Source organism: Rhodococcus baikonurensis (genome assembly GCF_040489275.1).
GTDB lineage: Bacteria > Actinomycetota > Actinomycetes > Mycobacteriales > Mycobacteriaceae > Rhodococcus_F > Rhodococcus_F baikonurensis.
Map to the genome: position 1 here is coordinate 1 of NZ_JBEUOQ010000005.1, position 112,242 is coordinate 112,242.

At 62.7% G+C, this 112,242-nt stretch carries 121 protein-coding genes, 2 tRNA genes and 1 other RNA gene (1 of these 124 only partly in view); 36 read left to right on the forward strand and 88 right to left on the reverse strand.

Annotated elements, in window-relative coordinates; all coding sequences use genetic code 11:
• Positions 1-35: 35 nt before the first annotated feature.
• From ABWI03_RS13250 to ABWI03_RS13405, 31 genes are all read right to left on the reverse strand, one after another.
• A complete protein-coding gene (locus tag ABWI03_RS13250) occupies positions 36-1,040 on the reverse strand; it encodes a hypothetical protein (protein WP_353798733.1) in 1,005 nt (334 codons plus the stop codon).
• Positions 1,037-2,308 (reverse strand): PBSX family phage terminase large subunit, encoded by a 1,272-nt coding sequence (locus tag ABWI03_RS13255; RefSeq protein WP_298777866.1) that lies wholly within the window; start codon positions 2,306-2,308, stop codon positions 1,037-1,039. Before ABWI03_RS13255 ends, ABWI03_RS13250 begins: the two co-directional genes overlap by 4 nt.
• Entirely contained in the window at positions 2,305-2,811 is a 507-nt protein-coding gene (locus ABWI03_RS13260) for a helix-turn-helix domain-containing protein (protein WP_298777869.1), read from the reverse strand. Before ABWI03_RS13260 ends, ABWI03_RS13255 begins: the two co-directional genes overlap by 4 nt.
• A 969-nt stretch (positions 2,812-3,780) precedes the next feature.
• Positions 3,781-4,431 (reverse strand): hypothetical protein, encoded by a 651-nt coding sequence (locus ABWI03_RS13270; protein ID WP_231304312.1) that lies wholly within the window; start codon positions 4,429-4,431, stop codon positions 3,781-3,783.
• On the reverse strand, positions 4,424-4,723 hold the full coding sequence (locus ABWI03_RS13275) for a hypothetical protein (protein WP_128638024.1): 300 nt from the start codon (positions 4,721-4,723) through the stop codon (positions 4,424-4,426). Before ABWI03_RS13275 ends, ABWI03_RS13270 begins: the two co-directional genes overlap by 8 nt.
• Positions 4,720-4,908 carry a hypothetical protein gene (locus ABWI03_RS13280; RefSeq protein WP_231304311.1) on the reverse strand — a complete coding sequence of 63 codons (189 nt, stop codon included), beginning with the start codon at positions 4,906-4,908 and terminating at the stop codon, positions 4,720-4,722. The genes ABWI03_RS13275 and ABWI03_RS13280 overlap by 4 nt, the downstream gene beginning before the upstream one ends.
• Positions 4,905-5,249 (reverse strand): hypothetical protein, encoded by a 345-nt coding sequence (locus ABWI03_RS13285; protein ID WP_298777880.1) that lies wholly within the window; start codon positions 5,247-5,249, stop codon positions 4,905-4,907. The genes ABWI03_RS13280 and ABWI03_RS13285 overlap by 4 nt, the downstream gene beginning before the upstream one ends.
• Entirely contained in the window at positions 5,246-5,425 is a 180-nt protein-coding gene (locus tag ABWI03_RS13290; RefSeq protein ID WP_298777883.1) for a hypothetical protein, read from the reverse strand. Before ABWI03_RS13290 ends, ABWI03_RS13285 begins: the two co-directional genes overlap by 4 nt.
• Positions 5,422-5,931 carry a hypothetical protein gene (locus ABWI03_RS13295; RefSeq protein WP_298777885.1) on the reverse strand — a complete coding sequence of 170 codons (510 nt, stop codon included), beginning with the start codon at positions 5,929-5,931 and terminating at the stop codon, positions 5,422-5,424. The genes ABWI03_RS13290 and ABWI03_RS13295 overlap by 4 nt, the downstream gene beginning before the upstream one ends.
• Before the next feature lie 195 nt (positions 5,932-6,126).
• Positions 6,127-6,432, reverse strand: a complete 306-nt coding sequence (locus tag ABWI03_RS13300) for a DUF7352 domain-containing protein (RefSeq protein ID WP_231304308.1) — start codon at positions 6,430-6,432, stop codon at positions 6,127-6,129.
• 337 nt (positions 6,433-6,769) lie between these two features.
• Positions 6,770-6,976: a hypothetical protein gene (locus ABWI03_RS13305; RefSeq protein WP_231304307.1), complete on the reverse strand. Its 207-nt coding sequence runs from the start codon at positions 6,974-6,976 to the stop codon at positions 6,770-6,772.
• Complete coding sequence (locus ABWI03_RS13310) at positions 6,973-7,149, reverse strand: hypothetical protein (protein ID WP_231304306.1); 177 nt, start codon at positions 7,147-7,149, stop codon at positions 6,973-6,975. Before ABWI03_RS13310 ends, ABWI03_RS13305 begins: the two co-directional genes overlap by 4 nt.
• Positions 7,150-7,151: 2 nt before the next feature.
• Positions 7,152-8,018, reverse strand: a complete 867-nt coding sequence (locus ABWI03_RS13315; RefSeq protein ID WP_231304305.1) for a hypothetical protein — start codon at positions 8,016-8,018, stop codon at positions 7,152-7,154.
• A complete protein-coding gene (locus tag ABWI03_RS13320; RefSeq protein WP_298777891.1) occupies positions 8,015-8,392 on the reverse strand; it encodes a RusA family crossover junction endodeoxyribonuclease in 378 nt (125 codons plus the stop codon). Before ABWI03_RS13320 ends, ABWI03_RS13315 begins: the two co-directional genes overlap by 4 nt.
• Positions 8,389-8,907: a hypothetical protein gene (locus ABWI03_RS13325; RefSeq protein ID WP_353798735.1), complete on the reverse strand. Its 519-nt coding sequence runs from the start codon at positions 8,905-8,907 to the stop codon at positions 8,389-8,391. The genes ABWI03_RS13320 and ABWI03_RS13325 overlap by 4 nt, the downstream gene beginning before the upstream one ends.
• A gap of 178 nt (positions 8,908-9,085) precedes the next feature.
• Complete coding sequence (locus tag ABWI03_RS13330; protein ID WP_298777894.1) at positions 9,086-9,325, reverse strand: hypothetical protein; 240 nt, start codon at positions 9,323-9,325, stop codon at positions 9,086-9,088.
• Positions 9,322-9,513 (reverse strand): hypothetical protein, encoded by a 192-nt coding sequence (locus ABWI03_RS13335; protein ID WP_231304302.1) that lies wholly within the window; start codon positions 9,511-9,513, stop codon positions 9,322-9,324. The genes ABWI03_RS13330 and ABWI03_RS13335 overlap by 4 nt, the downstream gene beginning before the upstream one ends.
• Positions 9,510-9,725 carry a hypothetical protein gene (locus ABWI03_RS13340; RefSeq protein ID WP_298777904.1) on the reverse strand — a complete coding sequence of 72 codons (216 nt, stop codon included), beginning with the start codon at positions 9,723-9,725 and terminating at the stop codon, positions 9,510-9,512. The genes ABWI03_RS13335 and ABWI03_RS13340 overlap by 4 nt, the downstream gene beginning before the upstream one ends.
• 247 nt (positions 9,726-9,972) lie before the next feature.
• Positions 9,973-10,956, reverse strand: a complete 984-nt coding sequence (locus ABWI03_RS13345; protein ID WP_161121332.1) for a hypothetical protein — start codon at positions 10,954-10,956, stop codon at positions 9,973-9,975.
• Complete coding sequence (locus tag ABWI03_RS13350; protein ID WP_231304322.1) at positions 10,946-11,536, reverse strand: HNH endonuclease; 591 nt, start codon at positions 11,534-11,536, stop codon at positions 10,946-10,948. The genes ABWI03_RS13345 and ABWI03_RS13350 overlap by 11 nt, the downstream gene beginning before the upstream one ends.
• A 7-nt stretch (positions 11,537-11,543) precedes the next feature.
• On the reverse strand, positions 11,544-11,828 hold the full coding sequence (locus ABWI03_RS13355) for a helix-turn-helix domain-containing protein (protein WP_231304321.1): 285 nt from the start codon (positions 11,826-11,828) through the stop codon (positions 11,544-11,546).
• Complete coding sequence (locus ABWI03_RS13360; RefSeq protein ID WP_065352253.1) at positions 11,825-12,034, reverse strand: hypothetical protein; 210 nt, start codon at positions 12,032-12,034, stop codon at positions 11,825-11,827. Before ABWI03_RS13360 ends, ABWI03_RS13355 begins: the two co-directional genes overlap by 4 nt.
• A complete protein-coding gene (locus tag ABWI03_RS13365; RefSeq protein WP_298777930.1) occupies positions 12,031-12,354 on the reverse strand; it encodes a hypothetical protein in 324 nt (107 codons plus the stop codon). The genes ABWI03_RS13360 and ABWI03_RS13365 overlap by 4 nt, the downstream gene beginning before the upstream one ends.
• A complete protein-coding gene (locus ABWI03_RS13370; RefSeq protein WP_298777932.1) occupies positions 12,354-12,596 on the reverse strand; it encodes a hypothetical protein in 243 nt (80 codons plus the stop codon). Before ABWI03_RS13370 ends, ABWI03_RS13365 begins: the two co-directional genes overlap by 1 nt.
• Complete coding sequence (locus ABWI03_RS13375; protein WP_298777935.1) at positions 12,593-13,141, reverse strand: hypothetical protein; 549 nt, start codon at positions 13,139-13,141, stop codon at positions 12,593-12,595. Before ABWI03_RS13375 ends, ABWI03_RS13370 begins: the two co-directional genes overlap by 4 nt.
• The gene (locus ABWI03_RS13380; RefSeq protein ID WP_298777938.1) at positions 13,138-13,659 is read right to left on the reverse strand and encodes a hypothetical protein; all 522 of its coding nucleotides are present in this window, start codon (positions 13,657-13,659) and stop codon (positions 13,138-13,140) included. The genes ABWI03_RS13375 and ABWI03_RS13380 overlap by 4 nt, the downstream gene beginning before the upstream one ends.
• A gap of 163 nt (positions 13,660-13,822) precedes the next feature.
• Complete coding sequence (gene bet, locus ABWI03_RS13385) at positions 13,823-14,725, reverse strand: phage recombination protein Bet (protein ID WP_353798736.1); 903 nt, start codon at positions 14,723-14,725, stop codon at positions 13,823-13,825.
• Positions 14,726-14,730: 5 nt separating this feature from the next.
• The gene (locus ABWI03_RS13390; protein ID WP_222671450.1) at positions 14,731-14,943 is read right to left on the reverse strand and encodes a hypothetical protein; all 213 of its coding nucleotides are present in this window, start codon (positions 14,941-14,943) and stop codon (positions 14,731-14,733) included.
• Complete coding sequence (locus ABWI03_RS13395; protein ID WP_298777956.1) at positions 14,940-15,860, reverse strand: YqaJ viral recombinase family protein; 921 nt, start codon at positions 15,858-15,860, stop codon at positions 14,940-14,942. The genes ABWI03_RS13390 and ABWI03_RS13395 overlap by 4 nt, the downstream gene beginning before the upstream one ends.
• Positions 15,857-16,156: a hypothetical protein gene (locus tag ABWI03_RS13400; RefSeq protein ID WP_042924601.1), complete on the reverse strand. Its 300-nt coding sequence runs from the start codon at positions 16,154-16,156 to the stop codon at positions 15,857-15,859. Before ABWI03_RS13400 ends, ABWI03_RS13395 begins: the two co-directional genes overlap by 4 nt.
• A gap of 68 nt (positions 16,157-16,224) precedes the next feature.
• The gene (locus tag ABWI03_RS13405; protein WP_298777968.1) at positions 16,225-16,494 is read right to left on the reverse strand and encodes a helix-turn-helix transcriptional regulator; all 270 of its coding nucleotides are present in this window, start codon (positions 16,492-16,494) and stop codon (positions 16,225-16,227) included.
• Between the two features lie 293 nt (positions 16,495-16,787).
• Here ABWI03_RS13405 and ABWI03_RS13410 point away from each other — a divergent pair, with 293 nt between their 5' ends.
• From ABWI03_RS13410 to ABWI03_RS13420, 3 genes are read left to right on the forward strand one after another with little or no spacing between them, the layout of a single operon-like run.
• Positions 16,788-17,183, forward strand: a complete 396-nt coding sequence (locus tag ABWI03_RS13410; RefSeq protein WP_161121342.1) for a hypothetical protein — start codon at positions 16,788-16,790, stop codon at positions 17,181-17,183.
• A 48-nt stretch (positions 17,184-17,231) separates the two neighbouring features.
• On the forward strand, positions 17,232-17,675 hold the full coding sequence (locus tag ABWI03_RS13415) for a hypothetical protein (protein WP_298777970.1): 444 nt from the start codon (positions 17,232-17,234) through the stop codon (positions 17,673-17,675).
• An 11-nt stretch (positions 17,676-17,686) separates the two neighbouring features.
• A complete protein-coding gene (locus ABWI03_RS13420) occupies positions 17,687-18,538 on the forward strand; it encodes a DUF2510 domain-containing protein (RefSeq protein ID WP_298777972.1) in 852 nt (283 codons plus the stop codon).
• A 41-nt stretch (positions 18,539-18,579) separates the two neighbouring features.
• Here the strand turns inward: ABWI03_RS13420 and ABWI03_RS13425 are convergent, their stop codons facing one another.
• The 14 genes from ABWI03_RS13425 to ABWI03_RS13490 form a co-directional block, all read right to left on the reverse strand.
• Positions 18,580-19,767, reverse strand: a complete 1,188-nt coding sequence (locus ABWI03_RS13425; protein WP_298777975.1) for a tyrosine-type recombinase/integrase — start codon at positions 19,765-19,767, stop codon at positions 18,580-18,582.
• 36 nt (positions 19,768-19,803) lie between these two features.
• Positions 19,804-19,879 (reverse strand) — tRNA-Ala (locus tag ABWI03_RS13430).
• A gap of 145 nt (positions 19,880-20,024) precedes the next feature.
• On the reverse strand, positions 20,025-20,768 hold the full coding sequence (locus ABWI03_RS13435) for a DsbA family protein (protein WP_095969163.1): 744 nt from the start codon (positions 20,766-20,768) through the stop codon (positions 20,025-20,027).
• A gap of 42 nt (positions 20,769-20,810) precedes the next feature.
• Positions 20,811-21,299: a MauE/DoxX family redox-associated membrane protein gene (locus ABWI03_RS13440; RefSeq protein WP_298777979.1), complete on the reverse strand. Its 489-nt coding sequence runs from the start codon at positions 21,297-21,299 to the stop codon at positions 20,811-20,813.
• A 25-nt stretch (positions 21,300-21,324) separates the two neighbouring features.
• Positions 21,325-22,578, reverse strand: coding sequence for an MFS transporter (locus ABWI03_RS13445; RefSeq protein WP_298777982.1), 1,254 nt, complete (start codon positions 22,576-22,578; stop codon positions 21,325-21,327).
• Positions 22,579-22,620: 42 nt separating this feature from the next.
• Positions 22,621-24,258 (reverse strand): phosphoglucomutase (alpha-D-glucose-1,6-bisphosphate-dependent), encoded by a 1,638-nt coding sequence (pgm, locus tag ABWI03_RS13450; RefSeq protein WP_095969160.1) that lies wholly within the window; start codon positions 24,256-24,258, stop codon positions 22,621-22,623.
• A 97-nt stretch (positions 24,259-24,355) separates the two neighbouring features.
• Entirely contained in the window at positions 24,356-24,700 is a 345-nt protein-coding gene (gene crcB / locus ABWI03_RS13455) for a fluoride efflux transporter CrcB (protein WP_095969159.1), read from the reverse strand.
• Positions 24,697-25,074, reverse strand: coding sequence for a fluoride efflux transporter FluC (locus tag ABWI03_RS13460; protein ID WP_298777988.1), 378 nt, complete (start codon positions 25,072-25,074; stop codon positions 24,697-24,699). The genes crcB and ABWI03_RS13460 overlap by 4 nt, the downstream gene beginning before the upstream one ends.
• Positions 25,075-25,097: 23 nt before the next feature.
• Entirely contained in the window at positions 25,098-25,901 is an 804-nt protein-coding gene (locus ABWI03_RS13465) for a DUF1295 domain-containing protein (RefSeq protein WP_298777992.1), read from the reverse strand.
• Positions 25,898-27,214, reverse strand: a complete 1,317-nt coding sequence (locus ABWI03_RS13470) for an SAM-dependent methyltransferase (RefSeq protein ID WP_298777994.1) — start codon at positions 27,212-27,214, stop codon at positions 25,898-25,900. The genes ABWI03_RS13465 and ABWI03_RS13470 overlap by 4 nt, the downstream gene beginning before the upstream one ends.
• A complete protein-coding gene (locus tag ABWI03_RS13475) occupies positions 27,211-28,500 on the reverse strand; it encodes an SAM-dependent methyltransferase (RefSeq protein ID WP_298777997.1) in 1,290 nt (429 codons plus the stop codon). Before ABWI03_RS13475 ends, ABWI03_RS13470 begins: the two co-directional genes overlap by 4 nt.
• Positions 28,497-29,258 (reverse strand): DUF1365 domain-containing protein, encoded by a 762-nt coding sequence (locus tag ABWI03_RS13480; RefSeq protein WP_435054174.1) that lies wholly within the window; start codon positions 29,256-29,258, stop codon positions 28,497-28,499. The genes ABWI03_RS13475 and ABWI03_RS13480 overlap by 4 nt, the downstream gene beginning before the upstream one ends.
• On the reverse strand, positions 29,249-30,529 hold the full coding sequence (locus ABWI03_RS13485) for an NAD(P)/FAD-dependent oxidoreductase (RefSeq protein ID WP_296555858.1): 1,281 nt from the start codon (positions 30,527-30,529) through the stop codon (positions 29,249-29,251). Before ABWI03_RS13485 ends, ABWI03_RS13480 begins: the two co-directional genes overlap by 10 nt.
• Entirely contained in the window at positions 30,526-31,158 is a 633-nt protein-coding gene (locus ABWI03_RS13490; RefSeq protein ID WP_124566364.1) for an alpha/beta hydrolase, read from the reverse strand. The genes ABWI03_RS13485 and ABWI03_RS13490 overlap by 4 nt, the downstream gene beginning before the upstream one ends.
• 53 nt (positions 31,159-31,211) lie before the next feature.
• On the opposite strand from ABWI03_RS13490, the gene ABWI03_RS13495 reads away from it, so the two are divergent.
• The 3 genes from ABWI03_RS13495 to ABWI03_RS13505 all read left to right on the forward strand — a co-directional run bounded on the left by ABWI03_RS13495 (position 31,212) and on the right by ABWI03_RS13505 (position 34,486).
• Positions 31,212-32,027, forward strand: a complete 816-nt coding sequence (locus ABWI03_RS13495; RefSeq protein ID WP_298778006.1) for a GNAT family N-acetyltransferase — start codon at positions 31,212-31,214, stop codon at positions 32,025-32,027.
• 111 nt (positions 32,028-32,138) lie between these two features.
• Positions 32,139-33,404 carry an HNH endonuclease signature motif containing protein gene (locus tag ABWI03_RS13500; RefSeq protein WP_298778009.1) on the forward strand — a complete coding sequence of 422 codons (1,266 nt, stop codon included), beginning with the start codon at positions 32,139-32,141 and terminating at the stop codon, positions 33,402-33,404.
• A gap of 101 nt (positions 33,405-33,505) precedes the next feature.
• Positions 33,506-34,486: an alkaline phosphatase family protein gene (locus ABWI03_RS13505; protein ID WP_298778012.1), complete on the forward strand. Its 981-nt coding sequence runs from the start codon at positions 33,506-33,508 to the stop codon at positions 34,484-34,486.
• An 89-nt stretch (positions 34,487-34,575) separates the two neighbouring features.
• Here ABWI03_RS13505 and ssrA read toward each other — a convergent pair.
• The 3 genes from ssrA to ABWI03_RS13520 all read right to left on the reverse strand — a co-directional run bounded on the left by ssrA (position 34,576) and on the right by ABWI03_RS13520 (position 37,567).
• Positions 34,576-34,946: a transfer-messenger RNA gene (gene ssrA / locus ABWI03_RS13510) on the reverse strand.
• Between the two features lie 66 nt (positions 34,947-35,012).
• On the reverse strand, positions 35,013-36,587 hold the full coding sequence (locus ABWI03_RS13515) for an SDR family oxidoreductase (protein WP_298778015.1): 1,575 nt from the start codon (positions 36,585-36,587) through the stop codon (positions 35,013-35,015).
• Positions 36,588-36,607: 20 nt separating this feature from the next.
• The gene (locus ABWI03_RS13520) at positions 36,608-37,567 is read right to left on the reverse strand and encodes an NAD(P)/FAD-dependent oxidoreductase (protein WP_298778018.1); all 960 of its coding nucleotides are present in this window, start codon (positions 37,565-37,567) and stop codon (positions 36,608-36,610) included.
• Positions 37,568-37,632: 65 nt separating this feature from the next.
• Here ABWI03_RS13520 and ABWI03_RS13525 point away from each other — a divergent pair, with 65 nt between their 5' ends.
• Positions 37,633-38,217: a helix-turn-helix domain-containing protein gene (locus ABWI03_RS13525; RefSeq protein WP_214886173.1), complete on the forward strand. Its 585-nt coding sequence runs from the start codon at positions 37,633-37,635 to the stop codon at positions 38,215-38,217.
• Positions 38,218-38,232: 15 nt separating this feature from the next.
• On the opposite strand, the gene ABWI03_RS13530 is transcribed toward ABWI03_RS13525, so the two are convergent.
• From ABWI03_RS13530 to prfB, 7 genes are all read right to left on the reverse strand, one after another.
• The gene (locus tag ABWI03_RS13530) at positions 38,233-39,102 is read right to left on the reverse strand and encodes an EamA family transporter (RefSeq protein ID WP_483407283.1); all 870 of its coding nucleotides are present in this window, start codon (positions 39,100-39,102) and stop codon (positions 38,233-38,235) included.
• Entirely contained in the window at positions 39,099-39,572 is a 474-nt protein-coding gene (gene smpB, locus ABWI03_RS13535; protein WP_003942330.1) for an SsrA-binding protein SmpB, read from the reverse strand. Before smpB ends, ABWI03_RS13530 begins: the two co-directional genes overlap by 4 nt.
• Positions 39,573-39,659: 87 nt before the next feature.
• Entirely contained in the window at positions 39,660-40,565 is a 906-nt protein-coding gene (ftsX, locus tag ABWI03_RS13540; RefSeq protein ID WP_003942367.1) for a permease-like cell division protein FtsX, read from the reverse strand.
• Between the two features lie 81 nt (positions 40,566-40,646).
• Positions 40,647-41,327, reverse strand: coding sequence for a cell division ATP-binding protein FtsE (gene ftsE / locus ABWI03_RS13545; RefSeq protein WP_020969258.1), 681 nt, complete (start codon positions 41,325-41,327; stop codon positions 40,647-40,649).
• 71 nt (positions 41,328-41,398) lie between these two features.
• On the reverse strand, positions 41,399-41,884 hold the full coding sequence (locus tag ABWI03_RS13550) for an Rv3103c transmembrane domain-containing protein (RefSeq protein ID WP_235171924.1): 486 nt from the start codon (positions 41,882-41,884) through the stop codon (positions 41,399-41,401).
• Positions 41,881-42,765, reverse strand: a complete 885-nt coding sequence (locus ABWI03_RS13555; RefSeq protein ID WP_019747849.1) for a mechanosensitive ion channel family protein — start codon at positions 42,763-42,765, stop codon at positions 41,881-41,883. The genes ABWI03_RS13550 and ABWI03_RS13555 overlap by 4 nt, the downstream gene beginning before the upstream one ends.
• A gap of 22 nt (positions 42,766-42,787) precedes the next feature.
• Positions 42,788-43,894 carry a peptide chain release factor 2 gene (prfB, locus tag ABWI03_RS13560; protein ID WP_003942364.1) on the reverse strand — a complete coding sequence of 369 codons (1,107 nt, stop codon included), beginning with the start codon at positions 43,892-43,894 and terminating at the stop codon, positions 42,788-42,790.
• Between the two features lie 134 nt (positions 43,895-44,028).
• Here prfB and ABWI03_RS13565 point away from each other — a divergent pair, with 134 nt between their 5' ends.
• The 3 genes from ABWI03_RS13565 (at position 44,029) to ABWI03_RS13575 (ending at position 47,001) form a co-directional block, all read left to right on the forward strand.
• Positions 44,029-44,523: a beta-class carbonic anhydrase gene (locus ABWI03_RS13565; protein WP_095969149.1), complete on the forward strand. Its 495-nt coding sequence runs from the start codon at positions 44,029-44,031 to the stop codon at positions 44,521-44,523.
• Positions 44,524-44,542: 19 nt separating this feature from the next.
• The gene (gene hisN, locus ABWI03_RS13570) at positions 44,543-45,325 is read left to right on the forward strand and encodes a histidinol-phosphatase (protein WP_298778031.1); all 783 of its coding nucleotides are present in this window, start codon (positions 44,543-44,545) and stop codon (positions 45,323-45,325) included.
• 137 nt (positions 45,326-45,462) lie between these two features.
• A complete protein-coding gene (locus ABWI03_RS13575) occupies positions 45,463-47,001 on the forward strand; it encodes a multicopper oxidase family protein (protein ID WP_298778035.1) in 1,539 nt (512 codons plus the stop codon).
• Here the strand turns inward: ABWI03_RS13575 and ABWI03_RS13580 are convergent.
• Positions 46,995-47,633 (reverse strand): response regulator, encoded by a 639-nt coding sequence (locus ABWI03_RS13580; protein WP_298778038.1) that lies wholly within the window; start codon positions 47,631-47,633, stop codon positions 46,995-46,997. The genes ABWI03_RS13575 and ABWI03_RS13580 overlap by 7 nt on opposite strands.
• On the reverse strand, positions 47,630-48,775 hold the full coding sequence (locus tag ABWI03_RS13585; RefSeq protein ID WP_298778041.1) for a sensor histidine kinase: 1,146 nt from the start codon (positions 48,773-48,775) through the stop codon (positions 47,630-47,632). The genes ABWI03_RS13580 and ABWI03_RS13585 overlap by 4 nt, the downstream gene beginning before the upstream one ends.
• 103 nt (positions 48,776-48,878) lie before the next feature.
• On the opposite strand from ABWI03_RS13585, the gene ABWI03_RS13590 reads away from it, so the two are divergent.
• The 3 genes from ABWI03_RS13590 (at position 48,879) to ABWI03_RS13600 (ending at position 53,368) form a co-directional block, all read left to right on the forward strand.
• On the forward strand, positions 48,879-50,327 hold the full coding sequence (locus tag ABWI03_RS13590; protein ID WP_124566575.1) for an acyl-CoA dehydrogenase family protein: 1,449 nt from the start codon (positions 48,879-48,881) through the stop codon (positions 50,325-50,327).
• Positions 50,328-50,354: 27 nt separating this feature from the next.
• The gene (locus ABWI03_RS13595) at positions 50,355-51,560 is read left to right on the forward strand and encodes an acyl-CoA dehydrogenase family protein (protein ID WP_003942363.1); all 1,206 of its coding nucleotides are present in this window, start codon (positions 50,355-50,357) and stop codon (positions 51,558-51,560) included.
• Between the two features lie 173 nt (positions 51,561-51,733).
• Positions 51,734-53,368, forward strand: coding sequence for an acyl-CoA synthetase (locus ABWI03_RS13600; protein WP_298778045.1), 1,635 nt, complete (start codon positions 51,734-51,736; stop codon positions 53,366-53,368).
• Positions 53,369-53,374: 6 nt separating this feature from the next.
• Here the strand turns inward: ABWI03_RS13600 and ABWI03_RS13605 are convergent, their stop codons facing one another.
• The 3 genes from ABWI03_RS13605 to ABWI03_RS13615 are packed head-to-tail and all read right to left on the reverse strand — an operon-like array spanning position 53,375 to position 56,909.
• Entirely contained in the window at positions 53,375-54,703 is a 1,329-nt protein-coding gene (locus ABWI03_RS13605) for an amidohydrolase family protein (RefSeq protein WP_124566375.1), read from the reverse strand.
• Between the two features lie 40 nt (positions 54,704-54,743).
• Positions 54,744-55,721, reverse strand: coding sequence for an isopenicillin N synthase family dioxygenase (locus tag ABWI03_RS13610; RefSeq protein WP_003942293.1), 978 nt, complete (start codon positions 55,719-55,721; stop codon positions 54,744-54,746).
• A 15-nt stretch (positions 55,722-55,736) separates the two neighbouring features.
• The gene (locus ABWI03_RS13615) at positions 55,737-56,909 is read right to left on the reverse strand and encodes a nitrate ABC transporter substrate-binding protein (RefSeq protein ID WP_298778746.1); all 1,173 of its coding nucleotides are present in this window, start codon (positions 56,907-56,909) and stop codon (positions 55,737-55,739) included.
• Positions 56,910-57,178: 269 nt separating this feature from the next.
• Between ABWI03_RS13615 and ABWI03_RS13620 the strand changes: the two genes are divergently transcribed.
• From ABWI03_RS13620 to ABWI03_RS13635, 4 genes are read left to right on the forward strand one after another with little or no spacing between them, the layout of a single operon-like run.
• Positions 57,179-57,961 carry an ABC transporter ATP-binding protein gene (locus tag ABWI03_RS13620; protein WP_166809738.1) on the forward strand — a complete coding sequence of 261 codons (783 nt, stop codon included), beginning with the start codon at positions 57,179-57,181 and terminating at the stop codon, positions 57,959-57,961.
• Positions 57,958-58,863 (forward strand): ABC transporter permease, encoded by a 906-nt coding sequence (locus tag ABWI03_RS13625; protein ID WP_283377016.1) that lies wholly within the window; start codon positions 57,958-57,960, stop codon positions 58,861-58,863. The genes ABWI03_RS13620 and ABWI03_RS13625 overlap by 4 nt, the downstream gene beginning before the upstream one ends.
• Positions 58,860-59,930: an isopenicillin N synthase family dioxygenase gene (locus ABWI03_RS13630; RefSeq protein ID WP_353798737.1), complete on the forward strand. Its 1,071-nt coding sequence runs from the start codon at positions 58,860-58,862 to the stop codon at positions 59,928-59,930. Before ABWI03_RS13625 ends, ABWI03_RS13630 begins: the two co-directional genes overlap by 4 nt.
• Positions 59,931-59,977: 47 nt before the next feature.
• Positions 59,978-60,622, forward strand: a complete 645-nt coding sequence (locus ABWI03_RS13635; protein ID WP_166809741.1) for a GntR family transcriptional regulator — start codon at positions 59,978-59,980, stop codon at positions 60,620-60,622.
• Between the two features lie 4 nt (positions 60,623-60,626).
• On the opposite strand, the gene ABWI03_RS13640 is transcribed toward ABWI03_RS13635, so the two are convergent.
• Both ABWI03_RS13640 and ABWI03_RS13645 read right to left on the reverse strand, forming a co-directional pair.
• Positions 60,627-61,403, reverse strand: coding sequence for an esterase/lipase family protein (locus ABWI03_RS13640; RefSeq protein ID WP_124566379.1), 777 nt, complete (start codon positions 61,401-61,403; stop codon positions 60,627-60,629).
• Between the two features lie 73 nt (positions 61,404-61,476).
• Positions 61,477-61,550: transfer RNA gene (locus ABWI03_RS13645), tRNA-Met, on the reverse strand.
• A gap of 448 nt (positions 61,551-61,998) precedes the next feature.
• Between ABWI03_RS13645 and ABWI03_RS13650 the strand changes: the two genes are divergently transcribed.
• Positions 61,999-62,553 carry a transglycosylase family protein gene (locus tag ABWI03_RS13650; RefSeq protein WP_166809743.1) on the forward strand — a complete coding sequence of 185 codons (555 nt, stop codon included), beginning with the start codon at positions 61,999-62,001 and terminating at the stop codon, positions 62,551-62,553.
• Between the two features lie 89 nt (positions 62,554-62,642).
• On the opposite strand, the gene ABWI03_RS13655 is transcribed toward ABWI03_RS13650, so the two are convergent.
• Positions 62,643-65,618, reverse strand: coding sequence for a UPF0182 family protein (locus ABWI03_RS13655; protein WP_166809744.1), 2,976 nt, complete (start codon positions 65,616-65,618; stop codon positions 62,643-62,645).
• 168 nt (positions 65,619-65,786) lie between these two features.
• Between ABWI03_RS13655 and ABWI03_RS13660 the strand changes: the two genes are divergently transcribed.
• Entirely contained in the window at positions 65,787-66,389 is a 603-nt protein-coding gene (locus ABWI03_RS13660) for a PPA1309 family protein (protein ID WP_019747831.1), read from the forward strand.
• A gap of 26 nt (positions 66,390-66,415) precedes the next feature.
• On the opposite strand, the gene ABWI03_RS13665 is transcribed toward ABWI03_RS13660, so the two are convergent.
• A complete protein-coding gene (locus tag ABWI03_RS13665) occupies positions 66,416-67,438 on the reverse strand; it encodes a YlbL family protein (protein WP_298778056.1) in 1,023 nt (340 codons plus the stop codon).
• 123 nt (positions 67,439-67,561) lie between these two features.
• On the opposite strand from ABWI03_RS13665, the gene ABWI03_RS13670 reads away from it, so the two are divergent.
• The 3 genes from ABWI03_RS13670 to ABWI03_RS13680 all read left to right on the forward strand — a co-directional run bounded on the left by ABWI03_RS13670 (position 67,562) and on the right by ABWI03_RS13680 (position 71,350).
• Positions 67,562-68,962: a zinc-dependent metalloprotease gene (locus ABWI03_RS13670; protein WP_298778059.1), complete on the forward strand. Its 1,401-nt coding sequence runs from the start codon at positions 67,562-67,564 to the stop codon at positions 68,960-68,962.
• Positions 68,963-69,063: 101 nt separating this feature from the next.
• Entirely contained in the window at positions 69,064-70,002 is a 939-nt protein-coding gene (locus ABWI03_RS13675; protein WP_124566381.1) for a hypothetical protein, read from the forward strand.
• Between the two features lie 4 nt (positions 70,003-70,006).
• On the forward strand, positions 70,007-71,350 hold the full coding sequence (locus ABWI03_RS13680; protein ID WP_185564398.1) for an ABC1 kinase family protein: 1,344 nt from the start codon (positions 70,007-70,009) through the stop codon (positions 71,348-71,350).
• Between the two features lie 68 nt (positions 71,351-71,418).
• Here ABWI03_RS13680 and ABWI03_RS13685 read toward each other — a convergent pair whose 3' ends face one another.
• Entirely contained in the window at positions 71,419-71,742 is a 324-nt protein-coding gene (locus ABWI03_RS13685) for a WhiB family transcriptional regulator (RefSeq protein WP_095969131.1), read from the reverse strand.
• Positions 71,743-72,255: 513 nt separating this feature from the next.
• Positions 72,256-74,394, reverse strand: a complete 2,139-nt coding sequence (locus ABWI03_RS13690; protein WP_124566383.1) for an ATP-dependent DNA helicase UvrD2 — start codon at positions 74,392-74,394, stop codon at positions 72,256-72,258.
• A gap of 103 nt (positions 74,395-74,497) precedes the next feature.
• Between ABWI03_RS13690 and ABWI03_RS13695 the strand changes: the two genes are divergently transcribed.
• Positions 74,498-74,755: a mycoredoxin gene (locus ABWI03_RS13695; protein ID WP_003942350.1), complete on the forward strand. Its 258-nt coding sequence runs from the start codon at positions 74,498-74,500 to the stop codon at positions 74,753-74,755.
• 30 nt (positions 74,756-74,785) lie between these two features.
• On the opposite strand, the gene nudC is transcribed toward ABWI03_RS13695, so the two are convergent.
• The gene (gene nudC, locus ABWI03_RS13700; protein WP_200315479.1) at positions 74,786-75,685 is read right to left on the reverse strand and encodes an NAD(+) diphosphatase; all 900 of its coding nucleotides are present in this window, start codon (positions 75,683-75,685) and stop codon (positions 74,786-74,788) included.
• A 38-nt stretch (positions 75,686-75,723) separates the two neighbouring features.
• The gene (locus ABWI03_RS13705) at positions 75,724-76,791 is read right to left on the reverse strand and encodes a potassium channel family protein (RefSeq protein WP_095969129.1); all 1,068 of its coding nucleotides are present in this window, start codon (positions 76,789-76,791) and stop codon (positions 75,724-75,726) included.
• A 157-nt stretch (positions 76,792-76,948) separates the two neighbouring features.
• Here ABWI03_RS13705 and ABWI03_RS13710 point away from each other — a divergent pair, with 157 nt between their 5' ends.
• The gene (locus ABWI03_RS13710) at positions 76,949-77,350 is read left to right on the forward strand and encodes a DoxX family protein (RefSeq protein ID WP_298778070.1); all 402 of its coding nucleotides are present in this window, start codon (positions 76,949-76,951) and stop codon (positions 77,348-77,350) included.
• Here ABWI03_RS13710 and ABWI03_RS13715 read toward each other — a convergent pair.
• Positions 77,347-80,739 (reverse strand): ATP-dependent helicase, encoded by a 3,393-nt coding sequence (locus ABWI03_RS13715; protein ID WP_298778072.1) that lies wholly within the window; start codon positions 80,737-80,739, stop codon positions 77,347-77,349. The genes ABWI03_RS13710 and ABWI03_RS13715 overlap by 4 nt on opposite strands.
• Positions 80,740-84,102: an ATP-dependent helicase gene (locus ABWI03_RS13720; protein WP_298778075.1), complete on the reverse strand. Its 3,363-nt coding sequence runs from the start codon at positions 84,100-84,102 to the stop codon at positions 80,740-80,742.
• Between the two features lie 52 nt (positions 84,103-84,154).
• On the opposite strand from ABWI03_RS13720, the gene ABWI03_RS13725 reads away from it, so the two are divergent.
• Genes ABWI03_RS13725 through ABWI03_RS13735 form a run of 3 tightly spaced genes read left to right on the forward strand, consistent with a single transcriptional unit; the run spans position 84,155 to position 87,045 of the window.
• Positions 84,155-84,943, forward strand: coding sequence for an alpha/beta hydrolase (locus ABWI03_RS13725; protein ID WP_095969125.1), 789 nt, complete (start codon positions 84,155-84,157; stop codon positions 84,941-84,943).
• Positions 84,944-84,953: 10 nt separating this feature from the next.
• Positions 84,954-85,250, forward strand: coding sequence for an MGMT family protein (locus ABWI03_RS13730; RefSeq protein WP_095969124.1), 297 nt, complete (start codon positions 84,954-84,956; stop codon positions 85,248-85,250).
• A 49-nt stretch (positions 85,251-85,299) separates the two neighbouring features.
• Positions 85,300-87,045, forward strand: coding sequence for an NTP transferase domain-containing protein (locus tag ABWI03_RS13735; protein WP_298778083.1), 1,746 nt, complete (start codon positions 85,300-85,302; stop codon positions 87,043-87,045).
• Positions 87,046-87,050: 5 nt separating this feature from the next.
• Here the strand turns inward: ABWI03_RS13735 and ABWI03_RS13740 are convergent, their stop codons facing one another.
• Together ABWI03_RS13740 and ABWI03_RS13745 are read right to left on the reverse strand one after the other, a co-directional pair.
• A complete protein-coding gene (locus tag ABWI03_RS13740) occupies positions 87,051-87,404 on the reverse strand; it encodes a hypothetical protein (RefSeq protein ID WP_095969123.1) in 354 nt (117 codons plus the stop codon).
• A complete protein-coding gene (locus ABWI03_RS13745) occupies positions 87,401-87,979 on the reverse strand; it encodes a hypothetical protein (protein WP_298778087.1) in 579 nt (192 codons plus the stop codon). Before ABWI03_RS13745 ends, ABWI03_RS13740 begins: the two co-directional genes overlap by 4 nt.
• 89 nt (positions 87,980-88,068) lie before the next feature.
• Between ABWI03_RS13745 and ABWI03_RS13750 the strand changes: the two genes are divergently transcribed.
• Positions 88,069-88,836, forward strand: coding sequence for an 8-oxoguanine DNA glycosylase OGG fold protein (locus ABWI03_RS13750; RefSeq protein ID WP_298778090.1), 768 nt, complete (start codon positions 88,069-88,071; stop codon positions 88,834-88,836).
• A gap of 31 nt (positions 88,837-88,867) precedes the next feature.
• On the opposite strand, the gene ABWI03_RS13755 is transcribed toward ABWI03_RS13750, so the two are convergent.
• From ABWI03_RS13755 to ABWI03_RS13785, 7 genes are all read right to left on the reverse strand, one after another.
• A complete protein-coding gene (locus ABWI03_RS13755; RefSeq protein WP_095969120.1) occupies positions 88,868-89,515 on the reverse strand; it encodes a maleylpyruvate isomerase family mycothiol-dependent enzyme in 648 nt (215 codons plus the stop codon).
• The gene (locus tag ABWI03_RS13760; RefSeq protein ID WP_298778751.1) at positions 89,460-90,209 is read right to left on the reverse strand and encodes a sirohydrochlorin chelatase; all 750 of its coding nucleotides are present in this window, start codon (positions 90,207-90,209) and stop codon (positions 89,460-89,462) included. The genes ABWI03_RS13755 and ABWI03_RS13760 overlap by 56 nt, the downstream gene beginning before the upstream one ends.
• The gene (locus ABWI03_RS13765) at positions 90,196-91,356 is read right to left on the reverse strand and encodes a uroporphyrinogen-III synthase (RefSeq protein WP_166809752.1); all 1,161 of its coding nucleotides are present in this window, start codon (positions 91,354-91,356) and stop codon (positions 90,196-90,198) included. The genes ABWI03_RS13760 and ABWI03_RS13765 overlap by 14 nt, the downstream gene beginning before the upstream one ends.
• Positions 91,353-91,766, reverse strand: coding sequence for a nitrite reductase small subunit NirD (gene nirD / locus ABWI03_RS13770; protein ID WP_095969117.1), 414 nt, complete (start codon positions 91,764-91,766; stop codon positions 91,353-91,355). The genes ABWI03_RS13765 and nirD overlap by 4 nt, the downstream gene beginning before the upstream one ends.
• Before the next feature lie 90 nt (positions 91,767-91,856).
• Positions 91,857-94,361, reverse strand: a complete 2,505-nt coding sequence (gene nirB / locus ABWI03_RS13775; protein ID WP_298778097.1) for a nitrite reductase large subunit NirB — start codon at positions 94,359-94,361, stop codon at positions 91,857-91,859.
• A 46-nt stretch (positions 94,362-94,407) separates the two neighbouring features.
• Positions 94,408-95,808 (reverse strand): MFS transporter, encoded by a 1,401-nt coding sequence (locus ABWI03_RS13780; protein WP_085989607.1) that lies wholly within the window; start codon positions 95,806-95,808, stop codon positions 94,408-94,410.
• A 113-nt stretch (positions 95,809-95,921) separates the two neighbouring features.
• The gene (locus tag ABWI03_RS13785; RefSeq protein ID WP_166809755.1) at positions 95,922-97,184 is read right to left on the reverse strand and encodes a CynX/NimT family MFS transporter; all 1,263 of its coding nucleotides are present in this window, start codon (positions 97,182-97,184) and stop codon (positions 95,922-95,924) included.
• A 93-nt stretch (positions 97,185-97,277) separates the two neighbouring features.
• On the opposite strand from ABWI03_RS13785, the gene ABWI03_RS13790 reads away from it, so the two are divergent.
• Positions 97,278-97,958, forward strand: a complete 681-nt coding sequence (locus tag ABWI03_RS13790) for a FadR/GntR family transcriptional regulator (protein ID WP_095969114.1) — start codon at positions 97,278-97,280, stop codon at positions 97,956-97,958.
• Here the strand turns inward: ABWI03_RS13790 and ABWI03_RS13795 are convergent.
• The 3 genes from ABWI03_RS13795 to ABWI03_RS13805 are packed head-to-tail and all read right to left on the reverse strand — an operon-like array spanning position 97,955 to position 101,136.
• Entirely contained in the window at positions 97,955-98,809 is an 855-nt protein-coding gene (locus ABWI03_RS13795; RefSeq protein WP_007731227.1) for a TIGR02569 family protein, read from the reverse strand. The genes ABWI03_RS13790 and ABWI03_RS13795 overlap by 4 nt on opposite strands.
• A gap of 45 nt (positions 98,810-98,854) precedes the next feature.
• Positions 98,855-100,042 carry an adenylyltransferase/sulfurtransferase MoeZ gene (gene moeZ, locus ABWI03_RS13800; protein WP_235171909.1) on the reverse strand — a complete coding sequence of 396 codons (1,188 nt, stop codon included), beginning with the start codon at positions 100,040-100,042 and terminating at the stop codon, positions 98,855-98,857.
• A 47-nt stretch (positions 100,043-100,089) separates the two neighbouring features.
• Complete coding sequence (locus ABWI03_RS13805; protein ID WP_298778105.1) at positions 100,090-101,136, reverse strand: DUF3152 domain-containing protein; 1,047 nt, start codon at positions 101,134-101,136, stop codon at positions 100,090-100,092.
• Positions 101,137-101,464: 328 nt separating this feature from the next.
• On the opposite strand from ABWI03_RS13805, the gene fasR reads away from it, so the two are divergent.
• The gene (fasR, locus tag ABWI03_RS13810) at positions 101,465-102,136 is read left to right on the forward strand and encodes an HTH-type transcriptional activator FasR (RefSeq protein WP_095969111.1); all 672 of its coding nucleotides are present in this window, start codon (positions 101,465-101,467) and stop codon (positions 102,134-102,136) included.
• 72 nt (positions 102,137-102,208) lie between these two features.
• On the opposite strand, the gene ABWI03_RS13815 is transcribed toward fasR, so the two are convergent.
• Together ABWI03_RS13815 and ABWI03_RS13820 are read right to left on the reverse strand one after the other, a co-directional pair.
• Positions 102,209-102,439, reverse strand: coding sequence for a DUF3107 domain-containing protein (locus ABWI03_RS13815; RefSeq protein ID WP_003942312.1), 231 nt, complete (start codon positions 102,437-102,439; stop codon positions 102,209-102,211).
• 107 nt (positions 102,440-102,546) lie between these two features.
• Entirely contained in the window at positions 102,547-103,242 is a 696-nt protein-coding gene (locus ABWI03_RS13820) for a ferritin-like fold-containing protein (protein ID WP_298778754.1), read from the reverse strand.
• Positions 103,243-103,619: 377 nt separating this feature from the next.
• Here ABWI03_RS13820 and ABWI03_RS13825 point away from each other — a divergent pair, with 377 nt between their 5' ends.
• Together ABWI03_RS13825 and ABWI03_RS13830 are read left to right on the forward strand one after the other, a co-directional pair.
• On the forward strand, positions 103,620-105,239 hold the full coding sequence (locus ABWI03_RS13825; RefSeq protein WP_298778758.1) for a DEAD/DEAH box helicase: 1,620 nt from the start codon (positions 103,620-103,622) through the stop codon (positions 105,237-105,239).
• Positions 105,240-105,248: 9 nt separating this feature from the next.
• The gene (locus tag ABWI03_RS13830) at positions 105,249-106,451 is read left to right on the forward strand and encodes an Rv3212 family protein (protein ID WP_298778109.1); all 1,203 of its coding nucleotides are present in this window, start codon (positions 105,249-105,251) and stop codon (positions 106,449-106,451) included.
• Positions 106,452-106,464: 13 nt separating this feature from the next.
• Here the strand turns inward: ABWI03_RS13830 and ABWI03_RS13835 are convergent, their stop codons facing one another.
• Positions 106,465-107,262: a ParA family protein gene (locus tag ABWI03_RS13835; RefSeq protein ID WP_095969281.1), complete on the reverse strand. Its 798-nt coding sequence runs from the start codon at positions 107,260-107,262 to the stop codon at positions 106,465-106,467.
• 71 nt (positions 107,263-107,333) lie between these two features.
• Here ABWI03_RS13835 and ABWI03_RS13840 point away from each other — a divergent pair, with 71 nt between their 5' ends.
• A complete protein-coding gene (locus ABWI03_RS13840) occupies positions 107,334-107,957 on the forward strand; it encodes an acid phosphatase (protein WP_095969282.1) in 624 nt (207 codons plus the stop codon).
• 17 nt (positions 107,958-107,974) lie between these two features.
• Positions 107,975-108,454, forward strand: coding sequence for a GNAT family N-acetyltransferase (locus ABWI03_RS13845; protein ID WP_003940724.1), 480 nt, complete (start codon positions 107,975-107,977; stop codon positions 108,452-108,454).
• Positions 108,455-108,458: 4 nt separating this feature from the next.
• Here the strand turns inward: ABWI03_RS13845 and ABWI03_RS13850 are convergent, their stop codons facing one another.
• Complete coding sequence (locus ABWI03_RS13850; protein ID WP_298778119.1) at positions 108,459-108,941, reverse strand: hypothetical protein; 483 nt, start codon at positions 108,939-108,941, stop codon at positions 108,459-108,461.
• 41 nt (positions 108,942-108,982) lie between these two features.
• Between ABWI03_RS13850 and ABWI03_RS13855 the strand changes: the two genes are divergently transcribed.
• Both ABWI03_RS13855 and ABWI03_RS13860 read left to right on the forward strand, forming a co-directional pair.
• Positions 108,983-109,939, forward strand: coding sequence for a diacylglycerol/lipid kinase family protein (locus tag ABWI03_RS13855; RefSeq protein WP_095969107.1), 957 nt, complete (start codon positions 108,983-108,985; stop codon positions 109,937-109,939).
• Between the two features lie 255 nt (positions 109,940-110,194).
• Positions 110,195-110,449: a WhiB family transcriptional regulator gene (locus ABWI03_RS13860; protein ID WP_003940950.1), complete on the forward strand. Its 255-nt coding sequence runs from the start codon at positions 110,195-110,197 to the stop codon at positions 110,447-110,449.
• A gap of 119 nt (positions 110,450-110,568) precedes the next feature.
• Here ABWI03_RS13860 and ABWI03_RS13865 read toward each other — a convergent pair whose 3' ends face one another.
• Positions 110,569-112,071 carry a sensor histidine kinase gene (locus ABWI03_RS13865; protein WP_298778123.1) on the reverse strand — a complete coding sequence of 501 codons (1,503 nt, stop codon included), beginning with the start codon at positions 112,069-112,071 and terminating at the stop codon, positions 110,569-110,571.
• Positions 112,072-112,079: 8 nt separating this feature from the next.
• On the reverse strand, positions 112,080-112,242 hold the 3' portion of the coding sequence (locus tag ABWI03_RS13870; RefSeq protein ID WP_007731208.1) for a biotin/lipoyl-binding carrier protein. Its footprint extends 53 nt past the window's final position; the window shows 163 of its 216 coding nt (coding positions 54-216); the start codon falls outside the window, past its right edge — the gene reads right to left on this strand; its stop codon occupies positions 112,080-112,082.

Here is a 112,242-nt window from a genome sequence, read left to right on the forward strand (position 1 = left end):
GCTCAATGCGTTTGCGATCACCTTCGAAGGACGCATCACCCTGAACGGTAACTAACCGACATCAAGGTCGGATCCACCGTTAATCGGACACTCCCTTTGCCGGCGCCGAGGTTTTCGAGGAGGTCGTCTGAGGCGAACATGCGGGCTTGGCCGATGCGGAAGTCTCGGACGAGTGAGGAGTAGATGCGGTCGAGTTCGTGGAGCAGTGGGATTGTGTCGGTGGAGATGTCTGCGCGTCCGAGGTAGCGGAGTGTGTTGTGGTTCCGCCATTCGGGGTTGGGGAGGACGTTGGGGACGTATCGGGCTGCCAGCTCGTCGACTTCGAGGTCGACGTATCCGCCTGTCTCGTCGTCGAAGCCGTTGAGGGTGATCCCTGCGGTGTCATCGTGGGCGTCCAGGTCCATTGCGCTACCGAGGTTCGTCGGTGTCCCCTTGTAGAGGGAGTGGACGATGCGGCCCTTCTCGTATCGTTCGAGGTGCCGCCACACGTCCCGCTCATCCGAACCCGCGAGCTCAGACCAGAACGTGACCGCAGTAAGCCGGCCCCACTTGTATTCGGGGATCGCCTTGTCAGCGTCCACGAAGTCGATCCACGCGTTGTCGGCGACTTCCTCGTCCCACACCACACGCTGATACGAGCCCCCCAACGCTGAGCAGGACTCGCCGGCGGTGAACAGGTCACCGTGGAAGGTGGGGGTGTTGAAGATCAGGTCAGCGCGTTCCTGCGTGGCACCTGTGGGGTCGACGACCGTGAGTGTCTCCGAGAACAAGCATGACGCAGACAGTTTCGGGATATCGCCCGCGATCGGTGCATGCAACCGCTTGATCGGGGTCGTCGTCTGGCTGACGGGGCGACCCCAGAACGCGTTGTACGCCGCGGACAGTCGATCCTTCACCCCAGACGGGGATGTGCGGTTCCCTGCTTGGTAGTAGTCGTCGAGCTTCGCGGGGTCACCTTCCCACCACACCTGAGACTCGCGGGTGCGTTCCACGACTTTGCCGAGCTCGGTTGGTGGCCACGCCATGCCAGCTTTGATCATGCGGCTACCTCCTCGGCGATAGTGATTTCGATGGGTATGTGGTTGCGCCAGAACGTGAACGACGAGAACACGCCGTAACGCCAGGCGTCGCAGAAGTCATCATCTTCTTTGACTGGGGCGTCTTCGCCTCGTTCAGCAGCTTTGCGGTCCCACACATATCCACCGATCTCCCCGAGCAGGTTGGTGCACAGCGGCCCGTTGATGAGTAGTTGGTCGGTGGACAGTAGGGCTGAGACGACGCCGATGCCCGATTTGTGGGAGTTGTGGGCGTTCATGATGATGCCGAACCCTTCGCGTTGCATCTGCATTTTCAGTGCTGCTGCTGATGGGTCTACGAAGAACCGTTCTGGTTTGCCGTGTTCGTTGATGAATCGGCGTAACGATTTGGTGCGGTCGGCTGGTGTGCCTGATGGTGGCGCCCATTCGGCCATTGCGTACAGCTTGTTGTCGATGCCAAGGCCGATGAGGAGGCCGGCGGCTGGGTGGTTGACGCCGTCGTCGATGCCCATTGCGATGATGCGTTGGATTTCGGGGATTTGGTCGACGACGTGGCGTGCGGGGTCGAAGCAGTCGTAGATGACGCCGTCGGCCATGGTCCATTTGCCGAGGATGAATCGGTCGTACCAGAGTCCGGAGTATTGGGCTTGGCGGGTTTCGATGTATCCGTCTGGGAGGTTGTCGCGGTTGTCTTCGATTTCGAAGTGGAAGCAGCGGATGTTGAGTTTGGGGTCGTGTTCGCGGTCGATCCAGTCGGTTTTGAGCCAGTGTCTGGGTGCGTCGGGGTTGGTGGTGACGAACAGTTGGCACGCATACCCTTTGACGCGTAGGCGGCTGTGGAGCATGGAGAAGAACTCTTTGCTGACCAGTGTTGCTTCGTCGAGGTAGGCGATGCAGATGGTCATGCCTCGGATGGTTGATTCGGCGCGAACATCTGAGCTGCCGAGGATGTGGACTGTGCGGCCGAAGATGGTTGCGGTTGGTGCGCCGCGGTTGTAGCTGATGTGGTCGACCAGATCACCGAACAATGCTGGGTCGAGCAGGGCTTGCATGATGTTGCGGTAGACGGTGTCCCTGGTGCGGCCGATGATGACGATCTCACCCGAGGTGGGGGCGGTCGCGATCTTCATCAGCAGTTTGAACAGGGACCCGATGGTCTTGCCGGATGACACTGCGCCGTGCCAGATGACAACTTCCGCTGATGCTGCACCGATGCTGTGGGCTTGCTTCGGGGATAGTGTGCCGAGCTTCGATGGCAACAACCCGGTCACTCCCCTTGTTGTTCGGCTTCGTACTGTGCAGCGAATTGTTCGAGGGCGCCTTGCATCTGGACGAGCGCGGATACAGCCTTCTCGGCTTGTTGGCCGGCGTTCATCTCGTGCAGCTTGTTCGCAGCTGTGAGTGCGGTGGAGAGGGCTTGGACGATGTGTTTCTGCGCCACCGGATCCGGCTTATCCAACTCATGCTGCTCATACTGATTGAATTGGCCGCCGAACGAATACACGATCGCAGGCTCATCGAGTTGAGCGAGCATGTCCTCAGACTTGACCAACAACCGTTCCTCGATGCGTGCCCGCCGCGCTTTGTTGTCGACGTGCACAGCTTCAGCAGCCTTCGCAGTCTCGGCCCGATCGAAAGACAGTCCCAGCTTCTCAGCCCACACGCTGATCGTCCGCTTCGAGCGGCCCAACTCGTTCGCGATGAAGTGCAGTGACTTCCCCGCGGCGTGAAGTTCGGTTAGCCGTGTGCTCTCTTCATCGGTCCACGCAGCCACTCAACGCTCTCGCGCACGCGGTGAGCCAAGTAAACGTGTACTTCGCGCCATTGGTTCACCTCGTTGTGCGTGTGTTGTGGATGGTGTTGAGGATGTTGTTGCGCTCATCTAGGAGGGTGTCGATGGCGTTTGGGTTGCCTGCGCTTCGTGCTTGTTCGAGGTCCCATTCGTTTTGGTCGAGTTCGTCTTGGAGTGATTGCATTACTGCCACCTCCACATGCGCCAGATTCCGGTGATTGCCCAGATGAGTAGGTCGCGGCTGGGCATTAGAGGATCCAGAATCGGATGAGTGCCCACATGATTCGGATCGCTTCGATGAAGTCGAGGATCATGGGAGTGCGAGGTCGTGGCGAACGCTAGCGACAGTGCAGCGGAAGAATTTGGCGATGTCGGTTACAGGCCAGCCTCGGTTGTGCATGCGTTGCACTGCGTTGGGTTCTTTGGGTTCGTCGCTGGCGAATCGGTATTCGCGGAGGTCTTTGGTTTTGCGCATGACGTGTTCAGACATGTTGACCTCCGGTTGTTTGTTTGCTGGTGTTGCGAAGTTGAACCCCGGGTGCGTCAGCTCAGACAGCGAATTACATCGCCTTGCCCGCAGTCGCCGGGGGTTGCTGCACGTTCCTCAAAAGGTGGCCCTGGGGGAAGTGGGCGCGGTGTGCAGCAAGACGAAACGCGACACCTGAGTTGTGATTGTCAGGTGTCGCGTACGCGCATAGCGTATCAGATGATCATCCGCATGCGTGCATAACTATGCATCAGCTCCGAATATTGCCAGGAACGGCAGCCGAGGAATGAGGATTCGTCTACCAATCCGAACAGACGGGATAGTGCCGTCCTCGATGCCAATTCGGACTGTGCGGGGGTCTATTCCGAGCGCTTGCGAAACCTGCGTTCGTGTGATCGCCATGCTCGACATGTTCTTGATGTCTTCGATGGACAGTGTGGGTGTCGGACTTGGTGCTCCCATTTTCATGATGCCTTTCGTTGGGGTGTGGCGTAGTGGGCGTCGAGTATGTCACCGAGTGTGTAGATGGGGGTTTTCTTGTCCGCGTAGCGGATCGGCGAAATTTTGTGTTTTTCGACGAGGTGGTTGATGCGTCGGATGGTGAGGCCTTGGGCGCCGATGTGTTTGGCGAGGGTTGCGATTCCTCGGGCGTTGAGTTGTTCGGCGTGTGCTTGGGCGAGGCGGGTGGGGTTGGGTTTGGGGATGGGTTGGAGGTGGCTGCGCCCGGAGGCGTTGCGTGCGTGCCGGATTTCGGTGGTGATGTCGTGGTGTGCGGCTTCGCTGCCGGGGGTTGCTGCGAGTAGCAGGATGTTTCGGGTCAGCCAGTCTGCGTAGCCTTTGCAGTCGGTGTTGGGTGCTGCGATCTGTCGTGCGTCGGCGAGCCAGTACACCCATCGTTCGAGTTCGATGAGAAGTCTGTCGGCGGCGTCGACTGCTGCGACGTTGAACGGCAAGGGTTGCGGGCGATCCCCGGTAGATACTTTGGGGTTCCAGGTTGCGGTTGCGATGCGGGGTTTTTGGGCTTCTCGGAGGTCGTCGAGGATGTCGGATACGTCTGTTAGTGCGTCCACGATCTCTTGTTGTTCGTGGCGCGGGATGTACCAGTGTTCAGTCACGGTGTCCTCCGATGCGGTGGCGTGCGCGGTCGTGGCAGGGTCGGCAGCGTCCTCGTGCGCCGTGTGGGGTGTGGCCTTCGATGCGTCGGGTTCGGGGTGCCATGGGGGTTCCGCATTCTCGGCAGGGTTGTCCGATGTCGATTCCGATGCGTCCGCCTGCCCCGGGGAGTGTTGCGAGGAGTTCGGCGAGGTGTGGGTCGCGTTTGAGTGGTGGGCGGCCGGGGATGGATCGGGCGTAGGCGTCGAGGGCTTTGGAGTCTGCGGGAGTCCATTCGAGGAGGTCAGTTGTCACCGGGCGTGTTCCTTGATGATGGGGAGGATGGTGGGTAGGACCCATGCGCTGTAGGCCTGGATGATGCGGTCTTGGTTGGTTTTGGTTTGGGTTTTGAATTGTGTTGCGCTGTTTGGGTTGCGGAGGATTTCGTTGCGGGCCGCGGTTTGCAAGGCGTCGCGCAGTTGGGTTTCGAGGTCGCTCATCCCGCATCTCCCGGAGTGAAGAGGACGGTCGCAGGGAGGGTGATCTCGCCGGGCGTGTACCAGTGCAGGTCGCCTGGCATTTCCCAACCTGTCTCGCCCTCCTCGTGTGCCACTTTCTCGAACACGCTCGGTGCGTCATCAAGCTCGCGCACCACTGTCCCCACCGGCAACGCTTCGAATTCGGACGGGGCGTTCACCGTGCGAGGCTTCGACCAACCAGCGGCCTCCACCTGCTCCACTAACATCTTTGCTGCATCTGGACCTAGCCAGCCCCACAGTTTCATTAGCGCCTCGGCCAGTTCGTCCCTCGCGGGTGTGGTCTGTGATCGGATCTCACTCACAACGACTCCTCAGAAGGCTCGGCGACTGTTCTTGCGCGGCATACTTCGTATGGTTCGTACATGGAGCCTGGCGCCATGTCGTATCGGCCGCCGGGGAGTGTGTGCATCCACTTCTCTCCGAGCGCGTAGTTGATACGGACGATCGTGAATCCGCAGTTCTTGCATTTCTCGCTCATTGCTGTTCCCCTTCCAAAGCTGCGCGGGTGTAGTCGCCGGTGATTGCCGACTGGATGTGTTCGGTGAGGATTTGCTGTCCTCGGTCCCAGCCTTTGTCGTAGTGGCTGCTGGCGGGGTTGATGCCTTCGACGTTGGGGAGCGCGTTCTTCACGCGGTAGATCGTGGCCTCAGCCCTCTCGGCGCGGGCGTTGGCTTCATTTGCGAGCACCATTCCGCAGTCGTAGTTGTACTGACTGCGGTCCTTCCAATGCTCGACGGCCACTTCGAGTTCCGTGATCCGCCCGTTGGTGTGCTGCTCCACCACCAACGCCACATGCGCGGCATCCGCAAGGCGGACGGCAGCCTCACGGTCTCCAGTCACCTCGACCGAGGTGTCAGCTCCGCACACACATGTGCATTCGATCCATTTCGTGTGAACGCCCGTCTCGGGATCGAGCCGGATCTCCTCGCTGACGCAGTGCCGGTAATGCGCTGCGATGAGGTCGGTCAACCCCGGATCAGGCATCACGCTTACCTCGGCATTCGGCTCGGCAGGAATCGCACACCATCCACGGCCAGTTCTGAAGAACTGTTTTCGTTTGAACTCCTGCCAGTGAGAAGGTTCCGAACGGTTTGGCTTCGAGTCTGGTTTCGATGCGTAGGCTTCCAATGGCCCCACATGCTGTGCACTGAACGTCGGTCAACCCCGGATCAGGCGCGGTCACGACGCCACCTCGGCGCGGAAGATCGGATCTCCCGCGAATGCGTGCCACACCAATCCCTGCGGCGTGACTACCGTGCCGATGAACTTTCCACGCGGGCGCGGATGACCTGTTCCGGCAATGTAGATCGGGCGGCGTCCAGGCTCCTCGGTGGGGTAAGTGGTGAACCACAGGTCGATCACATCGCTACGTCCGTCGCGTGACGGCGCAACGGACAGGACCTCGCCGCCGTTGTGAATGGTGATGATCTGCTCGTCTGTGACAGGCAATGTGACGCGGTGAATCACGGGTTCGATAGTGCTCATGGTCCCTCCAAGGCTTGTCGAGTGGGGCAGGGCATGGGGTGCGCACAGGTGCGGCAATAGGTTTGGATGGATGGACTCGGCCACGGACTGTGCAGTGCTTGGACTCGCTCGACAGCCGCAACCAGGGCGGGTATCGCAGTCCGGGCGTGAGCAATGAACTCCGCATCAGCCTCGGGGTAGCAGACAATCCCGCGAGTCTGTCGCATCGGTTCGGCAGGGAATCCGTACCCCTCAGCTACGACCAGCGGCATACCGTCGTACGTCTTCGTGCAGTACAACCATGGCCCTGGTGTTGCTGCTGCCTCCAGCGCTTTCGTGTGCTCAACATCCACCCCAGTCACGCCGCCACCCCCACGAATTCGAGTTCCCAAGTCGCGTGCACGGTCTCGATGCGCTTCGGCTGATCGTCGAACCTGACGCGCAGGTATTGGGAACGAGATCCGACGACAGTGCCGAGCCTTCCGGGATTCCGCCAGGTGTACTTGACTCGCGCACCACGTTTCGCTGGCACGCCGTAGTAGTCGCGGATGTGCTGCATGCTCATGACTTGCCGCCCATCGCTGCGAGGAGTTGCTTGGCGTTCTCTGCGGCCTGTTCGAGCGTGTAGGTGACCTTGACGAGTTCACTGCGTCGTCCGCTGGGGTGCGCCTCGATGACGTGGGCAACGACCTTGTCGCCTTCACGCTTCCAACCAATGCCAATCGGGAGGTCGCTCATGCTCACCCCTCCTCGGCCGCTGCAACGAACGGGGCGAAGTTCTGCACGACGTAATCTGCCGTCTTGGAGGGCGTGTCGTCGAAAACCCTGTACCGCACACCGCCCCGGTTCACGTAGTAAGTGGGTCCCCATCCGTTGATGCCGTAGTACTGCACGCCCTCCGGCACTTCCTGCCATGTCTGCCACGGTCCGGTTTCGGTGGGGGCAGGGACAACCGGCGAGGAGGCGGGGACATTCACCCATGGGCCTGTCGTTACTTCGCGGGAGACAAGTTGCCCGTCACGAATCCACTGCACCATCTCTTCGGCTTCCGCTGGATCGAATGAGACATTGCAGATGCCGCCCGGAAACTCGACGCCCCACTCGGTTTCGGTCTCCGCTTTCGTCTCCTCCTCGGCGGGTTCAGTTGCTTGAACCAGGGCGCGGACCTCACCCAACAAGATGGCCCACAAGTCCCCGAACCCTCGACGCTCATATTCGGCGTCGAAGTCTTTGTCGCTCTTCCCGAGGTCGGTCCACAGGTCCAGAGTCATCCACGACTGCACTGCCTTCGCGGTGTGTGAACGCTCCACGACGACGAGATCACTGCCGTCACGAACTGCGGCGGGTTCGGTTGCCGGGAACAGGGCGCGGAGACGGTAGAACGCATCAAAGTTCCTGCGGCCATCCAGCCACACCAGGGCCCGCACGTCTTCCACCTGTTCGGCGGTGAGAGCCATACCGCCGGCAGGGATGAGACGGCCGTTGGAGTGGAGTTCGGCCAGAACCATGCCGATGAACTCCGCCCACCACTCGGGGATTTTCCCCTCGACGTTTCCGCCGGTTTTCGCTTGGATCGCGGTCGCAATGCTTGCGGTGATGTCGGTCATGGTGTGGGCTCGATTCGGATTTCGATGCGAGGGTTTTCGCGGTCCAGGAGGATGGTGTTGCCGCCGTCGATGACGTGGTTGGTGTTGTCATCTGGGAACACTTTGTTCATGACGAGGGCGTCGAGCATGTCTTTCCGGAAGGCTCCGAGTCCGTCTACGTCGCGGCGAATTGCGTTGGGCGCGTATTGGATGATGCTGACTGTCGCCCGCTCCAGGGTGGGGATGGGTGTGGTTTGGAGTGCGGCTTTGACTTGGTAGTAGATGCGTTTCTTTGCGACGGATTGTGTGCGCCAGTGGGCGTTGCGCCACTTGTTCATGGTGAGGGGCGGTCGGCCGGGATGCGCTGTGTCGATGATGGTGAGGGTGTGCATCATCGGCGTGCCTTGTCGAGTTCGGCGTGCGCTTGGGTGCAGGCTTCGCAGCGGCATTGGTAGCAGATGTAACTGTTGTCGGTGCCGTGTGGTGCGTTGGGGTGGTAGGGGCGCCCGTTGTAGGTGATGCGTTGGATGCGGAGGCGGGCGCGGGATATTGCGGTGTTTTGTGCTTTGGTGCGTACGGGTGTGGCGGTGATGGTGTCGATGATGCGTTGGAGGTTTGGTTTGTCGTAGCAGACGGTGCAGAGGGTTCCTACGCCGTCGATGCGGCCGCGGGTGAGTCCGCGGGGTTGGTGGCATTGGGTGCAGGGTTCGATGTGGGGTGGGGTGGGTGTTGTTGGGGGTAGTGGTGTGGGTCGGCGTGGTGGGGTGGTGCGCCGGTTCGCGACTTTTGGCGCGGGGCGTCGGGTGCGGTGTTGGCGTTTGCGTTCTTCGGCTAGGAGTTGTTGGACGGTGGGTGAGAGTTCGATTGGTGCTTGAACTTTCGGGATCATCAATCGGTCGGCTTCGCGCATTTCGCGTCGGCAGGGGCCGCATTGTCCGCATAGTCCTGTGGGGCAGGATTGGGTGGAGAGGCTGGTTGCGATCATTTCCCTGTGGCTTCCTCGTGGGCTCGGTCCCATGCGTCGTTGTCTTCCCAACGGTCGAGGGTGACGGGGTCGTCTAGTCCGTCGTCGTTGTCGAAGTGCGCCATCAGAACTCACCTACGAGCTTGCTGAAGTCCCGTTGGCTGATGTTGCTGGTGTTCGCGGTCATCTGCGCCTGTTGCAGGTCAGTGCGGGCCTTATCCAACTGCTTCCGGGCCTGCTGTGCGGCGTCGACGAGGGCGTCCCGTTCCTGCGGCCCAATCCAACCCAAGTCGAGGGTGGCTTTCGCGTTGTCGTCGCCGATCTTCGCGGCGAGAGTGGCGAGTTCTTCGAGGTAAGTGCTCATGCTGTGTATCCGATCGCCCAGAGGTAGATGATTCCGCCGCCGGTTGCTCCGAATGCGGCGAGCGCGATGTGCGCTTTCAGGTTGATGTAGAAGTCGCGGCGTCTAGCGAGCTTCTCGGCTCGGCCGGTGTAGTCGTCCATGAGTGCGAGGGATTCGAGCCGGTCGCAATGCGAGGCAAGGGATCTCATATCCGACCGCCGTCTGTGTCGAGCTGCGTCATGCAGTCCTCGCACACGAAGTAGTCACCGAACCCCGGATCCGTGTGCTCGCTGAGGTTGATGGAGGTGCAGTTGCCGCACACCGGAGCATTCACAGTGGCGGGCTTACGTGAAGCGATGAGTTCAAGCGCGGGAACACCTGTGCGGTGCCGGCCACGCGAACGAAAAGTGAGAACAGTCATGACATTCCTTCCGATTTGAGCCCGTTGCACCGGGCTACGTAAAGTTTGGTAGACGGTAGACGTTTTGTCAACCACCGACAGACGATATAACCATGATTAATTTCTGTTTGGTCCATTGCCAAACGATCTTGGCTTGGAGTGGCCAATTCCCGATCCCAGGATCGGCCACCGGCAGCCGTTCGGCCCATTTCTGGTGCATCCACCCCAACTGCCATGTTTAACCCCGCAGAAACGCTCTCAGCCCCGATCATGCTTTCCAGCCCATCTGCTCACGAATCCCAGCCATCCCCCGCTTCTGGCGATCAGCCATCTCAGGATCGTGACTACAAACCGTGGTCCCGAAGTAGCCGTCGACATTGCACAAATTGCAATCTTGGATCGCTTCTGCAATGAGTTCGGCGCGGGCCTGAGCCTGCTTCGACTGCTCAGACGTCAACTCAGCTTTGCGGCTCTTTTCCCAATCCGCGTGGGCCTGCCTGGCTTCCCCGCATGGACGGCACGGAGTGCTCGTCGGATTGTCAATGTGCTGTGAGCAAAGTTTGGGTGGGGGGTCTGTTCGCGTCGCCTCGTAATGTTCCCTACTTACGTAACCACTCTTTTTGTAGTTGGAGTTTGTGGAGTTGGGAGTAGGAGCTGTAGTAGGCGGGGTCATTCCGCTGGGGCTAGATAAAGGGTTAACCGAACCCTTTCCCGAGGGGTTAACCGAACCCTTAACCGAAGGGTTTCGTGGACCCTTTCGCCAAGGGTGCGCCGCCCACAATTCGGCTGGATCTACCGAATTCTGACCCAACAAATTGATCACCTGATCCCGCTTCCATGCCGGCAAATCAGGTTCCGAAACACGCAGCTTCGCCACCTCGCGAACCACCACACCGCGCAGCCCGCGAGACGCCAAACCGGCCCTGTCCTTCGCCATCGCAACGGCCATATTCGGCTGCCGATACAGGCCGTCATGCTTGATCCAAGACCGAATGAGAGCCTCCTCGGTGTCCAGATCGACACACAGAAACAACTTCTCGGACAGTTCGATCGCGTTCTCGTTTACCAGCTCCGCCGTGAGGTCTGACGCGAATGCCGCCAGCCTTCCTGGATGCCACTCCACCGAGCCGCAGAAACTACGGTGCGGGTGCGTCCAGAGGATGAAGTAAAGGTGTTGTGCGCCGCCTGACAGGTCGAGGAATTCGTCGCTCGACCAGATATCGCGGTTGACTCTTGTATGTTCACCGGCCATCAGGCACCGCGCCTTCGGCGATGAGTTGCCCAGCTCGATCTTGGTTTTCGCGAATCCTGGTCCAGGCGCAGCCGCAGAAGTACTTCCACTTGTTGGTTGTGGTCCTGCATTTCATGGCGGTTGCGATGAGTTCGATGAAGTCTTCGTACTCGATTCCTGCTGCGAAAAACCTGTCAACGCTCAGCTCCCAATCAGCCGGGAGTTCTAGAGCGTGTCGCACCCCGTCCTCGTCGGTCCACTTCCAGTCTGTCCACAGGGAGTGAACCGACTGGCGCATGAAATCTCGGGTGCTTCGTGCTCTCGCCCGTTCGACTGCGACTTGCTCCATTGCACGTGCCCACAGGATCGAAGCGCTTGTCACGTCATCAACTAGAGGAGCGCCGGGGGTGGTTGATGTTTTGCCGGCGTTGCAGTCTTTGCACGCAGCAACGAGATTGGCGGGATCATCTTGCCCTCCGAGTGCAACAGGGAGGACATGATCAATGGTGAGTTTCACATCCGGCGCGGATGCTCCACAGTATCGGCAGGTGTGATTGTCGCGCCGCAAAATCTCGTAGCGGAGACGTTTCGTTACTGACATCAGTGCCTCACTTGGTGCGGTTGCGTCGTTCGTAGCGTCGGCGAGTGCCAGGGCGGGCTGACACCGGATCCGGTCGCGGGCGGAAGATCGGATCGGAGTACACGATCTCCAAGGTTTCTTTGATGTCCGCTTCAGTGACGCGCCACTTGTTGGCGATCTTCCTGCCGGGCCACTTCTGCGATCGCAGTTGCTCGCGGTAGTAGGTTGGGCTGCACCTGAGCCGTAGCGCGGCCTCGTCGATGGTGAACACTTCGTCGGGTGGTACGTGCCGGCGTTGTTCGGTGGTGGTCATGCGGCTTCTCGTTTCTCGTGTGGGATGTACAGCTGGTTGCGTTGGACGACGGCGAGGTGGCAGAGGCCGCCGCGGGGGTGTCCGTTGTCGAGGCAGATGGTGTAGCCGTGTTCGTCTTTGTGGACGATGGTGACTTCGCTGAGGGCGCTGTAGGTGCCGATGTTGGGGTGGGTGATGGGTACTCTGAGTGAGGCTTCGCGGATCATGCGGCGCCTTTCCATGTGCGGTTGGGGTTGTTGTGGCGGGTTCGGCGGGTGGGTGAGCACCAGCCGACGTGGTGGATGTGTCCTCGGCGGGCGTGGTGTCCGAAGAGTGCGGGGAGGACGTTGTAGTGGTCTGTCATCCATGCGCGGGTTTCGGGTGGGACTGCGTCGCGGACGTGGTCGGCGGAGAATTCGCGGCCGGATCGGATGAGTTCGGTTAGTGCGGTTTCGATGTGGTTGGGGTGGTCGTGGTGTCCGACTGTTGCGGCTGCGAGGGCTGCGTCTTGCCCGTCCAACCTGAGCTGCTCACCAGCAGAAGTCATCAGTTTGTCCATTCGTAGTGTTCGCAGGGCTTGCGGTCTCCGGATTGGGAGTCCCATTCGTAGCGCGGGTGGCGCACGTTCTTGAGGACTTCCTGTCCGGTTTCCCTGTTGCCCCAGATGGTTTCGATGCGAGGTTCGCCGAACTCACCGCCCATGTCGGAGCGTCCCGCGAGCGGAGCACGGTTCTCGATCGCCTCATACACTTCGTCGCTTCGAGCGCAGTCGATTCGCATCCAAGTCATGCGGTCACCAGCGCTCGCCGGATTCTTCGCCGACGCTGATTTATGGCCGAAACTGTCCGACCAAGAAGCAGTGCTGCTTCCAGTGATGACAAATCGGGATTCAACAGAATCAAGTCGTCTGCTTGGCTGTACTGCTGCCCTAGTCGGTGGGCAGATCCTCTCGTGTAGCGCTCCCTTGACTGGATACGAGAAAGAACTTGAGGCCGTGCGGAGGCGTAGTAGTCTCGGCAACGCTCTAGGATCACAGCGCGATTCTCTGCATAGTTCCGCTGTCGGTAGCTGTCCAGATAATCGGTATTCGACTCGCGCCAGCGACGGTTGCTTGCCAGAATCTCCTCCCGATTCCGGCGATAATTCACACGGCGACGTTCCAAGATCGACTCGCGGTTAGTCGCCCGATGTTCACGCCGTTGCTCGCGTATTGCTGCTGCCTGAGATTCGCGATACATGCGTTGATATTCCGAGGTAGCGAAGTTGCATTCGTCGCATCGGCATCCATGGTTGGTATAACCGGACCGCCCATGTTTGAAAGTGTTGTCGTTCATGCCAACTCCTCGAATGCGTGGCGTATGGCTTCGAGTGCGATGTCCGCGATGTCACGTTCCTCGCGCTTCGCGATCTCTTGATAGCGGGCGTACTCCGTTGAGTGCAGTTCGACGTGAATTGTTTTCGGAGCAGACGGGTTACGGCGCACATGCGACCGCACCCGAGTACTAGCGAGCGACGGTGGTACACCGTTCGACTTCTGCCGGCGCAGATGCTTCACCTGCCGATCCGACACCCCCGAACCCACACCAAGACGTTCGTTGATCTGCTCATCCGACAGGCCATCCGAGAACATCGCGTACACCACATGCGCCCGGACCTCGTCGGTCGCCAACCGGACCCCGTCCATCTTCGACGCCCACGCCTCAGCGAAAGACTCGAAACCCAAAGGCTCCCAAGCCCTCGCCTCGATGATCTCGATGATCTTCTTCTCAGCGTTGACGAAATGTCCGCGCAGATCCGACCACAACTTCGTGGCCTGCGCAGGGGTCAACTTACGAATCGCAGTAACAGTCATGACAGACCTTTCGATGTTGTTGTTTCGGTTGGGAGGTTCGCGTCCGGATGCGACCAACGGTTATACGGGCCACCACGGTCCTCACGCTGCCCGCACCACGCTTCGTGCTGGCTCCAGCCCGGCACCGGGCCACTGCACGTGCACGTATCGCGGAAGTAGATGCTCATGACGCTGCCTGCTCTTCCACCGTCTCCGCGTCAACAGGCTCCGCATCCAACGGCAACTGCTCAGGCTCAGCAGCATCAGCAGGCGTGTCGAGGTCCGTCAAGCGGCCTTGGATAAGCGCACGCACATCCGCCTGCACCGGATCAACCAGTGCCGCCGTTTCCTTCCACAGCTCCCGCAACACATCCTTCGACTCAGCAGCCTCAATCGCCGCGAGCAAAGAATCAACGTCCACAGACGGTTCACCCAATGCTTCAGTGATCGAACGCGGGCGTGCTTGCGTCGACTGCTGCGGGCGCTGACGAGTCGAGCCTTGCTGCCCGTTGTCCGCCTGCTGCATCTCATCCGAGGTATACAGTCCGCACAAGTCCTGCGGGAATGCCTTACGCAATGCCAGCGCCTCAGCGCATTTCGCTAACATCAGTGCGCCCTTCGTGGCCCACATCTGTGTCACATCGCCGTTGAACTTGGTTCCCACGTACTCGTTCCAGAGCGCGATTGCGGGATAGCGTGCACCGTCACGAATCACGGTGACTTTCGCGGCGCGGGGCTGCTCACGCTGCAACCAGACGTCGGTCCACTTGCCGTCTTCTCCGCACCACAGGGTGTCCTCGTAGCCGAACGTGCCACGAGCGGCGTCGGTAGCGCGCCGAGCGATCAAACGAAACCCGTCGATCCCGGTCTGAATGGTCTGCTTCCCCTTGCGTTCGATCATGTAGATCTGGCGCGCAAACGGATCCAAGCCGGTGCGCTGGCACTGGTGAAAGAACACGGCCAAGTCAGCTTTCGATGCTTTCTCGACGCCGATCTGAGCGAGCGCCGATTCCTGCTTCGGGGTCCAGAAGTCCTGTTCGGGCGAAACCGCTAGTGCGGATCCTGTGTGTACTGCGATCTCGGTCATCGTCATCAGTCCTCGTCGATCGGTTCGGTGGCTTCTTCACGTTCATAGGCGCTGGCATCAGCCCACAGGCTGATGGATAGGGAGGGCTTGCAGCCTCCGGCGCGAACGTTGATCGCCGAAGCGATCGTCTTCACGGTTTCCGCTTCGGCGTCGGTCAGGATGACGAAGGCGCGTGTTGTGTCATCACACCCAGACGTTGCGATCAGGTACTCAGTCATGCTGCTTCTGCCTTTCGTGGCTTCAAGATTTCGGGGGCCTTCTCCGCGAGGCCAGACGTGGCGCGGATAGACGGCGCACCCTTGCTATTGACACGCGACGCGATCGTGTGACCGTTGAACGTCGCCTTCTTCGACGAACCCAAGTATTCGAGGAGCACCGACCCGGTCCGCTTCTTCTCCAGCGCCACAGCAGCTTCCGCCGCAAACGCCTCCAAATACGGCACCGCGATCTCCGCCGGCACATCCACCCCGGGATCATCAACAATCGACGTATTCGCATACCGAACCGACAACCGATCACAATCACGCGAATGATCCGCCGCCGGCTGATCGCCAGCCTCAACACGCGCCTGGAACTTCAACACCCGCTCCCGCAGCACCGCCGCATCCCGAGCGTCATAGTCGATGACAAACACCTTCGGGCGACGATGGAAAAGTTCAAACGGACCACACGCCGCGAGATGCGTACGGCGAGCACCGATCACATCCATCTGCCACATCACCTGCACCAGATAACCGATCGGAACCTCATCACCCCACGAGTGAATGTCGTCGGCTGTCTTGATCTCCAACAGTTCGACCGTTCCGTCAGGCAACGTGACAATCCCGTCCGGATCCGCTGTCTGCCAATCACGAAGACTGTGCTGCCATGTCGACGTTTCCTCGATCGTCCAATCGAGATGCATGTTCGAGAACCAACCACGGATCAGCGGTTCGAACTCGTGCCCGCGGCCCTGCACATCCGTTTGCGGCTGCGGCGGCACTACGCCTGTGATGCCGTCGTAGATCGATCGTTCGGTGTCCCACTTCGACAACCCGCAGATCGCTGCGACCTTCGACGCCGAGTACTTCGTCCACCACTCCGCCGTGCTAGGAGCAAGCGGTTCAGGAAGCTGGAAGCCAGTCAGGGCAGTCATGACGCCGCCTTGAAGTTGACAGCCTCAGCGACCTTGTCCCCCAACGTGACCAAGGCGACTGCAAAGTCCGTCTCGGCAACAGTCACATGCCACAACTGGGAATGAGGGCCATAAACCGCCTCCGGATGAGACAAGCCAACAGGCAGAGGTGTCGACACAATATGTGTGAACAGAACCGCATCGATGGTGTGATTCCACATGTACCGCCACATCGGGGTACCGCCATGGAACTCCAACAGGTCCTCGATCCGCGCTATCGCTTCCCCAACGCTGTCAGGGGTAAGGTGTACGTGCATTCGCTTTTCCTTCCGATTGGTGATTGCCTCGCCCGTCCCGTTGCACCGGGGCGGGCTTTTTTCTGCCCTCATGCCGGAACCTGAACTCGAACGGTCCGTCGTGGACGGTCATAACGTCTTCCATTGGCAGATACATTGCGCACGAAAATGAGTTCCGTATTCACGCCGAGCGCCCTCGCAATTTCGTCCGCCAACTCTTCAGTGCATGTGGATTTCCTTCCATTGCAAAGAGCTTCGATAAAGCTCTTGTGGCAGTCCGCGTACCGAGCGAGACGCTCGTACGAGATGCCCTTCTCTTGAACTAGCCCCTTGAACGCTGAGGCGGAGGTGAGTTTCATCCATGAACCCTTCCTGGATCGGCATTTCGTTCTCACTGGGTAGTCTCCTCGGTAGTCGATGAACTGTCAACCAGCAACGGATGAATCATCACTGATAGGTAGACGATTGTCAACTAGTCACATCCGTGTATTTCCGCAGCCAGCAGAGATGCTGCAAAATGATCACAGACAGTTGGTAGACGATTTTTGCGCAGACTCGACGCCGAATCGCAGGATTCAGCAGGGATAGAGGTAGACGTGTTGGTAGACGGCCAATTTGCGGACCACAACGCCGCAACCGGAAGCTTGCTGTCATGAACGAGCTGTGGAAGATCGTCCAGCATTACCTGGACGACACCGGGGCGAGGGAGGCTGCACTCGCACGCAAAATGGGCATGTCTCCACAAGGCCTGAATCAGTGGAAGAAACCACTCAAAACCCTGCCGGCGCGCAAGTACCTCGAAGCCCTCGCGGACCAAACCAGGACGCCCTACCGCGTGGTCTTGCAAGCCGCGATCGAGTCCAGCCCATACGCACTCGACAAGTCAGAGCCGTTGACTCAGAAGAATCAACCCACAGCAGTTGACGCAAGCCAAGACGACTACATCCTCGCCGCACGTAAAGGCGAAACCCAGGAACGTCGGCGCCGACGACTTGAAGGCGACTTCGAAGACCACCCCCAGGATGAAGGTCCTGAGTTCGGCGCTTGACCGAATCCCAACCTTGTCATTGTCGGTGGGTTACCTCACACTCCCCACATGGCCCACTACCACCCATGGCGACACCTCCGGGACAAACACCCAGACGTCACCGTCGAATTCACTGACAGCTGCGGTGAAGCCGGATGCATGGGCAGACTGAAGCCAGGCGTCATCGAGATCGACAAAACGTCCAGCCAAACAGAACGGCGCAACACCCTCACCCACGAAACGCACCACCACGAGCGCGGCCCACTACCCGACGATCCATACCTCGCGATGCGTGAGGAAAAGACTGTGGAGTATCTAACAGCTCAAACCCTCGTGCAATTAGACGACCTGTTAGATGCTGTCATTTGGGATCAATCTCAAATCCACGACGGAACAGCAGAAACACTCTGGGTGGAATTCGAGATACTCCAAACACGTGTAGCCCGCCTCACCCCAAAAGAGCGCGAATACATAGAAACGGAACTACGGCGACGATCGCCGTGGACAAATTGAAAGGCACGACAATGACTCAGCCTCCCGGCTCAGGTTGGTTCCCCGACCCCGAGGGCACCCCAAATCAACTGCGCTGGTGGGACGGTCGGCAGTGGACCAACGCCACTCAGGCCACACCCCGAACACAACCCACGACTCCCGCATCTCAGCCCAAGCACGCAGAAACCGCGCCCCAACCGGCCGGAGAAATACCGCCACTCGGATTAACTGATACCTCCAGTAACGCACCGAAGAAGAAGTCCAACAAAGCCGTAATCGGCGCGATTGCGGCCGGAGTCTTGGTCATCATCATCGGCATTGCCGCCGTGAATGGCGGAAAAGACAAATCCCCCGAAACCGTCGCCTCCGAAGCGACAACTACGCAGGCGCAAACCACTGCCCCGGCCACGACAACAAAGTCCGCCGCTGAAATATCGGCAAGTGCCGCCGCAGCCACTTCTGCTCGCGCCGCATCCGAAGCAGCCGCTGAAGCAAAACGACAAGCGGAAGCTGCAAAACTCGATCCAAATACGTACGAGTCCATCTCGGATCGCGACTTCGCACTATTTGCCAAGAATCCAGATGCGTACAAGGGTCGGAAGCTCACCCTTTACGGTGTGGTTTTCCAGGCTGACGCCGCGACCGGAAACAAGATGTTCCTCGCCCGCACCGCCGGATCTCCGCAGGATGCGTCTTACGACTACGACCAGAACACGATCGTCACGGCCATTGATCCCACACTGATTGCAGATGTCGTCGAAGACGACTTCGTGACCCTTTACGTCGAGGTGCTTGGATCGCAGTCGTACGACACGCAGCGCGGAGGTAGTACGACCGCGCCTAAAGTTCAGGTCAACATCGTCACAGTCACCGGCTCCAAATAACTGAAACTGATCATCGCTGACCTCATCCAACAGTTGTCGGCTTAAAGTCCTTCGAGGGCTGCGGTGAGGGCGGCTGAAGCCGCCTGTGAGGCACGACGATCCAGGTGCCCGTAAATGTTGATCGTCGTCGTGATCGACTCGTGGCCGAGGTGCTGCTGAATGACAGGCAGCGGCACCCCGGCCGCGATCATCCAACTAGCGCACGAATGCCGAAGATCATGTGGCCGCGGCTTCTTCCCTAATCTGTCGGACAGCTCCGCTATCATCGGCCGCCACGCCTTGTTGTGAAAAAGTTGAGCAGTGACCGGGCGCCCGAGACGATTTGTGAACACGAACTCATCCGGTGCGCGCCCCTTTAGATCGCCGCACGCCTCGATCGCCTGATCTGACAGGTTGATCGTCCGCACAGATTTCCGGGACTTCGGCGGCCCAAGTTTCCGCTTCGCTTCGCCTGTGTACTTCCAGGCCCGCACGATCCGTCCCGTCTTCTCCTCCACATTCAGATCGCCAACTTGGAACGCGGTCGCCTCAGAGAACCGCATACCCGTCGACACCAGAAACACTGTCAACGGACGCCACTGTTCCACCACCACATCCCGCACCCGAACGAACTCAGCTGGAGTCAAGAACACCGGCTCATCTTCCTTGTGACGCGCCGGCAACCTCCGACCATCACAAGGGTTCACTTCAATGTGATTCGCTCGCACAGCACCGTTGAACGCACCCGACAAGAACCCATGCTTGTTGGCGATGGTCTTCGAGGATCCCTCCTGCGCTTGGACCCACTTCGAGATCGCCTTCTCGTTCACCACGGACAGCGGCAGAGAACCAAGAATCGGATCAATGTCGCGGCGAAGGTACGAGCGGTACTTGTTCTTCGTTGCTTCCTCGACGCCGGTCAGGTGGTCGATGTACTCGGTGCACCATTCCGTCACTGTCAGCGATGGGATTTCTTCAGGTAAGGCTTCGGCGCCGAACATCAGATCTTTCGCTGCGTCGGGGCCGATCTGCTCCAACAGCTTCTTGTACTTGGTGGCTTCCTTCGGATCGTCGAAGCTGTCCGAGGATTGCGTGCCGTTGTGCCGATACAGAACCTGGTAGTAGGGCGTGCCCGCTTTGGTGGTTCGTGGTCGAATGGATGCCATGAAACGAAAAAACCTCCCGGTTAGGGAGGTCATCGTATCGTCGTTGTGTGACAGGTGTTGACGTGGCGTGTTGACCGTCAACATTTTTCTCACCTTGCAGGTCTCTGACCTGCATCGATATGGTGGAGCTAAGGGGACTCGAACCCCTGACCCCCACACTGCCAGTGTGGTGCGCTACCAGCTGCGCCATAGCCCCGTATTCAATTCACTCTAACAGTCGAACTCGCAGCGGCTTTACTGCTTTCCGCTTGCTGGAAGAAAGTTACACCACTTGACTCCTGGGCAACAAATCGCCTGGTCAGAGCGAGGCGGCCGCTCCTCGTCGGAGCGGCCGCTTCCGCTCAGGAGGAGAGCTTGGAAACCCAGTCGCTGCTGCCCGTGTCAACGATCTTGCCGTTCGCCACGACCGTGGGGGTGCCGTTGGACCCGACATCCTTGAGCGCCTGGCTGGCGGCTGCGGCGTTGGCCGCGGCGGCTTCGACGTTGGTACCGGAAGAGATGCAGGTTGCCACGTCGTCGGATGCGCCCGCATCACGAGCAATCTGGGCGAGTTCGTCGTTGGTGTGGTCGCTGCTGCCACCCTCGGCAGGCTGCGTGTCGGTAGCGAAGAGCTTCGTGTGGAATGCGGAGTACGCGATTGCGTCGCCACTCTGAGCGACGCACAGCAGCGCCGCGCCGGCCCGGGTGGAGTAATCGCCGCTGCCCGACGCCCGGTTGAGGAAGTTCAGCATGTGGTAACGAACAGCGACGTCACCGTTGTCGACGGCGGCCGCGAGAGCCTGGCCACTGAGGTGCTCGAGCGCAGCGCAGGCCGGGCACAGCGGATCCTCGAAGAGATCGATGGTCGTCGCGGCGGAAGGCTTGCCGAGCAGCACCACGCCGTTGTCCTGCACCGTGACGGCAACTTCGGAATTCTGCACGGAGCCGTAGCCGTCGTTCTGGGGCTTGTTCTTGCTGTTCGTCCACAAGACACCGCCGATGACGAGGGCCGCGATCACGAGCACCGCGAGGCCACCGATGATGTAGGTGGAGCGGCTCGAGACCGGTTCCGGCGAATATTTGTTCTTGCTGCTCTTGGTGCTCACGCTGATGCAGTCCTTCGTGCGTCGAAACGATTTACCGATTGCTTACCTTGCCACTGAAGACTGAGTATCCACTGAGAACGGCGCACGTGATCCCGGCCCCAATGCGAGCGGCGAACGCGGGAACACGAGCAGCCAGATGGCAAGTGCCAAGAAGCCCAGGTCCCGGAGAATCTCCTTCAAATAGTCCCAAGCGCCGACGTCGGCTGCACCTCCGCCGCCGAAACATCCACAGTCGATGGACAATCCTCTGGCCCACACCGAAATGATCACCGCAATGAGAACCGTCAAAATCACCACCGAGACTGCGGCGGATACTCGCACCGCCAGCCCGACGAGGATGAGCAGACCAAGGACTATTTCGACGAGGGGAAGCGCCGTTGCCACCGGACCGACCAGTGACTCGGGCAAGAGTTGATAGGCACGCACCGCGATCTTCGTCTGCACGGGATCAAGGAATTTGAGCCCCCCGGAAATCAGCCAGACGGCAGCCAAACCCAATCGGGCTACAAGACTCACGATACGAATTGCCACCCGATCGAGAGTACAGAATGCCCGGTCAGTCCAGGTTTGTCCGCGCAGGAGTATCCGTCAGCGCCGCCACATCGGTCAGATCTTCGACGACGGACTCGACAGGCTTCGTTCGCGACGGGACGAACAACCAGCCCGTCGCCGACACGACGACTACGGCCCCCATCACGGCGAATGCTGCCGAGTACGACACATGCTGAGCAATCAGACCGGCACAAATCGGTGCCACTACGCCGCCGATGTCCGACATCATCTGGAATACCGCCAGAACGGGTCCGCCGCGGGCAGTCGACCCGACGACATCGGCAACCGCTGCCTGCTGAGCCGGACTCATGAGCCCGGAGCCGACGCCCGTCACAGCAGCGATGGCAAAGAACAGCACGAGGTTGTCCGTGAATCCCATTGCGATGGTTCCCAGACCACAAATGAGCAGACCGCTCACGACGAAGGGCTTACGCCCGAAGCGGTCCGAGAGTCGTCCGGAAACGATCAACACCAACGCATTTCCGACGGCAAAGATCGTGAGAGCGTAGGCGGCAATCGACGGGTCCCGGTCGAGGAACTCGACGACGAACAGGGGAACCATGGCAACGCGAACTCCGAAGATCACACCGCCGAAAGCGAGATTCGATCCGAGGGCGGCCCGGTACACCGGCGACTGGAGGCCTTCGGTGAGAGTCATCGACTTCACATCGACGGCCTTGTCCGGTGACGCCAGGTGCGACCCGCGCAGGCTCACGAAGACGACGAGCGCGGCGATCACCAGCGCAATCGCGTAGATGATGAACGGCATCCGCAGACCGAACTGCAACAGCGCGCCACCGACCAGCGGGCCGCCGATCGAACCCATGAGAAAGCTTGTCGCGTACAGGCCGGACACGCGTCCACGGCTGTCCGGTGGTGACATGCGAATGATCAATCCGAGGGCCGACACGGTGAACATGGTCGACCCGATGCCGCCCAAAGACCGGAACAGCAGAAGTTGCCAGTACTCCCCCGCGAAGGCGCACGCACCGGTCGACACCGCGACGATCAGAAGGCCGACGATGTAGACCGGCCGTTCACCGAGCTTTTGTACCAAAGTGCCGCTCATCGGCGCGAACACCAGTCGCATGAATGCGAAAGACGAGATCACGATCGTGGCGGCGGTGACCGATACGTCAAAGCTGCGCGCGAACTGCGGTAGCGCCGGAGCGACCAATCCGAATCCGAGGGCGATGACGAAGCTGGCGGCGACCAGTACCCAAATTTCCTGTGGCAGCTTGGCTGCACGAGTTTTCATGTCGCCCGGGATTCTAGCCGGGCGACACGAACGCTCCGCGAGCTAGTTCGCCTTCAAGACGCCGGACACCAAGTCCTTGGCCGCTGCCTGAACCTGCGCCAGATGATCGGCACCCTTCATCGACTCGGCATAGATCTTGTACACGTCCTCCGTGCCGGACGGCCTAGCTGCAAACCATGCACTCTCCGTCGTCACCTTGAGACCACCGATCGCCGCGCCGTTTCCAGGCGCCGCGGTCAGTGTCGCAGTGATCGGTTCACCCGCCAGTTCGGTCGCACTCACCTGATCGGGAGACAGTTTTGCCAAGACTGCCTTCTGTGCGCGTGTCGCCGGCGCATCGATCCGTGCGTAGGCCGGGCTCCCGAACTTCTCAGCCAACGCGTCGTAGTGCGCCGACGGAGACTTTCCTGTCACCGCGGTAATTTCCGACGCGAGCAACGCCAGGATGATGCCGTCCTTGTCCGTCGTCCAGACGGAACCGTCGTGGCGGAGGAAGGACGCTCCGGCGCTTTCCTCGCCGCCGAATCCCACAGACCCGTCGAGCAGACCGGGAACGAACCACTTGAAACCGACTGGAACCTCGAGCAATTCGCGGCCCAAACTGCTGACCACGCGATCGATCATCGAGGAACTCACGAGTGTCTTGCCCACCTTGGTGTCTGCACCCCACCCTGGTCGGTTCGCGAACAGATACTCGATGGCAACCGCGAGATAGTGATTCGGGTTCATCAAACCGCCGTCGGGCGTGACGATGCCGTGGCGGTCGGAGTCTGCATCGTTTCCGGTCGCGATGTCGTAGCGATCCCGAATCCCGATAAGCGAGGCCATCGCGTCGGGCGACGAGCAATCCATGCGGATCTTGCCGTCGGTGTCGAGCGTCATGAACCGCCAGGTCGGATCGACGAGAGGATTCACCACTTCGAGATCGAGTCGATGAGTTTCGGCAATCGCGCCCCAGTAGTCGACGCTTGCACCGCCGAGTGGGTCTGCACCGATCCGGATTCCGGCGTCGCGGATCGCATCGAGGTTGAGGACCGAGGGAAGGTCTTCGACGTAGTAGCGAAGGAAGTCGTAGCGTTCGACGCGGTCCAGTGCCTGCGCCGCCGTGACGCGCCGTACCCCGGAAAGCCCCTTGCGCAGTAGCTCGTTCGCTCGATCGGCGATGACCGACGTCGCGTCCGTGTCCGCGGGCCCACCGTGTGGCGGGTTGTATTTGAAGCCACCGTCGCGCGGCGGGTTGTGCGAAGGCGTCACGACGATGCCGTCGGCCTTGGCTTCCGGCCCCGTCGAGTTGTATCGCAAGATCGCGTGGCTCACAGCGGGGGTGGGCGTGTAGGCGTCGCGTGAGTCGACCAGCACGACGACGTCGTTGGCAACGAGGACTTCCAACGCGGACAGCCAGGCGGGTTCGGACAGCGCATGTGTGTCCCGGCCGATGAACAGCGGCCCGTCGATACCTTGCGAGGCGCGGTACTCGACGATCGCCTGGGTCGTGGCCAGGATGTGGGCTTCGTTGAAGGCGGAATCGAGGCTGGAACCGCGATGTCCGGAGGTGCCGAAAAGTACCTGCTGCATCGGGTTCTCGGGATCTGGGGTGCGCGTGTAATACGCGGAAACCAGATGAGGAACGTCGATCAGATCCTCTGGCAGAGCCACTTGTCCTGCTCGTTCGTGCGCCACGAATCCCCCTCGGCCCGGTGGTCGACCACTGTGTCGACGCGACTGTGGACAATTGTCTACCCTGGCTGCGTGGCGTGCACGCTCGGCGCCGGATCGGTCAATCCGTGATCTGGATCCCCACCCACGCAGCGGACAAGCCGACGATGAGACTGACGACGATGTAGATCAGCGAAAGCGTCGTCTGGCGCCGCTCGACCATGCCCACGTTCTCCGTCGCGAAGGTCGAGTAGGTGGACAGGCCACCACAGAAGCCTGTCGCCAGGAGAGCGGCCATCTCGGTGGAAAGAGCTGCTCCGGTGAACAATCCGAGGAGGAAGCAGCCGATCACGTTCGCGGCGAACGTCGCAGCCGGGAATCCCTTGTACGCGGGCACATACCGCGCCAACAGGTACCGGCCACTCGCACCCGCGCCGCCGCCGAGCGCCACCAGGAGAACTGTCATGCCGACGCTCCGTCCCGCGTGCGGATCCAACGCTCACCGAGCCCTTTGCCCAATGCTGCGGCAAGGATCGCGGGGATAAGCGTCCCGAGTACATAGAAAATCGATCGCCATGGACTCTCCGTCACCGCGTGAACCGCGAATGACGAGAAGGTGGTGAACCCTCCGCAGAACCCGGTGCCGAGAAAGAGGTACCCAGCCTTGTTGTGCACGAGGAGGGCCGCGAGAACGCCGAGCACGAACGAGCCGACGACGTTGATGACCAGCGTCGTCCAGATGTGAGGAAAGAGCTCCCCCAAACCGAAGCGGCTGAGCGCACCCAACGCTCCACCGACGGCAACCGCGCCTACCGCAGCCGGCAGTTTCAGATCACCCATGCTCTGACCTCACGCGAAAGAGCCTACGTCCCGGAGCGGGCTTTCGGCGGGCGAGGAATGAAGTAGCTTGTCCGCTGCTGATACTCGCGATAGCCCGGACGCTGTTCCATGTGTCGCTCGAGCAACCGCGCTCCGGTGGCGAAGACCAGGAAGTACGTCATGGCGATCGGAGAGAGAACGGTCAACACCCCCGGCCACACGGAAGCCGAGACGAGGAAGATCCCCCACCAGACGCACGCGTCGCCGAAATAATTGGGATGCCGTGTCCACGCCCACAAACCTTGATCCATGATGTGGCCACGGCTGCCCGGATCGGATTTGAACTCCTCCATCTGTCGGTCGCCAACCGTCTCGAACGTGACGCCTACTATCCACAGCGCGATACCGAGTACGACAAGAAATCCGAAGCTGCCGTTCGATACTGCTGCGACCTGGATCGGCAGGGAGACGAACCACAACGAAATCCCCTGCGTGAGATAGATCTTGCGGAGTGCATACAGCGTTCGGCTACCCGTCGCTCGTCCGAGCATTTCTTCGTACCGCGGATCTTCACCCTTGCCTCGCGATCGGATCGCCATGTGCGTCGCCAACCGCAGACCCCAGATCGCCACCAGCGCAAGCATGAGCAACCGGCGCCAGAGGTCGCCGGTTCCAACTATCGCGGACACGAGCGCAATCAGAACGAAGCCGGCGCCCCACGACACGTCGACGACATTGTGGCGCCCGATCCGTACGCCGATCGTCGCTGTCACTGCCATTCCGACGGCGATCGCCAGCAGACTCGTGAGCGTGACCACTCCGAATGCGCCCCAGTCGAATCCGTTCATGGCCGCGACACCCACTGCGGCCGAACCGATTCCATACCCGACCGACCGTCACCGTGCGGCCGGACGGACAGAATCTGATCGACGCCCATCCGGCCGTCCCGAAATGCCATTCCGCCGCCGACGAGGTAGAGGCGCCACACCCGAGCGACCTCGACGCCCACGAGATCCACGACGCGATCCCAGTTCGATTCGAAGGTCTCGATCCACGCTTCCACGGTCCGCACGTAGTGCTCTCGCAGGGCGTGGACGTCACGGACTTCGAGTCCACCTTCCTCGATCATCGCAACGGTGCGGCCCACCGGTCTCATGTACATGTCCGGCGCGATGAACGACTCGATGAACGGGCCTCCCCCGGGGTGCGCGCCGGTGCGTGACATCTGTTGAATCAGCACACGGCCACCGGCAATCACGTTGTCGTGGAGCGCTCTCACGTACGTCGGATAGTTGTCCTCCCCGACGTGCTCACCCATCTCGATCGACGCGACCGCATCGAAAGGACCGTCGGGAATCTCTCGATAATCTTGGAGCCGGATCTCGACCCAGTCTTCCAAACCGAGTGCGCGGATCTTCGCGTCGACAAAAGCCTTCTGCTCCGCCGAGATCGTGATACCGACGACCCGAGCGCCGTACTCCCGCGCCGCGTGCAGGCTCAGCGAGCCCCAGCCACAGCCGACATCGAGAAACCGCAAGCCTCGCGCTCGATCGAGACCGACCTTGCGGCACACCAGGTCCAGCTTGTCCGTCTGTGAATCTTCGAGTGTGTAGTCCGGTGCATCGGAAGTCCAATAGCCCGAGGAGTAGGCCATGTTGTCATCGAGGATCAGTTGGTAGAAATCGTTCGACAAATCGTAGTGGTGCCCGATTGCCGCGCGGTCGCGCGCGAGACTGTGCAAGCGACCCTTCACCTGAGCCTGCGACGCCGGTGGAGCCAGAGGTCTCCCGAAAGCACCGAAGGATCGCGCAGCCTTGACTGCACCCAGGACGAGCGACGGTGTGGGGGTGATCGACCCGAGTCCCCGCTCGGCAGCCACCTTCCACACATGCGTCAGCGCATCGCCGAGATCGCCTTCGACGTCGAGTTCACCGAGCACATATGCCTGCGCTGCCCCCAACTCGCCGGGATTCCAGAGCAAGCGTCGCAACACGTTCGGGCTGTAGAGCGTCACTTTCGGAGCATCGTCCGGGCCTGCTGTGCTGCCGTCCCATGCAGTCAACCGCACCGGAAGCTCGCCGCCGACAAGTGGACTGAGGATGTCCGAGAGACGACCCGCAACGCCGGTACCGTGCGTCGTTCGATCCATCGTGGCAGTCATCGCTGGTTCCTCCGATCGAGAACAATTTGCTGGACGTCGAGATAACCCGAGCGGAAACCCGCCTCGGAATAGCAGAGATAGAAATGCCACATGCGCGCGAACACCGCATCGAATCCGAGCGCGGACGCCTCGTCGGTGCGAGCACTGAAACGCTCGTCCCACAGTCGCAACGTCTGCGCGTAGTGATCGCCCATCGACATCCGCTCACGCACCCGGAGGGTTGTCATGCGTTCTGTCACATCCTCGATCGCCCGCACCGACGGGAGAAATCCGCCGGGGAAGATGTACTTGTGCACCCAGGTGTAGGTGTTGCGGGTCGCGAGCATTCGATCGTGCGGCATGGTGATCGCTTGGATCGCTGCGCGCCCACCCGGCGCCAGCAGGGCGTCGATCGTCTGGAAGTAGCTTCCCCAGTACTGGTGGCCGACAGCCTCGATCATCTCGACCGATACAACGGCGTCGTACTCCCCCTTTACTTGCCGATAGTCGAGAAGATCGACCTGAACGCGATCTGCCAGTCCCGCAGCGCTTATGCGTTTCGCTGCCAATTCCTGCTGTTCGACCGACAGTGTCACCGAGCGCACCGTTGCTCCGCGCTGGGCTGCTCGTATCGCCAATTCTCCCCAGCCTGTGCCGATTTCGAGCACTCGCGAACCTGGACCGACACCCGCGCCGTCCAGCAGGCGATCGATCTTCCGATGCTGGGCCGCTGCGAACACGTCCCACGACGGGGTAGCTCCTACCGACAGATCCTCGAAGAGAGCACTGGAATACGTCATGGTGTCGTCGAGGAACAGCTCGAACATCTCGTTCGAGAGGTCGTAGTGCCTGGAGATGTTCGAGCGCGTGTTCTGCGTCGAATTCCGCTCACTGCGAGGCTGCTTCGGAATGTAGAGGCCTCGTAGCCGCTGCAGGAAGTCAGGAATCAGCGTCGCCACACGGGAGGCGAAGACTTCCAGGACCGCGGTGAGGTCGGAGGCTTCCCAATCGCCCGCCATGTACGACTCGCCGAATCCGATCAAACCACTGTCACCCACGCGAGCAGCGAAGTCGTCCGGGCGGTGAATGACCATCAACGGCGAATCGGGGCTACCGCCACCGGAGAACTCACCGTTGGGCATCTGGACGCGCAGTGGCAAACGCGCTACCGCCTTGTGGAACAGGGCGCGGGCAACCGGTGATGCAACCCGCACTTTGAGCCCGCTCGGCACTGTGGCGACGCCCGGCCACCGCTCGGTTTCGATCGTGTGAGCGGAAGGTTCGGTGCCGAGAGTGGTTGTGGTCATTGCACTGCCTCCTGCGGGTGATGTTGCGGTCGGGGAACGATGGGTAAGCGCCTGGCCCACAGCCGGATTCCTTGAAATCTGATCTGCGCGGCGACTCGGAGCGGAGCCAGCGGGATGGCGAGCCCACTGCGGACGATCTCGCGCGTCGTCGCCGGCACACAACGACCGGACACCGTGGCCACGAATGGAGCCTTGCCGTCACGGGCCAGAACTATCGAGAGCGCGAGCGCGGTGTCGGGTAGCGGAAGTCGCATCCGGTACTCGCCGTCCAGATCGTTGAACGGAGAGACGTAGAACTCTTTGGACGTGCGAGCCCCGCCACGTTCGTCGGTTTCGAGCAGGTAGCAGTGTCGCTCGCCGTAGGTGTTGTGAACCTCTGCAACGACGCACCGCTGACTGCCGTCGTCGTTCAGACACCAGAACACACTCAGCGGGTTGAACACATGGCCGAGAACACGTGCGTTCGCAAGCATGAGGATGCGGCCGCCTGCGAACTCCACCCCGTTGGCTGCCAGAAACGTCTCGACGTTGGCACGAATCGATCGAGTGGGGTCGCCGAGGTGATCCCCGGCGTCGAATGCCGCCAAGGGTCGCAGAGCCTTCGGGAGCTCGGGCAAATCGTCGACGTCGACGAGCCAGCTGTAGCTTCGGTACTCGAACTCGTTGTGCAACGGCTCCGTTCGTACGTGACGGATGCTCGTATGAACGATGGACGGCGTGATGGGTGTGGGCGGGGTCAGGGGTGTGGTCACGGCCACCGACCTCCGACGCGTTCGGCGGCGCGCAGGCCGGACAGTGCACCGTCCTCGTGGAAGCCCCATCCGTGGTACGCACCGGCAAACGCGAGCACGCCCGAGTCCAACTCGGGAAGCCGCGCTTGAGCGGCAACGGAGGTGGGCGTGTACTGCGGATGCTCGTAGGTCATCTGATCGATCACCGACTCCGGGGACACCATCTCGTTTCCCCCCAACGTCACTAGGTAGCGCCGACCGGTCTCCGGCAGCCGCTGCAACCTCGTCATGTCATAGCTGACCAGAACGTGATCTGGCTTCGCGTTGCATTCAGGGATGTAGTAGTTCCACGACGCGCGCGCATTGGTGTTGCCGGGCAGCACATTTTCGTCCGTGTGAAGTTGGGTGTGGTTGACGGAGTACGGCATCGCGCCGAGGACCTGGGATTCGGCAGGCGTCGGCTCGGCCAAGATCTTCAGCGCTTGCTGCGGATGCGTTGCGACGACAACTGCGTCGAAGGTCTGGATCTGGTCGTCGCCGTCGCGGATGTCGACGCGATCGTCGAATCGGTGGATGGCGCGAACCGGCGTGTTCAGACGGATATCGCCGATGCTCTTGGCAACCAGGCGAACGTATTCGCCCGATCCACCGGTGACTGTTCGCCAGGTCGGCGATCCGGTGACGCTCAGCATTCCGTGGTGATCGAGGAAGGAGAACAGGTATCGCGCGGGATATTTCAGCGCCGAGCCGGGATCACACGACCAGACTGCCGACACGAGCGGAGTCATGAAGTGAGCGGTGAAGTAGTCGGAGAACCGTCCACTGCGCAGGAACACTCCCAGTGTCTGGTCGGGTGTCGACGGATCCGTGTTGTCGAGCAAGGCGCGGGCACGGCGATGAAAGCGCTTGACCTCCATCAACATCGACAGAAAACTGCCATTCACCAGCAGCCCCGGCGTCGGCAGAACGCCGCGCAACCCTTGGCCTCCCGAGTACTCGAGCCCGCAACCCCCACACCTTACCGACATGCTCATATCCGATTCCTGCGTAGGCACATCGAGTTCTGCGAACAATCGCAACAATGTCGGGTAGGTGCGATCGTTGTGGACGATGAACCCCGTGTCGATGGCGAGGCTTCGCCCTTCCGGGTCGGTGACCGAATGGGTGTCCGCGTGCCCACCGAGCCGTGAATCCGCTTCGTAGAGGGTGACGTCACTGTCCTTACTCAGCACCCACGCCGCTGTCAGACCTGCGACCCCACTACCGACGACGGCCACCTTGCGCTTGTCCGAACTCATCGTCGTTCTCCCGTCTTCGTTGCGGTTACCCCGCGTCTGATTTCTGCGACTGCCTCGGCGACGAGGCGATGCCAGGTCGCCACGCGGCGGAACATGAAGTGGCCTGCGCCGTCGATGCCGATCCATTCAGCGCACTTACCCGACTTCTGCAGTCCGTCAACTTTCCGACGAGACGCTGCCGGATCGGTCCATGAGTCGGCCGTGCCGTGGAGCACAACCAGTGGTGTGTCCGAACGCAGATTCACCGACGTTCCATCGGGCCACCACGGCGCCAGCGCAACCACACCGACGACCGCCGGATCGCCACACAGATCGGCGGCGACCCGCCCGCCCATCGAGTGCCCCAGCAAAATCACCTGAGCTTGTGAATTACGTTTCGTTATCGCGTCGAGTGCGGCGCGAGCGTCGGCGACCGGACTGCGCTCGGCACCATTCCAACCACGAACCCGATAGCGAGCCTGCACCGCTTTCACACCGGAGCGGCGAAGCTGAGCGGTGAACGGGCGCATCCGAAGGTTGGACAGATGCCAGGCCCTGGCCGGGCGATGGCTCGAGACCTTACCTCCAGGCAGCACGAGCACCACCAGGTGCTGGTCACCGTCCTGCTGTTGCCGTCGGTTGGGCGTCATGCATGGCATTCGGAGCCGAAAACCATTTGGATGGGGTTCGTAGAATTTCTTTTGTGAATCATGAAGCACTCGTCGGTGACGTCCTCGACGCCATGGACGCCAACTTGGTTTCCCATGCCTGCCACCTGCATGAACACTTGCCGACTGCATCGGTCACGGTCACTGCAGATGTTGTCGTCGCAGACAGCGGCCTCGCCGACGACACGTTCAACATCATCGCTGGTGCTCGCTTCGCCGTACCTGCCGACGGGCCCGAAGATCGGCGACTGATCGACATCCTCGCCTCGATTCGAGCAACCGGACGTCCGTTCTCCTGGTGGACCGGACCCCGCGACAATCCCTCTGACCTCGGGGCTCGCCTGTCCGCCCTCGGCTGTCTGCGCTCCGAGGAAGAACGAGCGATGACGGCGGACCTTGACGTCGTCCCTCATCCGACGCCTGTCCCAGAACTCTCCGTTCATCGGGTGACTACTCGTACCCAGCTCGCCGACTATGCCGCCGTGATGGCCGCCAATTGGTCGCCGCCCTCAGCCGCAGTTATCGGTTTCTTCGAAGACACCGCCGATGCCGCTCTCGATGAGCGTTCGCGGAGTTCATTCGTCGTGGGGTACGCGAACTCCCAGCCCGTCGCCGGAGCCGAGGTCCATTTTGCGGCCGGCGTCGCCGGACTGTACGGCGTCGTCACGCTCGAAACGGCTCGCCGACGCGGATTCGGCTCGGCGGTCACCCTTGCCGCACTCGACATCGCCCGCGAGCGAGGTGCCCGAACCGCTGTACTTCAGGCGTCCAGCGACGGCGCACAGCTCTATCGAAACCTCGGCTTCGAGGACGTCGGCACCTACACCGAGTACTCGATCGGCAGCGGTTAGACGTCCCCGCGGGGACGCTTTCGGACCCCGTTCGGAAGTGTGTGTCGGCACCCACCTCTAATATCGAACGTACATTCGAATTGACGTCGGAGACAGGCCGGGGGGCAAGTCATGAACGCAACACTGATCGACGAAGAAACTCGGAGTTCCACCCGAGACGGCGTTGAGCAACTCGGCACGGAAATCTGCGCCCTCGCCGGCCAGATCGCTGCAGCCACCGCCCGATTCCTCACCCTCCTCGCAAAATTCGACGAAGACCGCGGCTGGACCGGCCCTGGACTTCACTCCTGCGCCCACTGGCTGTCATGGAAGTGCGGAATGAGCCTGCACACCGGCCGCGAATATGTTCGCGTCGCCAAAGCACTCCGATCATTGCCAGAGATGCGGAAGGCGTTCGAACAAGGCCGCCTGTCGTACTCGAAGGTTCGCGCACTCACCCGAGTCACGACACCTTCGAACGAGAAGCAGATGGTTCGGTTCGGCTGCGAGGCGCCCGCAGCCCAGATCGATCGTCTCGCTGCCGGCCTGCGTAAAGCAACCGACAACGAATCCGGCAAAACCAAAGCGCCCGCACATCTTCAAGTCCGCTGGCATTGGGACTCGGATACGGGCGAGTTCGTCATCAAAGGACGCCTGCCTGCGCAGGACGGCGCCCGAATCCTCGCAGCGTTAGCTCTGGCGGAACGTGAACGCACTCGAACCACCGCCACCGTCCCCGCCGACGAGACAGCCACCAAGAACCCTGTCGGAAACATCGGGCCGGGCCTCGTCGCAATGGCTGAGCTCGCCACCGCCGCGGCCGCAGACCGCACATCCAAGGCCGCCGCGAACGAAGTTGTGTTCTTCCACGAAGCGGACTCTGTCCGCATTCCTAGCGGGCCCGCCCTCTCCGAAAACGATGCCGAGGAAGTGCTCTGCAATGCCAAGCTTCGCCTGGGAACGACAAAGGATGGATGCGTTCTGAATCTGGGCCGGCGGACCCGCGTCGTCAGTGCCAAACAGATGTTGGCATTGAATTACCGCGACGGATGCTGCCGCACACCAGGATGCGGACGGACCCGCTTCCTGCACGCACATCACGTGAAATTCTGGGGACGCGGCGGCAATACGGACTTGGACAACCTGATCATGCTTTGCGGTACCTGCCACCGCGCGCTGCACGACGGCCAGTTCACGATCACTGCACTCGGCGAGCAGAAGTTCGAGTTTCGCTATGCCGGCGGCGGCGTCATCGACCCAGCACCGCCAACCGAGGGGTTCGCCGATGACCTATTGCGCGGGGACGTGCCCGACGACGCGATCGTGCCGGCGTGGGGCGGAGAGCCCCTCCACCTCGATCACGCGGTCAGCGTCATCCTCGACGGCTGGGCCGCGTGAGCAAACATTGGTCTAGTCCAATCTGAATCCGTCGTGAACAATCGGACAACCCTCGCATTCAGGTAGTGCAATTGGTCTAGTCCTATCGCAATATCTTTAGCGTGACCAAGAAAATCGCACGCACCTCAGCAGCTATCACACTCCTCCTCGCCGGCGCTGTTGCTGCCGGAACCGCAACTGCCGCAGCAATTCCCGGATCGTCTGACATCAATCCGTCGGCCGCCGAGAAGACAGTTGTCATCGGCCTTGACGGCACTATGCTCAGCCACATCAAGACCGCCGATGCTCCCCGTCTCCAGAAGCTGATCGCCGAAGGAACCAGCGGAGAATCTTCCATCCTCGGCCACACCACCATCTCCGGACCGTCGTGGTCGACCATCCTGACCGGAGTCTGGGACACCAAGCACGGTGTCAAGGACAACACGTACGCAGGCGCCCGCTTCGACCTCTACCCGAGCGTGTTCACACGGTTGGAAACAGCACAGCCCTCTCTGCTCACCGAGTCGATCTCCACCTGGGGCGGCATCGACAACATCGCATCCAGCGGCACGCCGAAAGCCGACGTTGTCGTCACCACTACCGATGCAGGGTCCGGAGCGGCCACCGATGCTGCGACCGCTGACGCCGTCGCCCGCGACATCACCGACAAGGGACCTGACCTGATCTTCACCCAACTCGATCAGGTGGACGGCGCGGGGCACAGCGGCGGCACCAACGGCGCTGCGTACGAAGAGTCGATCGCCTCCGTCGACGCTCAGGTAGGCAAGATCATCGATGCTGTTGATCAGCGCGCTGCGAAGACCGGTGAGAAATGGACCGTTCTGGTCACTGCGGATCACGGCCATAAGCCCGCCGGCGGACATGGAGGTCAGACACCGGCGGAAGCAACGACATTCGTCATCGCGCGTGGTGCGGGATACGCAGCCGGTAAGACTACCGACTCGTACACGATCGCCGACATCACTCCGACCATCCTCCAGAGCCTGGGGGTCGCATTGCCTGCCGATCTGGACGGTAAGCCGCTGACCAAGGACGCTCCCGGCTTCGTCGGCTCGATCGACTTGGGATTCTTCGGCTCCTGATCTCGAGAAGACACCGACGCTCAGCAGAGTGCTGCAGCACCACAGCAAAGAGGTCGGGCCGGAGAGCGTGTGCTCTCCGGCCCGACCTGTTGTGGAGCTGCCGGGAATTGAACCCGGGTCCTACGTTGAATCGCTAGGGCTTCTCCGTGTGCAGTTCGCTAAGTCTCTACTTGGATCTCCCAGTCTCGCGAACAAGCCAGGATGACGATCCCAGTCACTGTTTGATGTCCCATCCGACTCCGTGACCGAGCCGAACAGTAAAGCCCTCTAGCTGATGCCAGGAACCGGGTCGAGGGCAACCCCGGGCTGACAGACACGCTTCGCTACTTAGGCAGCGAGAGCGTAGTCGCGCTGATTGGAATCGGCGCTTATAGGTTTGCAGCGACGCTTACGGTGGTCTCTTGCCTGCACCGACACGCTTCCCCTAACTCAACACACGCAGTCGAAACCGTTCAGCCCCGTGTGTGCCCCGCGTCTTTCGTGGGGCTATTCACTATAACGCGCCGAAGTTCGGAAGTCATACCAATTAATCGGCGGCACTTTCCGTGTCCTGAACCCCAGCCGTTTCCTGCACCCCAGCCGTTTCCTGAACTGCAGCCGTTTCCTGCACCGCAGCCATCTCACGCTCGGCAGCACCGGTGATGTTGGTGATCATCCCCTGGAAGACGACTCCGTGGAAAGGCAGGATCGAGTACCAGTACGCCCGGCCGGCCAGCCCGCGAGGGAAGAAGACCGCACGCTGATCGAGATGTGAACCCACCGGCCGTCCATCCGCACCCGCCGGACCTTCCGACACTCGCAACTCCAACCATGCTCCGCCCGGGACCTTCATCTCGGCGCGCAGTCGGAGCAACTTACCTCGGTCGATTTCTTCGACCCGCCAGAAGTCCAGGGCTTCACCGGTGTTGAGCCGACGTGGATCCCGTCTACCCCGGCGAAGTCCGACCCCGCCGACCGCCCGGTCCATCCACCCCCGGATGGCCCACGCCAAAGGGAATGAATACCAACCATTCTCGCCGCCGATCGACTCGACGACCGACCAGAGGGTCTTCGGATCCGCAGCACAGTCACGTTCGCGGTGGTCTACGTAAACTGCCTCCCCTGCCCAGTCCGGGTCGGACGGAAGAGGATCGGACGGCGCTCCCGCGATCGTCGCGCCGGACCACGCCGTCTCCACCTCACCGGTCTCGATCTTGCGAAGCGCCAAACGCACAGCTTCCCGGTACGGCGTGAGGCCACCGGCCGGAGGCGGGATGAAGTCGTCGATGTCGTGATCGTGCATCACCGCGTCGTTCTGCAGTGATTCGATCAGCGGCATCGCCAGACCTCGCGGGATCGGCGTGACCAATCCCACCCAGTGACCGGCCAGACGCGGGGTGAGGACGGGTAGGACGAGGATGCGTCGGCGTACCAATCCTGCGACGTCGGCGTAGGTGTTCATCATCTCGCCGTACTGCATGACATCGGGCCCACCGATGTCGAAGGCGCGGTTGACCTCCGGCGTCGTCGCCGCGGCTGCGATCAAATAGTGGAGTACGTCACGCACGGCGATCGGCTGAATGTTGTTGTGCACCCACTTGGGTGTGGTCATCACCGGAAGTCGATTGGTCAAGTGGCGCACCATTTCGAAGGACGCCGATCCCGATCCGATCACCACGCCGGCCTGGAACACAACCGTCGGAACGTCGGAGTCGAGCAGGATCCGACCAACTTCGAGCCGAGACTGCAGGTGAGTCGACAGCTCTCGATCGGACGGATGAAGCCCGCCCAGGTAGACGATCCGGCGCACCCCCGCATCGCGCGCAGCGGCGGCCACGTTCTGCGCGCTCTGCTTGTCGATATCGGAGAACGAGCCTCCCCCACCCATGGCATGAACGAGGTAGTAGACCACGTCGATATCGTCGAAAACACCTGAGAGGGAATCACTGTCGGTCAGATCCCCACGCGTGATCTCCACCGAATCATGCCAGGGCACATCGCGTAGTTTCTCGGGGCTTCTCACCACCACACGCACATGATGGCCCTCTTCGACCAGGCGAGGGGCAAGACGGCCGCCGATGTATCCGGTCGCACCCGTGATCAACACTCTCACTGCGTCCATCACCCCACGCTACGCAGAATTCAACTGCGAAGCGCGAGTGCAACCTCGAGGTCGTCGTTGGTCAACATCATGTTGATGCCCGCTCCGGCCTTCGCCCCGGCGGCCGCGGCCATGATGACCTGGGCACCTGGGTCGACGACGTTGCCCGCGGCGAACACCCCGGGCACGCTTGTGGCCCCCATCATGTCGACCGTCACGAAATCGCCCATCATCGTCTCGGCACGCTGCGCGCCGAATGCGCGCAAGATCGCATCGTTGGGGTCCATCGTGAGGGCGCCACCGACAAAGACCGCCGAACGCGCGACCACAGTGCTGTCGGCCAAACGCACGCCCACCAACCGATCGTCCTCGACGACGGGACCGGCGACCTCACCCTCGACGATCGAAATACCGCGAGCTGCAAGCTTTTCCCGGTCCTCTGAACCCAGTTCGGTGATTCGATGGAGGAAGAGAACCACGTCGTCGGACCACTGGCGAACCATGAGCGCCTGGTGCATCGCAAATTCCGCACTCTTGGCGATCACGCCAAGCGGCTGATCACGCACGCTGTACCCGTGGCAGTACGGGCAGTGCAACACATCGCGGCCCCAACGCTCGCCGAAGACTTCGAGCTCGACCGGCAGACGGTCCGTCAGACCTGTGGCAACAAGGACTTTGCGCACCTGAATCTTGCTGCCGTCAGCGAGTTCGACGGAGAAATCGGCCGAAAGATCCTCGCTGTCCCGTGCCACGGAGACGACTGTGCCGTCATGGAACTCGCCGCCGAATTTGCGGACTTCACCTCGGCCGATGGTCAGCAATTCGGCGGGGTTCATGCCGTCGCGGGAGAGGAATCCGTTCATGTGATCGGCGGCCGCGTTCCGTGGTGATCCGTTGTCGAAGACGATCACGGACCTGCGTGCCTGACCAAGGATGAGTGCGGCGTTCAGCCCTGCCGCGCCGGCTCCGATTACTGCTACGTCGAATGAGTTCTGCGTCATGAATCCAGAATGACAAGAGATCGCGTTCTTGACAAACACTGTTGCCACTTTGGCAAAATAGATCCATGACCGAAACATCGTTCGACGCCGTTCTAGCCGGCATCGGCCCTCGCCTACGTGCGTTGCGCCAGCAGTCCGACATGACCCTGGCCGACCTGTCGGAGACCACCGACATCAGCGTCAGCACACTGTCGAGACTCGAATCCGGCACTCGCCGAGCCAACTTGGAGCTTCTACTGCCGATCGCCAAGGCACACGGCGTCCCGTTGGACGACCTGGTGAACAGCAAGATCAAAGACCCCCGCGTTCGAGAAGAACCGCGAACGGTCGGATGCATGACGGTCATTCCGCTGACGAGTCAGCCCGGCAACCTCCAGGCCTACAAGATGATCATCTCCCCCACCGACGACGATCGCGAGCCGGGATCCCACGAGGGCTACGAGTGGGTCTACGTTCTGTCAGGGCGCATCAGACTCCAACTCGGCGACCGCGATTTCATCATGGGGGCAGGCGAGGCCGCCGAGTTCGACACCCACATTCCGCACCGCATCAGCGCTGCCGACGGCCGACCTGCCGAGGCGATCAGTCTCTTCGGGAAGCAGGGCGAGCGTGTTCACCTACGCGCAGCGCCGGCCGACAGACGCGGTTGAACTGCCAGGACCGAGTCAGGCGCCCGCAACGGCAATCATGCCGACTGCCGCCAGCGCCAACAGCATTCCCGCTTGTTGCACGCGGCTTACCCGCTCGCCCAGCATCACCATGGCGAGCAGAACCGTCGCAGCCGGATACAGCGAACCGATCACACTGACCAGTGAAAGCATTCCACCTTGGAAGGCGTAGATCATCGTCCCGTTCGCGACGACGTCGAGGACGCTGACGTACACCGCGAGCTTGAGTGGCTCGCCTCGTGGGAGAACGAAGTGACCGGCCGCCAGCGCGACCAACCACACCACGACGGTCGCGGCGCCCCGCGACACGGCCAACGCCCACAGCCCGCTGCCCTCGCCGATCTGGTGAAGTGCGATGAACGAGAGTGCAAATGCACCACCGCTTCCGACCGTCAGAAGCGCCACCTGTCTGGTGAAGCGGAGAGTGATTCCGCCGGCAACCTCACCCGCGGTGTCGTCAGGCGACTCGCGGCTGACCAGGACGACGGCGACCAGCGCGACGGCGATACCCAGGTACGCGATCAGCCCCGGCCGCTCGCCGAAGGCGAATCCGACGAGCACCGGAATACCCGCCACCAGAACAGCTGTCAGCGGTGAGACCACAGACATAGGTCCGGTCGCCAAGGCGAGATAGAACCACCACACCGCCAGACCACTCGTGACGCCCGCGATCGCGCCCCAGATCAAACCGTTCAGCGTCAGCGTGCCGGAAACGAAAGGTGCTGCGATCAGAACGATGACGAGCGAGAGCGGATACGAGACGATCACCACACGGAGTGCGGCAACTCGTCGTGACGCAACTCCGCCGACGAAGTCGCTGACTCCGTAGGCAACTGCCGCCACGAGGGCAAGCAGGATGGAGGTCAGCGCATGCCCTTGATACGACGACCGAGCTCGCGGGTCACCTCGCGCTCGGCGGTGCGCTTGGCCATGTCCTGGCGCTTGTCGTAGTCCTGCTTACCCTTTGCCAGTGCGAGTTCGACCTTGACCTTGCCGTCGTTGAAGTACATCGACAGCGGGACCAGTGTCTGGTTTCCCTCGCGGGTCTTGCCGACGAGGTGCTCGATCTCACGCTTGTGCAGCAGGAGCTTTCGGGTACGACGCGGCGAATGGTTGTTCCACGTGCCTTGCGTGTACTCGGGAATGTGCAACGAGCGCAACCACACTTCGCCGTTGTCCACGGTGGCGAACGCGTCGACGAGCGACGCCTTGCCTTCGCGCAGACTCTTGACCTCGGTCCCGACGAGCGCGATACCGGCCTCGTAGGTGTCGATGATCGTGTAGTTGTGACGTGCTTTGCGATTGGTCGCAATGACCTTGCGGCCCTTTTCCTTCACTGTCCGGGCCTCTCAGTCCGCTGTCTTGCTGTCGAATACTGTCTTACCGTCAAATACAGTTCCAGCATAGAAGCTCGTGCAAACCGATTATTCGCGGACGTACAGACGCAGCGTCACGTACGCCGTCACCGCTGCCATACCGACACCGGCAAGCACGAGGATCGGCGAGACGAACAGCACGTCACTGTTGGAGATCCGCGCCACGATGTTGGCTTCGTAGACGTCGGACAGGACCCCGTCGATGAAGACGTTCTTCGCCGTGAACAGTCCGGCGATGGCGAGCACCGCACCGATCAAGGCCGCAACGACGGCTTCGAGGAGGAACGGAAGCTGGGTGTACCACCGCGTCGCGCCGACCAATCGCATGATGTTGACCTCGGTACGACGCGTGAACGCCGCGATCTGGACCATGTTGGCGATCAGCAGGATGGCCGCGATCGCCTGGACGATCGCGATCGCGAACGCTGCGTTGCGCACTCCGCCCAGCACGCTGAAGAGTCGGTCCACCAACTCGCGCTGATTGAGCACACTCTCGACACCGGGCCGCGAACCGAAGGTGTCGTTGATGACGCCGAATCGCTCCGGGTCACTGAGCTTGACCTTGAACGACGCCGGGAAGCTGTCCGGGCTCACCAGCGCTGCCAGCTCGGGCTGGTCCTTGAACACGCGCTCGGTGGCGTCCTTCACGGCGTCTTCGCGGTTGAGGTACTGAACGGCGACGACGGACGGCGTCTGCTCGAGTTCCTTGCGCAACGAACTGCAGATCTCCTGCTCGCAACCGGGATCGGCCGAAGAGATGTCGTCGGTCAGGAAGATCTGCACCTCGACGCGTTCGAGGAAGATCTGCTGGGTCTTGCCTGCCATCTGCACGACCAGCAGACCACCGCCGAAGAGGCCGAGGGAGATCGCCGTCGTCAAGATCATGGCGATGGTCATCGTGATGTTGCGGCGTAGGCCGGTCAGGACTTCACTGAAAATAAAGCTGGCGCGCATCGGGGAATCCGATTCCTTTTCGAGAGGCCGGTTGTTTCACGACAACCGGTGGGCGTACGGGACGTGTGGTCGTAGTCGGCGCTACCTGCCGACGCCGTACACACCCCGCGCTTCGTCTCTGGTCACCTTGCCGAGATCGAGTTCGATGACGCGTCGACGCATGGAGTCGACGATGTGGTGGTCGTGGGTCGCCATCACGACGGTGGTACCCGTGCGGTTGATCCGCTCGAGCAGCAGCATGATGTCCTGGCTCGTTTCGGGGTCCAGGTTGCCGGTGGGCTCGTCGGCGAGCAGCACGAGCGGGCGGTTCACGAATGCGCGGGCGATGGCGACGCGCTGTTGTTCACCGCCGGAAAGTTCGGTGGGCAGTCGATCGGCTTTTCCGGCCAGCCCGACCATGTCGAGGACCTCGGGCACAGTGCGCGCGATGACGTTGCGGGGTTTGCCGATGACCTCCAGGGCGAAGGCCACGTTCTCGGAGACCGTCTTCTGCTGAAGCAACCGGAAGTCCTGGAACACACAGCCCATGCTCTGACGAAGCTTCGGCACACGGCGAGCCGCCAGCTTGTTGACGTGGAAATCCGCGACCTCGATATCGCCGGACGTGGGCGACTCCATCTTGAGCAGCAATCGCATGAACGTCGACTTGCCAGAGCCGGAGGGGCCGATGAGGAAGACGAACTCCCCCTTCTCCACCTCCACACTGACTTTGTCGAGCGCCGGCCTGGTAGAGGCCTTGTAGGACTTCGACACATTCTTCATGCTGATCACAACTAGCCAGTCTAGCCGTTATCTAACGGTGACCTTGGCGCCACGCGCGACGAGCCTCGTCCTTATCCGGTACCGGTGGTCTCAGGTGACTGCGGCACCGACGTCGGTGCCTGCATTGCCGCGCCAGGTTGCGGGACGGTCGTCGTCGCAGGAGTCGTCGGCACTGTGGTTGCGGACTGTTCGGCGTTTCCCGGAGCCGGGGCGGGACCCGACGTCGGCGTCGGAGAACCGGAACTGCCCGTGCTCGATTCCGAGGACGGAGTCTCGGATGTGGTCGTCGGCTCGGTCGAGGACGGTACGGGGGTCGTCGTCGACGGTTTGACCGACGGAGCGACGTACGGTTCGGTCTGCGACGTGTCCACGCTGGGCGGCGGTGTGGCTGCGGGCTGTTCCTCAGGATTGAGGTACGTATGCAACAGATACGTCGCCAGCCACGCCACGACGAGGATGAAGGTCGACGTTCGCATCCGGCCACCGAAGAGCCGTGACGGAAGCCAGTCCAGGTGAAACAGTCGGTCGAGTCCGCGGCGCGGTTCCTGATCGGTCATTCGCTCGCCTCCTCGGTCCGTGCGGTGTGCAGATCCGGTGACACCGTGATCCCCTGACGTCGCAGTGCCGCGGCGACGCGGACACGAAGAGCGCGTCCGACCTGGAACTGTTTGCCAGGGAGCGTTCGCGCGACCATCCGCACGTTGACCTGATCGACCTCGAGGCTTTCGACGCCCATGACGGTGGGCTCGTCGAGCAGAAGTTTCTTGAGTCCACGGTCGGCCATCGCGTCGACTCCGACCTGGCGAAGTACCTCGTTGACTCGGGTGAGGTCGGCGGTCGCCGGAACCGGCACGTCGATGACGGCGCGTGCCCAATCCTTGGACAGGTTGGTCGCTTTCACGATCTGGCCGTTGGGAACGGTGATGACCTCACCGTCGGAGTTTCGCATCCGCGTCACGCGCAGGGTCACGTCCTCGATAACGCCTTCGGCGTCGTCGGAGGAGCCGGTGATCGCAAGCCGGACGGTGTCACCGAAACCGTACTGGCGTTCGGTGATGATGAAGAAGCCGGCAAGGATGTCCTGCACGACGCGTTGAGCACCGAAACCGAGCGCCGCACCGAGAACAGTTGCCGGCGCCACGAGACTTCCGATCGGCAGGTTCAGTTGGTCGAGAACCTTCAGTGTCGCGATCACGTAGATGAACGTGATGACCACCCAGGTGATGACCTGCGCGACCGAGTGACGATGCTTGGTCGCCTCGGAGCGAACCAGCGCATCGCCCAACTGATAGTTGGAGTCGATCTGGTCGGTGACCTTGTTGCCTCCCCAACTGACCAGCCGGGCGAGAATCATCGCGCCGAGCACTGTCATGAGGACGGACAAACCGGTGGTTTGAAGCCAATCGAGCAGGTTCTGCCCAGGTCTGAGTAAAGTCATCGTGCCTTTCGGTATCCGAACGCTATGCGGACTGGTTCTCGCTCATGCGCCAGCGGATGCCGGCCTCGAGGAACCCGTCGATGTCGCCGTCGAGCACTGCCGACGGGTTGTTGACCTCGTACTCGGTACGCAGGTCCTTGACCATCTGGTACGGATGCAGAACGTAGGAGCGCATCTGGTTACCCCACGAGCTGCCGCTGTCGCCCTTGAGCGCATCCATCTCGGCGCGCTCTTCCTGACGCTTGACCGCGAGCAGCTTGGCCTGCAGGACGCGCATCGCCGACACCTTGTTCTGGAGCTGCGACTTCTCGTTCTGACAGGTGACGACGATTCCGGTCGGGATGTGTGTGAGTCGAACAGCGGAGTCCGTCGTGTTCACGGACTGTCCACCGGGACCGGACGAGCGGTAGACGTCGACGCGGATGTCGTTCTCGTTGATCTCGATGTGGTCGGTGGTCTCGACGACGGGCAGGACCTCGACCTCGGCGAACGACGTCTGGCGACGCCCCTGGTTGTCGAAGGGGCTGATGCGAACGAGCCGGTGGGTGCCCATCTCGACGGACAGCGTGCCGTACGTGTACGGGCCCTTGATCGCGAACGTCGCACTCTTGAGTCCGGCCTCTTCGGCGTACGACGTGTCGTAGACCTCGACGCCGTAGTCGTGCTTCTCCGCCCAGCGGATGTACATGCGCATGAGCATCTCGGCCCAGTCGGCAGCGTCGATACCGCCGGCACCCGAGCGGATGTTGATGAGTGCGTCGCGCTCGTCGTACTCGCCCGAGAGCATGGTCTTGACTTCCATCGCCGCGATGTCGTCACGCAGGCTGGCCCGTTCGGCGTCGGCATCGGCCACTGCGTCAGGGCCTTCGTCTTCTGCCAGTTCGTAGAGGATCGGCATCTCGTCGAGTCGCTCGCGCAGTGCCACGATCCGGCGCAGTTCGGCCTGAGCATGGGAGAGCTGGCTGGTGACCTGCTGGGCGTGTTCCTGGTCGTTCCACAGACCCGGGTCGGCTGCCTGGTGCTCGAGCTCGTCGATGCGTCGGCGCAGCTCCTCGACGTCCACAACCGATTCGCAGGTGCGAAGGGTTGTGTCGAGGGCGTTCAGGTCTGCAATTACGTCGGGATGCACGGTTCTCAAGGCTACCGGGTGCCGACCTGGGCTCTGCCGTGCGTCACCCTCTCGGCTCGCCCCGTCCGTCACGTATTGGGATCACCGGGACTGGAAGCCTTGCCAACGTCCCTCCGAGGGAACCTACTGGAACGATGACTGTCACCGACGAATACCTGCAGAACAACGCCGCCTACGCCGAGCAGTTCACCGGACCGCTCCCCCTCCCACCCAGCCGACACGTTGCCGTTCTCGCGTGCATGGACGCCCGTCTCGACGTCTATCGGGTGCTGGGAATCAAGGAAGGTGAATCGCACGTCATCCGCAATGCGGGTGGAGTCGTCACCGACGACGAAATCCGCTCCCTGGCCATCAGCCAGCGTCTGCTGGGAACCACCGAGATCATCCTCATCCACCACACCGACTGCGGGATGCTGACGTTCACCGACGACGACTTCAAGCGATCCATCCAGGACGAGATCGGCATCAAACCCAACTGGGCTGCCGAATCGTTCCCGGACATCGACGAGGACGTTCGTCAGTCGTTGAAGCGTATCGAGAACAGTCCGTTCGTCACCGCGACGACCTCCCTACGCGGATTCGTCTTCGACGTCGCCACCGGAAAGCTGAACGAGGTTCTCCCCGATTGAGCCGGTAGGTTGTGTACCCGTGACCGATCGCGCATCCGACCTCGCACTCGCCCTCCGTATCGCCGACGAGGCTGACGCGATCACTCGCGCCCGCTTCGGTGCACTCGATCTTCGAGTGGACGACAAGCCGGACCTCACCCCCGTCTCCGACGCCGACTTGGCTGTCGAGCGAGCAGTGCGCGCGACGCTCGGTGAGCATCGCCCTGCAGATTCCGTTCTGGGGGAAGAATTCGGCGGCGACGTAGTCTTCGAGGGCAGGCAGTGGGTGGTCGACCCCATCGACGGGACCAAGAACTTCGTCCGCAACGTGCCGGTGTGGGCCACGCTGATCAGCTTGCTCGAGGACGGTGTACCGATTGTGGGCGTCGTGAGCGCACCCGCACTGAATCGCCGATGGTGGGCGGCAACAGGTTTGGGCGCACATACGTCTTTCGGAGACGGTGACTCTCGGGCGATCCGGGTATCCGCCGTCGACCGCAGCGAATCAGCGAGCCTGAGCTTCTCGAGCCTCTCCGGGTGGAAGGACCGCGGAATTCGCGATCAGTTCGTCGAACTCACCGACCATGTGTGGCGCGTGCGCGGTTACGGGGACTTCTTCTCCTACTGCCTCGTGGCCGAGGGTGCCGTCGACATCGCTGCCGAACCCGAGGTTTCCCTGTGGGATCTGGCAGCGCTCGACGTATTGGTCCGTGAGGCCGGCGGCGCGTTCACCGATCTGGACGGCGGTGCAGGTCCGCACGGCGGCAGCGCGGTCGCCACCAACGGACTGCTGCACGAAGACGTTCTAGCCCGCCTGCGGTAACCACCCGCATACCAGAACATCCCACCCGCCGCAAGGGTCCGAGGGAGGAGTTCCGACAGGCCCGTCGGCAGGATTCGGCACGACATCTCGGCCCGTTGACTGGAAGTAGTTGATCACGCACTACTTCCAGGAGAACGATGAACCGGATTTCCAGGCGCACGATTCTGTTCGGTCTGGCCGCAGCGCCCCTCGGGCTCGCGGTGGGCTGCGGCGCCGACCCGGCAGCGAAGAGCGTCACGCTGGCGGTGGCCGGAACTTCGCGTCCGCTACCGATTCCGCCGCTTGCCGAATCCACCGTCGACGACGCAGGTGTTCGCCACTTCACACTTCGTGCCGGTACCGGAACCACCGAGATCGTCGCGGGAAAACTCACCGACACTTGGGGTTTCAACGGATCCATTCTGGGGCCGACCGTCCGCGCCGAACGCGGAGAATCTGTCGCATTCACGATCGACAACACACTGGCAGAGCCCACGACCGTCCATTGGCACGGCATGCATCTGCCCGCCAGATACGACGGTGGCCCGCACCAGACCATCGAAGCCGGCGGACGCTGGGAACCGGCGTGGACGATCGGTCAGCCGGCGTCGACGCTCTGGTATCACCCACACCCGCACGGATCCACCGAGCGGCACGTGCAGCGCGGTCTCGCCGGACTGTTCCTGATCGACGATGCCGACACGCGGGCATTGGACATCCCCAAAACCTATGGTGTCGACGATGTTCCGCTGATAATCCAGGACCGTCGGTTCCTCGCCGACGGCAATTTCGACGAATCAGATCCGACCGACATCGGCCTGCTCGGCGACACGATCGTCACCAACGGCATCTCCGACGCCTACCTCGACGTCACCACCGGGGTCGTCCGGTTGCGCATTCTGAACGGCTCCTCCGGCCGTCTCTACAACCTGGGGTTCCCCGACGACCGGACGTTCGATCTGATCGCCACCGACGGCGGACTGCTCGAATCACCGATTCCGATCAAGCGGATTCAGCTCAGCCCCGGCGAACGAGCCGAGATCGTGGTTCGCGTCGACCCCGGCGCGACGACCACACTTGTGTCGTTCCCGATCGAGGACGGCGGCGGCGTGAGCGCCTCCGACGCAGAGAACTTCGGCATGAACGACCGCTTCGACATCATCGAGCTGCGGGGGGTCGCCAGCCGCGCGTCACGGTCGAGTCTCCCGGCTCAGTTGGCCGCCCTGCCGCGTCTCGATCCGTCGAAGGCAAGCGTGTCCCGAACCTTCGATCTGCAGTGGTACATGATCAACGGGCAACGAATGGACATGAACCGCATCGACTTCGACGCCGAGGTCGGCGCCACCGAGGTGTGGACGATCACCAACAAGGACAACTGGCCACACAATTTCCATGTCCACGACGTACAGTTCCAGATCCTCGACGTCGACGGTCGCACTCCTCCGCCGCACTTGCGCGGACCAAAGGACACCGTCTACGCACCGCCGGGCAGCAGGATTCGCGTCGCACTGCAGTGGTCCGAGTACACCGATCCCACGTTCCCGTACATGTTCCACTGCCACCTGCTGATGCACGAGGACCAAGGGATGATGGGCCAATTCCTCGTCCTCGAACCGGGGCAGAAGGCGGCTCCGATGCAGATGGACATGCCGATGGACATGCCGATGCCTTCTTCTGGTTCGCACTCCGGTCACTGAACATTCTGCAAGTGGTACACGGCGAGGCGAACCCGATTGTCGCAACCGGTCTTCGACATCAGGTTCGCAACGTGCGTCTTCACCGTGGTCACACCCAGATGCAGCGTGTCCGCGATCTCCTGATTGCTCTTCCCTTCTGCAACCAGTGCGAGGACCTGCGATTCGCGATCGGTCAGCGGAACCTTCTCTGTCACAGCCGTGTCTGCGATACCACCGATCACCGCTCGATCCACAACGCGGCGGAGAAGTTCCGGAGTGAACACCATCTCACCCTCTGCGATTCGCCGAATGGCACCGAGCAACTCGGCGGGTTCGGTGTCCTTGACGAAAAACCCCGAGGCCCCCGCGGCGAGCGCGGGATACAGATGATCGTCGTCGTCGAAGGTGGTCAGCACGAGAATGCGCGCTCGTCGACCTGCCTTGACGATCTGCTGCGTGGCGCCGATCCCGTCCAGCCCGGGCATTCTCAAGTCCATCAGAATCACGTCGGGATCCAATTCTGCAGCGAGCGCTACCGCCTCGACGCCGTTCGACGCCTCACCGGCCACGGTCATGTCCTCGGCTGCCGCGCACAGCATCCGCAAACCGGCGCGCACAAGTCGCTGGTCGTCGACGATCAGCACGCTGATCACGAGACATCGCCCGAGACAACGAGTGGAATACTCACGTGCACTTCCCATTTCCCGTCACTGTTGGTGCCGGCGGTCATCTCGCCGCCGACCAACTCCGCACGCTCCTGCATTCCCACCAGGCCATGACCTGCACTCCGAGGCGATCCCTCGACGTCGTTGACAACCCTGACATGCACCCGGTTGTCTTCGCGACCGACCGAGACCGATACCAGCCCCTTCTTGTCGCCGTGCTTCATGACGTTGGTCAGTGATTCCTGAATCACCCGCAACAACGTCAGCCTCCCGATCGCGTCGAGATCGGCTGCGCCTGACTCGACATTCTCCTGGGCATCGAAGACTGCTTCCACCTCGAAACCCGCCGCACGCACACGATCTATCGCCGCCTCGATTTCCGCCTCGACGGCATCCGGCTCGACCAGAGCGACCTCACCGAGCGAAGGATCACGAAGTGCGACCAGGAGGCGACGGATATCGGCCAGCGCATCGGACGCAGTCCCACGCACATCCGCGAGGACCTCACGCACGGCCTCGTCCTGAGGCGCCAAGACATGTTGAGCCACGCCGATTCTCAGGACGATCGATGCCATGTGGTGCGCAACCAGGTCGTGCAGTTCGCGGGCGAGCGCACTGCGCTCTGCAGCGCGGGTCTGCGCAAGATTGTTCGCGGCCAATTCACGCTGCGAGCGTAGATACAGCCCGAGCAGCAGTGGCAACCCCACGTACGCAAGCACTTTCACAGCCGTCGTGACAGACCAGAACGCTTCGTGAGATTCGAACCAGATCCCCGCGAGCACCGAACCGCACCATCCTGCTGCCGATACGGCAACCATTTCTCTACGCTCGGCCCGCATCGTGACGTCGACGACGGCGACCGCCCCGAGATACGGAACAAGCTCGGACAGCCCCCAGGCGTCGGCGACGAACATCGGAACGGCGAGCGCCGAAATGACCAGGGACGCGAAGACCGGCCATCGACGGCCGACGGCGAAGGCGAGCGCCGACAGCATCGACAGAATCCAGTAGGTGAGGGGAACTCGATACTCCCCCGGATACGTGCTGGCAATCAACAGGCACGGGACCACCACCAACGGTGCGTAGCGCACGTACCGCTGTATCCGATCTGGCACCTCTGTCCGGTTCACCCCTCGAGCCTATGACGCGCATCATTTCTCGGTTTCTCGACAACAGACCTTACTGATGAGTAAGATAAGAATCGTCCAACGCCCCAACACCGAGAAACAGCTGGTGATCATGACCAAGCAAGACAGTGTTGCCCCCGACAAGAGCGCTCAGCGCAGCGAATCGGGCGCGCAGCGCGGCGGCGCCAAGGGTGCGCCCCGCGACACGTCCGCCGTCGGCCTGAACCCGATCAAACGCGACGCCATGGGCGCAGCCATGCGTGTGCTTACCAAGATCACCGGTTCGGAACTGGCCGAGAAGTTCAATCTGCGTCAGACCATCGATCGCGTGACCTACGAGGGCACCAAGACGGGCTTCAAAACCCTCGGTGCCGCTACTCGCGGATTCCAGAAGGTCTCGGGCAACGGTGCACCCAAGCGCCTGCCCGACAACCCGAGCAAGAACGCCGACTACTTCGACCTCACCCCGGACGACGACCAGAAGATGATCGTCGAGACGGTGCGTGAGTTCGCGGCCGAGATTCTGCGTCCCGCAGCGCACGACGCCGACGGCGCAGCTCAGGCCCCCGCCGATCTCTCCAAGCGCGCGGCCGAGCTCGGTATCACGCTGATCAACGTTCCCGAAGAACTCGACGGAGCAGCCGCCGATCGCGGCGCAGTCACGAATTCTCTTGTTGCCGAAGCACTTGCGCACGGAGACATGGGACTTGCACTTCCGATCCTCGCACCCAGCGGCGTTGCAGTTGCACTGACGCAGTGGGGCACCGACGCGCAGCAGAAGACCTACCTTCCGGCCTTCACCGGCGAGCAGGTCCCCGGCGCAGCAGTGGTGGTCAACGAACCACGCGCACTGTTCGATCCGTTTGCCCTGCAGACCAAGGCAGTGCGCTCCCCCAGCGGCTACAAGCTCAACGGCGTCAAGAGCTTGGTGCCCGCCGCGGCTACGTCCGAACTCTTCGTCATCGCCGCAGAACTCGACGGCAAGCCGTCCTTCTTCATCGTCGAATCCGACACCAAGGGACTCGTCGTCGAAGCAGATCCCAGCATGGGTCTGCGCGCCGCCGGCCTGGGTCGCCTGATCCTCACCGACGTCGCCGTGTCGGAGTCCGCACTGCTCGGCGACGGTGATGCCGATCAGCGCAAGGCCGAGTATGCCGACGCGATTCGACTGGCCCGCCTCGGTTGGGCGTCCATGGCCGTCGGAACCAGCCAGGCAGTTCTCGACTACGTGATTCCGTACGTCAACGAGCGCGAAGCGTTCGGCGAGCCGATCAGCCACCGCCAGGCCGTGGCCTTCATGGTCGCGAACATCGGCATCGAACTCGACGGACTGCGTCTGGTCACGCTTCGCGGCGCTTCCCGCGCCGAGCAGGGCTTGTCCTTCGCTCGCGAATCCGCTCTGGCCCGGAAGCTGGCTTCCGAGAAGGGCATGCAGATCGGCCTCGACGGTGTGCAACTCCTCGGTGGACACGGGTTCACCAAGGAACACCCGGTCGAGCGCTGGTACCGCGACCTCCGTGCCATCGGCGTTGCCGAGGGCATCGTCCTCATCTGACGCCGCTGAACTTCCAGGAGAACCACGATGATCAACCTCGAACTTCCCAAGAAGCTCAAAGCATCAGCGAACCAGGCACATCAGGTCGCGGCGCAGATCTTCCGACCCATCTCACGTAAGTACGATCTTGCTGAGCACGAGTACCCCGTCGAGCTCGACACCATGGCCGCCATGGTCGAAGGTCTCTCCGATTCCGGTGGAGACATCGGCGGTGCCAGTGGCGGACGGTCAGACGCGAGCGCCAAGGGCGGCAACGCCAACGGCGGCAACATGTCTGCGCTCCTCAACTCGCTCGAAACATCTTGGGGCGACGTAGGACTCATGCTCTCGATCCCCTACCAGGGGCTCGGCAACGCCGCGATCGCCGCAGTGTCCACCGACGAACAGCTCGAACGTTTCGGCAAGGTGTGGGCGTCGATGGCCATCACCGAACCGAGTTTCGGTTCCGACTCCGCCGCAGTGACCACCACCGCCGTTCTCGACGGCGACGAGTGGGTTCTCAACGGCGAGAAGATCTTCGTCACCGCCGGTGAGCGTTCGACGCACATCGTCGTGTGGGCGTCGGTCGACAAGTCGAAGGGTCGAGCGGCCATCAAGTCGTTCGTCGTTCCGCGTGACGCACCGGGCCTGAGCGTTGCTCGTCTCGAGCACAAGCTGGGCATCAAGGCCTCCGACACCGCAGTACTCCTGCTCCAGGATTGCCGCATTCCCGCGGACAACATCCTCGGCAGCCCGGAGGTCAACGTGGAGCAGGGCTTTGCCGGCGTCATGCAGACGTTCGACAACACCCGGCCCCTCGTTGCAGCCATGGCCGTCGGCGTCGGACGCGCAGCTCTCGAAGAACTGCGCGGCATCCTGACCGAAGCCGGTGTCGAGATCTCCTACGACACACCGGTCTACAACCAGCATGCAGCTGCAGCCGAGTTCATCCGTTTGGAAGCCGATTGGGAGGCCGCGTACCTGCTGTCTCTGCGCGCGGCGTGGATGGCGGACAACAAGAAGCCGAACTCGCTCGAAGCGTCCATGTCCAAGGCGAAGGCCGGCCGCACCGGCACCGACGTGACGCTCAAGGCAGTCGAGTTGGCCGGCACCTACGGCTACTCGCAACGCCCGTTGCTCGAGAAGTGGGGCCGCGACTCGAAGATTCTCGACATCTTCGAGGGCACCCAGCAGATCCAGCAGCTGATCGTCGCACGCCGCCTGCTCGGAAAGTCGTCCGCCGAACTGAAGTGACGGTCGAATTGAAGTGACGGTCGCACAGACCCGATCCCGACACACTCCGCCCCGCCACCTTTCGAGGTGGCGGGGCGGACTGCTCGGTCGCCATCGTGAAACTTCACCACCGAAACCTGATTGCCCATTAGTGTGTAATCAGTCCTACAACGACGCTCGGAAGAGGTTCACGTATGCCCGGATTGGTCACCAAGGTCACTGACACCATCGGCGCGGCGGGGGTCATGATCCGAGCCGGACTCGTCCCGTTCCCTCGCCTCGATCGCGGGCTCAAATCCATTGCAGCCGTGGACAAGTACGGACCCTTTGCCGGGCCGGTCCATGCACACGCCGAGAGCGGCTACGACGCGGTGGCGATCATCGACGAACGCGGACCCATCACCTATGCCGAGCTCGAGCGTCAGAGCAACGCGTTGGTCCGGGCGTGGCAGGCCGACGGCATCACGTCCGACTCCGTCATGGGTGCGATGTGCCGTAACCATCGAGGCTTGGTCCTGACCATGCTGGCGGCAGCGAAGAACGGAACAAAGCTCGTTCTCATGAACACGGGCTTCGCACGGCCCCAACTCGTGGACGTCGCCGCGCGGGAGAAGGTGGTCGCCTTCGTCTACGACGACGAGTTCGCGGACATCGCCGATGCCTTGCCGGACGACGTCGTCGTCTATCGTTCCTGGCCAGAGGGCACGGCCGCTGACGGTTCCACGGCAGCGACTCTCGACGAGGCCATCGCCGGACGCACCACGTCGTCGGTGCCGGCACCCGAGAAGAACGGTGGTTTCGTCCTCCTCACCAGCGGGACTACGGGAACTCCCAAGGGTGCGCCGCGTGGCCACACCTCCCCTCTCGCGTCGGCGCAATTCCTCGACCGCGTGCCGTTGCGCCGCGAACAAACCATGATGATGGCGGCCCCCGCCTTCCACGGAACCGGCGTCTCGCAGTTCGCTCTCGCATTGGCACTCGGCCAGACCGTCGTCATGCATCGAAAGTTCGATCCGGAGAACACGATCAAGCTTGTCGCCCAGTACAAGTGCGACAGTCTGGTCGTGGTCCCGACGATGCTCACTCGCATCATCGACCTCGGCCCCGAAGTGCTGTCCCAGTACGACACGTCGAACCTGAAGATCATCTTCTCGGCAGGGTCGTCACTCTCACCCGACCTGTGCAAGCGAGTCACGGCCTCGTTCGGGTACGTCCTCTACAACCTGTACGGATCCACCGAGGTCGCAGTGGCCACGGTCGCAACACCCGAGGATCTGACCATCGCTCCGGGAACCGCCGGTCGAGCCCCGGTGACGTGCCACGTCGAACTGTTCGACGAGAACAACAAGAAGATCACCACCCCACACACGATCGGCAGGATCTTCGTCGCGAGCGGACTGAGCTTCGAGGGATACACCGACGGGCGTGACAAGGAACGTATCGACGGACTCCTCTCGACCGGCGACGTCGGACATTTCGACGCCAACGGCCTCCTCTTCGTCGACGGCCGCGACGACGACATGATCGTCTCCGGTGGCGAGAACGTGTACCCACTCGAAGTCGAGAACCTGCTCGCCGACCGCGAGGACGTCCTGGAGGCGGCAGTCATCGGTGTCGAGGACGCCGACTTCGGTCACCGCCTGCGAGCGTTTGTCGTCGTCGCTCACGGCGCCGACCAGAACTCCGAGGAATTGAAGGATCACGTCCGGTCGAATCTGGCGCGCTACAAGGTTCCCCGCGAGATCGTCTTCATCGACGAGCTTCCCCGCAACGCCACCGGAAAGCTGTTGCGCCGCGTCCTGATCGAGATGGAGATCAGCGAAGGCTGAGCACGGTCACATCGCGCTGAGCGTCCGTATCAATTCCGCCTCGTCGACGCGCGTGGAGTGCCCGTCGCGGAGCACGACCTCCCCCGCAACGAACACCGTGTCCACGATCTGACGACTGCCCGTCGTGAGAATGGACGCGCCCGGATCTCGCACCGGGAGGCAGCCGAAGTCACGTTCGAACCGAATCATGGTGAGGTCGGCGGGATCGCCCACGGAGATCCCGCCAGACCTGGCCGGCAGACCGAGTGCTGCGTTTGCACCGCCGGATGCGATGTCGATCATGGCCTCGAAGCCGAACAGGTCGGCGCGGCCGCGCGCGGCTCGCTGGACATAGGCACCGGTGCGCAGCGTCTCGAGCATGTCCTGAGTGTCGTTGCTGGCTGCGCCGTCCACACCCAACCCCACCGCGATCCCCGCGTCGAGGAAACTCGGGACGGGCGCGATTCCGCTACCGAGGCGCATGTTGCTGACGGGGTTGTACGACACTCCGACGCCGCGCTCCGCCAGTACCTTCTGACCACGGTCGTCTAGTTCGACGCAGTGGACCGCCAGCACCCGGTCCCACAAAAACCCATGGGAATCCAGGTAGTCGACCGCGTTCACGCCCGCGTGTTCGGTACACATCGTGTTGTCGGTCTGCGTCTCGAGCAGGTGAATCGAGACCGTCAGGTCGCGAGCCTGCGCGAACTCACGCACTTCCGACATCCCCTCCGGGGTCAGCGAACGCGGGTTCGGTACCGCGACCGCCACGTCGACGCGGGAACCGGCAACGTCGCGCATCATCTGATCCGTATGTGCGAGAACATCTCCGAGTGGTTGCATGAGCCGCGGATCGAAGCCCCACTTCCTCGTCTTGTCCGCCCGGTCTGCGGTTCCGCGTCCAAGCACGGCTCGAATTCCGGTGTCGTGCAACGCCCGGATCACGGCATCGTGAACCTCGCTGGACGGGTGCGGCCACATGTGTTCGACCAGGGTCGTCGTACCGCTGCGCAATGCCTCCAGCGAGGCTGCGACAGATGCCGCGTATGCGCGCTCCGGCGTGATCTGAACCGACTCTTCTGCGACCGCGAGTAGCCATTCGAGAAGCGGTGTCCCTTCGGCTATGCCACGCATCAGTGACTGCTGAAGGTGCGTATGGGTGTTGACGAACCCAGGGATCAGATACGCCCCCGATCCGTCCACACTTCCAGGTGTGGCAGTGCCGGTCGACTTCTCGATCGATTCGACCACCCCATTCGAGACGACGACGTCACGGCCGGTCAGCCATTGCCCGCCGCTGTACAACGTCACGTCCCGGATGATCGCGTCGGTCATGTTCTTGGGCGCGGTAGTCATCGCCAGTTCTCCTGAAAGTGTGTGACGGAACGGATACGGATCAACGCGCGAAGTTCGCGCGTACTCGCTGGTCGATGTAGTCCTCGGCAGTGATCGGCGGGTACTTACCCGCTGGGCCCTCGATGGTCACGTCGCGGTTCGCCTGAGCGAAGAACGCGAGGCTGTAGCGGGCTCCCCGATAGTCGGTGACTCCGGGACTCTTGACTCGATGAAAATTCGACGGCAGGACGTCATCACTCCATCTCATCAGCATGTCGCCGATGTTGCAGGTGATCGCTTCCTCGGCCGGCACCACCGACGTCCATTCCTGGGTGTCCATCTCCTTGCCCGGGCACAGTTGCAACCCGCCCTGACCGTCACGCTGGAAAAGCAATGTCAGGCAATCGAAATCGGTGTGTGCTCCGGCACGCCACATCCCTTCGACATCTGCGTCGGCGGCAAGGGGGAAGTAGTGGAGTAGTCGCAGTGTGCTCTGGTAGGTGTCCACGGACGGGTCATGTGCCCTGGTGAAGAAGTCTCGTTCGAATCCCAGCTTCTCGGCGAAGCACGAGAGCAGGTCCATCGCAATGCCCCAGCACTTGGCTTCGAAGTCCAGGATCGTTTCGCGGAATCCGCCCAATTCGTCTGCAGTGGGCCACAGATCACCCATATGCGGGCGGGTCACCTGGTAGGACTCTTTCTGATCAGGTGTTCCGATGGAGGGACGCACCTGCGTCATGCTCTCCCAGCCGGAGTTGAAACCCTTCTTGAGCGGATACTGCGCTTTGACCTCAGTGGGCAGTGCAAAGAATCGCTCGGCCGCCGCGAAAGCCTCGCGGACCTGGTCCAGATCGATTCCGTGATTGACGATTTGGAAGAATCCGATGTCGGTCGCTGCCGACCACAACTCCTCGGCGATCTCGCTTCGCCGGTTCTCGAAATCCGAGAGATCGATTCTTCGGACCTCGCGGTCGGTGGTCTCCGTGCCCAGGCCACCCATGCGAGTCTCGCGGTTGAGTTCTGTCATGTCGTACGTCATTTGCTGTCAGCTCCTTCAGCGGATTCCGATGGACCGATCGGTGAATTTGTCGGTGTATATCTCTTCAGCAGTCACTGACTGCGGTATCGCCGCACCCCCGGAGTTCAGGATGGGCTTCAGTTCTTCGACGGTGTGGGCGACTCGCGTCATGTCGAACGTGCCGACAGATCCGTCTGCCTCGTTCGCGATCAGGCCTTTCTCTTTCAGGAGCTGGGCACTGAACGCTGCTTCACCCTCGGTGTAGGGAGAGAACGACACGTCCTGCGAGACGACGTCGACAATGGCAGCATTCGCCGTATCCGGCGCAGTGATGTAGTCCGCGGTGGCCTGCTGAATGATCGGAACCAGCTTGCTCAAACACGGCGAGAGTGTCTCGACCTTGTCGGCACGAACGGAAACATTGGACGCGTAGATGTCGAAACCCGAATCTTTCAGCAGGTCATAGGAAACCGGCTTCTCCCACGCCGGCGTCTCCTTCTCGTACGTGTACGGTTCCGAATTCGCGAATCCTTGCTGAGCGATGGTCGGGTCACCAACAAATCGTGAGGGGGCTCCGTCGTAGCTGGTGTCGAGCTGGGACTGCTTCAGTAGTCCTTTCGCGACCAGCCACTGCGGAAAGAGTTGCTCTTTGGAAACGACGACACTCGCGTCGGACTTGCCGATATCGGCAACGCTCGTCCAGTCCGGATGAGACTCTTTGTCCCACATGAGGATTGCCGGACTGTATTTGAGCAATGGCGTGACGGCAACAACGGGCTGACTTGCCGCGGCCGCGATCACCTGATCGCCGTGCACCAAGCCGAGAGTGATGGAATCGTCGACGTACATCTGGGAGCTGACGGATTGGAACCCGATTGCCGGTCCCCCGGCCCGCAAGGTCAGGCCGACTCCGGTGTCCTTCCCTCCGGCGACGAGAGTCCCACTGACGGACTTGTCGTCGGTGTCGACCGAATAGCCGGGACCGAGCATCTCGAAGAGCGCTCCCATATCCGACTGTGGCTGCCATTGGAGTTGAACCACAACGTTTTCCGGACAGAGACCCGCCAGGTTCTGAGCCTCAGCAGCTGGTTCGAGAGATTCAGCCTTGGCCGTCTCAGCTTCACTGGAGCTGCACGCAGTCAATCCGATGGCTGCACACAAGGCCAGTGCCGCGCCCGCCGCTCCCACACTTCTGCGATTGGAATGCATCTTGCGGTTTGAACACACAGCGTCTCCTTCGTGAAAACAATTGGGATGTGGGCGAACCAAGCAGGGTGATCCGATGAGCACACTCTGCAGCACTTGGATTACATGCAATGCACTTGTTGTTTCCATCAGGTAACGCACGCCGTAGTTCGACCTTCACCTGCAATGTCACCTCACATTTACATTCAGCAATCTAGGCGACATACATGCAATTCAAGATAGTTCCTACAACTTGAAGAACTTTTGCATGCATTATCGAACCGGAGGCTCAGATGGAACTCGCGAACACGATGCAGGATGCCGACGCTCGCAAGCTCACCGCGCCGATGCAGATGGTCTTTTCCGACGTCGTCAAGAAGTTCGATACCGGCACTGTCGCGCTGGACGGCATCGATCTGGACGTGGAGCGAGGAGACTTCGTCGCCGTGGTCGGGCCCTCCGGCTGTGGCAAGTCGACTTTGTTGCGCATGGCGGCCGGCCTCGAGCGACCGACCGGCGGAGCGGTTGCCCTCGACACCGAATCAGTTGGCTTCATCTTCCAGGAGCCGACTCTCCTCCCCTGGCGAACCGTGCAGGCCAACGTCGAACTATCCGCCGAACTCGGTGGCGGCGACAAAGCAGCGCGAAAATTGCGAGCCGACGAGGCAATTCGCGCAGTGGGCCTGGTGGACTTCGCGAAACAACTGCCCAACGCGTTGTCAGGCGGAATGAAGATGCGCGTCTCTTTGGCGCGAGCGCTCACTCTCGCACCTGCTGTGATGCTGCTCGACGAACCTTTTGGTGCGCTCGACGAAATGACACGACTGGAGATGCAGGTAGAGCTCCAAAGGCTCTACACCGACAAGGGGTTCACCTCGATGTTCATCACGCACTCGGTATCCGAGGCCGTCTACCTCGCAAACAAGGTGGTCGTCATGACCGCCCGGCCTGGACGAATCCATTCGGTCGTGGACATCGATTTCCCGTACCCGCGTAGCCCGGAACTGCGCTACGACGCCCGATACACCGAATACGTCGCCGAGATCTCGGCCAGTCTGCACGGGAGCCTACGATGACCGAAGTTCTTGCAGTTCAACGAGAAAACGCCACACGCCCTACCGTTGTTCGCCCCGATTCTGCGACAACGAGCCAAGCCGAGGTACAGCCTCGACGGTCCTCTCGAATGAGAGCGCTCGGCGCCCTGGTGCTCTATCCGTTGCTCTCACTTGCAGGCGCGGTCGCAGCGTGGTCGATCGTCAGCTACCTTGTCCTCTCCCCCGAACGCCGGTTTCTCCTCCCGCCCCCGAGTCAGGTGCTGACCAAGTCGCTGCTCGACTGGAAACATCTCTCTCCCATGCTCGAAGCCCTCGCCGTGACGGCGCAGGTTGCACTGGTCGGCTTCGTCGTCGCAGTGGCAGTCGGCGTCGGAACCGGCGTGTTGATGAGCCAAGCCAAGTGGATCGAGCGGATCGTCTATCCGTACGCCGTTGTTCTGCAAGTCATTCCCATCCTTGCCATCGTGCCCCTCATCGGCCTCTGGTTCGGCTACGGCATGACCGCTCGTACTCTGGTGTGTGTTCTCATCGCAGCCTTCCCGATCATCACCAACACACACTTCGGATTACAGTCGGTCGATCGCGGATTGCACGAACTCTTCACCCTCGGACGAGCGTCACGGTGGGATCGACTGGTGAAACTCGAACTGCGAGCGGCAATGCCGGCCATTCTCACCGGCATTCGCACCGCCTCCGGCCTCGTTGTGGTCGGTGCCATCATCGGCGACATGTTCTTCGCCAAAGGACAACCCGGGATCGGAACCCTGCTCGACGTCTACCGAAGCCGCCTTCAGTCCGAGGATCTGATCGCCGCGATCGTGATCGCGTCGGTGTTCGGCGTCCTCGTCTTCTCTGCCTTTGGATTCCTCTCACGTGTGCTCGTCGGCAAGTGGCACACGTCCGGCCGCAAGGACTTTAAATGACCCACGAAATTCCTGTCTTCGACATTCCTACGATCGATATCACCCCGTACCGCCGCGGCGAGGCAGCGGTTGCGAACGCAACCAACAGCACTGCCTGCGCGGAGGTCGCAGCCCAACTCGATCGAGCGTGCCGGGAGGTCGGATTCATACAGATTGTCGGACACGGCATTCCACGATCGGCGACCGACGGACTGGCCGACGCACTCGACGAGTTCTTTGCTCTCCCACTGACGGTGAAGAACAACTATCGCCGTCCCTCGTCCGAGAACCGTGGCTACTCACCACCGAAGTCGGAATCACTCAGCATGAGCCTGGGCGTCGCCTCTGCAAACCAGATGAACGATTTCTACGAAGCGATAGTCGTGGGCACGCAGGTGAGCGACTATCCGGGCGTCGACCTGCCCGAGTCCAGCTACGCCGCCAACACCTGGCCCGTGGCCGCGCCCGGATTCCGACCGGCCATCGAAGAGTATTTCCGTCATGCACAGGGCTTGGCACGAATCCTGATGTGCGCCTTTACCGACGCCCTCGGATTGCAGCCCGGGTACTTCGATTCGATGCTCGACCATTCGATCGACGCGATGAAGATGAACAACTACGCACTGCCCGAGGGTGAGATCCGCATCTCCGGCGACATGACGGGAATGGGCGCTCACACCGACTTCGGAATCTTGACCATCCTGTGGGCAGATCAAGTTCCGGGCCTTCAAGTTCTGAGTGCCGATGGCGTATGGCACGACGTCCAACCTGCCGACGGCGCACTCTTGATCAACCTCGGCGACGCGATGGCACGCTGGACGAACGACCGATGGCGCTCGACGGTGCACCGAGTCGATCCACCTGTCGTCGATGGTCAGATCATCCGACGTCGCTCTGCTGCATTCTTTTTCGACGGAAACCACGACGCCGTCATCGAAGCACTGCCAGGGACTCTCGCACCGGGCGAAGTGGGATACCCACCGATCACGATCGCTGAGAACATCGCGGCCAAAGTGGCCGGACTGAAAGGCGCGATGAAGTCCGAGGTCGACGGTCGCAGCGCTGACCGAGTGCGCGCCGCTGGATAGCGCTCCCGGGTACGGTCGAGATCGTGCAGGATCGAAATGAGGACAAGATGACCACCACCGAACGAGCTTTACTCACCGAGTCCGTGCACGAAACGCTTCGCGAACTGATCTTTTCGGGAGAGTTGGCGCCGGGGACACCACTGAGTGTTCCCGCACTGGCGAGCAAACTCAATGTCAGTCGAACGCCGGTCCGCGAGGCCGTGCAGCAGTTGATCTACGAGGGCATCGCCGTCCACACCCGAAATGCGGGTGCAAAAGTTGATTCACTGGACGCAGAGTCGCTGCGCGCGGTCTTCGAGGTGCGTGAGGTTCTCGACGGTCTCGCGGCATTGCACGCGACAGCCAATGCCACCCACGAAACCGTGTCACAGCTGAACAAGATGGTGCAGGTGCAACGCGAACTTCTCGAGAGCCCGCCGGATCAGCGTCGGGATTCGAAGCTGGACCTCGAGTTCCACACCTTGATTCGTGAGACTGCGTGCAATCACCCGCTCAGTGAAGCCCTTCACCGCCTGGACGGACAATCACATCTCTTCCGTTCGGACATGTGGAGCCTCGAGCTCAATCGGCGGATCGCTGTCACCGAGCACGCTCGTATAGTCGCGGCCATCGAATCGGGTGACGCCTTGGGAGCCAGAACTGCCGCGAGCGCACACGTAGCCGGGCTACTCGTCCGAACAACCCGGACCTGAAGCCTCACCGAAATGACGGGAACAACGTGTCCGGCCAGGCGATGTCGCCGTCGCTCTCGTCCACGAACGAACCGACACAGTCGCGTCCCAGCGCACTGATCGTTCCCGAGAGCACCTCTGGATGCTCGAGTTCGGTGAGGTGGTCTGCTCCGGTTCCGGCACCGGGAACGCCATCGATGTACACCCGGCACTGGCCCCCGTCCAACCGACCGTCCGCCCACTCACCCGAGCTCTGTACCACCGAATAGTAGGCGGAACCAGGAGTGTCCTCACCTGAGTTCAGCTTGGTCAGAACCTCGGAGAACATGCAGGTGTCGTAACCGTCGACAGGGCCTTGCACGCAGCCACCGGGGCTGCCGTATTGCGGCGCTCCGATAGCGACCAATGAATCCACGGTGTCGGAGCCACCGAGGAACTTCGCGTAGTACCGGGCACTCAGTCCGCCGGCGCTGTGCGCGACCACGCCGACATATGTGGCGTCAGCGGCGTAGGTACGAATCGCCTCGGCGATCAGTTCGGCATCTGCGGCAATCGTTTTGCCGGGAGCATCGACGAAGTGCGTCTCGTAGCCCGCATCCTTCAGTGCCCCGTCGAGGGCGCGGTAAGGCGCCTGATGTGCCTCGCCTGAGCTGTACAGCTGCTGGCCCGGAACGATGAAGACCACGCGTTTCCCTGTCGCGCCCCCTCCACCGGCGGTGGCAATGCCACCAGAGAGCACCAACGCAGCCGTCACGAGAAAAGCGGTCACTGCCGAAGACACGGGCACCGTCGAAAATCGCACGTCGCAACCCTACGACGGACGCACGCAAAAAAGGACCGCCGCACTGGAATCCAGTGCGGCGGTCCTTTTCTAGTAGCGGGGACAGGATTTGAACCTGCGACCTCTGGGTTATGAGCCCAGCGAGCTACCGAGCTGCTCCACCCCGCGATGCATGGACAAAGTTACACGAGCAGATGAACGGAACGCAAATCGCCTGCGCTGGAGCGAAATACACGCCTGAAAGTCACAAATTCGAGTGACTGGGTTCACAAAATACTCGTGAGGATCAACACATAACAGGTATGTAACGAACACACCTCGAAACCGCATCGGAACGGCCCTACCAGCGCAAACTGCAAAATTCGCCTACAAGAGCCGACCGGGCAGTCCGGAAAATCGCGAATCGACCCTCGTTCAGCGCTCCCGTACGGTCGGTCCCGGCCCGAATCAACCGGGCGAACGCCGACCCGCCGCTGCTCGACTCTGCCCCGCGGGATCGGAACCCCCGAAACCTTCGAGGGGCAGAGGCACGGAGAGACAAGCGCCCGGGAAGTCAGCATCACCGCGACCCGCAGGCCCGCCGATGTCAGCAAGCGCGGAGAGGATTTACCCCGACATGACGTACACCAGCATCAGCAAGCGTGCATTCGGCACATTGGCAGTAGCCGGCGCACTTGTCGCAGTGCCCCTCACCATGAGCACCGGCACCGCTTCCGCAGCCACCCACAACTGGGACGGCGTCGCACAGTGCGAGAGCGGTGGCGACTGGAACATCAACACCGGAAACGGCTACTACGGCGGCCTGCAGTTCTCGCAGAGCACCTGGACCGCCAACGGTGGCACCGGCTCGCCGGCCAACGCTTCCAAGGAAGAGCAGATCCGCGTCGCCGAGAACACCCTGCAGAGCCAGGGCCCCGGCGCATGGCCCGTCTGCGGCCAGCGTCTGACCGTCGCGAGCGAGCCTGCAGTCGAAGAGGCTCCCGCCGCAGCACCGGCTCCCGTCGCCGAGGCACCCGCAGTTGCTCCCGCCATCGAGATCCCGGCCGAGCTCAAGCCCGCCGCACAGCAGGCCTACGACACCGCTCGTGACCTCGCCGGCCAGTACGGCTTCGCCGCACAGTTCCAGCAGCTCGCCGATGCCAACGCACCGATCGTTGCTGCACTGCGCTGATTCAGCTCGTACAGCTTCACCCTGAGCACACAAGAAGGCCCACCATCCGATCGGATGGTGGGCCTTCTGTGACTCACGAACGAGGTCGACTAGCTGGGCGGCAGCGCCTGGTAAGCGTCTACTGCCTTCTGCAGACGATCCAGCGCGGCTCCGTAACCACTGAAGTCACCGTTCTGTTGCGCGGACTTCAGCGCATCCATGGCAGCGTTGACCTCTGCCAGAGCCTTCGACACATCTTCCGATGATGCCGGACCTGTAGGCGTCGTCGGCGCCGTCGGTGCGGGGGTGGTCTCGGTTCCCGCCGGCGGTTCCGTCGTGGCAGTTCCACCCGGTGCCGTGGCAGCGCCGGCGGCTCCACCATTGTCGAAGACCTGATCAAGTGCCTCGGCCAACGTGGATGCGTATCCGACACGAACCCTGCTGCCTGCCTTCGCAGACTCCTGGTAACTCACGAGGACTCGAGAGAGCTGTGGGAACGAGGTCGTCGTGTTACTTCGCTCGGTATACATGGGTTCGACGTAGAGAATTCCACCCTCAGCGATCGGCAGGGCCAACTGGTTGCCGTATCGAATCGTGTTGGTTCTCTCCAGCAGTGCCTTCTCCGAGCCCACACGAGCATCCGAGATCATCGAGTTCTGCGACTGTGACGGGCCCTGCGTCTGTTTGTTGACGGGCAACTGCAGGACAGTGATCTTGCCGTAGTCCTTCGGATCCGAATTCACGGTGATGTAGGCCGACAGGAAGTCTCGCTGGAATCCCACCATCGGACTTGTCAGCCGGAACGACGGCGCGCCGGTTTCCTGGTCCCCCACCATCACGTAGTAAGGCGGTTCGTTCTCCTTCGAATTCTCGACCGTCGGCTCGTTGGGCACCGACCAGAAAGCATTGTTGGTGAAGAACTCGGTCGGATTGTCGACGTGGTACTTCGCCAACATTTCTCGCTGAACCTTGAACAGGTCTTCTGGGTAGCGGAAGTGTGCCCGCAGATCGTCCGAGATGTCACTCTGTGGCTTGACCGTGTCCGGGAACACGCCCTTCCACGCATTGAGAACCGGGTCGTTGTCGTCGACCTGATAGAGCGTCACGGTGCCGTCGTAGGCATCAACGGTTGCCTTGACCGAGTTGCGGATGTACGACACTTCCTTCTTCGGCAGCAAGCGGCCGGTCGTCGCATCCACACTGTCCGCGACCAGTCCGTCCAGTGAACTGCGCTGTGCGTACGGATAGTTCTCGAGTGTGGTGTACGCATCGACGATCCAGACGATCTTGCCGTCGACTGCTGCCGGGTAGGCATCTCCGTCAGTGGTCAACCACGGAGCAACCTGACCGACGCGATCGCGAGGATCACGGTTGTAGATGATCTTGGAATCCGAACCGACGGCACCCGAGAAGAGAATGTTCCTCTCCGTGTACTTCGCTGCGAAAGCCAGGCGATTGACCCAGTTTCCGATCGAGACGCCACCGGAACCGGTGTAGGTGTACTTGGTCTGCTCGGTGTCGTACTCGCGAGCTTCCGAACCACCCGCACCACCGACGATTGCGTAATCGTCAGCGCCTTGACCGATGACCTCGCCGTAGTAGATGCGCGGCTGATCGACCTTGATGACCTGTGTTCCCGCGTCCTGCGAGGCGATGTCGCTGACCGTGTAGATCGGGTAGCCCGCATTGTTGTTGTTGGCGTTGTCCTTCGTCGGGTCGAGGACCGGCGCAGTGATCTTGTTCGCCGGAGCGGCCACCAAGCCGTCACCGTGCGTATAAACGGTGTGCTTGTTGATCCAGTCCGTCTGGTTTCCCTGCAGGTTGTTCGGTGAGATCTCACGCGCCGCCACGATGTAGTCGCGCATCTCTCCGTCGATGTCGTAACGATCGATGTCGAGCGAGGGTGGGAACCCGTAGAAGTTCTGACGCTGTTGCTGCTGAGTGAAGGTGGGCGACAGAATGTTCGGGTCGAGAAGTCGAGCATTGGCAATAGTGGTGACATCTGCCGGCACTTCGCGCGGAACCGCGTCACCGTCACCTGAGTAAGGCTGATAGGTGACCTTGTCGTCCGTGATTCCGTAGGCCTGCCTGGTAGCCGCGATGTTCCGCTCGATGTACGTGCTCTCCTTGTCCGCCGCGTTGGGCTTGACGGAGAACTGCTCGACGATCATCGGCCAGACTGCGCCGACGAGCACCGACGAGAGAACCAGCAGAGCAACAGCCATAGCCGGGATACGGAGGTCGCGGGTGAAGATCGCCGCAAAGAACGCCAAGGCACAGATGATCGCGATGGACATCAATATCAGCTTTGCCGGGAGCACAGCCATGATGTCCGTGTAACCCGGGCCGGTGAACGTGGGCTCTTTACGGCCGCTGGAAAGCAACGAGTAGCGATCGAGCCAGTAGGCGACGGCCTTGAGCAGTACGAAAGTTCCCGCCAGGATGGCCAACTGCACACGAGCGGCGGTCGTGAACGTCCCCGCCCGTCCGGCCAATTTGATACCACCGAAAACGTAGTGGGTGATCAGATTTGCCACGAAGGCCAGCAGGATCGAGACGAACAACCAGTTCAACACGAAACGGTAGAACGGCAGATCGAACGTGTAGAAGCTGACGTCCATGTTGAACTGCGGATCGGTGATACCGAAAGCCTGGCCGTTGAGGAACAACTGGATGGTGACCCAGTTTGCCTGCGCGATGAGACCGGACAAGACGCCGATCGCCACCGGAATGATCACGCCGAACAGACGAAGCCGCGACATGACGGTGGTGCGGTAGCGCGCGATCGGATCATTGGGTCCGGAAACCGGGACGAACACCGGACGCGCGCGGTACGCGAGAAGCATCGCGAGCCACACGATGGCTCCGACGACAATTCCGACGACGAGGAAGAGAACGAATCGCGTCAGCAGAACCTTGGTGAACACACCACGGAAGCCGACTTCACCGAACCACAACCAGTCCGTGTACATGCCGATCAGTCGCGGCCCCACGAGCAGCAAGGCCGCCACTACGACAGCCACCACCAACAAGATTCGACTGCGTCTGGACAGAGAGGGTAAACCTGCGGGGGGCCGCATGCCCACGTGCCACGCTCCAAGATTTGGCGACGCCGTGGCGTCGCAACCGATTGCATCGATCACTGCGGCCACGCCCGAGTGGACTTGGCCGTTTCCGACCACTCTACGTAACAACGGTCACGGGTTGACAACACGGAGAGCGGGGACCCGGACAGAAGGTGGGAGGATGAACGTGTGAGTGAAGAGAATATGAGCAGATCACCGAGTGCCCTCGCCCGGTGCGTTCATGAAGTTGTCGACCACATCGACGCCGAAGGCTGGGATCAACCGCCGAAGCTGTACGCGTTGGTGCCCACCGAGATGCTCGCCGCGGCCGAGCCCGGATTGCTCGACCAACTCGCCGAGGGCGCCGAATACACACCGATCGAACAGGAATCGCTTCCCGAGGACATCATCGGCGGTTCTCGCGCACTCGACGAGTTCCTGGCTACGACGCATTGGCCCGAGTCGGTGCAGGGCTGCATCCTGGTGCAGGAGATCGTCGTCCTACCGCCCGAGGCGGAATCGGATCTCGATCACGCGACAGCGCCGGTGTTGACCGATCAGCACGCGGCGGACGAGGTCGCTCGACTGACTGCCAACGCGCATCCCGATCGACGCGAAGCGCGACTGTTCGTCGGCGTGCTGCGTGACGGTCCTTCGCTGTCGCTTCTACAGATGCGACCCGACGAGGATGCGGATCCGTACGGCGACTTGGAACTGCTCACCTACGACGGTCTTGCACCTCACCTCGTGCACGCGCTGTACGCGACGCTCGACGAGGTCGAAGAAGACTGACGGACTCTCTCTTCTGCAAACAGCTTTCAGCAGCGGGGTGCGTCGCCGCCCGTGTTGAGACTCTCGAGTGAGTCCACTGCGCCGGGCAGGTTGTCGACCTTGACGAGTCGAAGCCCGTCCGGCGCATTCTGTTTCGCCTCGTCACAGTTCTGGGTCGGCACGAGGAAGGTCTCCGCACCGGCTTCGGAGGCGGCGATCAACTTGTACCGAATGCCGCCGATCGGACCGACTTCGCCGGCGGAGTCGATGGTGCCCGTCCCGGCCACGAACTTTCCGCCGTTGAGCTCCCCCGGTGTCAGCTTGTCGACCAAGGCGAGTGTGAACATCAGTCCGGCAGAGGGACCGCCGATGTCGGCAAGATTGAACTGCACGGTGAAGGGAACGTCCGGGACCTCGTTCGGCGTGACGCCGAGGTAACCCGATTCGGGCTTGTTGGGCCGCGCCCCGACCGTGACCGGCACAACGGTCTCCACACCCTCACGAAGGACGGTGACGTCGATCGCGGTGCCGGGCGCGATCTCACCGACCGTGTCCTGAACGCCGGTGATGGTGGTTACCGGAGTGTCGCCGATCTTGACCAGGACGTCGCCCTCTTGCAGGGCACCCGCAGCGGGGCCGTCCGGAGTCACCTTGGACACAGTGAGTGCCACCGGCTTGCCGAGAAAGTGCAGTGCAGCCAACTCGGCACTGTCCTCGGACTGCTGGAAATCGGCGGTGTTGGCCTGCTGGATCTCTTCCTTCGACTTCTCGGGCGGATAGATCTCCGAGCGTGGGACGAGTCCGTTGTTGCCACTCGCCCACAGCCCGAACGCTTCGAAGATGTTGAGGCCGTCGCGAACCGACACCGTTGTCATGTTGAGGTTGCCGTCGGTGGGATCGACATCGGTCCCCTGGATGTCGACGACGGGCTTACCGTCGACGTCGCCGAGCGTGTTGAAGGTGGGGCCCGGACCGAGTGCGACATAAGGAACAGTGACCATTGTTCCGACGACTCCCAACACGACGATGGGTGCGAGTGCGGCCAAGAGCGTCACTATCCGTCGATTCACCTGATCCAGAGTAAAGCGCGAAGGCGCCGGAGCACCGATCGCACTGCCTGAGCGCCGCGCGTGTTCGCCGTCAGCGTGACTCGGAGGGCGACTCCGACCGCTCGAGCCTTGTACCGTTGAGGTATGAGCAATATGCCGTTCGGCTTCTCCAACTCCGACGACGATCCCGATCGCGACAAGAACGCGGCGGGTGGCAATCCGTTCGGGGGTGGTGACATGCCGTTCGGGTTCGGCGCGGGCGGTGAGGGATTCGATCCGGCTCAACTCGGCCAGATGCTCACCCAGTTCGGGCAGATGCTGAGTGGAATGGGCTCGTCGATGGGCCAGGGCGGTACGTCCGGCCCGGTCAACTACGACATCGCCAAGAAGCTGGCACGCCAACAGATCGGATCGGTCACACCGATCACCGAGGGCAACGTCAAGGCGATCGCCGACGCCGCGCACCTGGCCGAGATGTGGCTGGACGCCGCGACAACGCTCCCGGCCGGAGCGAGCCGCACTCTCGCCTGGACTCCCAACGACTGGCTCGACAACACGATCGACACGTGGAAGCGACTCTGCGATCCGGTGGCCGAGAAGGTAGCGGGCATGTGGGTCCAAGGACTTCCCGCCGAAGCGCAGCAGATGGCGGGCCCGATGCTGGGCATGCTCGGCCAGATGGGTGGACTCGCGTTCGGCTCGCAATTGGGCCAGGCACTCGGCCAACTGTCCACCGAGGTGCTCTCCTCCACTGACATCGGCTTGCCCCTCGGACCCGAAGGCACCGCGGCCCTTCTCCCCGCTGCGGTTCAGGCGTTCAGTGAGGGTCTCGAACAGCCGCATCAGGAAGTTCTCGTGTTCCTCGCCGCACGTGAAGCGGCCCATCAGCGCCTCTACAGTCACGTTCCGTGGCTGCGCCAGCGTGTTCTCGCCACAGTCGAGGAGTACGCCCGCGGGATCACGATGGATTTCTCGGCGATGGAAGAGTTTGCCAAGGACCTCGACCCGTCTGCTCTCACCGATCCGAGCAAGCTCGAGGCGCTGATGCAGCAGGGCACGTTCGAGCCGCAGAACACTCCGGAGCAGAAGGCTGCTCTAGAGCGTCTCGAGACACTGCTTGCACTGGTCGAGGGTTGGGTCGAGACGGTGGTCACCGCCGCACTCGGCGAGCGACTGCCCGGTGTTGCCGCGATGAGCGAGACGTTGCGTCGTCGCCGTGCCACCGGCGGCCCCGCCGAACAGACCTTTGCGACGCTGGTCGGACTCGAACTTCGTCCTCGCAAGGTCCGCGAAGCGGCCGGATTGTGGCAGAAGCTCACCGCGGAAGCCGGTATGGATACTCGCGACGGCGTCTGGTCACATCCCGACCTGATGCCTGATTCGAGCGATCTCGACGCACCGGACGGGTTTGTCGCCCGTGTCCTCGGCGGCGGCGACACCGGCAATTTCGACGACCCGATCGCCCAGCTCGAAGCCGTCCTGGCAAAAGAGCGTGCGGCCGAGGAAGCGATGGACAAGACCCGCGAGGACGACGAAGAGAAGTAATCTCTTTGTGCCACATTTTCGCAGATCAGCCACGATGACGGCCTGTGGATAACTGCCGCTGAGGCAGACTCGCAGGACGTACGCCATGCCAGCATCGAACGATGACCGGTGACAGGCAACACGACGCCACACAGAACAGCACTTCACAGCGATCCGCGGGACCCCGATGGGACCCGCGGATCGCTGTTCTGTCGCGCCCGGACGGTCGACTGCAGCTGGGATGGACACCCGGACGTGCCGTCCTGCTGACGCTGCCTGCCGGGGTCGATGCTCGCGCAGTGAAGTCGATCCTGCGCACGATGGACGGCTCGAAATCCCGCGCGGCCATCCTCTGGGAAGCGTCGAGGCGCGGGATTCCCACGTCGGTGACGGAGCAGTTTCTCGTGCAACTCGCCGATTCCGGTTTCGTCCACACTGCCCGCAGTAACACCGCGACGGTCCGGATCCACGGCGTCGGTCCACTCTCGGACGCCGTCGAGCGCGCACTGGTCACCGGCGGGGTCAGCACGCGTCGCTCGCGCGGGTATCGCAACACCGATGTCGTGCGCTCGTGGAACGAGCAACTGGTGGTCCTGGCCGACGACGTCGTCACCGATCCACGTTTGGTGAGCGATCTCGTTCGCTGCGGACTCCCCCACCTTTCCGTCCGCATCCGGGACGGTAACGGTGTGGTCGGCCCTCTGGTCCTGCCTGGTCGGTCGAGTTGCCTGCGGTGCGCCGACATCATCCGATCCGAACTCGACCCTCATTGGCTTCATCTGTCCGCGCAGCTACTCGGCAGCGCGGGTCACGCGGAATCAGCGATGATCCATGCAAGTGTCGCGCTCGCCTTGGCCGAGATCGACGCGACTCTCGGTGCCCTGGACCTACCCGGTGTCGAGGACCTGCCCAGTGCGGCTACTGCGGCCAGTCTGTCGTCGACGCTCGAGATCGCGCTGCGTCCGTATCGGATCACAACCAGGCGCTGGCCTCGGCAAATATCCTGCAGTTGCCAATACCTGGCACCTGTTTCGGGCAAAGGACGCCCCAGTCAGACATGATGGTGTGGTGTCCGAGATCCCACGCAAGAGTTCTGCCCGTACTGCCAAACTCGCGAGCATCCCCTTGGGGATGGCTGGTCGCGCCGCCATGGGCTTCGGACGCAAGCTCGCCGGCGGCGACAAAGGCGAGATCGACGCGCAGTTGAGCGCGAAGGCCGCCGAGCAACTGTTCGCGGTGCTGGGCGAACTCAAGGGCGGCGCGATGAAGCTGGGCCAAGCGCTCAGCGTCATGGAGGCGGCAATTCCGGAGGAATTCGCGGAGCCGTATCGCGAGTCGCTGAACAAGCTTCAGGCCGCCGCCCCGCCACTGCCGACAAAGCAAGTACACAAGATGCTCGACCAGCAACTCGGAACCAAGTGGCGTGACCGATTCCAGTCGTTCGACGACGAACCGACTGCGTCGGCCAGCATCGGGCAGGTTCACCGAGCGGTCTGGGCCGACGGCCGCGATGTAGCCGTCAAAGTTCAGTACCCCGGCGCCGACGAAGCTCTGCGCGCCGACCTCAAGACCTTGGGCAGGTTCGCCGGCCTGTTCGGTTCGGTCATGCCGGGGGTCGATGTGCGGCCCGTGATCGAGGAGTTCACCGCTCGCACGGAGGAAGAACTCGACTATCGGATCGAGGCGAACAATCAGCGAGCTTTTGCCAGAGAGTTCGACGGCGATCCGCAGTTCGTGATCCCGCACGTCGTGGCGAGCGCGCCGAAAGTGGTCGTGACCGAATGGATGACGGCAACCCCGCTGACCAGAATCATCGAGAGCGGAACGCCGGAGCAGCGCAATGCTGCCGGTGCACTGCTCGCCGAATTCCACTTCGCGTCTCCGGCCCGTGTCGGCTTGCTCCACTGTGACCCGCACCCCGGCAACTTCATGCTTCTCGAAGACGGTCGACTCGGCGTCATCGACTTCGGTGCTGCTGCGCCGTTCCCGAACGGGCTGCCGCGGGTTCTCGGCACGATGGTGCGCTTGGCGGTCGAGGAACAATTCGACGAATTGACGGAGTTGTTGCGCGCCAACGGTTTCGTGATTCCTGGACGCACAGTGACCGACAAGGAGATCGCGGATTACCTGCGACCATTCACCGACCCGATCCAGACCGAGTCATTTCACTTCACTCGAGCGTGGCTGCAAAAGGCCGCCGGAACTGCCACTGACTTCAACAGTGCGCAGTTCCGAACGGCCCGTGCACTCAACCTTCCGGCCGAGTATTTGATGATCTTCCGAGTTCTTCTCGGTTCGGTCGGCATATGCGCCCAGTTGGACGCATATGCCCCGTACATGGAAATCCTGACTCGTTGGTTGCCAGGGTTCGCGGAGCCGGTTCTGGATGAAACCGGCTCCGCCGAATAAGACACCGGCTCCGCCGCCTAAGACACCGGCTCCGCCGCCTAAGACACCGGCTCCGCCGAACAGGGCTCTCACGCGCACACAAGTTGCTTGCGTGGGCGCCCTCTCGGTCTCTTGCGCGCTATGACGGCCCCCTGATCGAGGATCTCGCCTCCCCACACCCCCCATGGCTCGGCGCGGTCGAGAGCCGCACTGAGACAACGGGAACGGATGGGGCACTGCGCGCACAGTGCCTTGGCCTGCTCGAGTTCGGCCGGAGCTTCGGCGAACCAGAGATCGGGGTTGGATGCCCGGCACGGCAGGTCGCGGCGGGTGGACGCGGCCTCGATGAACGTGACTGCAGCCGAAGTGACGTCGGTGGAAGTTACTGCAGTGGTGGAGTTTTCGGATTCCACGCGGATTGTCTGGGCAGACAACTCGGTCTCCTAGTGCTCGGATGCGAAACTGTGTCGCACGATATGGGTTCGATGGGTGCGAACCTGAGCCGAGTCGGAAACCAGATCAAGAGGAGTATCCAACACAAAGGCCACGGTCCGCAGGGGCTGCGGGTCCGTGGCCGTAAGTGAACGGATGTGTCCTACCGAGGAATACCTCGATGGCTTAAGAACACGGACTCGACAGCTGCTTTCTTTGCTGCTGCTTGAGGGCGCAGGCGGAACGCATGCTGCGCCCATCCCGCTGCACGCGGCAGCATGGGGGCGGCAACAGCGAACTTTGCGCTTGCGCACGCTTCGTAAGAGATCAAGTTCGTCATTTTTTTGCCACCTCCATTTCGTGTCGGTCCGGATAGTTTCTGCGCACAGGTTGCCCCGTAACACTGAAAACCAGAGTAGAGAATCCGTCGAATCTGCACAACCTATTTTTGACCTGCGGTTATGCAACTCACGGTTGTCGATTCGGATGTGTTGTCAGATATCGAGTGTTGCCGCTCGCAGTTCACCGCGAATGACAGCTAGTACGTCTTCGCCGAAATTGTCGAGTTTCTTCGGTCCGATTCCGGGAATCGAGACCAGTCCACGATTGTCTTGTGGTCGTTGTTCGGCAATAGCCATCAGCGTGTTGTCGCTGAAGACGACATAAGCCGGAACTTTGAGTTCTCGGGATTTGTCCAGACGCCAAGCCTTGAGATGTTCGAGCAATTCCAGGTCGACATTGGACGGGCACTTCTCGCAGCGTCCGAGCATTGTCGCCGACGTCCCGATCAACGGTTTGCCGCAGACTCGGCAACGCGGACGCTTCTTGTTCCCCGATGACGGCGCGGCTACGCGTGAAGCCGGTGAGTCCTCGGGAATGAGCCCGTTGAGGAACCTCGACCGGCGACGGGACTTGCGGCCACCCTCGTTGCGAGCCAATGCCCACGACAGCTGCAGATGCTCGCGGGCGCGAGTAACCCCCACGTACAGAAGCCGACGCTCCTCCTCCACGGCGACGTCGTCGGCGCCCGAATTGGCGTCGCCGAGAACGTGTTGGATCGGCAGGGTGCCGTCATTGAGGCCGACCAGGAACACCGCATCCCATTCGAGGCCCTTGGCGGCGTGTAGCGAAGCCAACGTCACGCCCTGCACGGTCGGTGGGTGCCGCGCCTCGGCTCGGGCTGTGAGCTCTTGTAGAAGCCCGGTGAGCGACAGTTCGGGTTCGTGGACGAGTTGTTCTTCGGTCAGCGCCACGAGAGCCGAGAGCGACGCCCAGCGCTCGCGGGCCTGGGTGCCCGAAGGTTCTTCATTGGTCAGACCGAGTGGTGCGAGTACAGCACGAACCAGTGACACCAGTGCTTCGCCGTTGTCTGCGCCTTCGGGGAGGTCGTCTCGTCCGGCGGCCTGACGCAGCGCCGCCACCGCCTGACGAACCTCGGTGCGAGTGAAGAAGCCCTCACCGCCACGCACCTGGAACGGGATGCCGAGCTTGGTGAGTGCCTGCTCGTGCGCCTCGGACTGAGCATTGATCCGGTACAGAACAGCGATCTCGGCGGCGGGGGTGCCTGCCGCGATCAGCCGTTTGATCGCCCGCGCAACCCCGAGTGCCTCGGCCGGCTCGTCGTCGAACTCCATGAACTCCGGTTCAGGGCCCGGTGCTCGTTGCCCGATCAATTGCAGGCGCGTCCCGGCGATCCGCCCGCGCGCCGCACCGATCACACGGTTGGCCAACGACACGACCTCAGGGGTGGAGCGGTAGTCCCGTTCGAGCCGAACGACGGTCGCTTCGGGGAACTTCCGGGAGAAGTCCAACAGATAGTTCGGGGTGGCGCCGGTGAAGGAGTAGATGGTCTGATTTGCATCGCCCACCACGGTCAGGTCGTCGCGGTCCCCCAGCCACGCGTCGAGCACGCGCTGCTGCAGCGGGGTGACGTCCTGATACTCGTCGACCACGAAGCATCGATACCGCTCGCGGAACTCGTCGGCAACCGTCGAATGCTCTTCGAGCGCAGCCGCTGTGTGAAGGAGGAGATCGTCGAAATCGAGGAGCATGCCGTCCTGGCCGCGAGCCTTCAGTTCTTCGTATGCCGCGTAGACCTGGGCCACCTTGGCAGCATCGACCGGCGCCTCGCGACGAATCTTGGCTATCGCGCGTGGGTAGTCCTCCGGTGCGATCAGCGACGCCTTGGACCATTCGATTTCACTGGCGAGGTCGCGGACGCTTTCCGTGCTGGTGGACAGTCCCACCCGGGCAGCGGCACTGCTCACGACCGCGAACTTTCGATCGAGCAGACGCCACGGCGTGTCACCGACCACCTGCGGCCAGAAGTACTTCAGTTGCCGGAGGGCGGCCGCGTGGAAGGTACGAGCCTGCACCTGCGGCCCACTCCCACCGACGCCGAGCTCACGAAGACGCCCGCGCATTTCCCCGGCCGCACGCGCGGTGAATGTCACGGCAAGCACCTGCCCGGCCGACACATGACCGTCGGCAACCAGATGCGCGATCCGGCGCGTGATTGTTCGGGTTTTGCCTGTTCCAGCGCCCGCGAGGACGCACACCGGGCCGCGTGGCGCGAGCACGGCGGCCGATTGTTCTGGATCCAGTCCGGTGTCCGCAGGCATGGGGACCATCATGGCAGGACGTTCCGACACTCCGAACGCCGCGCCCGACGGTATGTGGGCAAGAGAACACGGCCCGATACGGAACAACGCTCACGGTCGTGGTGTTATATCGGCCGTGACTTCTACCGAAAATGCGCCTGCCCTGACCATCTACTCGACCACGTGGTGCGGCTACTGCCGCCGCCTCAAGACGCAGCTCAATGCGTCGGGGATCGAGTACACCGAGATCGACATCGAGAACGATCCGGCGGCAGCCGATTTCGTCGGCAGCGTCAACGGTGGCAATCACGTCGTTCCGACCGTGAAGTACGGCGACGGCAGCGTCGCGACCAACCCGTCGCTCAACCAGGTCAAGCAGGCCCTGGGTCTGTAGATCTTCTCCGGCTGCTACTTGACTCGGCTCTTACTTGACCCAGCTCTCGAGCATTCCGCGAGCGATGGAGATCGACCCGGGCAGCAGCAGTGGCGCGTCCGCTTCCGAACCCCAGTCGCCGAGTTCGAGAGCGGAACGCACCTCGTCCTTCGTGAACCAGGTGCCCTCGGCGATCTCGCCGTCCGCGAACAGAAGCGGAGCGGCGGGGTCGCCGATAGCGGCGAAGCCCAACATGACCGATCGAGGGAACGGCCAGGGCTGGCTCCCGAGGTATCGCACGCTGTGCACGTCGATACCGACTTCTTCCTTGATCTCGCGGACAACGCAGGTTTCGAGAGACTCACCGGCCTCGACGAATCCCGCAAGAATCGAGAAACGTCGCTGCGGCCAGGTCGGCTGACGCGCGAGTAGAACTCGATCGCCGCCGTCGTGCACCAGGCAGATGACCGCCGGATCCGTTCGGGGAAACTCCTCGTGACCGGTGGACGTGGAAATGCGTGACCAACCGGACATCGTGGGTTCGCTCGGTGCGCCGTCGATTGCGCTGAATCCGGCACTGTCGTGCCAGTTGAGGATCGCGACGGCTCCGGTCAACAAGCCGGCGTCCGCGTCGTCGAGTGTTCCGCCGAGCATCCGCAGTTCGGACAACGTGCCGGCCAGCAGCGACACTCGCACCGCCCAGACGTGGCGATTCTCCCGAATTCCCAGGAACACCGCGCCGCGCACCGGCTCGGGCCCCAACTCGGTTGCCTCGGCGAAGACCAATTGACCTTCCGGCGACACCTTGACCTGCCCCCGTGAATTCACACGAAGGAGCAGCGCATCCGCCCAACCCGTCGTCAGTGCAGCGGCGTCCGACCGCAATTCCTCGGCGCGGCCGACGCTCGAGCGTGAGAGCAGCGGTGTTTCGGTCAGCTGGAAGTCGTTCACGCTCACGACATTACTGCGCGCACGAAGCTCGGTAACACTCAGTTCGTGACGCGGCGGATGTACAGCAGGCGATCGTTCTCCTCCACAGCGTCCACCTCGGGCGAACCGACGCGAACCAGGCGGCCGTCGCGAACGACGCCGAGCACGATGTCGGAGAGATGACGCGGAGAGCCGCCGACCTCGTCGCGCTCGACTGCGCGCTCGGCGATCGCGAATCCGGCTTCCGGAGTCAGAAGGTCTTCGATCATCTCCACGACAGTCGGCGTCGTGGTCGCGATACCGAGGAGCCGACCTGCCGTCTCCGAGGAGACGACGACGGAGTCCGCACCGGACTGACGCAGCAGATGCGCGTTGTCGGCTTCACGGATGGCCGCGGCAATCTTCGCTTTCGGTGCGATTTCCCTCGCAGTCAGGGTCACCAGAACGGCGGTGTCGTCACGATTCGTGGCCACGATGATCGACGACGCGTTCTGTGCGCCGGCCAAGCGAAGTACGTCCGATTTCGTCGCCGAACCGAACACCGTCACCAGGCCCTTGCTCGCCGCGGAATCGAGGACGGTCTGATCGGTGTCCACGACCACGATCTCCGACGCCGGTACTCCGTCACCGAGCATTGCTTCGATTGCCGTCCGCCCCTTGGTCCCGTATCCGACGACGACGGTGTGATTACGCACGTGCTGCCTCCAACGCTGAATTTTGAACGCCTGACGCGAACTCTCGGTCAGAGCTGAAAGTGTGGTTCCGACCAACACGATCAAGAAGAAGATTCGAAGTGGCGTGATCAACAGGACGTTGACCAGGCGCGCCGACGGCGTGAACGGAGTGATGTCGCCGTAGCCGGTGGTCGAAAGCGAAACCGTCGCATAGTAGATGCAGTCGAGCAGCGAAAGCTCGTTGTCCTGCGCGTCGCGGTATCCGGCGCGATCGATGTACACGATCAAGACGGCGGCGGCGAGAGCACCGAGAGCGATGAGAACTCGCTTGTAGATGGCCCGCGCCGGGCTGGTCTGTAGCTGGGGAATGCGCAGCACCCCGACAAGGGCGAAGTCAGGCTGATCGGTCAATGCTTCCGACCTGGTCAAACGCGCCCGGAGCTTACCGGCCATACATCGACTCTCTCACTCGAATTTACGAAATACCTACACGGACATCGGCAGGCAGCGTAACCCTCGAAGATCGACTTCGGAACTCGGGCGCCCATTAGCGCACCGGTTGTGGGCGCCGATACTGGCAAGAAGGTCCACCGTGAGGCAGGCTGGGCAAATGCCTTTCACCAGTTCGACGTCCACTCCCAGCCAAGCAGCAGCTCTTCGCTTGTCGGCCCTCCTACTCGGCGCCGGCACCATGCATTTCGTAGCGCCTTCCTTCTTCGACAGCACCGTTCCGCGCCAGCTTCCCGGCCAAGCGCGCACCTACACCCAGGTGTCGGGCGTCGCGGAACTGGCGATCGGCGCTGCCTTGGCCGTGCCGAAGACCCGCAAGCTCGGCGCGGGCCTTGCCGCCGCGCTCTTTGTTGCCGTGTTCCCGGCCAACATCCAGATGGCGATCGACTGGTGCCGAAGCCCGAAGACGTCCGCACCGCAGAAGATCGGTTCGATCGCACGTCTCCCCCTGCAGGTTCCGCTGGTGACCGAAGCAATCAAGGCTCGTCGAAACGCAAGCTAATCTTGCGCGCCTGCCGTTCGGATGAGGCGAGCGAGAGCCTCACCGTCCGGCAGGTTCTCGGGGGCGATGGTGCGACCCGATCGAACGTAGTGAAACGCCGCCCGCACCTTGTCGGCCGGAAACTGTTCGTTGCGCCCGGCCGAACGAGCTCTGGCCGACATCAATTCGGCCCAGGCCACCCGGTAGGCGGCCAACTGCATGACAACAGCGTCCTCGTTGGCGGCCGACGGTTCGGCACCGGTCTTCCAGTCGATCACCGTCCACCCGCCGTCGGGATCGGCAAACACCGCATCGATCCTGCCTCGCAAAACGGTTCCGGCAATGGATGTTTCGAAGGGAACCTCCACTTCGATCGGGCTGCGATTGGCCCACGGGGACCGCAGGAAAGCATCCTGAAGTTTCACCAGATCGGTCTCGGGACCCGCGCCGGTATCCGCGGCGCCTGGTAGCTCGTCGAGATCCAACAGCCGGGTCGCACCGAACCTTCGCTCGATCCAGGCGTGAAAAGCCGTGCCTCGCCGAGCGAGCGGATTCGGTGTGTACGGCAGTGGCCTACGCAGCCGTGCCGCGAGTTCGTCCGGATCCGCTTTGAGGTCGACGAGCTGAGTCACCGAAAGCTGCGCCGGGAGAATCACTTCGGCACGCGCGTTCGCCCGGGCCTCACGCTCGGCCAGGAGCACGTCGACGTCCGAGGCCCAGTTCTCCGGATCGTCCTCCGGTTCTTCCGTCTCTTCGCTGTCGTTCGGCAGCGATGCGAGAGCGGACAGGACGCTCGCGGCTCCGGCCTCGACGGCGCCGCGGCGCGCACCCAGCGGATCTGGCGGCCACTGCGCGGTTCGGGGTGTGGAGGCCAACGGGTTCTCGGTGTCGGGTTCCGGGGCCGGTGCCCATTCCTCCACGACGCCGATCGCACGGTGCGAGTCTTCCTCAGCGGGATCGTTTTCGGCAGTGACCATCTGATGCAGCTCGTCCAGGAACTCCGAAGGCCCCTTCGGTTCCGAACCGGATTCCGCCCAGTGGTGAGCCGAGATGAACAGCGCCCGTTCGGTTCTGGTCAGCGCGACGTAGAACAACCGCCGATCCTCGTCCAGTCGACGGTTGGACAGCGCCTTCTTGTGCGCCGTGATGGCATTCTCGAGGTCCTTGCGGTTGTACAGCTCTTCGAGGTCGAGCACGGGCACACCGTCCGCCGAATCCGCGTCGACGGCCCGGTCACCGCGCAACGACGGTGGCAGTTCGGCAAGCGCCCCGAGCCACGATCCGGACGCTGTGGACGAGGGGAAAACCCCGTCGCTGACATGCGGGATCGCCACCACTTCCCATTCGAGCCCCTTAGCCGAGTGCACGGTCAAGATCTGGACCCGATCCGGCGCCACCTCCACTTCGCCTGGCGTGAGACCCTTTTCGATCTGTTCGGCTGCCGCGAAGAAAGCCAGCATCCCGGTCAGATTGGCCGTTGGACGCGTCGCGTAGTTAGCGACAACGTCGGCGAATGCGTCGAGATGCTCGCGGCCCGCGGTCCCGACGACACCGACGCGGGTCCGCGCGCCCGCCTCGATTCCGATCCCGAGCACCCGCTCGACCTCTGCCACCAATTCGGTGAGCGGCTGGCCGATACGTTCGCGCAACGACGCCAACTCTGCCGCTATCGCGTTGATGCGTGTGTACCCGAGAGCCGAATAGCGTTCTGCCGGGCCTGGATCGGAGATCGAGTCGACCAATCCTGCTTGCTCGGCGTTCTCCCCGGGCAGAGCATCGTTGACCGCCGAGGTGAGCGCCTCGGCGTCGGTGACCGCACCCGCCGTTCCGTATCCCGCGGAGATGGCAAGTTCGCGGGAGCGTTGAGAGAGTGCGGCGAGATCCTTCGCGCCGATCTGCCATCGCGCGCCGGTGAGCAGCCGAACGGCAGCGCTGCCCGCGAGCGGATCGGCGACCACCCGGAGCATGGCGATCACGTCCGCCACCTCTGGTGTGTGCAGGAGCCCACCGAGTCCGACCACTTCGACCGGCAGACCCTTGGACCGCAATGCTTCGGCCAGCGGAGCAGCATCGGCATTCCGGCGGATCAACACAGCCGCCGTGGGTGTCGGGCGATCTTCGGCACGTGCCGCCTCGTATTCTCCGGCGATCTTCTCCGCCACCCACTGACGTTCCTGCTCGACGTCGCCCAGCAACGCCAGTCGAACGTCTCCGGCGACGGCTCCCGGCCGTGCGCGCAGGGTACTGACGGCCACGCCCCGTCGGCGCAAGGGCGCCGACGACAGGTTTGCCAGCTCGAGAGCCTCCGGAGGGTTGCGCCAACTGGTGAGCAGTTCGAGTGTCGGAGCCGGTTTTCCGTTGGCGAGCGGGAAATCGGTTGCGAACCGTGGCAGGTTGGCCGCCGACGCGCCGCGCCAACCGTAGATCGACTGCATCGGATCACCGACGGCCGTCAACGCCAAGCGGCCGTCGGCTCCCCCACCGAACAACGAGGACAACAACACTCGCTGAGCGTGGCCGGTGTCCTGGTACTCGTCGAGAAGAACTACCCGAAAGCGCTCACGCTCGGTTTGCCCGACCTCGGGATGCTCGGCGGCGACCCGTGCCGACAACGACATCTGACTTCCGAAGTCCAAAGCCCCCTCACGCCGCAGTGTCTCACCCAACCGGGCGACAAGAGGAAGCAACTCGATCCGTTTATGTTGCACGTCAAGGTAATTCAAGAGCTCTTTGCTCGGTCCACCCCGCTGTTTCGGGCCGGCAGGCAGAGTGTGGATCAGCTTGTCCAACTCGGTGTGTGCCTCGAGCAGCTGCTCGGGATCGACCAGATGCTCCGCCAACTGACCGGAAAGGGCCAGGACGGTTTCGGTGATGGACCCAGGATTCTTGTCGGTGTCCAGATCGCTGTCCCAACCGCTCACGACGCGGTGCGCAACCTGCCACAGTTCGGTCTCCGACAACAGCGTCGCCGAGGGCTCGATGGGCAAGAGGAGTCCGTGTTCGGACAGCAACCGTCCCGCGTACGCGTGGTAGGTACTAACTTCGGGTTCGCCGGCCAGAATCCGGGAACGCACTCCGCCGGTCGGGTCGAGTGCCCGCAGAACGTCCGAACCCGCCAGCCGCGCCAAGCGCTTGCGGATTCGCGAGGTGAGCTGTTGCGCCGCTTTACGCGTGAAGGTGAGGCCCAGAACCGCCTCGGGATCGACGAAGCCGTTGGCCACCAACCACACGACGCGAGCAGCCATCGTTTCGGTCTTACCGGCACCGGCACCGGCGACCACCAACGTCGGACCGAGCGGTGCGGCGATCACTGCGGCCTGCTCGGGCGTGGGCGGGTGCTGACCGAGCGCAACCGCCAGGTCGACGGGGTCGATCTTCGGTCGGCGTGCCTTGGGCGTTGCGGCAGCCACTTAGTTACTCACCTGTCGTCCCTCGTCGTGTGCCGGGCAACTCGACCGCACCGGGCAATGTCTACATCCGTCGTTGACGCGGGCCAGGTATTCGGGTCCCTGCGTCGCTGCCGCAGCATTGTGAATGACGTCTCGCCACATCTCGACGGCCTCGGCAGTCAGCGGCGGCTGAACTCGCTGCGCCGCACCGTCTTTCTTGTTGGACTTGGCCACGAATACCAGGCGTGCACCGCCGGGTTGTGTGGCCGGCTCGCCTGCAATCGCACCTTCGGCCGCTGCGACCTGGTACGCCGCCAACTGCGCGTGAGATTGCGCGGCCTCGTTACTGACGGGGTTTCGCGCAGTCTTGACGTCGACAACCACCGGACGACCTTCGGTGTCGCGCTCGAGCCGGTCGATCCGGCCGCGAAGCTTGACCGCGGGCGCTCCTTCTTCGCGCGGTTCGAGGACCCCCTCGACCGCGACCTCGACGCCGACTTCGGTCAGTTCACCGCGAGTTGCATTCATCCAGGCGGTGAACGTCGCCAGCATCTCCCGAGTTCGATTGAGCTCGCGGCGCGAATACCACTGCGATCCCAGGTCTATCGATTCCCAAGCATTTTCGAGTGCCTTCTCGACCTGGTCCGGCGGAATCCTACCGGCCAGCGCCTGGACCAGGGTATGGACGAGAGTGCCGGCGATCGCGTGGGTATTGTCTCCGTCGCTGCCGCCATGACGCTCGAACACCCATCGGAGCGGGCATGTTTCGAGAAGCTCGATGGTGGACGGCGAGAGTGACACCGGTCCGTCCTCGGGTTGCCACATGGGATCCGCGGTGCTCGGCTCGGCTGTGCCGTACCACTGATCCGGATGCGCGCCTCGTACTCCGGCGGCAGCCAGACGCGCCAACTGGCGAGCTGCACGGGAATGCTTCTCTGGGTCGAAATGCGCGATGTCGGGATCACACACCACACTGCGAAGCTGTGCGACCAGCGCGGGCAGCGACAGAACCCGGGTATCCCCGGTCTCGGGTGCAACGACGTCGAGATCGGACGTCGGATCATCCGAATACGCGTCGCCACGGATCAACTCGTCCACGAAACGCGAAGGCACCAGATCGGTGTCACCCGAAGCCGACTCGACCGCGGTGATCAGCAGGCGGCGACGAGCACGGCTACAGGCGACAAGGAACAACCGGCGTTCCTCGGCCAGCAGCGGCGCGGTTCGCGAGAGTCGTTCGGCGGCCGAGTCACTGCCGTCAGAGACTCCGTTGACCAGGTCGATCAGTGCTTCGGTACGCAACAGCGAGCCGCGTGCCCGCAAACTCGGCCAGAGCCCCTCCTGCACACCCGCCACCGCCACGACCGCCCATTCGCGCCCCGCTGCGGCGTGAGCGCTGACCACGGTGACGGCGTCGGGAGCGATGACCGATCGGCTCCGCGAGTCGGTCGGTATCTCCTGGCTGGTCAAGTAGTCGACGAAGCCGGCGAGTTGCGAACGCGGCAGCCGGTCGACGTAGTTGGCCGCGGCGTCGAAGAGCGCGACTACGGCGTCGAGGTCGCGATCGGCTTGTGAGCCGATCGGTCCCCCGCGCGCCGACGCAGCCGCCCAGCGTCGTTCGAGGCCCGTCGCCTGCCAGGCAGCCCACAGAACTTCCTCGACCCCGAGACCTCGCTCGAGCGGTACTCGGGCCTTGCGAAGGACCGACAGCACGCGATTCAGCGCAGCAGCCTCGACGTCCGTCAGTTTGCCCATGAGCCGCTTGGACTGCGCGCGATCCTCGTCGATCAGGATGAGCCGCAACAACTCCGACGAATCCCGATCACATCCCGAAGCCAACTCAACGCGGCGCAGACCACGACGCAGCCGGCGCAGGGTGACCGGTTCGGCGCCGCCGATGGGGCCGGCCATCAGGGCCAGGGCGTCGTCGCCGGTGAAGTGATCGCCGCCGAGCGCCCGGAGGACCAGCAGCAGGCCGGACACTCCGTGTTGCCGGGCGAGCGGCAACTCGGTGGCAGCAGTCGTCACGGGTACCCCCGCTGCGAGCAGAGCTCGCCGTAGCGGGGCAAGGGTGCGTGGGACCGAGCGCACGACAACCGCCATGTCGGACCACGCAATCCCGTCCAGCAGATGTGCCCGGCGCAAGGTATCTGCGACGACTGCCGCTTCCTTGGCCGTCGTACCGAGAACACGCACCGACGCCCGTCCCGGGTCCTCATCGGTGAGATCGGACGGAACCGCGATGCGGTGAGCGAGGTTGCCGGGCAGTCGCGCAGCGATCTTGGCCCCAATCGACGCGACGTCGGCATTGTTGCGAAACGTGGTGGGCAGGATGACTTGGCGCTCGTCTCCGCGCTCGGCGAGTTCGAGTAGAAAAGCCGAATCAGCACCGCGGAATCCGAAGACCGACTGATCGGGATCGCCGGCTACGACCGTGCCCGCAGTGCCGGTGCCGATCAGTCGAACCAGTTGCGCCGCCTGCGGATCCAGATGCTGTGCATCGTCGACCAAGAGGTGCCGGATACGGGCGCGCTCGGAGCGAAGGAGCTCGGGATCGGTGGCGAACGCCGTCAACGCCGCACCGATCAACTCAGCCGCGTCGAGTGCCGGCGCCGTGGCCTCCGGGGCCTCGACGCCCACGCTGCCACGCAGCAGCACACCCTGCTCGTAAGCCTCGGCGAAGCGGCCGGCCGCCACCCACTCGGGGCGGCCGCGCTTCTTGCCGAGCTTGACCAGATCTTCGGGACCGAGCCCGCGCTCGTTGGCGCGCAGCATCAAGTCTCTGAGTTCGACGGCAAAACCGTTCAAACCCAGCGCAGGACGCAGGCGCTCGGGCCAGCGCAGTGCGCCGTCCTCGATGTCCCCACGCAACATCTCGCGCAGTACCGAGTCCTGCTCGGCACCGGTGATCAATCGTGGCGGCGCGTTGCCGTGTGCGGCGGCTTGGAGCCGCAGCACGGCAAAGGCGTAGGAGTGAACGGTGCGTACCAGCGGCTCACGGGTTGCCTGCGGTCCGCGTTCCTGTTCGTACCCCAGCAATCCGGCTGTGATCTGCTCACGAACCTGCGTCGCAGCCCGACGGGATTGCGTCAGCACCAGGACCGATTCGGGGTCTTCGCCACCGGAGATCCTCTGCACCGCCAGATCCACGAGAAGGGACGTCTTGCCGGTTCCGGGGCTGCCGAGTACCTGCCAGGGATTCCAGGCGTCCGCCGAGCCGAATGAAGCAGGGCCGAACGCGAGCTGGAACGGATCATCGGACGGCGGCGCGAACAGCCGGGCCGTCCCTTCGTCCCATGTTCGGGGTGTCCGAGACGGCGCAGTTCGGTGCACCAACCGCGCCCGCGGAATGGTCACTTTGCTGCGTGTTGCCGTCTCACTCACCCAGGCATTCCACCAGAGCGCACCGACAACTCACACATCGCCTGCATCCGGCATGATTGCTCGTGTGTCTGCACTCCATACGTATCTCTACGGACCCGCCGGGGCGCCTGAGATCCTCTCGCTGCACGGCCTGACGGGTCACGGTCGACGATGGCAGTCGATGGCCGAGAACCAACTGCCCGAAGCACGCTGGATCTCGCCCGATCTACGCGGTCACGGGCGCTCGACCTGGGCTCCCCCGTGGAACCTCGAATCCCACGTGGCGAGCTTGCTGGAGACACTCGACGAACATGCCACCGGACCGGTGGTGATTCTCGCGCATTCGTTCGGCGGAATGCTGGCGCTGCACCTCGCTGCCACCGCACCGGAACGCGTTCGTGGTCTCGTCCTGCTCGATCCGGCGATCGGCTTGGATCCGAATTTCATGCAGGAAGTGGCCGAACTCACAATCGGCTCACCGGATTACACCGATGCCGCCGAGGCGTACTCGGAGAAGATTCACGGCTCGTGGGGTGAGGTTCCCACCCAGGACCTCGACGTCGAGATGGCCGAGCACCTGATCCGACTGGGCAACGGGCGCGTCAACTGGCGCCTGTCCACACCGGCCGTCGTCACCGCGTGGGGAGAACTTGCCCGCCCGATCGTGCTGCCCCCGTCGTCGATGCCCACCGTGCTGGTTCAGGCGATGAAGGTTCAGCCGCCGTACGTCACCGACGAGTTCCGAGCAGCCTTGACCGAACACCTCGGTGAAAATCTCACCAGCGTCGAATTCGACTGCGACCACATGGTCCCGCACGTGCGGGCCGACGAGGTGGCAGACCTCGTCCGAACAGTGCTCTGACGAGGCAACGATGGCAACCACCACGGAAGAGCAGATCGAAGAGGTGAGGCGGCTCATCGCCTCGATTCCCGCCGGTTTCGTGGCGACGTACGGCGACATAGCCGAAGCCGCAGGACTTTCCAGCGCTCGCACGGTCGGGTGGATCATGCGGACGGACTCTGCCGACTTGCCGTGGCACCGGGTGCTCGGCGCCTCCGGTAAACCGTCGGCACACCTGGCTCATCGTCAGATCGCCAAGCTCGAACTCGAAGGAGTACCGATCAAGGACGGTCGAATCGACCTGAAGAAAGCTCGGTATCACTTCTGATCCCGTGTCACCGGTCGTCGTCGCCCCTGCCATGGGGCAGCATGGAGACATGACCACCACGCCGCCCACCGCCGCCGTCATTCTGGCGGGTGGTCGCGGGACCCGAATGGGTGGCGTCGACAAACCCGGCCTGATCGTGCACGGCCGCAGACTCCTCGACATCGCGCTGTCAGCGACGGCGCATCTCGACGCCGTCGTCGTGGTCGGCCCGCATCGACCTGAACTTGCTGCACACATCACCCAGACCCAGGAATCTCCGGCCGGCGCCGGCCCTGTCGAGGCGATCTGGGCCGGGTTGTCCGCGACCCGGTTACCCGAGAACGCCGTGGTGGTGGTGCTGGCATCCGACCTGCCGTACGTCGAGGCCGGATCGGTCGACGCGCTGATCGCTGCGACATCGACCGACAATCCGGTGACGTGTGCGGTGGACGAGAACAACCGAACCCAATTCCTGTTCTCCGCGTGGACCCTTCGCGAACTCCGACAACGCCTCGCTGCTCTGCGCCGGAGTTCGGGGCTCGAGAATCAACCGATGAAAGCGCTTGCCACCGAGCCGTTCTCGACCCTACGCGTGGCGGGTACCACCGACTGCGACACGCCGGCGGACATCGATCGCGCGAGAAGCCATCCCCGCCTGACGATCGAGCAAGCCCGCATCGTCATCACGAATGCCTTGACTCCGCTAACCCCGCACCGGGCCGATCTCGCCGACAGTCTCGGAGCAACGCTCGCGCAGCCTCTCGTCGCCCTGGGTGATCTCCCCAGGTCAGACGTTTCGGCGATGGACGGGTACGCCGTCTCCGGCGATGGTCCGTGGCGGGTGCGCACCGAGATCCGCATCGCGGGCGCCGACGGGCAACTCGACCTCCGCGAAGGCGAAGCAATCCGCATTGCCACGGGAGCTCACCTACCTGCCGGCGCTACCTCGGTGATTCGTGACGAGTACCTGTCCGTCGACGCACCGTCTCGAACGCTGCGACGACTACCGGATGCGCCGCACCGCAACGACGCTCGCCCACGGGGAGAAGACTGGGGCACCGGATTCACGATCGCTCCGACCGGTACCGCGGTGACTCCGGCGGTAATCTCCGCTGCTGCCAGTGGCGAGGTATTCGACGCCCTCGTCCGTGGCCCGGTCCGGGCACGCGTCGTAGTCACCGGCGACGAGATCCGCCGGACCGGCCCACTGCGGGAAGGTCAGACTCGCGACTCCGTGGGCGGGATTCTTCCCTACCTGCTCGAACGCAACGGCGCACGGTGCGTGTCGAATTCGCACTTGCGCGACACGGCCGACAGTTTCGAGCGTGTACTGGCAGATGCGACCGAACAGGACCTGCTTGTCGTCATCGGCGCGACGGGTGGCGGCGCTGCCGACGAAATGCGCAGTGCGCTCGATCGACTCGGCGCTCGCACGATTGTCGGGCGAGTGGCCTCGCGCCCGGGCGGATCTCAGATAACGGCGGTCCTGCCCAGTGGCCGGGTGGTTCTCGGCCTCCCCGGCAACCCGTACGCCGCGGTGACCACCCTGTTGACGATGCTGCCTACCGTCGTGGCCGCCCTGACCGGGAGCGAGACGCCTCCGCCACTGCTCGGCATCATCGAGAACGCTGCTGCGGTGAGTTCCGATGCGGTACGCCTGTTGCCGGTCACACAATCCACCGACGGCCGCTGGCGCGCCGATCCGTCTGTACGTACTGCACACCTGGCGGGGTTGATCGGGCGCTCCGCGTTTGCTCTCGTTCCGGCGCACGCGCAAGACGGCGCCCTCGCCGAAGTGGTTGTCCTCCCCCGCTGATCGGGTCAGTCGTTTCGGCGCCTACGCCGGTTGACCTCCGCCATCCCGATCACGCCGACAACTATCGCGAGCACCAGGGAATACGCGCCCCACAGCACCAAGAACGGCAGCAGCCACCCGGCATCGACGGTCTGACCACGCGGTCCGACGCAATACAGCGTGAAATTGGTGGACGTGCCGTCGCCGTCGGTAAAGGTATCCGAGACGACCATCGCGCTCGAGGTGGGATCTTCACAGAAGATCGGCGCCAGGTGAGCCACCTGGCCGGGCCAGATCACCGAAGACAGCAGTGCGGCAAAGATTCCCACGACCACGATCACCACTACGGAGATCAGCAACGGAGCGATACGGCGGCTCACAGCGGCTGCACCAGAAAGGGTGAGCCGTCAGGCTCGAAGACCACCAGCACCCGCGAGCGTGGGGATTCCACCATCACGGAGGCGTGTATCGCCGCGGTGCGAGAGACCGAGATCCCGGTGACTTCGCCGTCGTCGACACCGCTGCTCGCCAGCGCGTCGTCGACCAACTTCTCGACATTCGACAATGCCGGCACTTGATCCAGCGTGAACGATCGAGCATCGAGGTCGTCGGTGACGCTGACTTGCACGGGACTCGGCTCGCCGAGAATGACGCCGTCGAAAGAGAACCGGTCGAGCTGTGACGGCTTCCCGGGGTCTCGAACGGTGACCCCGAGCGTCTCGATCGGGCTGATGTCGACGCTGGTCACCGACACTGCGCCGACACCGTAACTGTGTGCGAGGCTGTCGAATCCGTCCCGCACCAACTCCGACGTCAGCCCACCACCACGTTCACGCATCTGGTTGTCGAAATCCATCCGATCGACGGCACCGATACATCCGCTCAGACTCGCGGCCGTCAAGGCGATCGCTACCGTCCACAGCGCCGACCGCACCTGCGAGGACGCGAGATTCATGAGCGGAGCGTACCGCGAGTGTCCGGTTCCATCCCGGTGGACTGCGCGTCGCACGAATTACTGTCGGAGACTCGTGGGATCATCGCGCCATGAATCGTGTCGACGAAGGATTCGAACCGCCGGACGCATTGGTCGAGTGGTGCCGCTCGCGCACCTTTCCACTGCACGTCCTCGACGACGAAGCCACCGTCGACCTGGATTGGTGGAACGCACACCTGAAGGACGCCGGCCACACAATCAGCCTGCGCGGGCGTGATCTCGACGGCAGAGTGATCACCGAAGGCCGAGCTATCGTTCAACGCAACGACCTTCGCCCGTCGAGCGATCTCGTCGTCGCCGAGCATGACGGTCTCGGACTGCTGTTTCTCTGTGCGGCCTGGCAGGGCTCGCACGAGAGCAGACGGTTCACGCGGAGATTCCCCAACGTCTTCAATCCGCATCACCGCGAGGACGAGGATCCGCTGACCCAGATAACAGCCATTCTCGATCACTGTTCGAAGAACAAGTCCATGCCGGTAGTCCGACGCGACACCTGGTCGGGCTGGCCGCTCACCCCCGGTGTCGGGGTATCTCTGATGGCCGCTTTCATGTGGGCGGTAGGCGTGCAGGACGAGGGCCGACGCGCTCAGATGATCGACCAGTACGGCGTCTCGACGCTCATCCACGAGGGCTGGCTCGAGGATCCTTCCGTCACCGGCTTCACGACACGCCGCTACCGCCGGTACTGCGAACTCCTCGACAGTTGGGCCTATGCGGCCGGCACCCAACCCGAGATCGTCGAGATGTGGTTGGTGAAAAGGTGGAGTGCGCGGTTGGCCCAAGCACGCAACGACGTCAGCTCCCCCACCCTGTTCTAATCCTCGACACGGCTGGATCTCGGAACGACTGTCAGAACGGCCAGGCCGGGAGGGTAGGCAGCCCCACTCTCGTCGGCCTCCCGACCAACCAGGCCAAGGTCTCCGCGTCGGACAGCGAAGGAACTCGTACACCCGGGACAGCCGTCTCCAATGCGCCCAATTGACTGGCGAGAGTGAATTCCACGAATTCGGCGGGCCAGTCGTGGCAGGTGTAACCGATGTCGAGGTCGATCAGGTGAATCTCGATCTCGTTCCAGCGCAGGATCGGTAGATCGAATGCGGTGACAGGTTTGCGCCACGCAACCGGAGTGTCCAGCCGATCCGTCGGCAGGTCAGCCAATGCGTCGACCAGCCTCGTTCCCGAGAAGCGGTAGTCGAGTGCCAACAACTCGGCCGGGCGATCGGCGCCTTCCTCGATTGCGGCATTGCGCGCGTCGGGTCCCCCGGGGTACATCTCCCCCGACTCGCCGCTGTGCACACCGGCAACAAATCTGCCCAGTGCGTCGGCGTTGCGCGACATGTGTGTGACGACGTGTCCCCGACTCCAACCGGGTAGCCCGGACGACTCACGGGCTTGCTCTTCGGTCAGTGCACCGACGAGAGCCTGTGCCTTGACGTCGGATTCACGAACTGCTGCGACCAGGTCGGCATACGTCGGTGTCATGGAGTGAGACGTCATGCAGCGATACTAGTTCCCCTCGCGCACTCTCATACCGATTCACGACAAGGTCCACCACTCCTTGGTCGACACCGAGTGGTTCGGTGACACCGTCGGCTCCTGCCGCGTGCAACCGCTCGTGGAACAGTCCGTGCGCGAGGAGGTACGAGGCGACGAACACTCGCTTCGTGCCGCGAACGCGTGCTGCTGCAACAACATCGGCTACCTTCGGTTCCCCGGTCGCGATGTATCCGATGTCCACCCGGATCCCCGCCGCTTCGGCGAGCATCAGCGCGGCACGCTCGACGTCTCGCAGCGCCCGCGCATCGGAGGACCCGGCGGCCGCAAGCACAATCGCGTCACCCGGATTCCACCCCGCTTCGGTCAAGCGTCGGAGCAGCACGCGTGCAAGCGCCGGATCAGGTCCGAGGGCGGGCGTCACAGTCACAGTCGGGTGCTCACTGATCGCCACTTCGCGTCGAACATCGGTGTGAACGTGGTAGCCGGACGCCAAGAAGGCCGGTACGAGAATCGCTCGCCCCGGAGTGTCCCGGAGGACTTCCGAAGGTGACGGGCCGAGCACATCGACAAAGGCAACGCGCGTGCGTCCGACGCGCTTGCCGACTGCTTCGGCCAGGGCGGCAACCATTTCCACGCCACGTGCACTACGTGTGCCGTGAGCTACCAGTACGAGGACATCGTCATCGGGTTGCATAGTCACCTGGATTCTGTATGTAGTCACCGGGATCGAGGGCAAGTCGATAGCCCCGCTTGACCACGGTCTGAACGGCTTTGGGGGCGCCGAGGCACGCACGCAACCGGGCGACGGCGGTCTCGACGGCGTGAGTGTCTCCGCCGCCACCGGGAAGGGAGGCAAGGAGTTCGTCGCGGGAGACGACCCGGCCGGGACTGGCCCCGAGTGTGCGGATCAACGACATCGCAGCGGGGGGCAATTGCTTCACTTCGCCGTCCACGACGACGCACCCCCCACGAATACTGATTTCGTGTTCACCGGCTTGAATCTTGTTGGCTCGCTGCGGGAGTTCGTCGACGATGTGCCTCGCGAGCGCTCCCAGGCGTGCCCGCGCCGGGGCTGTGGTCGGTACATTCAACGCTTCGAGCGGCGCCGAGGTGACCGGGCCGACGCACATGGCCGCCACCGGACCTCGCATGGCCGCGAGCATGTCGCCGAGATCCCCGGTCTTGTCGGCGCGCATCAGCATCGACGCAACGGCCGGCGCACTCGTGAAACTGACGGCGTCGATTCCGGCTGACGCGATGGCGTCGATCATCCGGTCGAGCAGCGTAGGGTCCTCCGGCGGTTCCCACCGATAGACAGGAACCGCGATGACCTCGGCGCCGGCCTCGCGCAGCACCTGACAGAAGTCGGGAATCGGCTCCCACTCGGTGGTCGCGCCATGCAGTTGCACAGCGATTCTCTTTCCCGAGACACCTTCTGCAAGAAGATGTTCGAGCACTTCGGCGGAAGATTCGGATGCCGGTGACCATTCTTCACGAAGGTCCGCCGCGCGGATTGCTCCCTTGGCCTTCGGCCCACGCGCGAGCAGACGAGCCGAACCGAGCGCAGAGCCGAGACTTTCGGCTTCGCCCCATCCGTCGGCGGCTTCCAACCAGCCACGGAACCCGATGCCGGTGGTGGCGACGACCACCTCGGGAGGATCCGAGATGATCTGCTGTGTCACCCTTTCGAGCTCGCGGTCGTCGGCGAGCGGGATGATTCGAATCGCCGGAGCGTGAACGACATCCGCTCCCCGGCGGGTCAGCAACGTCGCGAATTCCTCGGCGCGGCGCGAAGCGGTGATACCTACCGTGAATCCAGCCAACGGCATGTCGTCACTCACGAGACTGCATCGTGGACAGTCGAGCGAACGCCCTGCATCTGCAGGCTGTGGACCTGCACCACTCCGGCCCACACGCGAACCCCGTAAACCGGCAGGGCGACCGCGGAGTCGTCGAGCGCTCTGCCGTCGACCAGTGAGAATGCCTGCTTGAGCAGCGGCGAAACGACGATCGGTTCACCGTCCCGGTCGCCGACGAGTCCGCGAGACATCACCGCGGCGCGGCCGTACGGATCGAAGTTGCTGACGGCCCGGAGTGTGCCGTCCTCCAGCAGGAACAGTGCCACCTGCTCGCCGCCGCGAAGAAGCACGGCGACCCCGCGCCCAGGGATCAGATGGCTCAGCGGGCAGGCCGACGTCCATTCGAGTCGATCCGAATCCAGCTTGGCGATCTGCGCATCGATGACACTCATCGAAGTCCTCCTGTCGATCCGGCGACAACGTCGCGCGGGTTCTTGTCTACGTTTCTACGGATCCCGTGTTTCCCACGGGTTACGCGACTATTACCGGCGCGTGGGGATGCTCGGCATGCCCATCAGGACCGGAACCTTGCGCACTCCGGTCTCGTCGAACACAACCGTCGGGTCGGCTTCTTCCGGTGCGTTGACGAACGAGACGAACCTCGACAATTTCTCCGGATCACCCAGCACACCAGCCCATTCGTCCTGGTACCCCTCGACGTGCTTGGCCATCAGCGCCTCGAGTTCCTCACCGATTCCCAGGCTGTCTTCACAAATCACGGCCTTGAGGTGATCGAGTCCGCCGTCGAGTGATTCGACCCACGGCGCCGTGCGCTGGAGGCGATCGGCGGTACGGATGTAGAACATGAGGTAGCGGTCGATGTACTTGACCAAGGTCGCGTCGTCGAGGCCTCCGGCAAGCAGCTGAGCGTGTTTCGGCGACTGTCCGCCGTTGCCGCCCACATACAGATTCCAACCGTTCTCCGTCGCGATGACGCCGACGTCCTTGCCTCGCGCTTCGGCGCATTCACGCGCACAACCCGAGACGCCGAACTTGATCTTGTGCGGCGAGCGCAGACCGCGGTAGCGGTTCTCGAGGTCGACTGCCATACCCACGGAATCCTGGACACCGTAGCGGCACCAACTCGAACCGACACAGCTCTTGACCGTCCGGAGCGACTTGCCGTACGCCTGGCCTGATTCCATCCCGGCGTCGACAAGACGCTTCCAGATCGCGGGCAACTGTTCGACGCGGGCACCGAAAAGGTCGATGCGCTGACCGCCGGTCACCTTCGTGTACAAGCCGAAGTCTCGCGCCACCTCGCCGATGACGATGAGTTGCTCACCCGTCACCTCGCCGCCAGGCATCCGAGGCACCACGGAGTACGTACCGTTCTTCTGGATGTTCGCGAGGAAGTGATCGTTGGTGTCCTGCAACGACGCCTGCTGGCGGTGCAGGATGTGATCGGAGTCCGTCGATGCCAGAATCGACGCGACTACGGGCTTGCAGATGTCGCAGCCTGCGCCCTTGCCGTACTTGGCGATCAGCGCCGAGAAGGTTCTGGTCTGCGTCGACTGCACGATCTGGAACAGCTCGGCCCTCGACTGCGCGAAGTGCTCGCACAGTGCCTTCGACATCACGACGCCGGAATCAGCCAGCAGCTGCTTCACGGTGGGAAGGCAACCGCCACAGGTGGTTCCGGCACTGGTGCACGCCTTCACCGAAGCGATGTCGCAGGCACCGGCCGCGATTGCGCCGCAGATGGCGCCCTTCGTCACCGCGTTGCACGAGCACACCTCGGCGTCGTCGGGCAGCGAACCTGCACCCGGCTTCTCCCCCGCAGGCGAGATCAATGTCGCCGGGTCACCGGGTAGTTCGCGACCGACCAGCGGGCGCAGTGACGCGTAGGCCGATGCGTCACCGACAAGAATGCCGCCGAGCAGGATCTTCGCGTCGTCGGAGACCACGAGCTTCGCGTACGTCCCCTTGGACGCGTCGCTGAGGACAACTTCGAGAGCGCCCGGTGAGGTCGCCATCGCGTCACCGAAACTGGCGACGTCCACGCCCATGAGCTTGAGTTTGGTGGACATGTCGGCGCCCGGGAAATCCGCGGCGCCGCCGAGCAGACGATCGGCCACGATCTCGGCCGTCGTGTAACCGGGAGCGACCAGGCCGTAGCAACGGCCTTCCACCGCAGCACATTCGCCGACGGCATAGACGTTCTCGTCCGACGTCACACAGCCGAGGTCGGTCAGGATGCCGCCGCGCTCACCCACAGCGATACCGGCGTCGCGAGCCAGCTGATCACGCGGACGTACTCCGGCCGAGAAGACGAGCAGCGACGCGTCAATGGTGGAGCCGTCGGACAGCTCGACCACGATTCCGTTGTCGGCCTGCGAAATTCCCGCCGTCCCGACTCCGGTGTGAACAGTGAGCCCGAGTTCGGTGACGAGCCGAGCGAGCAGTGCGCCGCCGCCCTCGTCGACCTGCATCGGCATCAGACGCGCATTGTGCTCGACGACGTGTGCCGTCATTCCCATGAGCGAGAGAGCATTTGCGGCCTCGAGTCCGAGAAGACCACCGCCGACCACGACGCCGACAGCGCCAGGACCTGCCTTCTCGGCGGCGGCCCGGATACCGTCGAGGTCGTCGAGGGTGCGGTAGACGAAACATCCGTCGCCGTCGTGCCCCGGCACGGGAGGCACGAACGGATACGAACCGGTCGCCATCACCAGAGCGTCGTAGGAGATCGTGTCGCCGGTGGTCGTCGTGACAATGCGTGCATCTTTGTCGATCGAGAGCGCGCCTTCCCCCACCCGAAGATCGACCAGGCCGTCACCGACGTAATCGTTGCCGGCCAGTGCCAATTCCTTGGGGTCCCACGCTCCGACGTACGAGGACAGCCCGACTCGGTCGTACGCTGCGTACTGTTCGTCGCAGAGTACAGTCACCGACCAGGTGTTCGCTTCGTCGCGCGAACGCAGTGCCTCGACGAATCGGTGTCCGACCATTCCGTGTCCGATGACAACAACCGACTTGCTCATCACGCCTACTTCCTGAGGTACGAGATAGTTCTGAGATTCCGCGGACCGCTCACGCCGTGACTGCGACCTTCGCCTCGTCGACGTCTGTGGTCAGCGTCGACGGCTTACGCAGGAAGACGAACCAGGTGACTGCGATGCAGGCGATGTAGAAGGCCAGGAACACCCAGAAGGCCATGGTCGCCGACTTCGCGGGGCTGCTGTACGACGCGCGCAGCACCAGGTTGATGCCGACGCCGCCCAAACCGCCTACCGCACCGGCAAATCCGATGAGAGCGCCGGAGATACTGCGCGACCACGTTGCCTTCTCGCTTCGATCCATGTGATCGAAGCTCTGAGCCTTCGCCTCGAAGATCGCCGGGATCATCTTGTAGACGGATCCGTTTCCGATCCCGGAGAGCAGGAACAGGGCGATGAATCCGAGAACGAACGTCACCATGATTCCGGCGCTGGCGACGCCCGCGGTGTTGTCGTCCATCGTTCCGGCCGTCACGAGGATCGATGCAGCGAATGCCATGGCGACAAACGTCCACATCGTGATCTTGCCGCCGCCGATGCGGTCTGCCAGTTTGCCGCCGAGGGGCCGAGCGATCGAACCGAGGAGCGGTCCGATGAAGGCGATCTGTGCTGCATGCAGCGCCGCTGCGGCCGGAGTTGCACCACCGGCGAGGAAGTTGATCTGCAGAACCTGACCGAAGGCGAAGCTGAATCCGATGAAGGAACCGAACGTACCGATGTACAGGAAGCTGATCACCCACGACTCGGAGAACTTCAGCGCCTTGGCCATCGAGCGCAGGTCCGACTTCTGGTTGCCCAGGTTGTCCATGAACAGCGCGGCACCGACGGCAGCGGCCGCGATGAACACGAGATAGACGGCGCAGACGATCCACGGAGCGCGGTTACCGACGGTGGCGATCACCAGCAAACCGATCAGCTGGATCATCGGCACACCGATGTTGCCGCCGCCGGCGTTGAGACCGAGCGCCCAGCCCTTGAGTCGCTGCGGGTAGAAGGCATTGATGTTGGTCATCGACGACGCGAAGTTGCCGCCGCCGATACCGGCAGTGGCCGCTACCAACATGAACGTGGTGTACGAAGCACCCGGGTTCATCATCAGGTAGAGCGTGAGAAGTGTTGGTACGAAGAGGAACAGCGCACTCATGACGGTCCAGTTACGACCGCCGAACCGTGCGGTGGCAACCGTGTAGGGAATACGGAGGACCGACCCGACAAGTGTGGGAACTGCGACGAGAAAGAACTTTCCGGCCGCGTCGATGCCGTAGATGTCCGTCGGCATGAACAACACCATCACGGACCAGATCGACCAGATCGAGAAGCCGACGTGCTCGGCCACCACTGACCAGATCAGGTTCCGCTTCGCGATGTCCTTGCCGCCGGATTCCCAGGCGTCGACGTCCTCTGCATCCCAATGCTCGATGTAATGACTCACCAGGGCCTCCTGAATATGTTGGAGACCCAAAGGTAGAAAACGGTTATTGCGCCGGTGCTGCGCGCGATGACCGCGAAGTCAATTGATCCTCACCCGGTGACAAACCCGGGTGTGAGCTAGTTCTTCGCCGGTGCGTGCCAGGAATCCTCGAGCATCCGAGGCTTACATGCCTGGTAGGCGCCCAGAAGCACCACGATCACAGCAACGACGAGCAAACCGAACGGCGCAGCGTATCCACCGGACACGTCGTGAAAAACGCCGAACAGGAGCGGGCCGAGACAGGCAACGGAGTAACCGATGCCCTGGGTGAATCCGGACAGCGCGGAGGAACCGATATGCGAGCGCGTCCGCAGATTGATCAGTGTGAGCGACATCGGGAACGTGCTCGGACCGAGGCCCAGGACCACAACCCACACGATCGGCGCGGCCATGGGGGCGAAGTAGAGTCCACCCATTCCGACGAGGTAACAGACGGCGCACGCGATCACGACGGGGAACGGGTTGGCCATGCGGGCGCACAGCGTCGGTGCGCCGAAAGCTGCGACGAGTCCGATCACCGAGAACATGCCGACCATCGTTCCGCCGAAGGCGTCACTGGCGCCGGCATCACGAAGGATCGAGGGAATCCACGTGAACATCGAATACGTGATCAGTGAGGTCATGCCGAACATACCGGCCATACCCCAGGCCACGGGCGAACGCCAGACCTGACCACGTGGCTGTTCTGCTACTGCTGCAACCGAATCCGATGCATTGTCGGTGGTCCCGGCTTCATTCGCGCGTGCCTTGCGCGAGCGAGCGAGGGTGATCAACCACGGCACTGCTGCGGCGAATCCGAAGGCGGACCACCAGCCGATCGAGAACCGCCAACCGAAGGCGTCGGCAACCGGGACTGCGACGAACGCCGGGACGATGGTGCCGATCTGCACGGCCACGATGTAGACCGAACTCATGGTGGCGAGGCGATCCGAGAAGTACCGCTTGACCAACGGCGGGATGACGACATTGCCGATTCCCATGCCTGCGAGTGCCAGAGCCGAGAGGGCCAACAACGACCACGTCTGAGACATCATGGCACGCAACAGCATTCCGACGCCGGCCATGAGCATCGCGACGAGGGCCGTTCGCTCGAGCCCGATACGTTTCGCGATGGCGGGAGTGATGAGACCGAAGATGGCGAACATTGCGGTCGGAACCATGCCGAAGACACCGACGATCGAGGCGGAGAAGCCGATCTCGTCGCGAATCTCGGCCGCCAAGGGCGAGAACGAGGTCACCGCAAGTCGAAGTACGAGCGCAGACATCGCAATCGCTGCGAAGACGAGCACACGGCCTTGTATCAACGAGCGGGTTTCGGTTCTCTCCAGTTGAGCAGTCACCGGCAAATCATAGGATGACCGGACGAACTCGCACAAGCGCGGTAATCTAACGTCACATTCACACCACTTACCCGGACCCGAGGAAACAACCACGTGCAACCCGTTCGACGCGCAAGTCTCATCTCGCAGGTCACCGAACAACTCCGCAACGAGATCCGAAGCGGAACCTGGCCGATCGGTTCCAAGATCCCCACCGAACCGGAACTGTCGGAGCTGACCGGCACCGGTCGCAATACCGTGCGCGAGGCGGTCCAGGCGCTCGTTCACGCCGGAATGCTGGAACGTCGTCAGGGATCGGGCACCTACGTCGTTGCTGTCTCCGACCTCGGCGGCACTCTGGGGAACTACTTTGCCGGCGCCCACCAGCGGGATGTACTCGAACTTCGGCGCGCACTCGACATCACCGCGGCCACCCTCGCCGCCGCACGGCGAACCGAAGACGACATCGCCGAACTGACGCGGTTACTCGCGCTTCGCACCGCTTCGTGGGAGGGTCAGGACGTCGACGCCGCCACCACTGCTGACGTCGCCCTGCACCGAGCGATCGTCGCGGCCAGCCACAACGAGGTCTACCTGGAGTTCTACGACTCCCTGCTCCCGGTCATCGAAACCACGATCCAACAGCACATCGACGCGACCGGTGAGGGATTTCACTCGCAGCACGCGAACCTCGTCAACGCTGTCGTCGACGGGAACACCGTGGCCGCCTCGAACGCCGCACGCGAATTGTTCGAGGGCCTGGTCTCGGACTTCGGTACCGGCGCCCCGATCTAGAGCAGCAAGCGCACGATGTCGGACGTTCGGGCCAACCCCGGGAACGCGTCCGCCGTCGAGCGGGGATGCAGAACATGAACTGCCAGCCTGAACATCACCGCACGTAGAAGCATCTGCGGCCACTCGGGGAGATCTTCCCACCGGCCGACCAGTGCCTCGTCTGCCCCGCCCCACGAGATCGCGTCGACCACGGCGACGGCGGCGGCCCACGCAGCCGGCCGCCAGTACGGCGTGATGTCGGTGATTCCGGGCGCCATACTGCCCGAGAACAAGACTGTTCCGAACAGATCGCCGTGCACGAGCTGGTCCGGGCTCTGCACCGGCTTACGCAACGTGGCGAGTCCGGCAATCAGTTCCAGACTCTTGCGACCGTCCGGAGTAGGCGTCTCGAGTTGCTCGACACCCTTCGCGATCCTCAGTGGAACCGTTTCCCACGCCGCGCGATCAGCGGCTACGAATACGTCGACCTCGGCCCACGGCGGCACCGGCGGTTGTGCAAGGAAGCGCGGGCGCTCGAGCGAGGCCGTCGCCGCATGCAGTCGGCACGACATCGAGACCACTTCGTCGTGACGCGGTTCCGGCGATCCGACGATGAATGTGTCGGCGCGCCAGCCCGAGACGACGTAACGACCGTCGGTCGAACGGACCGGTCGAGCGAGCCGGACGCCGTCGACTTCGAGGTTCTCTCGCACCTTCGCCGACCACGCTGCGCGGGCATGATCCGCAACTGCTGAAAGGACGACGTCTCCACACAGCCACCCGCCGTCCCAATCCGCACCGAGTGGGATGGGATCGACTTCACGGAGGCCGAAGGTGGAGCACACGTGCTGGGGAGGTTGGCCTGTGCTCACACCCCAACGCTACCGGTGCGCGGCGCCGCCTCCCGCGAGGCGCGCCTAGTAGACCGGCAGACTCGCATCCACCTGGTTCGCCCAGGCGATCGCGCCGCCTTGAACATGAACTGCGTCGGAGAAACCGGCATTCTTGAGAAAGGCCAGTGCCTCGGCCGAACGGATGCCGGTTTTGCAGTACAGCACTATCTGCTTGTTCTGCGGCAACGTCGCCAGAGCTTCGCCGGAAAGGATGCGGTCCTTCGGGATCAGCACGGCCCCCGGCAGATGCATGATGTCCCATTCAACCGGTTCTCGTACGTCGACCAGCTCGATCGATCGTCCCTCGCCGATCATGGCCTCCAGTTCGGGCGCCGTGATCGTCGAACCGACAGCAGCAGCGCTCGCCTCTTCGGACACGACACCGCAGAACGCGTCGTAGTCGATCAAGGCGGTGACGGGCACGCGGGTCGGATCACGCTGAAGGCGGATCGTCCGGAAGGTCATCGCCAGTGCGTCGTAGATCATCAGGCGTCCGAGAAGCGGTTCACCGATTCCGGTGATGAGCTTGACCGCCTCGGTCGCCATGATCGAACCGACGGTCGCGGGCAGGACTCCGAGAACACCGCCCTCGGCACAGGAGGGGACCATGCCCGGCGGCGGGGCCTCCGGGTAGAGGTCGCGATAGTTCAGTCCCGCGCCGTCCGGGGCGTCTTCCCAGAAGACCGACACCTGCCCCTCGAAGCGGTAGATCGAGCCCCACACGTACGGCTTTCCGGCGATGACTGCGGCATCGTTGACGAGGTACCGCGTCGCGAAGTTGTCCGTGCCGTCGAGAATCAGGTCGTACTCGGAAAACAGCTGGACCGCGTTGGAGTTGTCGAGACGGAACTCGTGCAATCGGACGTCGACGTGCTCGTTGATCTCGAGAATCGACTCGCGGGCGCTGACCGCCTTGGGGCGTCCGACGTCCGAGCGTCCGTGAATCACCTGACGCTGCAGGTTCGACATGTCGACCTCGTCGAACTCGACGATCCCGATGGTGCCCACTCCCGCGGCCGCGAGATAGAGCAGTGCAGGCGAACCCAATCCACCGGCGCCGATGAACAGAACCCGTGCATTCTTGAGACGCTTCTGGCCGGTCATACCGACGTTCGGGATGATCAGGTGCCTGCTGTACCGGGCAACTTCCTCCCGGCTCAACTCGGCTGCCGGCTCCACCAGTGGTGGCAATACGACGGGTGTTGCAGACACCGCGAAACACTCCTAGTTCAAGACGAGATCGTGGGTTCTCGATCCGGTCACGCTCGGGGGTACGGCCACGGATTGAAGCGGCACGTGAGTCCGTTCATCGGAACGACGCCCTCAGGATCAAGCCTAGCGATGTCGTTGTTCGCGGTTCCGAAGGTCTGCTGCATCATGATCGGTGCGAGCCCACCTTCGGTCTCGCACGGCTGGTGAGCGGCGTATCCGATGGCATGGCCGACCTCGTGATTGATCTGATACTGCCGATACGAGCCGATGTCACCCTGGAACGAAATAGCGCCTCGCACCCATCGCGGTTCGTTGAGCAGGACTCGGTCCATGCTCGGGTTGTAGCAGGATCCTTCGAGCTCGATTTCGTATCCGCAGCCTTCGCGGATAGTCATCTGCGAGGTCAGGGAGATACGGAAGTCCGGCTCGCCCGCGTCGACACGCCGGAACGCGACCTTGGGATCGTTGGTCCAACTCTTCGGATTGGCCAGGGTCTGATCGACCATGCGTCCGTACGATTCGTCACCGCCGAAGCCGGTCGTGTCGACGCCGTCCTCGATCTCGACCGTGTACGTGAACTCGCGTTCGGTTCCCTGACCCACCTTGCCCGTCGTACCCGGTACGACGTGCCACGTTCCGCCGCCCGCGACGGTGAACGGACCACCGTCGGGAAGTGCGCCGGAGGGTATCGACGACGCAAAAGTTCCGTCCCCGGCCGGCGGCGCGCCGATGACGTCGGTTCCGTCCGTGCTGTGTGCGAGGTCGGCGGTGGCCGACGTCTTGCTCGCGGAGTCGGTGGTGTCCGGACGTACGGCGTCGACGATGACGAGGATGGTGAGCACCACGAGAACCGGAATCGCGTACGCACGCCAGCCGTAGGTCGAGACGAAGCGCCCGAGCTTGCTCTGCTTTCGCGCTGCCCGGTCCGGCCGCGGATTACGCGGGGTTCGGCCCACTTCTCGTTTGGTCGGATCCCACTGGGCACGCAAGGGCTGATGGGAGGAAATGCCGCGATAGTCGCGTTCGCCGTAGGCACGATCATCCGGCACCTCTGGCCGACGTTCGTCGCGAGGCGTTCCAGTTCCGCTACGCATTCGACGTTCCTCACGTTCAGGGTTCTGCGTAGTTCGTCCACGCATGCGCGGTCCCCCTGGGTCAGTCACGTCGTCCAGAATCTCACACACGGCAAGTCACTCGCCCGGGCTGACCGAAACCCGCTGGTCCTGGCGTGTCATGGCAACCCGTCCTGTAACGAGAAAGACCGCTGGTCTCGCTCACCGAGGCGCGCGCGACTCGCCCGGCCGACACACGGTATCGTTCATTCGGCTACGACCGGTGTGACGGAGGATACTGGCGGGTACGCACACGCGACTCGCGGATCCGCGCGCCGACCGAATTACTTTTGCTCAGATTGGAAGCGACATGACAGAACTCGCGGATCGGACAGACTCCGATCGCGGTACATCGGCTGGCAAGCCTGCCGGAACACGTCGCAGCACCCGACTCCCCCGCGATGCGCGCCGCCTCCAGCTCCTCGCAGCTGCAAGCGAGGTATTCGTCGCGAACGGGTACCACTCGGCCGGCATGGACGAGATCGCCGAATGTGCGGGTGTCAGCAAGCCAGTCCTGTACCAACATTTCCCAGGCAAACTCGAACTGTATGTCGCAGTCCTGCAGAGTTACGTCGACAGCCTCATCTCGGGTGTACGCCAGGCCCTGCGATCGACGACGGACAACAAACAGCGTGTCCGCGCCGCAGTGCAGGCGTTCTTCGACTTCGTCGACAACGACTCCCAGGGCTTCCGCCTGGTGTTCGAGTCCGACATCATGGGCGAACCTCAGGTCCAGACACGCGTCGAACAAGCCACCGAAGCCTGCGTCGACGCCGTGTTCGACCTGGTCAGCCAGGATTCCGGACTCGATCCGTATCGCGCGCGCATCCTCGCGGTCGGTCTTGTCGGTGCCAGCCAGTTCACCGCTCGATACTGGCTCGAAGCTGCGCGGCCGATCCCGAAGGAAGAGGCCGTGGAAATCACGGTGACCCTGGCGTGGGGCGGTCTCTCCCATGTGCCACTGCAAGCCGAAACCAAGTAATCGGCCACACTCACACGCGAAAGGGCGGGCAGTCTCACGACTGCCCGCCCTTTCTGCTGTTACAGCTACGCGTCAGACGGTAGGCGCGAATCCGACCTTGCGGATATCGGACGGACCGATCTCCACGTACGCGACACGGGAAGCCTGCACCAGGAACTTGCGGCCCTTGTCGTCGACCAGTGCCAGAACCGGCTCACGGCCACCGAGGACGGCCGCGACCAGTGTCTCGACCTCGTCAGGGGTCTGTTCGCTGTTGACGATGAGCTCACGCGGGCTGTCGATTACACCGATCTTGACCTCCACGGTCAACCTCCGAACTGTTCGTGAATTACATCCGTTGTCGACGCAAGGCTAATGCAGCAGCGACCGCCCACGCTCCTCCGCACGCTGTGCCCAGAGCGAACAGGCACCTAGACGAGTCCGAGAATCGCCATCCGCTCGGCGTGCTTTGCCTGCATACCGTCGAACAACGCGACAACTCCGTTGAGGTCACCGGAGGCCGAGATCACCAGATCCGTGAGGTCCTCACGCTGCGCCAGCACGAACTGTGCCTGGGTGATCGCCTCACCGAGGAGTCGGCGTCCCCACAGCATCAACCGGTCCTTGGCGCGGGTGCTGGCCTCTACCGCGGCCTTCACCTCGAGCACCACGAACTCCGAATGGCCCGTCTGCGAGAGCACGTCCTCCACGATCTCGGCGACGTCCGTCGGGAGGGAGTGACCGATCTCGCGATAGAAATCGGCAGCGATTCCGTCTCCGACATATGCCTTCACGAGCGATTCCAGCCACGTCGACGGCGTCGTCGACGCGTGATAGTTGTCGAGCGCGCGCACGAACGGATCCATGACGGCAAAGATCTCGTGGCCACGTTCCGTCAGGGCCGTTTCCAGAGTCTCGAAGTGGTCCATCTCGGCGGCGGCCATGCTGGCAAACGCCACCTTGCCGCGCAGGTCCGGAGCCATTTGTGCGTCTTCCGCCAAACGGTAGAACGCCGAAATCTCGCCATACGCGAGAACGGCAAACAAATCGATCACGCCCGGGTGATCGGAAGCGACTCGGCCTCCGGTTCCAGCGTCCGTCGAAGCATCAAGATCGTGTGCGCCCATGACTACGAACTGTAGTGCTTCGACGGCCGACGCGACTGCCAAGGACCGCATGTCCGATTCGGTGATCTTCGACATGTCATCGCGAGGGACGGACAACGTGCAGCTACAATGGTCTTGGGAGTTCGCCAGTTCCCCCGGGCCATTTGGTTAGCCGGGACGGCTGTCTTCACACGAACCCCACCGATAATGTGCGCGCACCTGCATCGACGGTTGTTGCCCGCTTCGCCGAGATCGCCGGACGGTTCGAATTCGTCCGAGTGGAATTCAGTGCTGAGGCGTAGGCATGACCGAAGAAAAAGAGGGCATCGACATCGGCCGACTTACGGCCTGGCCCCTTACCTTGTGCGTGCGTACCGCCACGAGGAAAGGCTAGTCCCCTGAGCAAGATCACTGTCGACCACGAAGACGAAGCAACCGAGAACACCGTTTCCGTCCAGCTCGACGACACCCATGTACCCCCGACCTTCGCCGAACTCGGTGTCCGCGACGAAATCGTCCGCGCACTGAACGAGATCGGCATCGAGCGCACCTTCGCCATCCAGGAACTCACCCTCCCGTTGGCTCTCGCCGGTGACGACCTCATCGGTCAGGCACGAACCGGTATGGGCAAGACCTTCGGTTTCGGCGTCCCGCTCCTGCATCGCATCGTCACCGCCGAGAACGGCACGGCGGTCCTCGACGGCACTCCCCGCGCGCTGATCATCGTTCCCACCCGCGAACTGTGCATCCAGGTCGCCCGCGACCTCGAGAACGCCAGCAAGTACCTCCGCGTCGGCGACCGTGGTCTGCAGGTTCTGCCCATCTACGGCGGCCGGCCGTACGAGGCGCAGATCTCGGCACTCCAGAAGGGCGTCGACGTTGTCGTCGGCACCCCGGGTCGCCTGCTCGACCTCGCCAACCAGTCGCACCTGATCCTGGGCAAGGTTGGCGTTCTCGTCCTCGACGAGGCCGACGAAATGCTCGACCTCGGCTTCCTCCCCGACATCGAACGCCTCATGGGCATGGTCCCCGACAAGCGTCAGACAATGCTCTTCTCGGCCACGATGCCCGGCCCGATCATCACTCTGGCTCGCACCTTCCTGACGCAGCCGACGCACATCCGCGCCGAGGAAGCCGAATCCTCCGCAGTGCACGACCGCACGAGCCAGCACATCTACCGTGCGCACGCTCTCGACAAAGCCGAGATGGTTGCCCGCGTACTGCAGGCCGAAGGCCGCGGCGCGACGATGATCTTCACCCGTACCAAGCGCACCGCCCAGAAAGTCGCCGACGATCTCGCCGAGCGTGGTTTCTCCGTCGGCGCGGTCCACGGCGACCTCGGACAGATCGCCCGTGAAAAGGCACTGAAGGGCTTCCGCAACGGCAAGGTCGACGTTCTCGTTGCCACCGACGTCGCTGCACGCGGTATCGACATCGACGACGTCACTCACGTCATCAACTACCAGTGCCCCGAAGACGAGAAGACGTACGTCCACCGCATCGGTCGTACCGGCCGCGCCGGACGCACCGGCATCGCCGTCACGCTGGTCGACTGGGACGACATCCCTCGTTGGCAGCTCATCGACAAGGCACTGAGCCTCGGAATCCCCGATCCGGTCGAGACGTACTCGAGCTCGCCGCACCTCTACGAGGAGCTGTCGATCCCGGCCGACGCCAAGGGCACTGTACGCAAGGCCAAAGCTGCGCCGGAGAAGGCTGCAACCGACAAAGCCGCAACGGACAAGGCCGCAACGGACAAGGCCGACGCGCCGAAGACGACCCACTCCGACGGCAACGAAGAGAAGGCCGCTCCCCGCCGCAACCGGACCCGTCGCCGCACCCGCGCCGGCGCTTCGGCCGACGCCGCGACGTCCACCACCGCTACCGCGACCACCGCTCCCCCCTCGGCACCCGCCGCAACCGGTGCCGAGAACACGGACGACGACGGAGCAGCCAAGCCGCGTCGCCGTCGGCGTCGTCGCCCCGCGGCTACCGCGACGGCAGGCGCCGCAGAGTAAGCTGCCGATGTGCTGGCTCCCGAAAGGCGTACTCGCTCAGATCTGATCGGTGCGCTGGCTCTCGCGCTGGCCGTAGTCGTAGCGGTGACCGTGGTGTGGTTGCGCAGTGATGCGCACGGAACCACCTCGGTCACCGCAGACACGTCTCTCCCGCCTCTCTCGACGTCGGTGTTGTTGCCCGACATCCTGAAGCAGACGTGGGAATCCGCCAGTGCCGATTCGACGGCGCCGATCACCGTCGGCAATGCCGTCGTCACCGCCGACGGCTCCGAAGTGATCGGCCGCGATCCGGCAACGGGTGAAGAAGTGTGGCGTTACGCGCGCAACATACCCCTGTGCGGTGCGATCGGTTCATGGGATCGCGTCGTCAGCGTCTATCAGGACGATCGCGGTTGCTCCCAGGTCACGTCACTGGTCGCGGACACCGGCGCCCGAAAAGACCAGCGCAACAGCGACGCCGATTCCGCGGTCAGTTTGTCGGCGGACGGCACCTACCTGATCTCACGCGGCAGTGAGCGAATGGAACTGTGGCGCTCGGACCTTGTCCGAACCCTCGAGTACGGCCGGGTCGACGCGAAGGTCAATCCCAACAAGCAACCTCGCACCGGATGCACGCTGCTCGACGCCGCGTCGAGCGCCAACCGTGTCTCGGTACTCGAACGCTGCCCCGGTGAAGCCTCCAACAGGTTGACGGTGATGAATCCCGCTCCCAAGGACGCCCAGGAACCCGAGGAGTACGGATCCTCGATTCTCCTCGACTCCGAGGGCGCCCGCCTGCTGTCCGTGGCCGGCGAGAAAACGGCGGTCTACCTCCCCGCCGCCAACGGAACTGTTTCTCGCATCAGCATTTTCGACGGATCCGGCAGCCCGATCGTCGACTATCCGATCGAGGGAGCGGTGACCGAAGATGCTCGCACCCACGCCGACAAGGCTTCGATCACATGGTGGACCGGCTCGCAGACGGTCAACCTCCGACTGAGCGATCTGGCTCCGACGTGGATCGTCAACGGAACGTCCGGGCCCGGAAGCATGGTCGCCGGTCAGATGCTCATCCCCGTTCCGGGCGGCATTGCAGCCGTCAGCCCGTCGGACGGAGCGGTGCAGCGCATGATCGCCGTCGACCGCGGTGAGACGGCGACACCGATCGTGCTCGCCAGTGCGGGCGAGACGATTCTGGAACAGCGCGGCGATACCTTGTTCGCGCTGCGATAGAAGCTCGCCTTCCTCAGAGCGCCAGTTCCGGCGCGAAAGTCACGACTTCGTTTCCAGCCCAATGCTTTACGAGATTGTCGGCGAGTTCGCGATAAGCATCCGCACCCTTGTTCTTTCGTCCGGCGAGGACCGTCGCGCCCGACGCGGACGCCTCGGCGAACTTGACGGTGCGTGGGATCGGCGGCGCCAGAACGGCGAGGGAGTAACGGTCGCTGACGTCCGCGAGCACGTCGCGACTGTGCGTGGTTCGAGCGTCGTACAGAGTCGGAAGTGCACCGAGCAGAACAAGATCCGGGTTGGTGATGGCTTGGACTTCACGAACCGTACGCAGCAGCTGTCCGACGCCGCGGTGTGCCAGGGTCTCGCATTGCAGTGGAACCAGAACCGACTGCGCCGCAGTCAATCCGTTGAGTGTGAGCACACCCAACGACGGTGGGCAGTCGATGATGACGACGTCGTAGGAACCCAGGAGCGGAGACAGCGCCCGCTTGAGCGCGAACTCTCGGCCGGGTCGCATCAGAAGCAACGCTTCAGCGCCCGCGAGATCGATCGTGGCCGGCAGCAGGTCCATGCCGTCGTCCGTCTTCAGCACGGCGTCGACCGCGTCGAGATCACCCGCCAGGACCTCGTTGACCGAACGCTCGAGGCGATCCGGGTTGTGGCCGAGCGAGAACGTCAGGCAGCCCTGCGGGTCGAGATCCACCACCAGGACTCGTTGTCCGAGCGCGGACAAAGCCGCACCGAGAGAGGCGACGGTAGTGGTTTTAGCCACGCCGCCCTTTTGATTCGCCACTGCGAGAACCGTCGTCACACGTAGATCCTTGCGCACTTCGCGCCAGGAGGCGAGCTACACACGCGAGGCAGCCTGCAATGATGGTCGACATGACCTCCCAGTCCACCCCCTCGTCGATCCCTCTCGGTGCTCGCGTCGTACTGATGCGCCACGGTGAAACCGAGTGGGCACGGACCGGAAAACACACCGGACGGACCGAGGTTCCACTGACTCCGCTCGGCGAAATGCAGGCCACCGCGACCGGAAACCGACTGCGGACACTCGACCTCCGCAATCCCATGATTCTGACGAGTCCGCGTTTGCGCGCACAGCTGACGGGTGATCTTGCCGGCCTGCCGGAGGAGCGAACCTGGGATGCACTGTCCGAATGGGACTACGGGGACTACGAGGGCCTCACGACACCCGAAATCCGGGCAACGGTGCCCGATTGGACCGTCTGGACACACCCGTGTCCCGGCGGCGAGCAGGCCGACCAGATCCATGCCCGCACCGACATGGTGCTGTCGATGGTGCGTTCGCAGCTACCCGAGCGGGACGTGATTCTGATCGGGCACGGCCACTTCTCACGCGCACTCATCGCTCGCTGGCTCGAGCTCCCCGTGACGGAAGGAAAGCGCTTCGCGTTGTCGCCCGGCGCATACACGGTTCTCGGTTACGAGCACGGGGCTACTCACCTCCTCCACCACAACGTGCCACCGCTCGTGGAGGCGTGAGGCTTAAGATCCTCTGCATGATCCGACGCGCCACGCCCGCAGACGTCCAGCCGATCACCGACATGATCTACGAGTTGGCGGACTACCAGAAGGCCCTCGACGAGTGCACCGTGAAGGCGGAACAGATCGGCGAGGCTTTGTTCGGACCGGCCGCGACGGCCTTCGCGCACGTCGCTGTGAATTCCGCCGACGACGTCGTCGGCATGGCGCTGTGGTTTCGCAATTTCTCCACGTGGGACGGCGCGCACGGCATCTACCTCGAGGACCTGTACGTCAAGCCCAGCCAGCGCGGATCAGGGCACGGGAAGGCTCTTCTGGCCGCGCTCGCCAAGGAGTGCACCGACAACGACTACACCAGGCTGTCCTGGTCGGTGCTCAACTGGAACACCCCCTCGATCAAGTTCTACGAGTCACTCGGTGCCGACGCGAAGACGGAGTGGACCACGTATCGCCTGACCGGCACCCACCTCGGGGCGCTCGCGGCCGAGGCCGAGTAGGAGTTCAGTCTTTCTTGCGCCCGGTGTCGCTGGTTCCTTCGGCGTCCGGACGTTCCTCGTCCGATGACGCCTCGTCGGCATACGCTCCGTACTCCGCTGCCATCCACCGAGACGTCGGAGCCGAGAACAGGCAGCCGAGGGCACCGAGAACGACGACACCCAGAACGATGCCGAGCAGAACCTGATGGGAATCGGTCAGCAGCGACCAGGCAACCGGCAGGAGCAGCAGCTGGGCGACGACGGCGATGGCCCGGCCCCACCGGCGACCGGTCAACAGGGCGATACCGGCAGCCAACACCGCACCGCCGAGGATCGCGACCCAGGCGGCAAATCCGTATCCGTTGGTGACGCTCTGATCGTGGCCGGTTGCACCGCGAATCACTGCGACGATCGCGAACCCGGCGGCAACGAGCCCTTGCAGCGTCACGAGGGCACCTGCCCATGTGACTGTCTTGGGCAGGGCGTTCGGACTGGCGGTATTCGGCACGAGGCCAGCCTAGAACACGACACCGGATAGGCTCATGCCCCGTGCGCGCACTGCTGATCGTCAACCCCAATGCCACCTCCACCACCGCTGCCGGTCGTGACCTGTTGGCACACGCCCTCGAGAGTCGTGTGCGACTTACTGTGGCGCACACCACACATCGGGGACACGCTGCCGAACTGGCGCGCGAAGCCCACGAAGACGGGTTCGGCTCGGTGATCGTCCACGGCGGCGACGGCACGGTCAACGAAGTGGTCAACGGACTGCTCGGGTCACCGCATCCCACGTCCATGAAATCGGTTCCGGTCGGTCCGATCCCGACAATCGCAGTCGTCCCCGGAGGCTCGGCAAACGTTTTCGCGCGCTCGCTCGGTATCGCCGCCGACCCGATCGATGCCACGAACCAACTCGTCGACCTTCTCTCCGAGCGCACGCGACGCCGAATCGGACTCGCACACTGCGACAACCGTTGGTTCACGTTCAACGCCGGAATGGGCCTCGACGCCGATGTCTGCGAGGCCGTCGACGCCAGCCGCAAAAACGGTGACGCCGCCACACCCGCCCGGTACGTCCGAACCGCAATCGCGGCGTTCTTCCGTGCCAAGCGAGCCGAACCAGCACTGACCGTCCACCTTCCCGATCAGGATCCCGTCTCCGGAGTCCACTACGCGTTCGTGTCGAACTCGAGCCCGTGGACATATCTGGAAGAGCGCCCCGTACACACCAATCCGGGAACGACTTTCGACAGCGGACTCGGCATCTTCGCCATGACGAGCACCAAAGTCCTACCGTCCTTGCGGGTTGTGCGACAGCTCCTCGCACGCGGCGCCGAGCCGAAATCGAAGGTTCTTCTCCGCACCGACGACGTCCCGTCAATCACCATCGAATCGTCGCGACCGATCGGACTGCAGATGGACGGCGACTACATCGGACTTCGCGAAAAGGTCGAATTCACCTCGGTACCGGATGCACTGGAAGTGTTCGCACCGATTGCGACGTGAGTCAGGCAACACGTTTGACCTGCAAAAACTCTGGTGCCGAATAGCCGAAATCGGGTAAAATGCCGGTGACGCCCAGGTGGCCGTCAGGTGTGTCACAAATTAGTGAGTTGGCCCACGAACCCGTTCAAACCTATTGACATACCGTGAGTTCGTGAAAGCATTCACAAGTAACAGTGCGGAAACATTGATGACGCACACACAAACTCATTGGTACCAAATGGTGTGAATACACACCCAATTAAGGAGCGAAAAAAGATGGACTGGCGCCACAACGCAATCTGTCGCGACGAGGATCCCGAACTGTTCTTCCCGGTGGGAAACAGCGGACCGGCCCTCGCTCAGATCGCTGATGCCAAGGTTGTCTGCAACCGCTGCCCCGTCACCGCCGAGTGCCTGTCCTGGGCTCTCGAGTCCGGTCAGGATGCAGGCGTCTGGGGCGGAATGAGCGAAGACGAGCGTCGCGCACTCAAGCGTCGCAACGCACGTACCCGTGCACGCACTTCCGTCTAGGTAGAACCGAGACGTTCGACTCGCGACGGAGAACAGCCCCTCCGCACAGTCGAAGACGACAGCCCGGCACCACATGGTGCCGGGCTTTTTGTCTGCTCGAATCAGTAACGATGCGCGAATCAGTAACGCGCAGTACGCCTACCGAGCGGCACACGCAGAACCGCGTCGGTGCCACCGCCGCTCCCCGGGTGCAGTCCGAGTGAGCCGCCGAGTTCGGCGCCCAGCAAAGTCCGAACGATCTGCAGTCCGAGGCGATCGGATTTCTCGAGGTCGAAATTTTCCGGGAGCCCGCGCCCGTTGTCGTGGATGATCACGTCCAACCAGCGTGCAGAACGCTCGGCGCTCAATGTGACCGTGCCGGTAATACCTGGATCGAAAGCGTGCTCGATGGCGTTCTGCACCAACTCCGTCAGCACCATGACCAACGGGGTGGCACGCTCGGCGGAGAACACTCCGAAACTTCCCTCACGCCGAATCGTCACCGGCACACCTACTCCCGCGACATCGGAGAGCATGGGAACCAACCGGTCGATCACCTCGTCGAGATCCACCTCTTCGTCCACCGACATCGACAAGGTGTCGTGAACGAGGGCGATGGACGTCACGCGCCTCACCGATTCTGTCAACGCTTGTCGCGCTTCGTCGTTGCCGGTTCGTCTGGCCTGTAGACGCAGAAGCGCCGCGACGGTTTGCAGGTTGTTCTTCACTCGGTGGTGAATCTCGCGGATGGTCGCGTCCTTGCTCAGGAGCGCGCGATCACGACGCTTGACCTCGGTGACGTCGCGGACGACGACCGCAGCACCGACGTGCCGACCGCCCGGCTTGAGGACCAGGGCTCGCAGCAGAACGGTCGCCCCGCGCGCCTCGATCTCCATACGGCGACCGGGCTTGTCCGCCAACGTATCCCGGATGTATCCCGCAGCTTCCGAAGACTCGAACGGGTCGGTGACCAACGAACGGGTCAACGCCGCGAGGTCTTGGCCCACCAGATCCGAACTCAAGCCCATCCGGTGATAGGCCGAGAGCGCGTTCGGGCTGGCGTAGACGACGGCGCCTTCGGTGTCGAGACGGATGAACCCGTCGCCCGCACGTGGGCTCGAGTTCGTGTCGGAGCGCGATTCTCGGATCGGGAAGGTTCCGTCGCTGATCATCTGACACAGGTCTTCGGCGCAATCGAGATACGCGAGCTCGAGCGGACTCTGCGCTCGCTGGTGCGACAGGTTGGTGTCGCGGCTCAGAACCGCGATGACGCGCCCGTCCAGACGCACGGGAACGGCTTCCTTACGTGGCGGCATTCCTTCACGCCACGTCTCGTCTTCGCCGCGAACGACGCGGCCCTCCACGAGAGCGCGGAGAACCTGCGGGTGCTCGGACTCGGAAACGACCGTCCCGACCGCGTCCTCCGGAAAAGCCGTCGATGCCGTTGTCGGCCGGCAGTGCGCGACGCAGATGACCGACCCCTCCGAACGGTTCTTCTCCGATTCGGTGCCCACCCACAGAAGAACATCGGCAAAGGAGAGGTCGGCGAGCAGTTGCCACTCGCCCACTACGCGCTGGAGGTGGTCGACCGCCGCACCCGGGAGATCGGTGTGTTCGGCGAGGAGGTCACTGAGAGTGGACATCGTCCGACTTAGGAGATCACGGCGATCAGATCGCCTTGCTGAATGACATCGCCGACCTTGACGCCCACCGTCGTCACCGTTCCCGGAACCTCGGCCAGGACCGGAATCTCCATCTTCATGGATTCGAGGATGACCAGGGTGTCGCCGTCCGCAACGACGTCTCCCTCGCTC

Bases quoted from the DNA above. Each gene is read 5' to 3' on its own strand.
- ABWI03_RS13250 (WP_353798733.1), bottom strand. From the start codon at position 1,040: ATGATCAAAGCTGGCATGGCGTGGCCACCAACCGAGCTCGGCAAAGTC.
- ABWI03_RS13280 (WP_231304311.1), bottom strand. From the start codon at position 4,908: ATGAGCGACCTCGAAACCCAACTGCGCGACGCCTTGCAAACCGCGGCC.
- ABWI03_RS13290 (WP_298777883.1), bottom strand. From the start codon at position 5,425: ATGAGCGAGAAATGCAAGAACTGCGGATTCACGATCGTCCGTATCAAC.
- ABWI03_RS13295 (WP_298777885.1), bottom strand. From the start codon at position 5,931: ATGCCTGATCCGGGGTTGACCGACCTCATCGCAGCGCATTACCGGCAC.
- ABWI03_RS13300 (WP_231304308.1), bottom strand. From the start codon at position 6,432: ATGAGCACTATCGAACCCGTGATTCACCGCGTCACATTGCCTGTCACA.
- ABWI03_RS13305 (WP_231304307.1), bottom strand. From the start codon at position 6,976: ATGAGCATGCAGCACATCCGCGACTACTACGGCGTGCCAGCGAAACGT.
- ABWI03_RS13310 (WP_231304306.1), bottom strand. From the start codon at position 7,149: ATGAGCGACCTCCCGATTGGCATTGGTTGGAAGCGTGAAGGCGACAAG.
- ABWI03_RS13315 (WP_231304305.1), bottom strand. From the start codon at position 8,018: ATGACCGACATCACCGCAAGCATTGCGACCGCGATCCAAGCGAAAACC.
- ABWI03_RS13320 (WP_298777891.1), bottom strand. From the start codon at position 8,392: ATGATGCACACCCTCACCATCATCGACACAGCGCATCCCGGCCGACCG.
- ABWI03_RS13325 (WP_353798735.1), bottom strand. From the start codon at position 8,907: ATGCGCGAAGCCGACCGATTGATGATCCCGAAAGTTCAAGCACCAATC.
- ABWI03_RS13330 (WP_298777894.1), bottom strand. From the start codon at position 9,325: ATGAGCACTTACCTCGAAGAACTCGCCACTCTCGCCGCGAAGATCGGC.
- ABWI03_RS13335 (WP_231304302.1), bottom strand. From the start codon at position 9,513: ATGAGATCCCTTGCCTCGCATTGCGACCGGCTCGAATCCCTCGCACTC.
- ABWI03_RS13340 (WP_298777904.1), bottom strand. From the start codon at position 9,725: ATGACTGTTCTCACTTTTCGTTCGCGTGGCCGGCACCGCACAGGTGTT.
- ABWI03_RS13345 (WP_161121332.1), bottom strand. From the start codon at position 10,956: ATGGCCGGTGAACATACAAGAGTCAACCGCGATATCTGGTCGAGCGAC.
- ABWI03_RS13350 (WP_231304322.1), bottom strand. From the start codon at position 11,536: ATGTCAGTAACGAAACGTCTCCGCTACGAGATTTTGCGGCGCGACAAT.
- ABWI03_RS13355 (WP_231304321.1), bottom strand. From the start codon at position 11,828: ATGACCACCACCGAACAACGCCGGCACGTACCACCCGACGAAGTGTTC.
- ABWI03_RS13360 (WP_065352253.1), bottom strand. From the start codon at position 12,034: ATGATCCGCGAAGCCTCACTCAGAGTACCCATCACCCACCCCAACATC.
- ABWI03_RS13365 (WP_298777930.1), bottom strand. From the start codon at position 12,354: ATGACTTCTGCTGGTGAGCAGCTCAGGTTGGACGGGCAAGACGCAGCC.
- ABWI03_RS13370 (WP_298777932.1), bottom strand. From the start codon at position 12,596: ATGACTTGGATGCGAATCGACTGCGCTCGAAGCGACGAAGTGTATGAG.
- ABWI03_RS13375 (WP_298777935.1), bottom strand. From the start codon at position 13,141: ATGAACGACAACACTTTCAAACATGGGCGGTCCGGTTATACCAACCAT.
- ABWI03_RS13380 (WP_298777938.1), bottom strand. From the start codon at position 13,659: ATGACTGTTACTGCGATTCGTAAGTTGACCCCTGCGCAGGCCACGAAG.
- bet (WP_353798736.1), bottom strand. From the start codon at position 14,725: ATGACCGAGATCGCAGTACACACAGGATCCGCACTAGCGGTTTCGCCC.
- ABWI03_RS13390 (WP_222671450.1), bottom strand. From the start codon at position 14,943: ATGACTGAGTACCTGATCGCAACGTCTGGGTGTGATGACACAACACGC.
- ABWI03_RS13395 (WP_298777956.1), bottom strand. From the start codon at position 15,860: ATGACTGCCCTGACTGGCTTCCAGCTTCCTGAACCGCTTGCTCCTAGC.
- ABWI03_RS13400 (WP_042924601.1), bottom strand. From the start codon at position 16,156: ATGCACGTACACCTTACCCCTGACAGCGTTGGGGAAGCGATAGCGCGG.
- ABWI03_RS13405 (WP_298777968.1), bottom strand. From the start codon at position 16,494: ATGAAACTCACCTCCGCCTCAGCGTTCAAGGGGCTAGTTCAAGAGAAG.
- ABWI03_RS13410 (WP_161121342.1), top strand. From the start codon at position 16,788: ATGAACGAGCTGTGGAAGATCGTCCAGCATTACCTGGACGACACCGGG.
- ABWI03_RS13415 (WP_298777970.1), top strand. From the start codon at position 17,232: ATGGCCCACTACCACCCATGGCGACACCTCCGGGACAAACACCCAGAC.
- ABWI03_RS13420 (WP_298777972.1), top strand. From the start codon at position 17,687: ATGACTCAGCCTCCCGGCTCAGGTTGGTTCCCCGACCCCGAGGGCACC.
- ABWI03_RS13425 (WP_298777975.1), bottom strand. From the start codon at position 19,767: ATGTTGACGGTCAACACGCCACGTCAACACCTGTCACACAACGACGAT.
- ABWI03_RS13445 (WP_298777982.1), bottom strand. From the start codon at position 22,578: ATGAAAACTCGTGCAGCCAAGCTGCCACAGGAAATTTGGGTACTGGTC.
- crcB (WP_095969159.1), bottom strand. From the start codon at position 24,700: ATGACAGTTCTCCTGGTGGCGCTCGGCGGCGGCGCGGGTGCGAGTGGC.
- ABWI03_RS13460 (WP_298777988.1), bottom strand. From the start codon at position 25,074: ATGGGTGATCTGAAACTGCCGGCTGCGGTAGGCGCGGTTGCCGTCGGT.
- ABWI03_RS13465 (WP_298777992.1), bottom strand. From the start codon at position 25,901: ATGAACGGATTCGACTGGGGCGCATTCGGAGTGGTCACGCTCACGAGT.
- ABWI03_RS13470 (WP_298777994.1), bottom strand. From the start codon at position 27,214: ATGACTGCCACGATGGATCGAACGACGCACGGTACCGGCGTTGCGGGT.
- ABWI03_RS13475 (WP_298777997.1), bottom strand. From the start codon at position 28,500: ATGACCACAACCACTCTCGGCACCGAACCTTCCGCTCACACGATCGAA.
- ABWI03_RS13485 (WP_296555858.1), bottom strand. From the start codon at position 30,529: ATGAGTTCGGACAAGCGCAAGGTGGCCGTCGTCGGTAGTGGGGTCGCA.
- ABWI03_RS13490 (WP_124566364.1), bottom strand. From the start codon at position 31,158: ATGACGCCCAACCGACGGCAACAGCAGGACGGTGACCAGCACCTGGTG.
- ABWI03_RS13500 (WP_298778009.1), top strand. From the start codon at position 32,139: ATGAACGCAACACTGATCGACGAAGAAACTCGGAGTTCCACCCGAGAC.
- ABWI03_RS13515 (WP_298778015.1), bottom strand. From the start codon at position 36,587: ATGGACGCAGTGAGAGTGTTGATCACGGGTGCGACCGGATACATCGGC.
- ABWI03_RS13520 (WP_298778018.1), bottom strand. From the start codon at position 37,567: ATGACGCAGAACTCATTCGACGTAGCAGTAATCGGAGCCGGCGCGGCA.
- ABWI03_RS13525 (WP_214886173.1), top strand. From the start codon at position 37,633: ATGACCGAAACATCGTTCGACGCCGTTCTAGCCGGCATCGGCCCTCGC.
- ftsX (WP_003942367.1), bottom strand. From the start codon at position 40,565: ATGCGCGCCAGCTTTATTTTCAGTGAAGTCCTGACCGGCCTACGCCGC.
- ftsE (WP_020969258.1), bottom strand. From the start codon at position 41,327: ATGAAGAATGTGTCGAAGTCCTACAAGGCCTCTACCAGGCCGGCGCTC.
- ABWI03_RS13550 (WP_235171924.1), bottom strand. From the start codon at position 41,884: ATGACCGATCAGGAACCGCGCCGCGGACTCGACCGACTGTTTCACCTG.
- ABWI03_RS13555 (WP_019747849.1), bottom strand. From the start codon at position 42,765: ATGACTTTACTCAGACCTGGGCAGAACCTGCTCGATTGGCTTCAAACC.
- ABWI03_RS13565 (WP_095969149.1), top strand. From the start codon at position 44,029: ATGACTGTCACCGACGAATACCTGCAGAACAACGCCGCCTACGCCGAG.
- ABWI03_RS13575 (WP_298778035.1), top strand. From the start codon at position 45,463: ATGAACCGGATTTCCAGGCGCACGATTCTGTTCGGTCTGGCCGCAGCG.
- ABWI03_RS13595 (WP_003942363.1), top strand. From the start codon at position 50,355: ATGATCAACCTCGAACTTCCCAAGAAGCTCAAAGCATCAGCGAACCAG.
- ABWI03_RS13600 (WP_298778045.1), top strand. From the start codon at position 51,734: ATGCCCGGATTGGTCACCAAGGTCACTGACACCATCGGCGCGGCGGGG.
- ABWI03_RS13605 (WP_124566375.1), bottom strand. From the start codon at position 54,703: ATGACTACCGCGCCCAAGAACATGACCGACGCGATCATCCGGGACGTG.
- ABWI03_RS13610 (WP_003942293.1), bottom strand. From the start codon at position 55,721: ATGACGTACGACATGACAGAACTCAACCGCGAGACTCGCATGGGTGGC.
- ABWI03_RS13615 (WP_298778746.1), bottom strand. From the start codon at position 56,909: ATGCATTCCAATCGCAGAAGTGTGGGAGCGGCGGGCGCGGCACTGGCC.
- ABWI03_RS13620 (WP_166809738.1), top strand. From the start codon at position 57,179: ATGGAACTCGCGAACACGATGCAGGATGCCGACGCTCGCAAGCTCACC.
- ABWI03_RS13625 (WP_283377016.1), top strand. From the start codon at position 57,958: ATGACCGAAGTTCTTGCAGTTCAACGAGAAAACGCCACACGCCCTACC.
- ABWI03_RS13630 (WP_353798737.1), top strand. From the start codon at position 58,860: ATGACCCACGAAATTCCTGTCTTCGACATTCCTACGATCGATATCACC.
- ABWI03_RS13635 (WP_166809741.1), top strand. From the start codon at position 59,978: ATGACCACCACCGAACGAGCTTTACTCACCGAGTCCGTGCACGAAACG.
- ABWI03_RS13650 (WP_166809743.1), top strand. From the start codon at position 61,999: ATGACGTACACCAGCATCAGCAAGCGTGCATTCGGCACATTGGCAGTA.
- ABWI03_RS13670 (WP_298778059.1), top strand. From the start codon at position 67,562: ATGAGCAATATGCCGTTCGGCTTCTCCAACTCCGACGACGATCCCGAT.
- ABWI03_RS13675 (WP_124566381.1), top strand. From the start codon at position 69,064: ATGACCGGTGACAGGCAACACGACGCCACACAGAACAGCACTTCACAG.
- ABWI03_RS13690 (WP_124566383.1), bottom strand. From the start codon at position 74,394: ATGATGGTCCCCATGCCTGCGGACACCGGACTGGATCCAGAACAATCG.
- ABWI03_RS13705 (WP_095969129.1), bottom strand. From the start codon at position 76,791: ATGGCCGGTAAGCTCCGGGCGCGTTTGACCAGGTCGGAAGCATTGACC.
- ABWI03_RS13710 (WP_298778070.1), top strand. From the start codon at position 76,949: ATGCCTTTCACCAGTTCGACGTCCACTCCCAGCCAAGCAGCAGCTCTT.
- ABWI03_RS13725 (WP_095969125.1), top strand. From the start codon at position 84,155: ATGATTGCTCGTGTGTCTGCACTCCATACGTATCTCTACGGACCCGCC.
- ABWI03_RS13730 (WP_095969124.1), top strand. From the start codon at position 84,954: ATGGCAACCACCACGGAAGAGCAGATCGAAGAGGTGAGGCGGCTCATC.
- ABWI03_RS13735 (WP_298778083.1), top strand. From the start codon at position 85,300: ATGACCACCACGCCGCCCACCGCCGCCGTCATTCTGGCGGGTGGTCGC.
- ABWI03_RS13745 (WP_298778087.1), bottom strand. From the start codon at position 87,979: ATGAATCTCGCGTCCTCGCAGGTGCGGTCGGCGCTGTGGACGGTAGCG.
- ABWI03_RS13750 (WP_298778090.1), top strand. From the start codon at position 88,069: ATGAATCGTGTCGACGAAGGATTCGAACCGCCGGACGCATTGGTCGAG.
- ABWI03_RS13755 (WP_095969120.1), bottom strand. From the start codon at position 89,515: ATGACGTCTCACTCCATGACACCGACGTATGCCGACCTGGTCGCAGCA.
- ABWI03_RS13760 (WP_298778751.1), bottom strand. From the start codon at position 90,209: ATGCAACCCGATGACGATGTCCTCGTACTGGTAGCTCACGGCACACGT.
- nirD (WP_095969117.1), bottom strand. From the start codon at position 91,766: ATGAGTGTCATCGATGCGCAGATCGCCAAGCTGGATTCGGATCGACTC.
- ABWI03_RS13805 (WP_298778105.1), bottom strand. From the start codon at position 101,136: ATGCGTAGCGGAACTGGAACGCCTCGCGACGAACGTCGGCCAGAGGTG.
- fasR (WP_095969111.1), top strand. From the start codon at position 101,465: ATGACAGAACTCGCGGATCGGACAGACTCCGATCGCGGTACATCGGCT.
- ABWI03_RS13820 (WP_298778754.1), bottom strand. From the start codon at position 103,242: ATGGGCGCACACGATCTTGATGCTTCGACGGACGCTGGAACCGGAGGC.
- ABWI03_RS13840 (WP_095969282.1), top strand. From the start codon at position 107,334: ATGACCTCCCAGTCCACCCCCTCGTCGATCCCTCTCGGTGCTCGCGTC.
- ABWI03_RS13845 (WP_003940724.1), top strand. From the start codon at position 107,975: ATGATCCGACGCGCCACGCCCGCAGACGTCCAGCCGATCACCGACATG.
- ABWI03_RS13860 (WP_003940950.1), top strand. From the start codon at position 110,195: ATGGACTGGCGCCACAACGCAATCTGTCGCGACGAGGATCCCGAACTG.
- ABWI03_RS13865 (WP_298778123.1), bottom strand. From the start codon at position 112,071: ATGTCCACTCTCAGTGACCTCCTCGCCGAACACACCGATCTCCCGGGT.